Below are 105151 nucleotides of genomic sequence, written 5' to 3'. Positions count from 1 at the left end.
CTGAAAATCCTCGTGTCCCTGGTTCGATTCCTGGTCTGGCCACCAAGAGTTTCAGGTGAACCTGAAACTCTTAGTTTTATACAATAAAATATATAAATGAGGAGAAAATATATGCGAGATGATGTATTAGCAGTTGTCAATGGTATGAAAATAACTGAACAAGATTTGCAAAATTCAATAAGAAAGTTTCCACCGGAAAGACAGCAATATTTTAAAACTGAAAAAGGCAAACAGCAGTTGTTAGACGAGCTAATATCTTTTGAACTTGTTTATGATTATGCTAAAGATGAGCATATGGAAGATGATAAGAATTATTTGGCTAGAATAGAAGCTGCTAAGAAACAAATATTAACTCAAGTAGCAGTTGGTAAAATTATAAAGGTTGCTAAAGTTACAGATGATGAAGTTAAAGATTATTATAATGCCAATAGAAATATGTATAAAAATCCTGAAAGCATAACTGCAAAGCATATACTGCTGGACTCTCTTGAAAAAGCCAATAAGGTATTGGAAAAGATAAAAAATGGATTGCCTTTTGAAGATGCTGCTGTGAAATATTCTCTATGTCCGTCAAAAAAACAAGGAGGAAATCTTGGAAAATTTACAAGAGGACAAATGGTGCCTGAATTTGAAAATGCAGCTTTTCAGTTGGATATAGGAGTGGTGAGCCAGCCTGTAAAAACTCAATTTGGGTATCATCTTATAAAAGTTGAGAAGAAAGAAGGACCTTCTGTAAAAACTTTTGATGAAGTTAAAGGTGCAATTAAAAATGGATTGCTTCAGGAAAGACAGATATTTAAATACAATCAATTTACGAATGAACTCAAAAATAAATATAAAGTGGAGATTAAATAGCTTGAGATGGATTCTAAAATAAAATAATATGCCTAGGTTTGATTTATGCAAATCTAGGCATATTTTTTCCTCCCATATTATTTTCACAAAACACTTTTTAGAACTGTACCTATTTTATCGTGTATAACTATGTCAGCTCTATTGTCATAGGGTGTAGAGGATTTATTTATAAGTACAAGGTTTTTGCCTTTGAAATAATTGATTAATCCTGCAGCAGGATATACTACCAGGGATGTTCCCCCTACAATTAGGGTGTCAGCTTGACTTATGTATTGGACAGATTTGTTTAATACATTCATGTCTAAGCTTTCTTCATATAAGACTACGTCGGGTTTCACAAGTCCGTTGCATTTATCACATTTAGGAATAATATCGGGACTGTTTATTATATAATTCAAATCGAAAAATTTATGGCATTTGGTACAGTGATTTCGGTGAATTGAACCGTGCAGCTCTAAAACATTCTTTGATCCTGCCATCTGGTGAAGGCCATCTATGTTTTGAGTTACTATGGCTTTTAATTTTCCTTTTTTTTCCAATTCAGCTAGAGCATAATGTGCATCGTTTGGTTTTGCATCTTTATATATCATTTTTTTCCTGTAGAATTCAAAAAAATCTTCAGTATGAGACATAAAAAATGAATGACTTAACATTACTTCAGGAGGATATGAATAATTGTTTTTAGTTTTATAAAGACCCGCTTCAGATCTAAAATCTGGGATATTTGATTCTGTGGAAACTCCTGCGCCTCCTAGAAATACAATATTCGTACTATTATCTACAGCAGATTTTAAATTTTCATAACTCATAATATCACCTCTGTCTATATTATAACATATTTGGATTGACAGGATATATGTATTAATGATATAATAAAGTTCGTTGAATATTAATAGGGCGCTGTAGCCAAGTGGTAAGGCAGAGGTCTGCAAAACCTTTATCCCCAGTTCAAGTCTGGGCGGCGCCTCCATATAAGTATAGTAATAAAGCAGTCTATTTGGTAAAAAGGCTGCTTTATATTTATCATTTTACTGCAGGTTCCAATAAATTGATTTTTCCCTCCTTGAAATCAACTTCTACGTTGGTGCCGATTGGAAGAGTTATTCTTGGATAAGAATGACCCGATTGAAAGTTGCTTAAGGTAGGCTTTTTTAAACTCAGTATTCTATCTTCTAATATTTCGGTCAAAGTGAGACTTCGTTCATAGTGTGGAAGCTGACAGTTTTTGAATTGACCTATGATGAACCCCCTGCATTTTTGAAGATCGCCGCTTAATGTAAGCTGGGTGAGCATTCTGTCAATTCGATAAGGTTCTTCACCTATATCTTCTATAAACAGTATTTTATCTGTAGTGTCTATGGAATAGGGGGTACCAAGTAAACTGCATATCAATGATAGATTGCCTCCAATTAGTTTTCCACTTGCATATTCACCGTTAAAATAATTTGTAGGTATATTTTCAGGGTTTTCTATGATAAGTGAAGAGTGGCCGTTCATTAATGTATTCAAAAAACTTTTTAATGTAAAATCATCAAAGTCCGTATTACACATAGGAGAATGAAAGGTAATAATACCGCACCTTTGAAATATGCTATTCAACAATGCGGTTATGTCGCTGAATCCGGCAAATATCTTGGGATTTTTTCCTATTATATTGAAATCTATCAGATCCAATATTCTCATAGTGCCGTAACCGCCCCGTGTACATAATATCATATCAACCTCTTGATCCATAAACATGTCCATTAAGTCTTGGGCTCTGTCCATATCTTTTCCCGCCAGGTAACCCCACCTGTCATATATGTGTTTTCCCTCTTTTATATTAAAGCCAAGATCATTTAAGGTCTTAAGGCTATTTTCTATTTTTTCAGGTTCCAAGGCACCTGATGGAGATATAATACCTATGGTATCCCCTTTTTTCAATCTCTTTCCAATCAAAATATCACATCCCAAAATTAATTAAAATAAATCCCTTTTTTTCAAGAATATTATACATATTACACAAATAACGGCTGTTATTACATATACGCTCCAAAAGCCATTTTTATAAGCAGCAAAGGGTATTCCCTTTAAATTCATTCCAAAGGAGCCGAATATTATGTTTGGAATGGACATAACTATAGTTACAGAGGCTAAAAATTTCATTACTATATTTAGATTGTTGGATACTACAGAGGCAAATGCATCCATAGTTCCGCCTAAAATATTGCTGTAGATATTTGTCATTTCTATTGCCTGCTTATTTTCGATAATGACATCTTCCATTATATCTTGATCTTCAGGATATTTCTGTAAAATCTCTAATTTCAGCATTTTTTCTAAAGTTATTTCATTTGCCTTTAATGATGTAGAAAAATAAACAAGAGATTTTTCCAGCGATAGAAGCTGAATAAATTCCTTATTTTTCATGGATCTGTGCAGCTTTTGCTCTATCATTACACTTTTTTTATCTATTTGTCTCAGATAGAGCAAATAGTAGCTTGCTATTCTGTATAGTATCTGTAAAATAAATCTGGAACGTTTAAAGGTATAAAAGGATTTGACCTTTCCATCTATAAAATCTGTAAGTATTTTGCTGTTTTTCAAACAAACTGTTATCAGGTTAAATTCCGTATGGATAATTGCCAGAGGATAGGAATCATAAGTCAAGGAATTAACTTCCATTTCTGTAAAAGGTATGTCAACTATTACCAGTAAGTTATTATCTTCGGTATCTATACGGGATGTTTCTTCTTCGTCGAGGGCAGCTCTTAGAAAATCCAATGAAACTCCCGATTTTTTTGATATCAGAAGCAGATCTTCATCCGTAGGAGCTACAATATTGATCCAACATCCGTGTTCTATAGTATCTAGAGCCTGTAACTTGTTTGATGTATCCATGGTTTTATAAATTGAAATCATATGATGAAATCCTCCGCTGAAATTTAAATTAAATGTAGTTACATATATTATAACTTATAAAATATAATTTTAAATACTTAGTATAAATAAAAATAAAATTATTTAGGTGGACAAAACAAATTTTAGTGTAAAATTGAATATTATATATTATAAGAAAAAATAAAATTGAATATCATCTACATTAAAAGGTAAGAATTTAAATAATAAACTTATTTTATTAATTTGCAAATACGACTTACTAGGAGGATATGAATGAAAAAAAAATATTGTATTATATGTGGAAAGCCTTTGAGTAATGGTATAATAATATATGGCAGAGGGATTTGTTCCTCCTGCGAAGAAAGACTGTTGAAATTAAAAAATAATTTGGATTTTTACGAGCACTATAGGAAAAGAATAAAGAAGACTATAGTACATTATATAATAAGAGGAGAGACAAAGAATTGTCAGAATTACCACTTTTAAATGGAGTCTTGAAGTATATTAAGGAAAACAATATATCCTTTTGTATGCCTGGACATAAAAATGGAAGGGGATTTTATAATACTTCTATAGGAAGAAAATTTGCAGACAATATTTTAAAGTTTGATATTACAGAAATAGAGGGTGTAGACAACCTTCATAACCAGAAGGGTATAATATTAGATGCAAGTGAGCGTCTTAGGGATTTTTATGGAAGCAAAAAATCTTATTTTTTAGTCAATGGCAGCACCTCTGGAAATATGATAATGCTATTTAGCAGTTTTAATGAGGGTGATAAGATCTTAGTGGGAAGAAGCTGCCATAGTTCCATATTCAATGGTATAATTATGAGAAAATTAAAACCCGTATATTTAAAAAATATTATAAGTAAAAGATTAAATGCTCCAGTTTCTATAGATTTGGAGCATTTTTTACAAATTATAAAAAAAAATAAAGATGCCAAGGGCATCGTAGTTACATATCCTAATTATTATGGCTTGTGCAGTAATTTAAAGCTTATAATAGAAGAAGCTAAAAAGTATAATATGAAGGTATTGGTTGACTGTGCGCATGGAGCTCATTTTGGAATTCACCCGGATTTACCTAAAAGTGCGGTAAAACTGGGAGCAGATATGGTAGTTACAAGTGCTCATAAAACTCTGTGCAGTTTGACTCAAAGTGCTTATCTTCACGTTAATAACGAAGACGATATTGACAGGGCAGATTTTTATTTCGATGTATTTTCAAGTACTAGTCCTTCCTATATAGCGCTTTGTTCCATGGATTATGCCAGGTTTTATTTGGAAGAATACGGATGCAGGGATTATGGAAAACTTATTAAAAGGAATCAATATTATGGGGAAAAAATAAATTCTGTAAGTGGTCTGAGCATAATCGGGAGAGAAGATATAGCAAGTTTTAATAGGGAACACAGTATGGATGCAAATTTACCTGATATATGGGATATGGATACAACTAGATATGTTATAAACCTGGAAAAAAATTTTGATGGAAATTTATTGCTGAAATATTTAAGAAAATGCGGAATACAGTGTGAGATGAGCGACAGTTCAAATGTAATACTTATCTTTTCACCCTTTAACAGGAAGGAAGAATATGATGCATTATATAATGCATTGAAAAATTGCAATCTGGATAAGCTTAAGCATAAATGTTTGGATATAGTTGAATATGATATACCTGAGGCTAAAATGTTACCTTGGGAAGCTTTGAGAAGGGAAAAACAAGGTGTGAGTTTGGGCGATTCCGTAGGAAAAATAAGCGGGGTGAATGTAATACCTTATCCGCCGGGAGTTCCCATACTTCTGATGGGAGAATTGATAGACAGAAATATTGTAGAAATTATCAGCTATTATGTTGAAAATGGGGCGGATTTGATAGGGATAAAGGACAATGAAATAAAAATTATCAAATAAATTTTGGAGGAAATGAAATTGAAATCATCATTAAAGGGAAAACTTATAGTTATAGAAGGATGTGATGGAAGCGGCAAAGCAACGCAGACGGAAATACTTTATAAGAGACTTTTGAAAGAAAAATACGATATAACAAAAGTGGAATATCCTGATTATGCCAGTAATTCTTCAGCTCTTGTCAAAATGTATTTAAACGGAGATTTCGGGAAAGACCCTGAAGATGTTAATGCCTATGCAGCTTCTACATTTTACAGCGTGGATAGATTTGCGTCATATAAAATGAAATGGAAAAAGTTTTACGATCAAGGTGGAATAGTATTGGCAGATAGATACACTACAGCAAATATGATACATCAGGCTTCTAAAATTGATGATTTAAAAGAAAAGAATAAATTCTTAGGCTGGCTTTGGGATTTTGAATTCAATATATTTGAACTTCCTGTACCTGATTGTGTAATATTCTTGGATATGCCGCCTGAATACAGCAGGCAACTTGTTGTCCATAGGGACAATAAATTTACGGGAAATTCCATAAAAGATATACATGAAAGTAATTATCGCTATTTAACGAAATCCTATGAAAATGCATTATATATTTCTGACAGATATAATTGGAATAAGGTCTCTTGTGTACAGAACGGAAAAATAAAGAGTGTGGATGAAGTACATAAAGATATATATTTTCTAGTAAAAAATATACTTAAATAAAGTATAATAAAGTTAGTATCTAAACTGACATAAGATAATGAAAATTATGTTATAATTATTATATTAATTTGAGGAATATTTCTTGAATTAAATAGGTGATAAGGAGGAACCCTTATGAAGTTGATTATAGCTATTGTTCAAGATGACGATGCTGGCGACTTGTTGGAAACTTTGACGGAAGGTGGATTTGAAGTAACTAAACTTGCTACTACAGGAGGATTTTTAAAAGCAGGTAATACCACTTTGATGATAGGCGTTGAAGAAAAAGACGTGGATAAGGTTATAGATCGTATAGAAAAAATCTGTAAAACCAGGAAACAGATTATAACGACTCCTTCATCTGTTGCCAGCTCTACAGGAGTATATATGCCCTATCCAGTGGAAGTAGAAGTTGGAGGAGCTAATATATTTGTGGTGGACGTGGATAAATTCATAAGAATTTAACAGGAGGAATATTTAGTGAGCTCTTATAGAATAATAGGACATCAGGGTATAAAATTGCAGATAAAAAATTCCATAAAATTGAACAGATTTTCACATGCCCATATTTTAGTAGGGGAAAATGGTATAGGCAAGAGTATGGTTGCTAAAGAAATGGCTATAAGAGTATTGGGTAAGAATGAACTAAAACCTTATGTTGATATGATTGAGTTTAAAGTGCCTAAAGGAAGAAAATCCATTGGAATAGAAGAGTCAAAAAATATAATTGAAGAGATAAATAAAAAGCCTTATGAGTGTGATAAAAAGGTGATAATAATATATAATGCTGATAAAATGACAGAAGCAGCCCAAAATGCATTGCTAAAAACTATAGAAGAACCCCCTTTAGAAAGCTTTATGGTGCTTCTATGTGAAAAATTGGATGGCATTTTGGATACAATAAAATCTAGGTGCCAGGTTTACAAGTTTAACAGGTTGAGTCAAGAGGATATGCTTTTGTTTTTGGGAAATAGATATCCTCAGTTGGATGAAGAGGAGATCAATTCCGTTCTAGCTTTTAGTGACGGAATACCTGGGAGAGCGGAAAGATTCATTTCCGACTCTCATTTATGTGAAATAAGGGATGCTGTCGCGGATATGCTCAAAAGGTTGAAAGATGATGACGTGGATTATTTTTTACGATTTTCTAATTATTTGCTCAGTATAAAAGATGAGTGGCAGGAAATACTAACTTGCATTTTGGCGTATATACGTGATGTACTTGTGTATAAGGAAACAGGCAATAAAAAGTTGATTGTAAATGCGGATAAATTTGAATATATAAAAATTATAAGTGAAATGTTTTCATTTAAAAAGTTAAATGCTCTTGTTAATATTGTCAAGGCAACTAAAGGAAAACTGGGAAAAAACGTTAATCCGGCATTGGTTTTTGATTCTATGTTGGTGAAAATGCAGGAGGTATAGATTAAATATGGTAATGGTAGTAGGTGTACGTTTTAAGAAAGCAGGTAAAATATATTATTTTTCACCGGCTGATTTAGATATACAAAAAGAAGACAACGTAATAGTAGAGACAGCAAGGGGAGTTGAATTTGGCAGATGTGTCATAAAACCGAAAAATATAGATGAAAGTGATATTGTTTCACCACTTAAAAATGTCTTAAGAGTGGCTACGGGAGAAGATATAAAGAAGTACAATGATAATAAGAAGAAGGAAAAAAAAGCTTTTGGAATATGTGTAGAAAAAATCAAACAGCATAATTTAAAGATGAAACTTATAGACGTGGAATATACGTTTGATAATAATAAAGTAATTTTTTATTTTACCGCAGACGGCAGGGTGGACTTTAGGGAATTGGTAAAGGATCTTGCTTCTATATTCAGAACAAGGATAGAACTTAGGCAAATAGGGGTAAGGGATGAAGCCAAAATGATAGGTGGATTGGGTCCTTGCGGAAGGATTATGTGCTGTTCTACATTTTTGGGGGATTTTGTGCCTGTATCTATAAAAATGGCAAAAGAACAAAATTTATCTTTGAATCCAACTAAAATATCCGGTATATGTGGAAGACTTATGTGCTGCTTGAATTATGAACAGGAGGCATATGAAAAGATAAGACAAAAATTACCTAAAAAAGGTTCCATTATAAAAACGGATTATGGAAGTGGAGAGGTTATAGGAAATTCTGTTGTGAAGGAAAATGTTAAAGTAAAAATAAAAAATGAAGATGGGGAGGATGTATTAAAAGAAGTATCTATAGACCAAGTTGAAATGGTTTCAGGGGAATTTGAAGACAGCGCAAATGATGATGAGGTAGAAGTCAATACGGAAAATGAAAATGTGGAAAAAACAGATGCAAATTCAATTAAAAAATTATTTAAAGAGGATTAGAGAGGTGGCATATGAAATCCGTACTTAAAGTTTCTGATATGCGTACTTCCGAAGATATCAATAGAATAAGACATTGCATTTCCAGCAATGAGGGAATTATTGCCTTTGAGATTAATAGAGAAAAAAGTGAAGTGTACGTGGTGTATGACAATTATTTTGTAACGGAGGATAAAATAATACAGTGTCTTGAAGATATGGGTTACATGGTATTATAAAATTCTCTTTAAAAGTAATAATAAATATGGTAGAATAGCAAGGGATAGGATAAATAATAGTAGGATCTATAAGGAGGTGTGACATAAATGGCATATAAAATTACAGATGCTTGTGTAAGTTGTGGAACATGTGCTTCAGAATGCCCAGTTGATGCTATAAGTCAAGGGGATACTCAATTTGTAATAGATGCAGATACCTGTATAGAGTGCGGAAACTGTGCTAATGTTTGCCCGGTAGGAGCACCAGTTCAGGAAGATTAACATTTAAAAAGACTGCCTAAGTATGGTAGTCTTTTTAAATTGGACAAGTATCTGTATGGATTTAATTCTAGAGAGATAAAAAACCTGTGCCTGTAAGTGTTAAAAAATTAACCTGTATAAATGAAGTTTATATCTCCGAATAATTTGCATTAACGGTAAAGACTATTAAATTTTATACGAATATTTATATAGATGTAACAAGTGTAAACTAAAAGCCAGGATTAAATTAACTAGATGGAGGAGAAAAAATGGATATATCTGTTGTTATATTTTTGCTGTTTGGGTTATTTTCAGTAGTAGCTGGTTATATGCTGGAAGGTGGTCAGGCAACAGCACTTTTAGGAGCTACTGCGGCCATAATAGTTTTTGGTGGAACAATTGGTGCTACAGGTTTATCTTTCCCAATGGATATATTAAAAAGAATTCCTAAAATATTTAAAGTACTTTTTAATCCCAGGAAAACAGATTTGCCGGCTTTAATTTCATATTTTAAGGATGTATCCTATAAAACAAGGAAAAATGGTTTGTTGAGTTTGGAAGGCGAAGTTTCTAATGATCCTAATCTAGATCCCTTTATAAAAAAAGGTCTTCAACTTGTTGTAGATGGAGTAGATCCGCAAGCTGTCAGAAGTATATTGGAATTAGAACTAGATTCTATGTCAGAAAGACACAGAGAGGGTGCCGATATATTTGAAAGTGCAGGCGGTTATGCACCTACTATGGGTATTGTAGGTACTGTAATGGGGCTAGTGCACGTTTTGGGGAATTTGGAGGATACTTCTACATTAGGACCTAAAATAGCACTGGCATTTTTGGCTACATTATATGGTATTGGTTCCGCAAATCTTCTGTGGCTCCCCATAGGAAATAGATTAAAAGAAGCAGATGAGAAGGAAGTAAAGGAAAAGACACTTATTATTGAGGGTGTACTCTATATTCAGGAAGGAATAAATCCGAATACCATAGCGGAAAAATTGAAGAGCTTTTTGAATAAAGAAGAATTATTGAGATATGAAGAATTGGAAGGGAAGGCTCAAGTATGAGAAGGAGGAAAAAACCAAGCAAAAAACCAGAGGGGTTAAGATGGATGCTGACTTACTCTGATTTGATAACACTGCTTATGATATTTTTTATTGTTATGTATTCCATGAGTCAGGTGGATCAAAATAAATACAAACAGCTTTCCGAATCTTTGAGTGTAGCCATGGGAGGTGGAAAGACTATAATAGGTCAAGACAACAAACCCAGCATTAAGGATGATGTGAATAAAATAGACAGTCTGAATTCAGCTCAAGAAGAAAAAAAATTAGCGGAATTAAAATCACAAGTGGATAAATACCTTAAAGAAAACGGCATGAGCAGTGGTGTATCTACTACAATAACTGAAAGAGGTCTTGTAGTTAGCATGAATGATACTCTGTTGTTTGATACCGGGAAAGCGGGAATAAGACCTCAAGTTCAGCAAAAGCTTACTGACATGGGCAAGATTTTAAATCAATTGGGAAATTACATTAGGATAGAAGGACATACAGATAATGTGCCTATTAGTAACAGCGAATATTCTTCCAATTGGAAATTATCCTGTGACAGGGCGTCTAATGTTACTGAATTTCTTATAATGAAATCCGGTATTCCGCCCCAAAAGCTTTCGGCGGTTGGATATGGTGAATACAGGCCTATTGCTGATAATTCAAGTGAAGCTGGAAGAGCCAGAAATAGGAGAGTGGATATAATCATATTAAATAGTAAATTCAATGCAGTTGAAAATAATAGTTCAAACACACAATCTTCTAAAAGTCAGAGTAATGTGAAAAGCCAAAATGATATGCAAAATAGTAAATAGAGTGAAGTCGTTGTTCCCTGGAATATTTATCTGGGGATTTTTTGTGCTTAAATTCTTTTATCCAAATTTAATTGACAAGAATCTGTGTTTAAATCATAATTATAAATATTGAAGATGAATAATGAACCAGACTGGAAATGAGGTATTAAATTTGAAGAGTAATTTTTTAAGAAAAGGTGAAACCTTAGATGATCTACAATTAAAGGGTCTGCATTTGATTCAGAAAAAAGATGCTTTCAGGTTTGGGGTAGATGCCGTTTTACTGGCTAATTTTGCGAATATAAAGAAGAATGCGAGTGTGATTGATCTATGCAGCGGCAGCGGCATAGTTCCATTTATACTGGCTGGGAAAACTCCTGCTGGTAAAATAATCGGCATAGAGATACAAAAAGAAATGGTGGATATGGCCAATAGATCTGTAAAGTTAAATAACCTACAGGGAAAAGTAGAAATTTTTCATGGAGATTTAAGGGATCTGGAATATTTGAAAACCATGCCTGAATCTGATGTAGTCACAGTAAATCCGCCTTACAAATTGAGGAATTCTGGAATTATAAATTCAAAAAATGAAAATGCCATTGCCCGACATGAAATTTGTTGTGATCTGGAAGACGTTGTAAAGGCTGCCAAAGTCCTTTTAAAGGATAATGGTAAAATTTATATGATTCATAGACCTGACAGGTTTGCAGACATCATGTGTACAATGAGGAAGTATAAGATTGAGCCCAAGTTTATAAGGATGGTTTGCCCTAGTATATATAAAGCTCCCAACATGGTGCTTATAGAAGGCCAGAACAACGGAGGCCGTTTTTTAAAGTGGGGTGCATCTTTATATATACATGAACCGGATGGAAGTTATACGGATGAAATAGATAGAATATATGGAAGATCTGAGGAAAGGTATGGTGTATGATGGGAAAGTTATTTTTAGTTGCAACTCCTATAGGCAACTTGCAGGATATAACTTTGCGTGCCCTGGAAATCCTTAAGGGAGTGGATTTAATAGCTGCTGAAGATACAAGAAGAAGCTTGAAATTATTAAATCATTTTGATATAAAAAAACCGCTTGTCAGCTATCATAAATTCAATGAAAAGGAAAAATCTGTAGAATTGATTAAAAAATTAAAGAGTGGAGACAACATAGCTTTAGTAAGTGATGCGGGAACTCCTGGAATATCAGATCCAGGCAGTGTTATGATACATAATTGTATAGACTATGGAATAGATTTTGAAGTGATTCCTGGAGCTACAGCTGTTACTACAGCGCTGATCTATTCGGGACTGGATGCTTCAAAATTTATTTTTGAAGGTTTTTTACCTAGAGATGTTAAAAGTAAAAAGAATGTCTTAGAAGATATAGCTGAGAGAAGGGAAACTTTGATATTTTATGAAGCTCCCCACAGATTGTTAAGTACTTTAAAGCTGATGAGAAGTGTTTTGGGTGACAGGCATGCAGCTGTCTGCAGAGAACTTACCAAAATTCATGAAGAAGTGTTCAGAGCTTCTCTGGGAAAGATAGTAAATTATTACAAGAACAGAGAGATAAAAGGCGAATTTGTAATTGTAGTGGAAGGCAAGAGCAAAGAGGAAATTGCAGAGGAAAGAAAGAAAAAATGGATGAATTTGTCTATAGAAGAACATATAAAAATGTATATGGATAGGGGACTGAGTAAAAAAGATGCAGTGAAAAGGGTAGCCAAAGATAGAGATACTGTTAAATCTGACATATATATACATTCAATTAATTTGTAATATTTAAAAATAGATCCAAAATAGTGCAGATATTTATTGATATATTGTTAAAAATATTGCTTAAAAATAATTAAATTATTAATAAATCATGGGGTTTTATTAAAAAAATCTAATATTTTTAAGAAAAATTTATCATAAGCGTTGAGATGAACCATGGTTTAATGATATAATAAAGCTGTGCTGTTTTAAATTTAAAATTATACTCCAGAGAGTATCTTTTTAAATTTATTTAATTTGGCGCCCAAATTTATAATTTGGAAAAAATAAATTAATATTAAAATGGGAGGTAGATAAATTGAATAGAAAAACCTTATCTGTTGCTATGGCTTTAACATTAGCTTTGTCAACAGGGGCAAATGTTTTTGCGGCACCAAGTAATTCTGATTCATTAACTGAAGTTAAGCAGCAAAAACAAGATTTGGAGATTAAAGTTGAAAAATTAAATAATGATATAGGACAAGTTATGCAGCAAATTGACGATAACAAAAAAGATATTGACAATGTTACTGATAATATAAAAGCTACTCAATCAAATATAGAATCAACTGAAAAGAATCTAGAGAACCAACAGCAGTTGTTTAATAAAAGAGTAAAAGCTATGTACATAAATGGTTCCAACAGTTATTTAGGTGTAGTCCTAAATGCTAATAATTTAAATGATTTTTTATCTAGGTTAGATAATGTAAAAAAGGTAATGGGCTTTGACAAAAATGTCATATCGGGTTTAACGACTAAAAAAGAACAATTATCTGCTCAAAAACAAAATCTTGATCAAGAAAATGAAAAACTTTCGGTGTTAAAATCTGATAATGAAGAAAAATTGTCCAAGCTTAACAGTGATAAAGACAGCGAGAATACTTTGATAAAGTCTTTGGATGCTAAGGAGAAGGAACTTGCAGTAGCTGATACGGAAACTTCAAAAATGATTGCTTCAGCAGCAAATAATGTACAGGAAATTAGAAAGGCGGCACCGAGAATAACCGGTAGTATTTCGAGAGGCGGCAGTGAGACAGCGACATCAAATGCAGTAGTAGCATATGCCTCTAACTTTTTAAATGTGCCATATGTTTGGGGCGGGACTTCACCTTCAGGTTTCGATTGTTCGGGATTAGTTCAATATGTGTATGCACATTTTGGCATAGATCTTCCAAGAACTTCACAGGCACAGCAAAATGTTGGTGTGGCAGTTTCAAGGAGTGAACTCCAACCGGGCGACTTAGTGTTCTTCGGTTCACCTGCATATCATGTGGGAATATACGTGGGAAATGGATCTTTTATCAATGCACCTAAAACTGGTGATGTTGTGAAAATAGCAAGTCTGGATAATAGATCGGATTTCACAGGTGGAAGAAGAGTTATGTAACAACATAAAATATTATATTATAATTTAGACATATTTGTTAAATAGAAAAATATACATACATAGTTAAATAAGGGTGGAATTTTGCCTAATTTAGCTATGTCTTTTTTTGTATTTGTGGATATGTGTGATAGGTATTTCAAAATTAAAAAAGCTGATGTGAAAGTTTCATATCAGCTTTTTTAATAAATATTAATACTATTTACCTTGTCGGAGTTCGTTTAAACATTTCTTACAAATATTTTTGCCTTTGTAGTTTATTACATCTCTTGCATCACCACAAAAAATACATGCTGGTTCATATTTCTTCAATATAATTTGTTCACCATCAACATATATTTCTAAGGCATCCTTTTCAGCAATGTCTAAAGTTCTTCTCAATTCTATAGGGATTACAATTCTTCCCAGCTCGTCCACTCTTCGAACAACACCTGTAGATTTCATTTATGCTCTCCTCCTTTAATTCCATAATTCGACATAACTACAATTAAATAATAGCAAAAATTACATTAAAAGTCAACATTATTTCATAAAATATTTTACAAATTTCTTATGAAATTCCATCTAAAGTTAATATACTACCCAAGTATATAAAAGTCAATAACAACTGAGGTACATAAAATGATGGTTGATCTTGTAGAAAAGGTTAAATACATGGGGCTAGCTGCAAAAAAAAATAAAATAAAATTATAGCTAATATTTATGAATAAAATAGTAATTAAATGGATAATTGAATATTATGTGTCGAAATTATATTTTATATATTTTATTGATATTATAAGATAAACTATTTTATGTGGTAAAATAATAAAGAGTAGGTGGTTGATTTGAATTATTTGAAAAAATTTATTTATGATTTGAGAAATATAGCAAATGACATGGAACTGGAAATTTATTTAGTAGGCGGGTATGTGAGAGATAAATTGATGAGTGCACAGGCGGAACCTGAAGATGCAGATTTTGTGATTAAGGGAAATATTCATAAGTTCATGACAGAAATGAGTAAAATAGATTATAAATTTTTCCCTATAAAGGAAGATGCAGGGATATACAGATGCATCTTAGACAAAAATACAATAGACATATCATCTATGAAAGGTAATTCTATTGAAGAGGATTTGGGGACTAGAGATTTTACTATAAATGCCATAGCTATGAGAGTCATCAATGATAAGATATTTGACCCGTTTTACGGTAGGAGGGCATTAAAAAGCAGGATACTCAAGAGTGTAAATGAGAAGAGTTTAGAGAAAGATCCTGTTCGAATATTGAGAGGAATAAGGTTTTATATAAAGTGCGGTATGCATTTTAATCTGGAAACGGAAAAACAAATTGAAAAGATATCAAATAAGGTAATGGAAGCACCTAAAGAAAGAATATTTAGGGAGCTAATGTGGATAATAAAGGAAGATCAATCGGGGTCGGCTTTTGAAATTATGGATGATTACGGGATATTAAAAAATATTATGCCCTATATAGATGAATTGAAGACTATAGGAAAATGTAAATATCATGTAGAAGATGTGTTTACCCATATGAATTTGACATATGGGGTATTTAAGGATATTTTAAAAGGCAAAATGAATTTGAAAGGTTTGGATTTAAGTGTATTTGAAGTTAAAATAGGAGAATTTGAGCTCAGCGAATATCTGGGCTTAGCTTGTTTTATGCATGATATAGGCAAATATGAAGCTTATAAGAAAGAAAACAATAAAATAAGCTTTCATGGACATGATATAAAGGGAGCTGAGATATGTAAAAATTTTTGTAATAATTTGAAATTCCCTAAAAAGGCAGAAAACTATATTGAAAATATAGTTAGGGGGCATATGTATCCACTGGGACTTTTTAAAAATGGTTCTTTAAATAATAGAAAAGCTGTTTATAAATTCTTTTATCGCTATGATGGTTATGTTATTGGAATACTTGTTACTGCATTTTGTGATAATTATGCTACCAGGATGAATTTGGATAGAGAAAACGAAAAGGAAAGATTTAAAGCTTTTATCGAGCGTATGCTAAAGGAATATAAGTTATACTGCGAGATAAGGGAAAATAGATTTTTAAATGGAAAAGATGTTATGAAAATTCTGGGTAAAAGAGGTCCGGTTATTAAAGATATACTCGAGGATATCAACAAACTTAGATATCTAGGGAGGATAAATAGCCGTGAAGAGGCAATTGATTACTTAAAATCACAGTCATTTTAGAGTATATTGAATATATATTAACAATAGAAGTTATCCACAACGTGGATAACTTCATATTAATTTGCTGTAAGTATAACAATATCGGCATGTAACTTATCCACAGAAAATGTGCATAAAATTGCGATTTCTGTGGACAAGTATTTGAACTTGCAGCTTTTTAGGTTATTTATCTACACTTTGGAAGGTAGAAACTATAAAATCAAATTCCTGAGCATCTTTAATTTCTCCATAACTGTCCTCTGAAATTCCGGGATAATAATAAAGAATGAATTTTTCCTTGGATTTTATGTTTTCAATTATAATATATTTTCTGTCCAATTTTACGTCCTGGAGAGTGGCTAGGACAGTATATCTGTTATTTTTACCAGTTCTGTTGTTTAGAAGGTTGATTGAAAAATCATCATGTTTTGTAACGTTGATTTTTTCTCTGTCACAATATGTTATATTTGAGCTGCTTTTGCATCCAAGACAGCTGTCAAATTTACAATTGGCCGTACAATTCAAACATTCACAATTGGAACATTTTTCAAGCTGCGATAGAGATTCCGAGTGATCATTTTTATAGGACTCTAATAGAAAAATATATCTATCCTCCTTTGATTTTCTAAAAAATTTTTTTGTATTGAGTTCGCTTTCTGCGGATTCTAGCAGTTCCATATATTTTTTTAAAGTTGTTATTTTAGCGGAATATTTTCGCCTAGCTAAAATTTCTTTATCTATAAAGGGGGAAACATTATCTATGGCGAAACTTATATCTACAAATATTTTTCCATATTTATCCTTCTCAAGCTCTATAGATTTACGAATTTTGTCCATAGTATCACCTAATTTTGCTTGTATTTTTTTAGTTCTTCGTCAAGATCAACTTCATCAAGTTTCTCGAATTCTTTATCTAAATCATTTTCTTCCTTTAAATCGCCCAACCCTTCTGCTAAAGCTTCTTTCTTTTGAATTTTTCTTTCAATATCATCTAAATTTATTTTGTTATTTCCGGTATCTACATTAGCCATTATTTCATTTACTTTTTTACTGGCCTCAGCATTATTGAATCTTGCAGCAGCTTCATCTCTGTATACTCTGGTCTTGTGAATTTCCTCTTCCAGCTCCTTTAATTTGATTTTTACTGATTCAGCTTTTTCACAGGCATCTTTATGACTTGCTTCAAGAGATTTATAGCTTTTATCAGCTTCCAGCTTTCTTGCCAGGGCCTTTTTGGCCAGCTCTTCATTTCCTTTTTTTAAAGCAAGTTTTACTTTACTGTCAAATTCAGCGGATATCCTTTTTGATTCTTCTATCTTTTTTTCTATTTCATGAACATTTCCCAATATTTGAGCTGAAGATAATTTGGCTTTATTTAGGCTGTCATCCATGTCTCTCAATTTCTGATCCAGCAATTCAATAGGGTTTTCAATTTCATCTAAAGTACCGTTTACCTTTGACCTGAAAATATTTGATATTCTTTTTAACACGCTCATAAAAAATCCTCCTTAATTAAATTATCTTTTCCTTTTGAATTTATTTATTCTGTTTATGATAAATATTATTATTAGTATTAATATTACGAATTTAGTAAAACCCCAGAAAAAACTTGCCAGTAAGCTGCTGGTTCCGTAGTAACCGCTGCCGTATCCCCATGGTATGGGAATTGGTATGGGAAGAAAAGATCTTCTGCTTTCGTTGTTATAGTTTTTATCAGGCTGAGAAGTGCTTCTGTTGGCTTTATCGTTGCTAGACTTTGAAGAAGAATTAGGTGTATTGGAAAAACTTCCTGATTTAAAATCTCCACTAGAGCTGTTACCACTGGAGCTTTTATGGAAAGTAGACTTAGGTGTAGAAAAACTTCCTGATTTAAAATTGCCTCCGGAAGATTTTGTGTGTGAGATAAAACTTCCAGAACTATGCCCATGTACACTGAAATGTGAACCTTTGGCATAAGCAATGCTATAAGTATTGCCTGCAGGAAAATTACTTGATTGAATGTTAAAAATACCTGTTGACAGAAATAAAAAAGTAAGTACTATTGATATAATAAAAAATTTTTTATTGTTTTTGATTTTAGCCACCCCCTTAAAGCTCTCAGCTTTTCTTTATGGTAACATAATACTCTTTTGACGGCTAGTATATAATCTTTAATTTAAAGCAATTATTTGTACAATAGTCGGAAGTTTTTAATGATCAGAAGCTTTTTATATTATTTATTATATAGTATTAAATAACTTATAACAAGTATTAAATTAACTTATTTTAAGTAATTTAAGACTATTTAATTATAAAAATATTATATTTTTATATATTTTATGAATCTTTAGTTTGTAAAGATTATTTATATGCCATATAATATTAGTATCAAGTGATTTTTAGTTCGAGCAAAATTGGGTTATCATGTTATTGGGAGGTTGTAAAGAATTGGGCGGACAGAGTTTTGAAATGAAGTATATAGATAAAGTGGCAAAAAACATATCAAATAATACAATAATTCCTTATGAGGATTTACCTAGATATGATTTATTTTTGTCTCAGGTTATAGATTATCTTAATGATAAATTCGAAGGAGAAAATTATACAAATAATATAGTACAAAATTATATAAAAAATGAAGTTATATCTAAGCTGGAGGATGGGAAGAAAAGGGGATATACGAAAGTTCATCTGACTCAGCTTATTTTATTAAGTTATATGAGACCAATACTTACTACGGAAGAGATAAAAAAAGTGTTTGGATTGGCTTTTAATGAAATAAATAATGGAGAAGACGATATAATATCATGGGAAGATGCATATAAAATATTTTCAGATCTCCAAAAAAACAGTATTAAAGATTTAATGGAAAAAGAAAACTTTAATGAAGAAAAATTTCAAAGCATAGTTGAGGATATGCATTTGAATATTAAAGGAAAAGAAGAAGAGAGAATAATGGTTTTCTTCGTAGTTATGTCTTTGATATGTCAGGCAAGTGCAATTAAAAAATTAGTTCAAAATATAGTCAATAATTATGAAGTCAAGGAAGATAAATAGGAATTAATATTCCTATTTATCTTCAACTAGAGTGATCTTTGTTTAAAAGGCATATGCTTTGGGCGGCAATGCCTTTTCCCTTGCCTGTAAATCCCAAACCTTCTTCAGTAGTAGCTTTTATATTTATCATGGATATGTCTATCTCTAAGGTTTTAGCTATGTTTTTTCTCATGTGATCTATGTAGGGAGATAATTTTGGCCTTTCAGCTATTATGATGGAATCTATGTTTTCTATGACATAGTGGTTAGTTTTGATTAGATTTAATACTTTAGATAATAATTCAAGACTAGATATATCTTTGTATTTTTTATCTTGATCTGGAAAATGTCTGCCAATATCTCCCAAACAGGAAGCTCCCAATAAACTGTCCATTATTGCATGGATCAATACATCAGCATCGGAATGACCAAGCAATCCCTTGAAAAAAGGAATAGTCACCCCACCTAATATGAGAGCTCTGTTATAAACCAATTTGTGGACATCATATCCAAGTCCGATTTTCATATTTAACCCTCCTATAATAAACTTGATTTAAATAAAAGTTAGTTTAATGTGATTTTATCACATAAATAATAAAAAGGTGCATCTATAGGCACCTTAAGATATATCTTTGAAATAATATATAATTTTTTTATTGTCTTTGTCTTTTGTTTTATTTGTTTCAGGGGCCTTATTTGTAAAACTAAACAATTTTGATAAAAATAATTTTATTGAAGATAAAAATGATGTCTTCTTTTTCTTATTGTTTTTTGAAAAATTTACTTTGATAACGTTATCTTTCATAAATCAACCCCACCTTTCTTTAAAAAGTTTTTCTTACTTTTATAATATCATAAAAATGAAAAGGTGTTAAGAAAAAAGAGATAAAAAACTAAGAAGATAATGGATCCCCTTAGTTTTGTGAGATATAAAGGTATATTTTTGTAGTAGGAAATGTTAATTTATAGTTCTTGTAATTTATGAGCTTTGTAGTTGCATGGATGATAATAGTATATGATAAATCATTTGATTTGGTTACTGCAGTTTTGAAAATATACACATCTTGTCCACAAAATTGTGTATAATGTGTATAAATAATGGATTATTTATGATATAATGGTATAAATTTCATTTAAATATGATCTTGAAATTAAATAATAACAGGTTATAAACAGAATATTTGTGTATAATGTGCATAAATCAAGTAATCCTGTAAATTTTGGTTTAATAATTTTATGTATTATAATTAAATCAATGGGATGTATAGAATTAACATGTAAGGAAAGTGAAAATATGGTTCATAAAAAATTTTTGATTATAATAACTTTAATACTTTTTGCTGCTGCTGCAATTTGCGGTATTTTGAGCTATAAAGGGGGAATCGGCAATAGAATAAATCCAGAAAATAGTAATAGTGAAGAAAAAAATATAAATAAAAAGAACAACCAGAACTCATTGAAAGACAGGACATTTACAGGTAAGAATTTAAAATATAATAACCAGTCAGTTCCGGTGCTGTATTATCATTCTATAGAATATGAAAAGGGGAATGAACTGAGACTTCCAAAGGAAAAATTTAGGGAACAGATGAAATTTTTAAAAGAAAATGGATACACTACACTTACTATGAATGAGTTGTATGATTTTCTAGCTCATGACAAACCTGTACCAGATAAGTCAGTGGTTATCACCTTTGACGATGGATACAGGGATAATTATGAAAATGCTTTCCCAATATTAAAAGAATTTGGCTTTAAAGCTACTATTTTTATAATAACAAGTACGATAGATAAAGAGGAGGATTTTCTCACTTCAAATCAATTGAAAGAAATGGAAAGGTATGGAATAGATATTGAAAGTCATACGGTAAATCATGATAAATTGGACAGATTATCCTATGATAAACAGTTATATACATTGAAGAATTCTAAAGAATTTTTGGAAAAATTATTGAACAGGAAAATATATTATTTTGCGTATCCCTATGGAGAATGGAATGAAAATACTATAAAAGCTTTAAAAAATGCCGGATACAAGATGGCTTTTACTACGGAGTCAGGATGGGCTAATAAAAATAAGGGACTGTATCGACTAAATAGAGTTTATGTGAGTGCAAATCATAGCATGGCCGAATTTGAAAGGCGCCTTGCCAATGAAAAATATGATATTTCAGAGTGAGTTAATGTTATTTATATGATTATGGAGGTGTAACAATTGGACAAAAACAAAAAAATAAGGATATTTGCCCTAGGAGTATTTTTTACATTTACAATTTTAATATTTCAATTTAAGATGGTGCTGGCACAATCTCCGTTGGAAACTCCCAAAGTGGATGTAAATACGAATAAAGAATGGGTTGTTAGATTTAGTAGGAATCTGGAACCGAGTACCGTAAATAATTCCAACATATATGTTACTGATGAAGATAAGAATCCGGTTCCTGTAGAAGTGACTTTGGGAAGCAATCCCAATACTGTATTAATAAGTCCGAAAACAGGTGGCTATGAGCCGGGAAAAGAGTATTATTTAATTATAAACGATGCTGTGGAATCAACTTCAGGTAAAAAATTAAATAAGCCTCTAACATTGCAGTTTACTACGGCTAATGCTTATTCTGATGGAACTGATTACCAGTACCTTCCAAATATAAGCTCTGATAATTTTGAATACATGCCTCTTTTATCGTCTCAAAAGCAGGAATTTTTTATAAACTGCAGTAGTGGGACAAGTGTTCAATACAGAATATTTGTGAATGCACAAGATGATCCGGATGGATCTTATACAGAACTTACCAATGGCTATACCAGTGAAGAAAATGGCAAAATAATTTCTTCGAAGACATTGAGTTCGGGGACTAATGGAGAGAAGTATAAAGTTATTATCTATGTAAAAAGAGATGGAGCTGTGGGGATACATAGGGATGCCAACACAGACTATGATAATTATTATATAGATTATTTCAGATGTGTAGATGACGTGGATGTAAATCCCGATGACTATTTGGCATATAATGTGTCTTTAGATGATATAGTTAAATCTCAAGTTGATTTGAAAGGTAATAGTACACCTGTATTTGTGGCTGCAAATATAATGGACAATACTGCTTCGAGAAATCAAATAAAGTATTATGTAAATCCGAATAATTTTTTAGATAGTTATGGAAAATATCAATTTTTAAAACTTACATATACAGAGGGAACTGAAGTAGATAACTTAAATGATTTTTTAAAAGGGAAGGGAATTTTTGAAGGTATGGGACAATCTTTTTTAAATGCGGCTAAAGCCAATAATATAAATGCAGCCTATTTAGTATCACATGCCCTGCTTGAAACTGGAAACGGTACTTCGCAGCTTGCAAGTGGAGGTGCTAGAAACAGTGCGGGAAATTATATTTATGGAACACCTGTGTATAATTTTTTTGGAATAGGAGCAGGAGGTAAGGATCCCATAAGAGGTGGAACGGATACAGCTTATAGAAATGGATGGTCTACTCCGGAAAAGGCTATAGAAGGGGGAGCGAGCTGGCTGGCATCTCAATATATAAACAACCCTTCGTATAATCAAGATACACTTTATAAAATGAGATGGAATCCTGCTAATTCGGGGCAGCACCAATATGCTACGGATATAGCTTGGGCTTATAAACAGATACCTAATATAATGAAATCAATACAGGATGTATCATCAAATTCTGCTAATTTAAAATTTGAGATACCCAAATTAAAAGAATAATAGACAAAATATAAAATATGAAAGAAGAAATGCTGTAAAATTGCTTTTTAAAACAATTTTACAGCATTTCTTCTTTTCGCTTCTGAAAAATATTTGATTAATTCAGTATTCCCCTTATATTTTTTAAATCTTTGTCTTCTATGAAAGGAGCGCAAAATTGAAATGTTTTTTCATGACCGCATTCTGAACAAATGCAATCACATATATCGTAAGGGATTCCATTGATTACAGCTACATCAGAATCTCTGGATATGTAGTCCCCGCCGCATATTTCACAGGGGGTATCATTTATAATAGTGTATTCACTTTCAATGTATTTCATTATATCTTTAATGGTCATTGGAAAACCTCCAGTAAAAAATTATCACAGTATAAATTTAACACTCCTAAAAAGTATTTTCAATAGAGAATAGGCTTATATGTATAGAACCTAACATATATTAAAATATAATACCTATTGTAAATTAGAGGTGGATTATTTTGATCAACATTATATGGTTTTTTATCTTGTGCTTTGGAATATGTTTCGGGATATTGGGCGGAAGGGGAGAAGAGATATCCAAATCCATTATTTCGTCTTCTGATTCAACAGTAAAACTTGTTATAAGTCTGGCTGGGATAATGTGTCTATGGTGCGGTGTTATGAAAATAGCGGAGAAAAGCGGACTTACAAATAAGATAGCTAGAGTAATGAAACCAGTTTTGAAAATATTATTTAAAAAAGCTGCAGGGGATGAAAAGGCCATAGGGGCGATAGTTATGAATCTTACTGCAAATATGATGGGATTGTCTAATGCAGCTACACCTTTTGGTATAAAGGCCATGGAGGAACTTAAACGGTTAAATGGTAAGACAGATGAGGCGAGTGACGATATGTCTTTATTTCTGGTACTGAATGCAGCCTGTATACAATTTATACCCACTACAGTTATTTCCATAAGGGCAGCTGTGGGATCGAAAAATCCCGGAGAGACAATAATTCCAGGTATAATAGCAACTGCAATAGCAGCTGTGGTTGGAATAATATGCTGTAAAATAATGGAGAAATATTTTTGACTGGAATTTTAAATAGAGAGGAGAGAATAAGTTGAATTATATGATAAAATCTATAATTCCTATAATAGTATTTATCGTGGTTACATATGGAATATTTAAAAGAGTCAAAGTGTATGAATGTTTTGTAGAGGGTGCCAAAGAGGGTATTGGTATATGTATAAAAATATTCCCGTATCTGCTGGCTATGATAATAGCAGTTGGAGTATTTAGAGAATCCAAGGCACTTGATTATTTTATAGCACTTGTAAGGCCTGTAGTTGAAATCATAGGCCTTCCTCCAGAGGTGGTGCCCCTGGTACTTGTAAAGCCATTGTCGGGAAGTGGGGCTCTTGGTATATTTGCTGAAACTCTAAGTAAATTTGGCCCGGATAGCTATATAGGCAGGGTGTCATCTATAATAATGGGTTCTACGGAAACCATATTTTATACACTGACAGTTTATTTCGGTGCTGTTGGAATAAAAAAGATAAGACATACTCTTTGGGCAGCTATAATGGCGGACATGTCTGCTATTATAGCTGCGGTTGTAGTAACTAGGATTATGTTTTAATAAGTATTTCTATAAAGCCTTATTAGTTGTATAATATTATTATAATTGATAAATACAGTTTGGAGTGAGAATTAAATTGCTTAGATGGAAGGAACTATATGAAGAATGTGTAAATTGCCATAAATGTAAATTGGGCGATAACAGAACTAATATGGTTTTTGGAGATGGCAATCCCGGAGGAAAAATCATGTTTATAGGAGAGGCACCTGGTGCGGATGAGGATAGAACTGGTCTGCCTTTTGTTGGAAGAGCTGGCCAGCTTTTGACGAGAACTCTCGAATCCATAGGGCTGTATAGGAAAAATGACTATTACATATGCAATATCTGTAAATGCAGGCCGGAAAATAATAGGACGCCTTATACACAAGAGGAGGAAGCTTGCATTCCGTATTTGAGAAATCAGGTGGCACTGGTAAAACCTAAAATAATTGTCTGCCTTGGGGCTACTGCAATGAATTGTATATTGGGAAAAGATTGGAGAATTACAAGAGATAGAGGAAAATGGGTGGAGAGAAAAGGGTTTTATATGACTGCCACTTTTCATCCTTCTGCAATTCTTAGAGATGAGAATAAAAAAGCTCCATTTTGGGAAGACTTGAAGGACATAAAGAAAAAATATGATGATTTTCGGAACCAGAATGTTGACAGTTAAAAATATATGGAATATTATATTGTTAAATGCAGTGAAGGAAAGAGTAATAAGTCAATTTTATGCAAAGAGAATCGACAATTTGGTGGAAGCCGGTGATAAAATAGCTTATGAATATGGCTCTGGAGCAGGTTATTTGAAATGGCAGTAAAGTAACACGGCGGCAGCCGTTATAGAGCAGGGTAATGATAGTTTTGATTTTCAAGCAGGATCAAGATATTTTTTGAGTTACCTGGTGAGGTTTTTATTGTGAGATAAAAATAAAATAGAGTGGTAAAGTGTATGCAGCGCCTCTATATGGAGAAATTTTCTTCATATAGAGGCTTTTTTAAGTTTGTATATTTTGTCAAAACATATTATAAAATCAGGAGAAGAAGGAGAGAAAAATATGACTAAAAAAACTTATTATATCACTACACCCATTTATTATCCGTCTGCAAATCTTCATATAGGGAATACTTACACTACTGTGGCGGCAGATGCCCTGGCCAGATTTAAGAGACTTACTGGATATGATGTAATGCTTTTGACAGGTACTGACGAGCATGGCCAGAAGATTCAAAGACTGGCAGAGGCAAAGGGAGTTAGTCCCAAAGAATATGTGGATAAAATAGTAGCTGGTATTAAGGAACTTTGGAAGATGATGAATATAAGCTATGATAAATTTATAAGGACTACGGAAGATTATCATGTAAAGGCAGTTCAAAAAATATTTAAAAGGCTGTATGATCAAGGGGATATATATAAAGGAAGGTATGAGGGCTGGTATTGTACTCCCTGCGAATCTTTTTGGACTGAAACTCAGCTGGTAGATGGAAAATGTCCTGACTGCGGAAGGCCTGTTGAAAGAACAAGCGAGGAAGCTTACTTTTTTAGAATGTCAAAATATGCTCCCAGACTTATAGAATATATCGAATCACATCCGGATTTTATACAGCCGGAATCCAGAAAAAATGAAATGATAAATAATTTTTTGAAGCCGGGTCTGCAGGATCTCTGTGTTTCAAGGACATCTTTTGATTGGGGTATACCTGTGACTTTCGACAGGAAACATGTCATATATGTGTGGATAGATGCACTGGCAAATTATATAACCGCACTTGGTTACGGCAGCGAAAATCAGGAATTATATAAAAAATACTGGCCGGCCGACTTGCATTTGGTGGGCAAGGATATATTGAGATTTCACACCATTTATTGGCCTATAATACTTATGGCTCTGGGGGAACCTATTCCCAAGAAAGTATTTGGGCACGGATGGCTTCTGGTCAATGGAGGTAAAATGTCCAAATCCAAGGGAAATGTGGTGGATCCCGTGGTTTTAGTAAATAATTTTGGTACGGATGCTGTCAGATATTATCTCCTAAGAGAAATACCATTTGGCTCAGATGGGCTGTTCAACAATGAAATATTTATAAGGAGGATCAATTCGGATTTAGCCAATGATCTGGGTAATCTTTTGTCCAGAACTTGTACTATGATAGAAAAGTATTTTAATGGAATAATACCTGTGCCGTCGGGAAGGGAAGATGATGTTGACGGTAGACTTATAGATATAGCATTGAACACACCTAAAAAGGTAGAGAAAAACATGGATAATCTTAGAATACCAGAAGCATTGGACAGTATATGGGAACTTATAGGTGCGACTAATAAATATATAGATGATACGACACCATGGGTACTGGCTAAGGATGCTGGCAGGGAAAGAAGGCTGGGGACCGTACTTTATAACCTTTCGGAATCTTTGAGGATAATTGCAATATGTATCTCACCGTATCTTCCTGAAACCAGTGAGGAGATGTATAAACAACTTAATGTGGATATTACGTCGTGGGATAGTACAGCTTCTTTTGACGGAACTAAGGCGGGAACCAAAATAAACAAGGGTAGTGCTCTGTTTCCGAGAATAGATTTGGATAAAAAATTGAAGGAGCTGGATGAGTTAAAAAAACATCAGAGTTCTGCAAATGCATCCAAAGTGAAAATTCGCAAAAAGGAAATAGGTATAGATGATTTCGAAAAGCTTGATCTCAGAGTGGCCAAAGTATTGAAATGTGAGGCTATAGAAGGTTCAAACAAATTACTTAAATTTCAATTGGATTTAGGAAAGGAAAAAAGGCAGGTAATTTCGGGTATAGCAAAATACTATAGTCCTGAAGAACTTGTCGGGAAATATGTAGTAATAGTGGCAAATTTAAAGCCCATAAAATTAAAGGGTGAAATTTCTCAGGGGATGATATTGTCTGCGGCTTCAGAAGATGACAGCAAATTATGTACAGTTTCAATATCAGGGAAACTTCCTCCAGGCAGTACAATAAGCTAAAAATATGTAAAATACTATCAAAAAGTATATTTTTGATAGTATTTTGTTATAATTAAAATTAAAATGTATACTTGTAATTAGGAGGAATGTAATTATGACAGTGGATATTTTTGACGCACATGCACATTATGATGATGAACAATTTGACGGGGATAGGGAAAAAATCATAGGAGAGCTGAAAGACGGGAATATTGTGGGTGTACTAAATTGTGGTTCTTCCATGGAGGGTTCCAGAAATTCTGTTGAATTGGCTAAAAAGCATGATATATTTTATGCAGCTGTAGGCATACATCCGGAATATGCAGATAAATTTGACAATAATACAGTAATAGAATTGAAAGAACTTGTAAAAAACAAAAAGGTAAAGGCCATAGGAGAGATAGGACTTGATTACTATTGCAGGGAAAACCCACCGAGAAGTGTACAGAAATCCACGTTCATAAAGCAGATGGAATTAGCACAAGAGCTCAATTTACCTGTGATTATACATGATAGGGAAGCTCATAAAGACACTTTCGATGTAATAAAACAGTTTAAGGATGTTGTTGGTGAGATCCATTGTTTTTCGGGAAGTGTTGAATTTGCAAGAGAATGTTTAAAGCTGGGGTATTATATAGGATTTACAGGAGTGGTGACTTTTAAGAATGCGAAAAAAGCTGTGGATGTGGCAAGAGAGATACCGCTTAATAGAATTTTAGTGGAAACTGACTGTCCCTATATGACACCGGTTCCTTTTAGGGGCAGAAGAAACAGATCCGAGTATATCAGGTTTATTATGGATAAAATTGCAGAGATAAAAAATATGGATGTAAAAGAGATAAGCAAAATAACAATTTCCAATACAAAACACTTGCTTAATTTGTAATAATAGTGTAAAATAAAAAAGAGGTGTTAACATTTTTTACTTAAATTGCATATTTTAGTAATTAAATTTATAGTTATAACATAGTCTATATAAAAACCACCTAAAAATAATGTAAACTGTGATTCAAATGGGAATTATTTTTTATTGCAATCATAAATAAGTATTTTATTTATAAATTTTATGCATAGGATGCATTTGTATTTTGAAGAACAGTTTTATACAGGGTAATGAATATTGTACTTTTGCCCAGAGGAGGTATTTTTATGGTGGAGAAGTTTGGAACTTGCTTGAAGAAATATTTTCCCCGTGGTCCTAAAATAGAAATGGAATTTGTTATATCTATAAGTTTAGTCATTTTAACCTTAGTGATGTTTAACATGAGAAAAACGGTGACAATTTCGGTAGATGGTAAAAATATAAAAGCTGTTACACTTGGTCACAGCTATAGAAAGGTTTTGGCCAGCAATGGAATTAAGATAGGGCCAAGGGATAAGGTAGTACCTAGTCTAGACAGCAAAGTTAAGGATAAAAGCAAGCTGACGATTAAGAGAGCTGTAAGGGTTGAAGTAGAAGTTGATGGAAAAAAATTAAGCACGGAGTCAGCAGAAGATAGTGTTGAAAAATTATTAAAAAGTGAAAATATTAGAATTTCTAATCTGGATAGGGTATATCCATCCAGAGAACATGCCATTTTAAGAGGCATGAAAATAGTGGTGACTAGGGTTCAGATTAAAGACTTGAAAGAAAGCAGAGCCATAAAGTATGAAACAGTTTTAAAAAATGATGCACAGATTAAATACGGCGATAAAAAACTTTTACAAGAAGGACAAAATGGTGAAAAAGAGATTGTAACTAGAGTGACATATGAAAATGGAAAAGAAGTTTCAAGAAAGACAATGAGAGAAATTGTAAAAAAAGAACCCGTGAAAAAAGTAGTGGCCGTAGGTACATTGACTGGCAATACTCTTTCTAGAGGAGAAAGTATTGATTATGCCAGATCCGTTAAAATGAAGGCTACTGCATATACTGCAGATTATCAAAGTACAGGCAAGAGGCCTGGAGATCCAGCATTTGGTATAACTGCTTCGGGAACTGTAGCGAGGAGAGATACTGAAAAATATAGTTCCATAGCGGTTGATCCTAGAGTAATACCACTTGGCACAAAGCTTTATGTGGAAGGCTATGGTTATGCCGTAGCGGAAGATACAGGAGGAGCCATTAAAGGCAATAGAGTCGATTTGTTTTTCAATTCAAACTCGGAAGCCAGCAATTGGGGTGTGAAGTGGGTTGATGTCTATGTAATTGGGTAGGAGCAGATGCTCCTTTTTTTCTTTGAATAACATACAGAGGAGGAAGCTTATGATTAAAGAAGTTATAGTAGTTGAAGGAAAGGATGATGTAAGAGCGGTTAAAAGGGCTGTAGATGCAGAACTCATAGCTGTAGGGGGATTTGGAATAAATGAAACGATCATAGATAGGATAAGAGAAGCCCAGAAAAGGCAGGGGGTTATAGTTTTTACCGATCCAGATTTTGCAGGGGAGAAAATAAGAAAAATTATTTCAAGAAGAGTCCGGGGAATAAAGCATGCATATATATCTCAGGAAGATGGGATAAAAAATGGCAATGTAGGGGTTGAAAATGCACTTCCGGAAACTATAATAAGCGCTTTGAAAAATGCAAAATGTGAGTTGAAGAAAAAGAGAAGTGAATTTGATATAAACGATATGATATTTTGGGGACTTACAGGAGAGTTAAATTCTAAGAAAAAAAGAGATAGGCTGGGGAAAGAACTGGGTATAGGATATTGCAATACTTCTCAGTTTTTATTTAGGTTAAATAATTACGGAATAAAAAGAGAAGAATTGAAGATGGCTGTTGATAAAATTAATGAGAGGGATAAGTAGGGTGGGACAATATGGATAATTTATCTACAGAGGATATAGTGAAGAAATATGGTTTTAGATTTTCAAAGTCACTGGGCCAAAATTTTTTGACAAATACCTCAGTACTGCAGGATATAATAAGCGGTGCGGAAATAAATAAAAAAGATGTGGTTATAGAAATAGGCCCGGGAATTGGAACTTTGACACGGGAACTTTTAAAAGCTGCAAAAATGGTGATTGCCATTGAAATTGACAATGATTTAATTCCTATTTTGAAAGAAGAACTAAAGATGTTTGATAATTTTCAGTTAATACATGAAGATGTACTGAAAGTGGATTTTTTCAATATAACAAACGGTACAGATAGTGTAAAAATTGTGGCAAATCTACCATACTATCTTACAACACCTGTTATTACAAAACTGTTGAATAAACACTATAATTTTAAAACTTTTACTGTGATGATACAAAAAGAAGTGGGAGAGAGAATCGCGGCAAAACCTAATTGTAAGGAATATGGTGCATTGTCCGTACTTGTTCAATATTACTGTGATGTCGAGGTTATAGGGAAAGTGAAACCTTCTTCGTTTATACCCAGGCCTAAAGTGGATTCAATAGTCATAAAATTAATTAAATTACATATTCCCAGAGTTAGGGTCAAAGATGAAAAATTATTTTTTAAGGTTGTTAGATGTGCTTTCAACATGAGAAGGAAAACTCTTCGAAATGCTGTAAAAGTTTTAAATATATCCCCGAAAAATATGGAGGAAGCCTTTAAAGAGTCCGGAATTGACCCTAAAAGGAGAGGGGAGACATTATCACTGCAGGAATTTGGCAGATTATCTGACTGTATATATGAGATATGCTAAAAATTATGAATGTTAAGATGTGATTTTTGTATAGAAGTTAAAACTATTTGTTCACTTTTTGAAAGTTACTTCATATATTATAATGAATATAATATATGGAGGTATAGGAAATTGGCACAAAAAAAGAGTTATAGTAGATATTTTATAATATTACAAGAAGATGAAAAAGGATACTCTTTGGCTTCTGATAAAATTGCTTCAGGGTATGCAAAATTGGAGATGAAAAATGACAAGTGCAAAATATCCTATTATGTACAAAATTTAAAAAAAGAAAAAACACCCTATTATATGATACTTATATGTAATAAAAGAGATATGAAAAATATAATTAAAATAGGTGAAATGAACATAGATGATTATGGAAGAGCAGATGTGTGTTATGAATATCCTATAGATGATGTGGCCGGCAGCGGAATATCCATGGATAGAGTGTCAGGGGCTGCCATAGTCAGAATATTAGATAATAACATAATATCTGTAATGAGCGGGTTTGCAAGTACTGAAATACCGAAATGGAAAGATTTTGCTATTATAGAAAACAGAAAAGAAAGTCCGGAAGGAGAAGAAGACAATAAGGTTGAAGAGCTGGATAATGGCGGTGCATCCGAGGTTGACAGCAAGAGCATATTTGACAAATACGAAGAGAGTATAGAAAAGGTTAAAAAAGATGAAGAAGATATGGAAAAGAATCATGTGGATGAAGAAGACAAAGGTAAAAAAATTCCTGAAAGTGGGGAAATTCCGGAAGAAGATAATAAAAGGACTGCTGAAGATTCTTTGGAATCAAAAATTAAAAAAGATCTGGAAGTTGGGAATGAAGGAGACAGTCCCATATATGTAGATAATTCTGTAACTGAGTCCTATAAAGAGGCTGAGTTAAAAAGACACAAATGTAAAAAGGCAAAGGGAATAAGCCAGCCTGGAAATTATCCTCAGGGACCGGAAGGGGATTTTTTTAATAACTTGATGAATGGATTCAAGGAAACTAAAAGTATATGTAATGAACTGAAAAGGTGCAGATGGTATAAGATACCGGTTAATTCCATGGAAGATATGTATAATATGAATGATTACAATAAATATGCCTTAATATATTATCCTATGATGAGCTATTATCCTTATATAAAGAAACACTGTCATTATTTGTCAGGGTACAAATGTGATAAAAAAGGGAGAGTAAAATATTTGATATATGGGATTCTAGGTACGAAAGATAAAAGAGATCAGCCTTATGGTGGTAAATCTGGGTTTGTTACGTGGGTGTCTTTAAGAGATAAAGACAAAATAGGATATTGGCTGATGTTTTATGATTTTAAAACAAATACAGTTGTAATACCTGTGAAGAAATAATATCAGGATATTATGTTTATGAAAATAGTATCTGTGGACAGAAGAAAACTTGGAGTTATAATAATTGTAGTAGGACTTATGGTGATTCTCTTTGGAGTTGAGAAGAATTTTGATACGAAGTTGAAACATACAGCTTTGATGCAAAACGATATAAAATCACTGACTCAATATAGCGGGCTGAATGATAAATTGAGATATAAATTACCTTCCAATTGGAATTGTAAAGTACAGGATATGTCAGGAGATGAAATAATATACCACAGTGATTTCAAAAGCACTGATGGTAAAATACACGGCTTTGTTCAAGTGTGGAATCTACAGGGGAATTTAAAATTGTTTCTACAAAATAGTAAAATTGTATCTGAAAAACAGAATTTATATGAAAGTTACAATATAGGTGACGTCGATGTAAATGGCAAAGATGGTTATCTGGTTAAATATACTATTGTTAAGGAGAATGGAGACAGTTATAGATGTATGGAGTATTTTATAGCAGAGGGAAAGCAATTTTGCAGATTCTCTTTTTTTGTAAAAGATATGGATTTTAAAGAAAACATGCCCACTGTGTTTGAAACTATTGTGAAAAATTTAGAATATAAATAATAAGGATATCTGTTGTATCCCTTTCAGGTTTAATTGCATGAAAGGGGATTTTTTTGTCGCAAATATGTTATAATGTTCATAGATTTTTTTACAGTAGAAAGCAGGTAAGTCCTTAATGTTTACCTGCTATAAAATTGATAATATTTTTTAATTGCAGGTGAGTAAATTGCAGCATAACACTAGAAGGGGATTAAGTGTATTTTTAGTATTGATTATTTTAACGGTGGCTGTTTTGTCTGCTGGATGTGATGAATTGGATAGACTTAAGGTTAAAACCGGCTTGAAGAATTCAGATTTTGAATACATAAGGGAAGAGAGAGTTGATAAAATAGTTATTCAGAATATGAGAGATCAGGGATTCAAATTTGTGGTTACTGATCAAAATGCGATTAAAGATCTATATGATATATTGTCTTCAGGCAAGAAAGTATCGAAAAAATCTTCACTGCAGCCAGACTATGTTTTTGAAATATATGAGGGAAATAATAAGGTACATAGATTTAAATATGTAGCCGGTCTTGATAAAAAAGATGGGGGGAACCTCTATAGTAATAATCAAATATATATCATATCTAAGAGAATAGATAGTGATATAATTAACAATTTCTGGAACATAAGAATGCCGCCAAATAATTTCAAGCAAGTTTATTATGGATCGATTATGAAGGCTTTAGATGAGTATTTTCAAGGTAAAAATAAAAATGAAAAGATAGGAATAAATTTTAAAGACGATATAGATGGAGCTAGATTTATATTGTCTACGGAAGTAGAGGAATTTAAGTCGGATTTAAACGATAAGTATAAAAACGCCGGCATTGGAAACAATGACAAGGATAAATACGATGTGTGGGTTACTATAAAAACTGAGGGATATAAGTCTACACTGTATAAAGCGACTATTACATTCTGGAATAGGAAAGATAAAAGTGAAAAAATATATTATGCATATGACAATTATAATGGTGCTGGATGGGATATAGAAGTTTATAAAAATAAACCCGGGAGTTTTTAAAAAGCTTTTTTGTTTTAATAATAGTGCTATTGTGAAAGAGATGGTTGAGGGCAATTTGTTTCTATAATTAAGGAGGGGAAAAATGAGTAATTGTGATAATTGTTCAATTAAGACGGCATGCAGAAGTAAAGATCAAGGTGAATGTAATTTTTTATTACCGAAATATGGCAAAATAAAACATATAATAAGTGTTATGAGTGGAAAAGGAGGAGTGGGAAAATCAACAGTTACAGGTATACTGGCTGTAAAATTGAGAAGTGCAGGTTATAAAGTGGGAGTACTTGACGGTGATATAACAGGACCATCCATGCCGAGATTTTTTGGAATAAATGATGAAAGGGCAGATATAGTTCCAATTGATGGGGAGCAGCAGGTAAAATTTTTACCTGTAGAAACTTCTATGGGAATAAAAGTTATATCCTTAAATCTTTTGACAGAAAGGGAAGAACAGCCTGTTATCTGGAGAGGACCTATGATAGTAGGCGTACTAAAACAAATGTATTCTGATACCGATTGGGGAGATTTAGACTATCTCCTTGTAGATATGCCGCCTGGAACAGGAGATGTAGCTCTTACTATAATGCAGGAATTTCCACTGCAGGGAATAGTTATAGTATCTACTCCTCAGGATATGGTATCGATGATAGTAAAAAAAGTAGTTATAATGGCCGAAAAAATTGGCGTAGATATCATAGGTGTAGTGGAAAATATGTCTTATATTAGGTGCAGCAGCTGTGGAAAAAAGATAAAGCTGTTTAGCAAAAAATCTGCAGAGGAACAGGCTCGATATCTTGGCTTAAAACTATTGGGGGAAATGCCTGTAAATTCTGGACTGGTGGAGAGCATGGAAAGTGGAAGGGCGGAAAGTTACATAAAAAGCTTGCCTGATTATGATGATCTATTGAATAATTTTATAACTTTGTTGAAATGATTTGAAGGCAGATATAATAAATTGATTTTGTGGGAACAATACTAGTGAAAATATTTTATTATTAAATTATAAAAAAGAGGTGAACATCCTGTTATTTAACAGGAGTATATTATGAAAGCAGTAGTTGATAAAGATGTATGTGTAGGATGTGGATTATGTCCAAGTACATGTCCTGAAGTATTTAAAATGGATGATGATGGGAAGGCAGTTGCAATTACCGGTGAAGTACCAGAAGAAGTTCAGGATTCAGCAAAAGAGGCAGAGGAAAATTGTCCGGTTTCTGCTATAACTGTGGAATAAAGAGTGAATTATAATTAAATGTTGAATCTGGTAGGGAGTGCTGCAGGAATAATTTTCAGCACTCCTTTTAAGATGTTCTAAAGAAAAAAAGTATTTTTAAGTTTGTCATTTAACGTAAATGGAAGGCTTGGGTTTACATTTATTGTATCTCCTATTTTTATATTAGGAGGTAGCCGGGAAATGTTTGTGTAAGCTGTGGCTCCATCTTTGAAACTTATTAGTGCTTCTGCAGCATTTAAATCTATTATTTTACCAATCATATAAAGTCCTCCTAAAAACTAAGCTTTTATTAGTTTTATCATTATTTTGATTCTTATTCTTGAAATTTGAAAATTGATTTTTAAAATATGCTATAGTATAATAAATCGAGTGGATACACAATATATAGTGGTCAGGAGGTATTATATATGCTACATGTTGTGAAAAGAGATGGAAGAAAGGTTGATTTTGACTCTGTTAAGATCACTAATGCTATAAAAAGTGCTTCTGAAGAAATAGGCCGTGAATTAAAAGAAAGTGAGTTTATTGATTTAACCCAGGAAGTCATACAGCATTTGGAGAAACTGAATCTGGAAGAGATAGATGTAGAAGATATACAGAATGTGGTTGAAAAAGTGCTTATGAAAAGGGGCTATTTAAAAATAGGATTAGCTTATTCAAATTACAGAAAAGAAAGAAATGATATAAGAGAGATAAAGTCTGATCTCATGAAGACCATAGATAAAATAGGAATTCAAACAGACAGGGATAATGCAAATGTCGGCAATAATTTTAGTGCAAAGCTTTTGAGAATAGCAAGCGAATCCAATAAATGGCATAATCTGGCTACTATGCCCAAATATCTTGCCAGAGCTCATGAAAATGGAGATATATATTATCATGATCTGGATTCTTATAATCTTACTGTAAATTGTCTTCACATACCAACTAGAAGAATGCTTTTAAAAGGTTTCAATACAGGATATGGGAATATAAGACCTCCCAAGAGAATAGAATCTGCTGCGGAACTTTCCTGTATACTTCTGCAATCATCTCAAAATGATATGTTTGGAGGACAATCTCATCCGGATTTTGACAACGATATGGCTGTTTTTGTTGAGCCTACCAGAGAGGAAATAAATGAGAATTTAAAATCTGTAGGAGTGAAAGAGAGCAAGATAAGCGGGATCTTGAATAGAAAGTTGAGAAGAAGTATTGAACAGGCAATGCAGGGAATAATTTATAATTTAAATACGATGCACTCAAGAGCTGGTTCTCAGGTACCTTTTAGTTCTATAAATATAGGTATACCCAGATCAAAGGATGCAGCTTTGATATGTGAAATATTTTTACTTGAATACGAAAAAGGACTTGGAAAAGGCGAACAGCCCATATTCCCCAACATAATATTCAGAGTTAAAAAAGGTGTAAATAAAAATGAGGGAGATCCCTATTATTATCTTTTCAAAATAGCGTGTAGGGTGGCTTCAAGGAGAATGAACCCAACTTTTATGAATTTAGATGCGGATTTTAACAAGTTGTATTATGACAAGGGGATTTTACCTGCTACTATGGGATGCAGAACTTATGTTTGCTCCAATGTAAATGGAGATCCGGGCCCCGAGGGAAGGGGAAACATAGCTCCGGTTACTATAAATTTGCCGCGTATTGGTATTATTTCGAAGAGAAATGTGAGTAAATTTTTTAGGATCCTGGATAAGAGGCTGGAACTTTGCAAAGAAGCTCTCATGCATAGATATGGCGTTTTAAAGAGATTGAAAGTAAGGGATCTGCCCTTTGTTGCAGGACAGAAACTTATGAAGGGATCTGAAAATTTAAAAGACGGTGATTCCATAGAACCTATATTAAAGCAGGGTACATGGGCAATAGGGTTTATTGGCCTGGCAGAAACACTGGTAGCACTGACGGGGAAACATCACGGTGAAGATGAGAATTCCAGAAAACTTGGGATTAAAATAATTTCTCATATAAGGGATTATACCGATAGACTTACAGAAGAAACACACCTGAATTGGAGCTGTTATGCTACTCCTGCAGAGGGACTAAGTGGCAAATTTATAGTTCATGATAAAAAAATATTTGGTGAAATTCCGGAGATTACAGATAAGGATTATTATACTAATTCCTACCATGTTCCTGTCGGGTTTCCGATATCGATAAAAGATAAGATTGATATTGAAGCACCGTATCACAAATTATGTAATGGAGGACATATAAGTTATGTGGAACTGGACGATTACCCTTCTGAAGAAATTGTGAGAAATATAATAAACTATGCATATGACAATACCAATATAAGTTATATAGGGGTAAATTTCCATATAAGATACTGCAAAGAATGCGGTACTTACCTGCACGGTGAGAAGATATGTCCTAAATGCGGAAGCGGCAATATACAGGGTATATCAAGAGTGACAGGGTATTTATCGCTGGATGAAAGATTTGGAAAGGGAAAGTCTGCAGAAAGAGCAGATAGAATATCTAATAGAAACAGTAAATGCGTGTATTCTTAAATTGTCTAGGGAGGCGAATCTTGGTGGTAAAAAAGAAAATCAGGCTTGCAGGTATTGCCTATGAAAGTTTAGTCAATGGACCTGGAATGAGGAGGGTATTTTTTGCTCAAGGATGCAGGCACAACTGCAGAGGATGCTTTAATCCTTCCACCCATGATTTTAGTGGAGGAGAACTTGAAGATACAGATGAATTGATTATGCAGGTTAAAAACAATCCCTTGATAACTGGAGTAACATTTTCAGGCGGAGATCCCTTTGAACAGGCAGGTGAGTTCGCCTACCTGGCAGAGAAAATAGAGCGGCTGGGTTTGAATATATGGTGTTATACGGGGTATACTTTTGAATATATTGTTGGCAGCACTCAAAATGAACAGTGGCAGAGCTTGATAAACAATGTAGATGTATTGGTTGATGGAAAATTTGAAGAAGATAAAAAGGACAGTAAATTAAAATTCAAGGGTTCAGGCAATCAAAGGATTATTGATGTAAAAAAGAGTTTAAAATCCCACAAGGTTGTGGAAATGCTTTATAATTGAAAATTATTTTTATCCTACTGTTGAATTTACTTGAAAGACTCTAATTAAATATATTATAATACTCCATAGTGAGGGGTTGATAATGTGAAAGAGGACTCGGAAATTGAAGTGTGTTCTTGTACTGAACTTCATGAAGATTGTATAAAAAGTGTTAAAGAAAGTATGCTGGATGAAAAAGTCTTTAGGGATCTTTCTGGCCTTTTTAAAGTGTTGGGTGATTTTACAAGGATTAAGATAATATATGCACTGTTTAAGAAAGAGCTCTGTGTATGTGATATAGCGGAAATACTTCAAATGAGTCAGTCCGCTATATCTCACCAGCTTAGAATTTTAAAGACAGCTCGTTTGGTTAAATTTAGAAGAGATGGGAAATCAGTATATTATTCTTTAGATGACGAACATATAAACAAATTGTTCAATGCAGGACTGGAACATGTTGAACACAGTTAAAAGCTATTTGAAATCAAGTATCTTGACTAAATTGTATTTCTCCAGATTGTTTTCTACAACCAGAGTATTGCTTTTAACTCTTTCAGCATTTTTTACGTATTTGAGGAATTTCTCCAATCCATCCAGTTCAAAAGTCAGCAGGGAAGTTTTATAGTGCATGGGAATTATTATATGACTGTTGATGGATTTAGCAAGTATTGCAGCTTCTTTACCGTCTATGGTAAAGTTACCCCCTACTGGAATCATCAATACATCTATTTTGCCTAATTTATCTATCTCATCTTTAGATAGCACATATCCTATATCTCCAAGATGACATATTCTATAATTGTCCATTTCTATTACAAATATTATATTTTTGCCACGTTTTGCACCTTTCACTTTGTCGTGATAAGAAGGTATTCCCACAATTGATATACCATCTGGATTAAAGAAACCTGGTTTGTCTATAATATGGCTGTACTTTACATTTTTCGTATAGTTGTGGTCAAAATGATTGTGACTTATTGTAATTGAATCCACTTTATCTTGGAAAACCTTGTAACCTACGGTTCCGTCAAAAGGATCTGTTAGAAGTGTACGGCCCATTGAATCCTGCAATAGAAAACTAGAGTGGCCTAACCATTTTATTTTCATAAAGCATATCCCCTTTATAAAAGACTTTTTTTATTGTTGGTGTTATTATATGAATATTATAGGTGTATTATTAATAATATAGCATAAATTATTGACAATGAAAAAATCATATAATATAATAGAAGGAAATTAAATCGTAGTCGTCTTAAGAAACATTGAAGAAGAAGAGTATCCAAATTTGTAATTACTTACAGAGAATGAGGGACGGTGAGAACTCATAGAATGAATTGGAGAAAATCACTTCGGAGTTTGAAAGTTGAAATGGAATTGTGGATATATGCTGGAGTAGACTTTTACGTAATTCTGCGTTAAAGAAAATTATATCATAGTAGAAACATTATCATAGGTGGTATAGCGAAAAAAACTTCGTCCTATTTGGATGAAGTTTTTTTATTTATTTTCTGTATATTTTAGTTCATTATCTTGTATAAAATGTGTATATTAGTAAAGATTTAATAATAAGAGAGAAAGGGGTCAAATCATGTACAAAAAAATCGACAATAGCAAAAGTTTTGTCCAAAGAGAAAAAGATGTCCTTGAATTATGGAAAGACAAGAAAATAGAGGAAAAAAGCTTTAAGGAGAATGGGGATGGGAAGTATTTTACTTTTTATGATGGACCTCCAACTGCTAACGGGAAACCGCATATAGGCCATGTCTTGACAAGGTCTATGAAGGATCTTATACCTAGATATAAAGCTATGCAGGGATATAAGGTTTTGAGAAAAGCCGGATGGGATACCCATGGTCTTCCAGTGGAGCTTGAAGTTGAAAAAAGTCTTGGAATTTCAGGTAAACCCCAAATAGAGGATTATGGGGTGGAAAATTTCATAAAGAAATGTAAAGACAGTGTATTTACATATGTGAGTCAGTGGAGAAAGATGTCCGATAGGATAGGTTTCTGGGTGGATATGGATAATCCCTATGTAACTTATCATAATGACTATATAGAATCTGAATGGTGGGCATTGAAGGAAATATGGAAAAAAGGGCTTTTGTATAAGGGCCATAAGGTAGTACCCTATTGTCCGAGGTGCGGTACTGCACTTTCTTCTCATGAGGTTTCACAGGGATACAAAGATGTAAAGGAAACGTCCATATACGTTAAATTTAAACTCAAGAATAAGAATAAATATATGCTTGCATGGACGACAACTCCATGGACACTTCCAAATAATATGGCATTGGCAGTGAATGAAAATTATGATTACGTGGAAGTGTTAAACAAAGGAGAACATTTAATATTGGCAGAAGCTCTTTTGAATAAACTGGAAGATGAGTACAGAATCTTGAAAAAATTCAAAGGAACAGAATTGGTTGGCCTGGACTATGAACCGATGTTCAATTTTGTATCTTTTAAGGGCAGGGCACATTATGTGATCCATGCAGATTATGTAACTTTGACTGATGGTACCGGGATAGTGCATACTGCCCCTGCTTTTGGTGAAGATGACAGTAAAAGCTGTAAAAAGTATGACATACCTATGACCAATTCTGTAGATACACAGGGTAGATTTAAAGAAGAAGTTACACCCTGGAAGGGAATATTTGTAAAAAATGCAGAGCCCAAGATAATAGAGTATTTAAAGGAAAAGGGAATACTTTATAAAACAGAGAAATTCACTCACTCTTACCCATTTTGCTGGAGATGTGATACTCCTCTTTTATATTATCCGAGGGATACCTGGTTTATTAAAATGTCCTCTGTCAGAGATGAACTGGTTAGAAATACCAATAATACAAATTGGTATCCTGACAATATAAGAACCGGAAGATTTGGAAACTTTGTTGGAGGAGTAATAGACTGGGGTCTCAGCAGAGAGAGATATTGGGGTACACCACTTCCAATATGGGAATGTGAATGCGGACACAAGGAGTGTATAGGAAGCATTGAGGAATTAAGAGAAAAAGGTATAAATGTACCTGAAAATATAGAACTTCATAAACCATATATTGATGAAATTAAATTAAAATGTCCTAAATGCGGCAGAGAAATGAAAAGATCCTCGGATGTAATTGACTGTTGGTTTGATTCAGGTTCCATGCCTTTTGCACAGCATCATTATCCTTTTGAAAACAAGGAGCTTTTTAAGCAAAATTTTCCTGCTCAATTTATATCCGAAGCGGTAGATCAAACTAGAGGATGGTTCTATACTCTTATGGCCATATCTACTGTGTTATTTGACAGGAGCCCATTTGAAAATTGTTTGGTTCTAGGGCATGTACTGGATAAACATGGGATAAAAATGTCAAAACACAAGGGAAATGTATTGAGTCCAGAGGTGGTACTGGAAAATGAAGGAGCGGATGCGACTAGGTGGTATTTTTATACTGAAAGTGCACCTTGGCTTCCGTCTCGATTCTATGAAGAAGCTGTTCAAGATAGCCAGAGAAAGTTTTTGGGAACTCTCTGGAATGTGTATTCGTTCTATGTGCTTTATGCAGATTTAGATAATTTCAATCCACTGAATTACAGGGATTTTGTCAGTAAAAATGTAATGGATAAGTGGATAATTTCCAGATTGAATTCACTTATAAGAGAGACTGAAGATCATTTGGATAATTATAGGATCACTCAAGCAGCTCAAAATATCGGAGATTTTGTTGATCAGCTTTCTAATTGGTATGTGAGAAGAAATAGAACAAGGTTTTGGGGTTCACATTTGACAGAAGATAAAATAGGTGCATATGTAACACTATATAAGGTACTTAATACACTGGTTTTAATAGCGGCACCTTTTGTACCATTTATGACAGAAGAAATCTATCAAAATCTCGTGGTAAATCTTGACAAAGATGCACCGGAAAGTGTACATTTATGTAAATGGCCTAAATATGATGAAAGTGCAGTTGATGAAAATCTGGAAAGAGATATGGATGAGGCCTATAAGATAGTTAAGTTGGGAAGAAGTGCTAGAAACACTGCCAATATCAAAAATAGGCAGCCTCTTTCAGAAATGCTTGTAAGTGTAAATACTTTACCTGATTATTATGGAAAAATAATAAAAGACGAATTGAATATTAAAAACATTGAATTCAATGCGGATCTATCAAAATATGTAGATTTCAACATAAAACCTAATTTACCAGTGCTGGGTAAGAAATATGGAAAACTGATACCGCAAATAAGGAAAAAGATCTCTTCCATGGATCAGGTAAAACTTGCAAAAAAAATAAATGATAATGAAACTGTAAAGATAAATATAGAAAATACAGAGATAGAACTGACTTCAGATAATCTTCTTATCACCATGGAAGGCCGTGAGGGTTTTGCATTTGCAGGTGAAGGGAGCAGAGGTATTATTCTGGAGACCACTATTACAGAAGAACTTAAAGAAGAGGGAGATTTAAGGGAAATTTTAAGTAAGGTGCAGAATATGAGAAAGGAAAGTGGATTTGAAGTTTCAGATAAAATAAATTTATATGTTTCAGGAAGTGGGAAACTTGAAGCTGTAGTAAAAAAATTTGAAAGTAGAATTAAAAAAGAAACTCTCTCTTTAAATATTGTCTATAATACCGATAAAAAGTATAGTGAATGTGATATCAACGGGGAAAAATTTAATATAGCTATGGAAGTGGCAAAATGAGATAAGTCAACGAGATAAGTTATAGATTTTTGATAAATAATATTCTCAGTTCCGGGAAATTTTTGATTTTACCTGGAACTGAGGGTTGTTTAAATCAATCTGTTGCATTAAAATGTTGGTGATTGATAAAAATATGTAAATTATCTTGTAATAATGTAATTTTATAAGTATAATTATAAAAAACACAAATTGGTAGGTGATATAAAGTGGCGGCATCAATTAAAGACGTGGCAAGAGAAGCTGGAGTTTCGATAGCTACGGTATCTAGAGTACTTAATGATGTAGACGTTGTAAACGAAGAAACTAAGAAGAGAGTAGTAGAAGCTATTAAAAAATTGGGATATAGGCCGAATATAGTGGCAAGAAGTCTTAAAACACAGAGAACAAGAACTATAGGAATAATTATCCCAGATATATCCAATCAATTTTATCCTGAAATTGTAAGGGGAGCTGAGGATGTAGCAAATATATATGACTATAATATAATACTGTGCAATACTGATTTGAATATAGAAAAGGAAATGGAGTATTTAAAAGTTTTAAAAGAAAAAATGGTGGACGGAGTCTTGTATATGAGCAATTCTCTTGAACCCAATATTTTAAGCCTTATAAAACAACTTCAATTTCCTATGGTTTTGGTGGAAAGCAAGAGTAAAGGCGAGGATATTCCAAGTGTAACTATTGACAATGAAAAGGCAGCCTATGATGGAGTTACATATTTAATAAAAAAAGGTAACAAAAGAATAGCTTATATAGGTGCAGGAGAGGATATAGTCAATGCCAGTGCTATGAGATATAGAGGTTATAAAAAGGCTCTTGAAAAAAATAACCTAACACTTGATGAAAATAGGATTTATTTTACTAGTTCTAGAGCTAGAAATGGATATAAAGGTATAAATGTAATATTGAGTAAAACAAAAATAGATTCAATATTTTGCACCAGCGATGAGATAGCTGTTGGAGTTATAAATGCACTCAGGGATAATGGAATCAGGGTACCTGAAGATATAGATGTAATGGGATTTAATAATGTATATTTGGCATCTGTATTTTATCCTAAGTTGACAACTATATCACAGCCTATTTATGATATGGGTTCAATAGGTATGAGAATGCTTATAAAAATGATAAATAAAGAAAAATTGGAAGAAAGAAATTATATATTGCCACATGAGTTAATTGAAAGAGATTCCTGCAAATAATGATTATGTATAAATATATACATTCATCCCAGTGAGAGAGGAAATAACGATGGTAGAAAGCTTAATAAATGCAGTTATTTTTGTTTTAGATAAAACTGGTTATATAGGTATAACTGCAGCAATGGCATTGGAAAGTGCATGTATACCTATTCCCAGTGAAGCTATATTACCTTTTGGGGGATATTTGAGTTTTACCGGGAGGTTAAATTTATTACTTATTATAGTATTTGGGACACTAGGCGGGATGTTAGGCTCTATAGGTGCTTATTTTTTAGGAAGAATAGGAGGAAGACCTTTAGTTGAAAAATATGCAGATAAACTTAGGTTGTCTAAGTCACGTCTTGAGAAAAGTGATTACTATTTTAATAAATATGGAGAAAAAATTGTATTTTTTTCCAGACTTTTACCTATAATTAGAACTTTTATTTCTCTTCCTGCAGGTATAAGTAAAATGGAAATCAAAAAATTTGTTGTTTATACTCTGTTAGGTTCCCTGTTGTGGAGCATATTTTTAGGATATGCTGGATATAAGATGGGAGAGAATTGGACAATTATAAGAAGTTGGTTCCATTTTGCTGATATGGCCTTAGTGATTGTGATAATAGGATTTATTGTTTACAAAATAATAGTGAAAAAAGTCAGGAAGTGAGCTTTATTTTAAAACTTGCTTCTTTTAATTTTTAAATAATTGTAGAAAAATACTGTCATGAATATGTGAATTTTGTTTAACGAAAATTTTGAAATTTTCCTCATTCGATGGTATAATTTAACATAAAAGTAAATATACTATTTAATTGGCCATTATTAGGAGGGAGATTATGGATTATAGGAACAGGGTAAAAAATATATTTTCTTATTTATTGAGCTTGAAAAAATTAAATAGGAAGGTTATAAGAAGTGTATATGATTATGAGAAATTTTATTGGGAAGAGGATTTTTCACACATATCGGGATGTACTGTAAATAAACTGAATATAAATGAACCTTGGATTGAAGTAAATATAAAGTGCGGCAAGCTGTATGAAGAATTTTTCCATATATATCAGGAAAATGAAAAAAATGAGGATAATTTTGAAGTAGTTTTTGGACATGGTTTACTCCTGTGGAAAAGAGGGAATGAAAAGATCCTTCATCCTGTACTAACTACAAGGATGAAAATAGGGTTTGACAGAGGAAAAGAGGTATTTACACTGATCCCTTCAAGTAAAACTGTTTTGGAAACCTCATTATTTGAGGGATTTGAGGAATGTAATATACATGATATTTTTGCTTTAGCTGATAGGATAAATAGAATTAACCTGGATCCGAGAAATTTAAAACAAATTGAACAAATATTTTTAAAACTTTTTTCATATATAGATATTTCGGGGGAATTTAAAAAAAGTAATTTTTCAAAAAAGAGAATTAACTTTGAAGAATATCCAAATATATATAATACTTCTGTTATTTTTGTAAGAAAAAGTAATGCTAAATTGTGGCAGATCGAAATAAATAATATAATTAAGGCTATAGATAATGGCTGTAAAATACCTGAGACTATAAGGGCATTGGTAGATGAAAAAAATATTGACTGTAATGATGAAGAAAAACATGAATGGGAAAAAGTAGGAGAGGATTTACTTTTTCCGTTGCCTGCAAATTTAGAGCAAAAAGAAATAGTAAAGAAAATTTCCCAAAACTATGGAGTAGTCGTTCAGGGACCTCCAGGTACTGGCAAAAGTCATACCATAGTCAATTTAATATGTCATCTTCTTGCCCATGGTAAAAGGGTGTTGATAACAAGTCAAAGAAGCAAGGCACTCAGAGTGCTGACAGAAAAAATACCTGAAGAAATAAGACCATTGTGTATCAGTGTGCTTGGCAATGATCCAAGTTCTCTAAATGGTTTAAATGATTCAATCCGGAGGATAACGGATAATTTATCAATGGATGCAGACAGCATGCGTAGAGAAGTTGAACTATTAGAGAATAAGTTGGAATTCTGTAAGGAAAGACAAAATGAATTGTATAAGAAATTCAAATGTATACAGGAATTGGAGAGAAAAAATGTAAATTATGATGGTAGAGAGTATACGCTTATGGATATTGCAAAGTGGGTTAGAAGCAATAGAAAAAAATATTGTTGGTTGGAAGACAGGATTTCCATGGAGGATATTATGCCATTGACAGAAAGGGAATTTGATCTGTTGATATATTTAAGGGAGGTAGTAGATAAAAATCAGAAATATGAATTTGATAATTTAAAGGGGGTTATAGGTAAAATACCTGAAGATGATGAGATCTGCGGCAAAATATCAGAATATAAAAAGTTAAGGCTGGAATATCACAGGTATATCAAGATGTTGAAGGGATGGTATGTGCCTTGCGACAGTGTATGCGAGTATGATAAATTATTGGCTCTGCTGGAAGAGTGCAAGGGTAAAATTACGATATTGGGAGAAGGTGTGTGGGGGAGCATATTTAATAAATATTATAATAGCAATTTAACACGACAGACATTTAAGGATTTATTGTATAAGAGTAACAATTGTATGTTGATATTTAGCAAAATTAGAAATCAAATTAGAAATCACAATATAGAAATTTCAGATGATATTGATATTGATAGTTTTCTGGAGAATTTTGAAGTATTATACAGCTGCTTTGATAAAAAAGGTAAAATAGGGAAAATATTTATAATGACACATCCTGAATGCAATTATGTGCTAAAAAATTGTAAAGTAGATGGTGTGCCGTTGAGAAACATGGAACAGGCGATAATAGTTAAACTCTATATTCAACAAAGGCAAATTGTAAACGAATTGAAGAATATTTGGAATAATACTATGAGGGACTACGGGCTAAAAACTGTGACTCTTTCTATGAAACCTTCTGATATGGTTATTATGGAAAAAAATTTAGAATATTTACAGGAAATTGTGAATTGGGACATGAAATATAAGAAACTAATAGAAAAGAATTTGGGCAGAATAGCTTTCCCTAAAGATATAGATTGGCATAATAAAGAATCATATGATTATTTAGCTGAATGTGTGAAAGCAATAAAGGGTGTTAATACGTACAACGATGACAAGGCCTACATAGAAGTATTTAAAAAGACAATAAAAAATACGGGCAAGTTAAAAAAGCTTTATGAAGCTGTGGATAAACTGAATGTGGAAGAAGTTAAGGCTGTGCTGCAGGAATTGAGGGAAATCAAAGGATTGAAAAATAAATGCATTAAAATAGATGAGCTTGTCGACAAGTTAAGTAAAGTATGTCCTGAAACCGCTGAAAATATAATAGACAATTGGGGTTCCGGGAAAGAGAAATTTAATGATTGGGCACAAGCATGGAAATGGGCGCAGTGGAATAGCCTGCTGGATCATATGTATAGCTTGAATTTAGAGAAGATAGAAGGAGCTATAGGAATTGAAAAGAGCAGAGAAAAAGAAATTATAAAGGAGATGGTTTCAAAAAAAACCTGGTATAATCAAATACTTAGAACTACGGAAAATGAAAAGAGAAGTTTGTTTTCATGGATGCAGGCAGTGAAGAGGATTGGAAAGGGCAGAGGTAAGATGGTACCTGAGTACAGAAAAATAGCCCAGAGGGAAATGGAGAAGTGCAAAAAGATCATTCCAGTATGGATTATGCCATTAAACAGGGTTATAGAAAATGTAAAGCTTTCAAAAAATATGTTTGATGTAATAATATTTGATGAAAGCAGCCAAAGTGATTTGTTTTCATTGTGTGCGCTAATGAGAGCCAAAAGGGCAGTTATAGTAGGAGATGATAATCAGATAAGTCCAGAAGTTGTGGGTGTTGATCAGAGGACTATGTACAATTTAATAAATAAATATTTAAAAGAAATACCTCAAAGACAGTGGTTTGATTTACAGACAAGTCTTTATGATACGGCACTGAGAGTATTCCCAGCTAGACTTATGCTGAAAGAACATTTTAGATGTGTACCTGAAATAATAAACTTCAGCAATAATTTGGTTTATTCCGGAGAAATGTTGACTTTAAGATATCCTAGAATCAATGAGAGATTTTATCCTGTTATAAATACAATTAAGGTAGAGGAGGGAGTTAGGGATTCCAGCAAACCGGTAAATATTAAAGAAGCTGAATGTTTGGTAGATAAAGTTGCAGCCTGCTGCAGGGATAGCAAATATTCAAATATGTCTATGGGTGTTATATCACTGCTTGGTGAGGCACAGGGACGACTTATTGAAAATATGTTGAAGGAGAAAATCGGTGTAAAAGAAATTATAAGGAGAAAACTTATATGCGGAGATGCTTATTCTTTTCAAGGTGATGAACGGGACATAATGTTCTTGTCTATGGTGATTTCTAAAAATGTAAAATTTGCACCTCTTACAAAAGAAAATGATATTAAGAGGTTTAATGTGGCAGCAAGTAGGGCCAGAAATCAGATGTGGTTATTTCATTCTGTAGATTTAAAAGATCTGAATCAAGAGTGTGTAAGGTATTCTCTCCTAAATTATTGTTTGAATTATGACAAAAATGGCAGTGACAGTAGGAATATAGAATATATATTTCAGACTGAATTTCAAAAAGATGTTTATAACCTTATAAAGAACAGGGGATACAAGGTTACTCCTGAAATAAAGATAGGCAAGTATAAAATGGATTTTATTGTAGAGGGCGTACGAAATAGAGTTGCCGTAATATGTGAGGGAGATATGCCATCTGAAGAGTATAATTGGAGGGAGGCTGTAGAAAGGCAGTTGGATCTAGAGAGAGTAGGATGGGTGTTTTACAGAATAATGGGAAGTGAATTTTATCATGATCCTGAAAGAACCATGAAAAAATTGTGGAACAAACTGGACAATATAGGAATTGAAAGATATGGAATTCAGACAGCAGATGCAAAGGTTCTTAAGGTAGTGTGAGCTTAAAAAATTTTTAAAATAGAGAAATAGTCTTTCAAAAGTTTATAGAAAGACTATTTCTCTATTTATATTTAATGATAAAATAATTATATAAGTAGAGTTTATCTAAATCAAGAAAATGTATTTAAAAATATAAGTGGGTGAGTTAATGGGTATTTTTGAGTTGATTTATAAAGTCAAAGATATAATGACAAGGGGATTTATAAAGGTATATGACGATGAAACTTTGGAAAATGCTTTTGATAAAATGGTTAAGTATCAAAGAGATGAGATTTTAATAGTAGATAACAGTGAGAAGTTGATTGGCATATTTACCATAAAAGATGTAATTAGGAGCAGATATAGAGGAATATCGCTTAAAGATTCCATAATCAAGTATGCTTCTAAAAATGTGTTGACCATAGATAGTAATTCATCTGCTAGGTTTGCAAGAGATATGATGATTAAGAAAAATATAGGCAGATTGCCCGTTACGGAAAAAGATCATATCATTGGGGTTATTACAAATAATAATTTTAGAGATACGTTTTATATAAGAGTTGATGAACTTTTTAAACTTCAGAATTATGTATTTGACAACTTGCACGAGGGAGTTTGTATGTGTGACGGAAGGGGGATAGTTAAGTATTGGAACAAGAGCTGTGAAAGAGTATATGATGTTAAAGTAAAAGAGATATTGGGAAAGTATATAGGAGATTTTTTCCCAAATGCTATGATTTTAAAAGTACTCAATACAAAGCACAGAATTGATAATGCTTTTCATGAACCTGTAAAAGGGAAATTTGTAGTATTGAGTGTTTTACCAATATACGATTCAAATAAGAAATTGGTAGCCGTGGTATCCACAGATAGAGACATGACGGATGAGGTGAACCTGACAAAACAGCTGGAAGACGAGAAAAAAAGGGTGGAATTCTTTGAATATGCTTATAAGAATGAGATATCCTCCAAATATAATTTTTCTTTTATAGTAGGTAAAAATAAAAAGATAATAGATGCAATTTCAATTGCCCAGAAGGTAGCTCCCACATCCACCAGTGTTTTGATTACAGGAAAGAGCGGTACAGGAAAAGAGGTTTTTGCAAAGGCAATACACAAGGCCAGTAAGAGAACTGGAAGCTTTGTAGCTATAAATTGCAGTGCAATACCTGTTAATTTGTTTGAAAGTGAACTGTTCGGATACGTAGAAGGTGCTTTTACCGGAGCCATAAAAAGAGGTAAAATAGGTAAATTTGAACTTGCAAATAAAGGTACTTTATTTCTAGATGAAATCGGCGATATGCCTATGGAAATGCAGGCAAAGTTATTGAGGGTGCTCCAGGATGGGGTTGTGTACAGGTTGGGCAGTGAAAAATCTATTACAACAAGTGCCAGAATAATATCAGCTACAAATAAGGATTTGAAAGAACTGATATCAAAGGGAGAATTCAGGGAAGACTTATTTTATAGGCTGGCTGTAGTTCAGATAAATTTGCCGGATTTGAAAGATAGAAGGGAAGACATAAAAGACTTATCCAAGTTATTTTTAAGACAGGTATCTGAAGCAGAAGGCATAGAAATAAATTATATTGATGAAAAAGTATATAGAATTTTAAGTGATTATAAATGGAATGGAAATATTAGGGAACTTAAGAATGTTATACAGAGAATGGTTGTATTATCTGATAACGGAAAGATAACTGTGGAATCCATACCTGAATATATAAAAGAATATATAAATGATATAAATATAAAAGAATATGAATACGATAGCAAAAATAGATACGATCTTCAAAAAATAACGGATAATGTAGAAAAAAGGACTATAGAAAAAGTCATGAAGATGGCACATGGAAATAAAAACAGGGCAGCTAAGATTTTAAATATAAAACGAAGTACTCTTTACTATAAGTTAAGTAAGCTTAAATTGTAGTGTCAATAATTTAACAAGTGTGTTAAGTTCTTGACACTACAAAAAAGTAGAATTATTTGTGATATTTAAGCGTTTTCATGAAAAACTAACAAGTTTATAAGTACAAAAAGTGTCAAAAAATAATACATTAACCTATTTTTATAGGAGCTATAAAAAAAAATTATAGCTCCTAAATTTAGTATTAGCAAGCTTTATAAAATAAATGTATAAAATTCTGCAAATTGGTATAAAATATGCTTTTAAAGTTTAATAAGCAGGAGATATGAGCTTAAATACTTAGGAGGGATAATAATGGAACAAGTTTATAGTTTTCCCCTAAAAATGCATGTAGGAGGTCCTGACGTACCTGTTGTAAAGGAAGGTCAAAAAGTGAAAAGGGGAGAATGTATAGCAGAGCCAAAAGGACTTGGAGCCAAAATACACACCAGTGTTTCTGGAAAGATAGTTAAAATAACTGATGCAGAAATTATAATTGAACCCGGTGACAAACAGTCAGAGGAATATGTAAAAATTAAAAAATGCAGCAGTATAGCAGAGACAGCTTTTGAGGCGGGAATTGTAGGTGCTGGAGGGGCAGGATTTCCAACTCATATAAAGTTAAAGACAAAACTAGCTGATGGATATATAATTGCCAATTGTGTAGAGTGTGAACCGGTACTTCATCACAATATGAGCAGAATAGAAAGAAGGCCCGGGGAGATAATAAAGGGGATAAGGTATGCTATGAGTTCTACCGGTGCTAAGAAAGCTTACATAGCAATCAAATCCAAGCATTTAAATGCCATAAAAGCATTGAAAGATTACTTAAAAAATGACAGCTCTATACAAATTAAGGAACTGCCTGACATGTATCCCATGGGAGAAGAAAGAGCTATTATTCATGCAATATTTGACAGATGGCTTGAACCTACGCAGCTTCCAGCTGAGGCAGATTGTGTAGTTTTAAATGCTGAAACCCTTTTTAATATAACTATGGCAGTGGATCATAGAAAGCCAGTAATAGATAAGGATATAACAGTTATAGGTAAATTGAAATCTGGAATAGAACCAAATGTATTTTTTCAGGTGCCTGTCGGAAGCAGTATAAAGAGCCTTATTGAAAAATGCGGTGGTATAGATGGTGAATATGGTGAACTCATAATAGGGGGACCTTATACAGGAACTTCCCAGGATATTGATACTGCCGTGGTTACCAAGATTTCAGGAGGAGCTATTGTAACCATACCTTTTCCAGAGTACAAAGGTCCTATAGGGCTCTTGGTATGTGCCTGTGGAGCAAATGAGGCAAGGCTCAGAGATGTAGCTTCTAAAATGCACTCTCAAGTAGTTGCAGTCACTAAATGTAAAAATGTAGAAGAGATTAAGGGAACAAATAAATGTAAGACTCCAGGACATTGTCCGGGTCAGGCACAGGCGATTATGTATTTAAAGAAGCATGGTGCTAAAAGAGTTCTCATATCAAACTGCAGTGATTGTTCAAATACTGTAATGTGCTGTGCTCCTAAGATGGGATTGCCTGTATATCATCATACGGATCATGTATTTAGAACAGTAAATTATCCGCTGACAAGAAGGCTCCCGATGGAATGTGAATCTTAATTTTTAAAATATAAAAAATAAGGAGGATGATTTAATATGTCAATGAGTGCTGAACATGCAGAGGAAGTAAAAGACGAAGCAGCCGTTGTATGCTGCAGAACAGAGAAAGATACGGTTATTGCAGCTGAAAATTTGGAGGATCCTGATATATTTCCAGATATGGTGGACTCAGGATTGATGACAATACCTGATAACTGCTTAAAAGTAAAAGAGGTAATAGGTGCAAAGCTTACTAAAACCATAGATTCCCTCACTCCGCTTACTCCAGACATTTTGGAAGGAGTTAAGAAGGGAGAAGATGAAGAAAAAGGTAAAGAAGAAGTCAAAGAAATTTCTGAAGAAGATAAAATTCCCCAAATAGACAATATGGTAGATGAGGGAAATGCATCTGTTTCAGTAGTTGGTGGAACTTTGAAAATACAGATAGAAGAGGGTAAAGGAATAGACATTGAACTTCCCTTTTACTTAGGCTAATAGCTGTGTAAGGGATTTTAAAATATAAATTTTAAGTTCAATAAAAAAAGGATTAAAGAACCTTGAAAAATGAATAAGGAGGTATTAAGATGAGCGCTGAATATTCAGGAAAGTTAACTGCTGCTGGAAACAGCCGGGAGTTAACTGAAGGAAAAGAGAAGGCAGTTTTAAAGTATAATAAAAAAGCAGGAGACATCATAAAAGCTGCTGACTTGGAAAATCCAATGAACTTTGAAAAACTTGAAGATTCACTTTTGATCAAATTGGATGAAAATGTGCTTTCAAGGGAAGAAGTTGTTGGGAAGAAACTCAAAATTGACGCACCAGCTTTAACAGCTGTAACTGGAGGCATGTTGGAGGGATATGTTAAAAAAGAATCAAACAGTACTTCCAATGGGATTCTTAAAATTAAAATTGCTGAAGGCAAGGGAATTAATATAGAATTACCACTGAAGGGTTTGAATTCGATATCTTCTGCAAATGGTGTTTCGGTACCCACGACAAAATCTATATCTGAAGGTAGTAAAGGTCTTGAAATTCCAGGAGAAGAAAAAGTAATGAGGACACTCACAAGGAAACATTACAAAATTGACAAGGTAGAATTTGGTCCAGAAACTAAAATAGAAGGAACAACCCTTTATATAAGAAAGGCTGTATGTAAGGATGCTGTAGCCGAAAGTAAATTGGTTAAGGATATGAAAATTGATATAATAACACCTGACAAGTATCACACTTATAGTGAAACTATAATGGATGTACAGCCTATTGCTACAAAAGAGGGAGATTCCAAACTTGGAACAGGGGTTACAAGAGTCTTAGATGGTGTTGTGATGATGCTTACGGGTACTGATGAAAATGGAGTTCAAATCGGAGAATTTGGTTCTTCAGAAGGATATCTTGATGAAAACATTCAATGGGGAAGGCCAAGTTGTCCAGATAAGGGAGAAATATTCATCAAAACTCAAATGACTATTCAAGCTAAGACAAATATGGAGAGAAGAGGGCCTCTGGCGGCTCATAAAGCTACAGACGTGTTGACGCAGGAGATAAGGGAAGCACTTAAAAAAGTCGATGATGATTCTCTGGTAGTTAATGTTGAGGAGTTTAAGCATGTTAGAAGACCTGGTAAGAAAAAGGTTGTAATAGTAAAGGAAATAATGGGTCAAGGTGCTATGCATGATAATTTGATCTTACCTATAGAACCTATAGGTTTTCTTGGTGGGAAACCCAATGTAGATTTGGGGAATATTCCTATAATGTTATCGCCTCTTGAAGTAGCTGATGGTGGAATTCACGCACTGACTTGTATAGGGCCTGCATCTAAAGAGTGTTCAAGGCATTATTGGAGAGAACCTTTAGTGCATGAAGTCCTTAATGACGAGGAACTGGATCTCTGCGGAGTATTATTTGTAGGCAGCCCTCAGATAAATACTGAGAAATTCTATGTATCTGAAAGAATGGGAATGATTGTGGAGGCATTGGATGTAGATGGAGCTTTTGTTACAACTGAAGGATTTGGAAATAATCATATTGACTTTGCCAGCCATGTGGAACAGATAGGTAAAAGAGGAATACCTTGTGTAGCTTTCTCCTTCTGCGCAGTTCAGGGAGCTCTGGTTGTTGGAAATAAGTATATGAAATACATGATAGATAACAATAAGTCAGAAGCGGGAATAGAGAATGAAGTGCTTGGCTGCAATACACTCTGCCCGGAAGATGCTGTAAGGGGCGTTGCTATGTTAAAAGCAGCTATGGCAGGAGAAGATGTGAAAAAGGCTGAAAGGAAATATAATAGAAACACACTTGAGAATAACCTAGATCTCATAGAAGAAACTACTGATAAAAAAATAGAAAGAGCTAAAAATGAACAATCTCTTCCGATAAGCAAAAAGAGGAAAGAAAAATATTCTTAACAGAAGAAGGTAAATTGAGTGGATTTAAAATACGGTGATAGGATAATCGAAATGCAGGGAATAATTGTTCAAGTCGAAGAAGGTGCTGTTGGAATAGATTTAAAAGGAAGGTTAGGATATTTAAAAATACCTCTGAGAATGCTTATAACAGATTATCCGTTGAAATTGGGTCAGGAAATTGGTTTTAAAATGAGTTTTCCTGAGGTACTTTCATCTCAGGCTAATGAAAAATATATACGCAATATTGATAAAAAAAATGGAAAGGAAGGTAATCTATAATGGATTTAACGGTTGTTAAAGGTCTGCAGTCGGAAATATTTGTGCCTATAACTCCTCCGCCAGTATGGGCTCCTGTAAAGAAAGAGCTTAAAGATATGAAAATTGCCATTGCTTCGGCAGCAGGAATACATTTAAAGACAGACAAAAGGTTTAATCTGGCAGGAGATTTTACATTCAGAAAAATCCCAGGTGACACCAGCACTGATGATCTTATGGTATCACATGGTGGATATGATAATGGAGATGTTAACAAAGATATAAATTGTATGTTCCCTCTGGATAGATTGAAAGAGTTGGTAAAAGCCGGTTTTATTGGTTCAATAGCTCCAACCCATATAGGATTTATGGGCGGTGGTGGAAACCAGCAGAAGTTCAGAGAGGAAACAGGTCCTACTATAGCTAAAATATTGAAGGATGAAAATGTCGATGGAGTTATAATGACTGCTGGATGAGGAACTTGCCACCGCTCTGCAGTATTGGTGCAGAGAGCAATAGAAAAAATAGGCATTCCTACAATAATTATAGCAGCACTGCCTCCTGTGGTTAAACAGACAGGAACTCCGAGGGCAGTTGCTCCGAGAGTACCTATGGGAGCTAATGCAGGTGAACCTCATAACGTAGAGATGCAGACAGGAATAGTGAAGGATGCACTCACACAACTCACTAAGATAACTACGCCGGGGACGATAGTGCCACTTCCTTATGAGTATGTAGCAAAAGTTTGATATTGGTAGGTATGAATTAAATTTTTATGGCAATTACAAACTTAAAAGTTTGTAATTGCTGTAAAATAATTTAAAATAGGGTGAGATATATGAATAAAGAGAAAAAAATGAGAAGACTTGTTATAAAGACTTTTCCCATAGACAAAGTAGAATTTGCTGATGAAACCTCTATAAAAAACAATACTTTATATATTAAAAAAAATATAATGGATATTGTAGATGTAAAGAGAGATCTTATAAAGAAAGTGGATTTAAATATAATTAAGCCCAATGAAAAAGATGTCTTTATAAATTCTATAATGGATTTTTCACCTGTAGCTGTTAAAGTATTGGGCAGAATTGGTGAAGGAATAACACATGTTTTGACAGGCATATGTGTTATGTTGACAGGTGTAGATGAAAATGGAATACAAGTTGCTGAATTTGGTTCCTCCGAGGGAATACTCAAGGATCAAGTAGTTTTTGGCAAAGCCGGCACACCTGCTGAAGATGATATAATTGTAAATATAAATGTCACATTGAGATCTGGTAAAGGAAGTAGTCGTCCGGGACCTATGGCTGCCCATGAAGTTTGTGATAAAGTAATTCAAAATATAAGAGAATGCTTGAAAAAAATGCATGGTGAAGAATGTAGTGAAAAGCATGAATATTTTGATAAAATAAGGTATAATAAGAAGAAAGTTATTATAATAAAACAAGTGGCAGGACAGGGAGCTATGTATGATACGGGAGTTCTCGGCAAAAGCCCGGGTGGATTTATAGGATGCAGATCTGTGATAGATATGGGGAATGTACCTATAATATTGAGCCCTAATGAGTATAGAGATGGTGCACTTAGAGCTATGAATTAGAGGTGATAAAAAATGGGAATTGGACCATCTACAAAAGAGACTACACTGCATCATTTTAGGGATCCTCTTCTAGATGTGGTGTCGAAAGATGATGATGTTGATCTTTTGGGAATCATTGTTGCAGGAACACCTCAGGAAAATCAGGATAAAGTTTTTGTGGCCCAGAGGGTGGGAGCTTGGGTAGAAGCTATGAGGGCAGATGGAGCTATAATATCCATTGATGGTTGGGGAAACAGTAATATAGATTTTGCCACGGCTATAGAGGAAATTGGTAAAAGGCACATACCTGTAGTTGGAATGAGTTTTGTGGGAACTCAAGCTCAATTTGTAGTTACCAATGAATATATGAATACCATAGTAGATTTTAATAAGTCACCAGAGGGCATTGAAACTGAAGTGGTAGGGGAAAATAATGTAACGGAGTTGGATGCTAAAAAAGCCTTGGCTTTTTTAAAATTAAAAATGAAAAATGGGGAGGATTAATTATGAACATTGAAAAGACTATATTTGCTATCGACTCACATACTATGGGTGAGCCCACGAGAGTTGTTGTAGGGGGAGTACCCAATATTCCCGGAAATACGATGCCGGAAAAAAAGGCTTACCTTGAAAAGCACATGGATTATTTGAGAACAGCTATAATGCTTGAACCGAGAGGACATAACGATATGTTTGGTTCTATACTGACACAACCCACTACGGATAAGGCTGACATAGGAATAATATTTATGGATGGCGGCGGGTATCTAAATATGTGCGGACATGGTTCTATAGGTGCATCTACAGTGGCAGTGGAGACGGGTATGGTAAAGCCTGTTGAACCGGTTACAAAACTTACTTTAGAGGCTCCTGCGGGACTTATACAGGCTTCTGTAAAAGTTCAAAATGGAAGTGCAAAAGAAGTTTCTATAATCAATGTACCGGCATTTTTGTACAAAAAGGATGTAAAAATTGAAGTACCTGGCATAGGGAAAGTTCCAATGGATATATCATTTGGAGGAAGTTTTTTTGCTATAGTCAAAGCGGAAAGTTTGGGAATAGAAATAGAAACCAAGAATGCCCAGAAACTGGTAGAGATAGGAATGAAAATAATAAAAGCAGTAAATGAACAGGTAGAAATACAGCACCCCACACTTTCTCATATAAAGACGGTGGATTTGTGCGAAATATGGGGACCGGCGAAAAGCAAAGATGCTAATTATCAAAATGCAGTTATATTCGGACAAGGACAGTTGGATAGATCACCTTGTGGAACAGGGACAAGTGCAAAGATGGCTACCCTTTATGCAAGAGGAGAACTCAACGTAAATGAGGATTTTGTGTATGAGAGTATTATAAATACGAAATTTAAAGGTAAAATACTTGGAACAACTAAAGTGGGGGATTATGATGCAGTTATTCCTCAAATAACAGGTTCTGCTTATATAACAGGTCATAGTCAGTTCTTCATAGATCCTGATGATCCAGTTAAGTATGGGTTTATTCTGAAATAAACTAAAAAATATATGAATTTAGTACTGTATTGATTTTTGCAAAATATTTATAATTATAAGGAAAAAAATAGAGGGGGTCTTTCAGTGGTAAAAATAGTTTTTGGTATACTACTTGTTTTAGTAGTATACTTTGCATTTTTATTTTTTAGAGATTATGCAAAAGCCGTTAAAGAAAAAAAATTGGAAAAAACAAATTTCTTTGCACTAGGTGGAGTTGGATTTATAGCAAATTTTTTTGATACTCTTGGAATAGGCAGTTTTGCAACCAGCACAGCATTGTTAAAGTTTTTCAACCTTACAAAAGACAGAACTTTACCCGGTACTTTGAATGTATCCTGTACTATCCCTGTAATTGTTGAAGCACTTATATTTATAACAGTTATAAAAGTAGAGCCTATAACATTGTTTGCTATGTTGATTTCAGCAACTATTGGTGCTGTAATAGGTGCGGGAATAGTTTCCAAACTGGACGAGAGAAAAGTAGAACTGGGAATGGGCGCTGCGCTGATTGTAGTGGCATTTGTGATGTTTGCAGGTCAGGTAAATCTTATGCCAGTAGGTGGAACTGCAATAGGACTTACAGGAGGGAAGCTTGTAATTGCTGTAATAGCCAATTTCTTATTGGGAGCTCTTATGACACTTGGAATAGGGCTTTATGCACCTTGTATGGCATTGGTGTTTGCACTTGGGATGAGCCCTAAAGTAGCTTTTCCCATAATGATGGGTTCCTGTGCATTTTTGATGCCGGCTGCTTCAGTTAAATTTATAAAAGAAGATTCCTATGACCGGAAGGCTTCTCTGGCTATAACCATATTTGGTGTTGTAGGTGTATTGATAGCGGCATATATAGTTAAGTCACTACCTTTGAATATTTTGAAATGGGTTGTAATTGCTGTTTTAGTTTATACATCTGTAGCTATGTTTAGATCTGCGTCAAAACATAAAAAAGAAAGTGCGGAAGCATAGATCTCATAATTAGTATTGTATATGACCTCGTTCCCATGTAAATGGAAGACGAGGTTTTTTTAACATAGAGTTGTCCGCATGGTTAATCTGTTTCACGTTTATAATGGTTTACACATATTATAAAACATGATTAGCATTATATTTGGAGTGAAGTTATTGTTATATGCGCTAATTCTTGCAGGAGGTAAAGGAACAAGATTATTTCCATTATCCAGGGCCAAAAATCCCAAACAATTTCTAAAAATTATAAATGGTAAAAGTTTTTTGCAAAATACTGTAGATAGAATTATACCTCTAGTTGATAGAAAAAATATATATGTGGTTACGAATAAAGAGTATATAAGTAAAGTACAGGAAGAACTCTTAGATATAAATAAGCAGAATATATTTGCAGAACCGGAGAATAAGGAAACTGCCACCTGTATCGGATTTTCTGCAGTAAAATTATTAAAAAAAGATCCTGATGCTACCATGATAATTTTACCTTCAGATCATTATATAGAAAATGAAAAATTATTTTTAGATACCATTTCTCAAGCCGTACAAATTGCAGAAAGGAAAAGAGGTTTGATTACTATGGGAATTAAACCTGTTAGACCTGAAACTGGGTATGGTTATATAGAAATGGGGGAAAAAATCAAATCGGCCAGCGCTACTTTTAAAGTAGAAAGATTTTTGGAAAAGCCCAATATAGAAGTGACCAAGGATTTAATATTAAAAGGCACATATCTTTGGAATAGTGGAATATTTGTATGGAGGGCAGATGTTTTTTTGAGAGAAATGCAAAAATACCTTCCCAAAATGTATAAATGTATGCTGTCTATGTATCAGAGTTTGGATACAGATCGGGAAGAGGAAGTTGTTAAAGAACAATATAAAATTATAGATGGCATATCGGTGGACTTTGGAATTATGCAAAAAACAAGGAAAGCCTATGTTATTAAATGTGATTTCTTTTGGGATGATATAGGAACCTTTACTGCATTGGGAAGGCTTTTTAAAAACTTTGATGGAAATAATATAAAGGGGAATGCGGTACTGCAATCCAGTGAAAATTGTACTGTATTTGGAAATGACAAACTTATAATAATGTTTGGTGTTAAAAACCTGATTGTTATAAACTGCAAAGATGTACTTTTAATCATGGATAGGAATAAAGATCAGGAGTTAAAGTATTTGGTGGATAGGTTAAAAGATAAGAGTAATTTTAAAAAATATCTGTAAGATTGATTTTAAATCTTTATTCATGGAAGGGGTCTAGTAACTGATACTGACCCCTCACATTTCCTTCTCATTTTCTTCATTCCCTGTGCATCCTAGATTTAACAGGGTTGATCAATTCCAATTTTTTTTTGCGTTTCATCTTTTTTATTATATACTCTCTGTGCAGGGCTTCTTTTTTCAAGGTGAATTTCTCGAAATAGACAAGTCTTACGGGAGTCCTGCCTTTGGTATACTTGGCCCCTTTTTTGCTGTTGTGAGCTTTTAACCTTTTTCCTAGATTATTGGTGTATCCTGTATAAAGTGTACCATCTCTGCATTTTAAAATATATACATAATTCATGATATTATAGCTACTTTCATAAATTTATTTAGCGGATACGTAGATGTTATTTTCTATGTAAAATCTCCACGGATAATCTGCTGCCTCCTGAGCATAACTGATACCTATCCGTTTGGCATTTTTTATACTGAAATCATTTGAATTGTCATCCACTAGATACAGGGTGCCGCCGCAGAGATCCAGCTTGTTTTCACTTTTGCCTATGGCTAAACCTTTGCATAATTTACCGGGACCATTGGTTAAATTTTTTATCTGGGTTTTATTCAGGGAGGAAAATGATTTGTCATATCTATTTAGGGATATTTCATTTAAATTTTCCAAAGGCTCGACGGCCCGTATTAGTACTGCCTCGGGTACACCTTTTTTTTGAGTTACTATATTGAAACAATAGTACATTCCATATATCATATATACATATGAGAATCCGCAGGGACCATACATGATTTCGGTTCTTTTGGTGCGTCTCCCTCCGTAAGAATGTGCAGCTTTGTCTGTAATACCCTTATATGCCTCTGTTTCAACTATTTTCCCGGATAACCTTTTACCTTCTGTAATATGGACCAATGTTTTGCCAAGGAGATTTTGTGCTACGGATAGTGTATCCCCGCAATAGAAATCCCGCCGCAATTTTTTCAATAATAACACAACCTTTTTTATATTATACAAGAAATATATATTAGATTATATACCAGATGACTATTTTGTCAAATGAAAAACATTACATATACTATTTGTATTTATGGTAAAATTAGATCATCACAATATTAGATAAATATTACGGGAGATTAAAAATTATGAAGATACTTTATTATGATTGCTTTTCTGGAATAAGTGGAGATATGAATTTGGGAGCCCTGATAGATTTGGGGGTAGATAAAGAATACTTGAAGTCGGAACTGTCGAAGTTAGATGTTGGGGGTTATGAAATTCATGCAGTTAAGGATGTAAAAAGTGGTATATCTGGAACTAAAGTGGATGTGATTTTAAAAAAAAGTCGAGAATATAATTCCCATCATAATAGAAATTTAAATGATATAGAGAATATAGTAGATTCCAGCAGCTTGAGTTCAAATGTTAAGAACATGAGCTTGGAAATTTTTAAAAAAGTGGCAGAAGCGGAAGCTAAAGTTCATAATAAGCCTATGGATGAAATACATTTTCATGAAGTGGGGGCAGTAGATTCCATAGTTGATATTGTGGGAGCTGCTATATGTATTGATTATTTAAAAATAGACAGAGTAGAAGCTTCTAAAGTGGAAGTTGGCAGTGGATTTGTAAAATGTGCACACGGTGTATTTCCGGTGCCTGCACCTGCTACAGCAGAAATATTGAGAAACATTCCTATAAAATCTGAAGTGCCGTTTGAAGCGACTACACCGACGGGGGCCGCTATATTAACTTACCTCTCTTCAAAGTATACAGAAAATAAAAGCTTTAAGATAAATAAGATAGGTTATGGTATAGGCCACGGAAACAATGAAAGGATTCCAGATGTACTGAGAGTTTTTTTAGGTGAGACTGATATTGATGACATGCAGGTCATAGAATGTAATATAGATGATATGAACCCTGAGATTTATCAATATGTAATAGATGCTTTATTGAAGAGTGGGGCTTCGGATGTATACTTGACTCCTATAATTATGAAAAAAGGAAGGCCTGCGGTAAAACTTACTGTGTTGTGTAAGGTTGAAGTGGAGGAAAATATAAAAGACATTATTTTAACTCAAACCACCACTTTGGGATTTAGAAAGTATAGAGTCCAGAGGGATGTTTTAGATAGGGATTTTACAAAGGTTGTCACTAAATATGGAGAGGTAAGTATAAAAAATGCCTATTATAAAGGAAAAAACGTGAAGAGCAAAATTGAATATGAAGATTGCAAGAAGCTTGCAATTAAAAACAAAGTAAGCATACAGGAAATATATAGAGAAGCCGCCGCTGAACTTTTAAAACAGGGGAATTCTAAGGCCTAATTTAATATAATTGAATGTTGACAAATGCATATTGAAAACTATATCATAATGGTATATAAATAATGTATATTCTATGTATTTAAAAGAGAAATGAATGTTTTCAAAGCATTCGTTTCTTATGTTATTATTATTTAGGAGGAGTGCCGTATGAAGGTGACTGCGATATTGGAAAAGACAGCTAAGGATGCATTGGTTAAAGCCGGTGTACAACTGCTTGACAAAGATCCAGAAGAAAGCCTTGGTAAATTGTTTACATTAGTAAAAAAGACGGTAAAAAATGACGAGGGGAGTTTAGCTAAAGTAGTCAGAGTTGAAGAGTTGTATAAAACAAACTCTGCAATCCATAATCTTGCTATTAGTATTGTTAAGGATTCCAATAAAAATTGTATAGATAAATTTTTTACCAATTTTTTTGCAAATGCCGCTTGGTATGGAGTCCCCAAAAGGGGGAAATTATTTCAGGAAACCGGAATAAAGACACCTTTTGCAATTCTTATGAGTCCGTCAATGAGATGTAATTTAAGGTGCACCGGCTGTTATGCTTCGAGTTACAGTAAGGAAGATGACATACCTAAAGAAGAAGTAGATAGGATAATTGGAGAAGCTAGAGACCTTGGAATTTACTATTTTGTAATTCTTGGAGGGGAACCTTTCATAAATGACTATATGCTTGATATATATGAAAAGTATAACGATTGCATGTTCACACCATTTTCTAACGGAACTTTATTTGATGAAAAGCTGGCAGATAGAATACAAAAACTTGGAAATTTGATTCCCATGTTCTCCCTGGAGGGATTTGAAAGGGAAACGGATGAGAGAAGAGGCAGGGGAGTATTCAAGAGAGTTATGCATGCAATGGAACTTTTAAGGGAAAGGGGAGTTTTATTTGGAGTTTCCACTGCAGTTAGTAGATACAATATAGATACAGTTACATCAGATAAGTTTATAGATATGTTGATTGAAAAGGGTGCCAAGATGGGATGGTATTTTATATTCATGCCTGTAGGGAAGGAACCTGATGTTGATTTAATGCTTACTCCGGAGCAGAGAATACATCTGGGAGAAAGAATTAGGGAAATAAGAACCACGAAGCCTTATTTTACCATTGACTTTTTCAATGACGCTCCTTATGTAGGAGGCTGTATAGCGGGTAAATTCTATTGCCATATTAATTCAAAAGAGGAAGTTGAACCTTGTATATTTGCTCATTTTGCAGTGGATAATTTGAAAGGTAAAAAACTTATAGACGTGTTTAAATCGGATTTCTTTAAGGAATTGAGGCAGAGACAGCCCTACGTCAGAAATTTGTTGATGCCGTGTATGATGATTGATAATACAAACCAGATCAGGGAAATTGCAAAGAAAACTGGTGCAAAACCTACAGATGAGGGCGCTGAGATGATGCTGGACGATTCTGAATTTAAGAAGAAATTGGATAAGGTAGCTGAAAATTATAAACCGTATGCGGAAAAAGCTTGGAAAGAAGATTTTAATTGTAAAGGCAATTATAAAATGTCTAAAGGTTAAATCTTTAAAACATCCGAAGAAATATATTTCTTCGGACGTTTTAAATTTACAAGTTTTTATAAGTAAAGTTGAAAGATATATTTTTATTTGTTAAGATTAATTTAAAATGGATATTTCAAATTAATCTTAGCAGAAAAGTAGGGGAATTTTTATGAACAAGTGCACAAAAGTAATATTGTCCTTAACATCAGTTATAATTTTAATATTTGCTGCTTCCTGCAGTAAAAATCAATCTGCCCGAGATGACGGGAAGGCACTTCATGGAAATATTGAGGTTGTAACTGATACAGAGCATGGACCACAGTTAAAACTTGCAGCAGACAAGTTTAATGAGATACATAAAAAATCTAAAGTAGATGTCATAGTAGTAAAGGATACAGATAATAACGTCAGGTCTATACTGGATAATTACAGGTATCATTCAGATATATTAACTGTAAGTGACAGCTGTATGAAGCATGTTTTATCTGCGTATTCAGATAAGATTTTAAAAATGACAAATTCGGTGAATTCGTATAAGAATAATCTGCTGGGCGATAAAGTCAGTAATGATACTATGAAAGGCTCACTTTATGCATTACCTTGGGATACATATCCTAAAGCCATAGTGTATAGGAAGGATATATTTTATCAGGAGGGAGTGGATGTAAATAACATAAAGACCTGGAGTGATTATATAGAAGTGGGGAGAAAAATAAAGAAAAATACTGGGGGAACATTTATGGGAAATGTTTCTGACTGTAATGACAATATTTTTTTACTGCTTGCAAATCAATTGGGAACTAGTTACTTTAATGAAAGTGGCAAGTTGGGATTTAAATCCCAAAAATGGGCCAGGGTCATGGAATTGGCTAAGATCTTCTATGGGGAGGATTTGATAAAAGATTTTGATTCTAAAAGTGCTTTGATAGACGGATTAAACGAAAACAAAGTGCTATCGTTTATTGCTGATCCTACTTATATCAAATTGCTTATGAATACCTATCCAAAGGATAATTATAAATGGAGTATAATGAAATTGCCTGCTTTTGAGCCAGGGGGAAATAGAGATGCCTCTCTTGGAGGAACCAATTTGGTAATAAATAAAAACACTAAACAGGCTAATTTAGCCCAGGCTTTTATAAATTTTGCACTTACGGATAATAAGTTACAGCTGGACTTATTGAATCAATATGGTAGATTCCCGGTATATACGACTGCATATAATTTTGTGGATTTTAACAAACGGATTTCTTATTTTAACGACAGAGTGTGGGATTTATTTGCACGGGTGGAAGAAGGGAGTTTTGGTATAAATTATACTAAAAATTTTCCACAAATAAGAGATAAAATAAGTAAAGTTTTAACTGGAATCAATATAAAAAATCAAAACCTTAAAAACATAGAAGAAAATATAGAAATACACTTATAAAACGTTTACTAAACCTGAAAATTAGTGTATAATAAAAATAGGGAATATTAATCATAGGGATCTTTTAACATAGAAGCAAAACCTTTTAACTTGGAGCGGGATTAGTTAAAAGGTTTTTGCTTTTGCAATTGTATTACATATCCAAAATTTTTTTATAAGCCTTAATAGTATTTTCTGAGGTTTTTTCCCAGGAAAATTTAGATGCCTGTTTTAAAGCTTTAAAGCTCAGAGCTTCTCTTATGCTCTCATCGTTGAGAAGGGCCTCTATGGAATACATAAGACTTTTTGTATCAAAGGGGTTTATTAAAATTCCACCATCTCCTACCACTTCCGGAATAGATGATGTATTTGAAGTTATTACAGGAGTACCGCAGCTCATGGATTCTAACGGAGGAAGTCCGAATCCTTCATATAAAGATGGATATATGAATATATCACAGGCATTATAAAAAACAGGTAACATTTCCTCTTCTACAAATCCAGTAAATTTGACATTGTCTTTTATATTCAAGTCCATACTTAAATTTTTTAACACATCCAAATCATCTTTGTTTGATCCAACTATAATTAAATCGTAATTTCTGTCTAAATTTTTGTGAATTTTAGAAAAAGCAGCAATCAATGATGATACGTTTTTTCTGGGGCTGAAACCTCCTATATAGAGAATAAATGGATTATTTATATTGTATTTTGTTTTTATATTGTATCTGCATTTGTCTTTTTCCAAAGGTTTGTATTTGTCATCTGCAGCTAGAGGAGTGACAAATATCTTTTCTTTATCAATTGGGAAAAATTTTAATATATCATTTTTAGAGTGGTTGGATACAGTTATTATTCCGTCAGCTAGATTGATGATATTTGGCATTTGTCTTAAAAATTTTTTTAAATATCCTTTACCGACAGTTTCGGGAAGTACATAAGGTATCAAGTCATGTATGGTGACAACTTTTTTACAGCTTATATTTTCAGATATGTCAATACCGTTTTGAGGAATGTGATATATATCAATGGTTTCTCTTTTTAAATTTTCAGGAAAATAGAATTGTTCAAAAAATCTATGCTGTCTTCTGGAAGACATTATTATTTTAGTATTTTTTTGCCTAAAAGCCTCGTACTTATTACCTGACCAATATATATTATAAAAATTTTCCCTGTGATTTTTAATCATAAATTCTAATATCTTTTCCGTATAAGTACCTATGCCGGTGCCTCTATACCAGTTAATTCCCCTTGCATCAACGGCAATCTTCATTCTTCTCTACCTCCATACTCTAGTAACACTAAAATGATTGAAGCGTCCTAATATATATTATTAATACCCCTATAAAATGGTGAAAATAACTTGATGCTGTACCTTGAACCAGCAATCATCTTATATCTATCACATACCTGTGAGATTAGACATATACTACGTATATAGTAATTTTTTGGAGGAAGAGGCTTTTGGATATACTGAGAATACGAAAATATGTTGAAGATGCCTATGATATTCATATTGAATTCATAGAAAAAATAAAAAGTATATATAAAATTTATACCGAGTATGATAAATATTGTTTGAAAGTGATAAATTATGATTTCGGACATTTTCTATTTATAATTTCCGCTATAAAGCATCTCCAAAATAAGAAATTTAGGAGCATTCCTGAAATAATAAGTACCAGCAATAAAAAAGATTATGTAAAAATAGGCAATTCCTATGCTTATCTGTGTAGATGGATTAATTCTAGGAAGTGTGACTATAATAGTTCATTAGATGTTTTGATGGCCGCCTCAAAATTAGCAGAACTTCATAAAAAAAGTTATGGTTTTAAAGTTATAGATGAAATGAATCCAAGGATAGGGTGGTTTAAATGGATAGATAATTTTATTACTAGAAGAAATGAAATATTGGATTTTAAAAAAAAGATACTGGATAAACCACATAAGGGAGAATTTGATATATTGTATTTAAATGCCATGAGTGAAGAAATAAATGTTGCAGAGAGTGCTATAGAGCATTTAAAAAATTCTGATTATATCAATAACATGAAAAGACAGATAAAACACGGCGGATTCTGTCACCATGATTATGCAAACCACAATGTTTTGATAGATGATAAAGGAGAAGTAAATATTATAGATTTTGACTACTGTATGATGGACACGTATCTTCACGATCTATCCAGCCTGATTATAAGAGTGCTAAAAAATGGCAAATGGAAGCTTGACAGTGCAAATTTCATTATAAATGTATATAGTTCAATAAATAATGTAAAAGAAGAAGATATACCTATTATGGCTGGTTTTATGGAATTCCCCCAAAATTATTGGCAGATAGGAATACAGTATTATTGGGAGAAACAGCCTTGGGGAGAAGATTTTTTTATTAAAAAATTATGCAGAATGCTTAAAGATGGACAGGGCAGATTAGAATTTATAAGAGAATTTCGAAATGAAAAATATAGTTGATGTAAGGAGTGGTGATTTATGTCGCATAAAAGATCACATTCACAAAAAACAGAAAGAGTTCAGGATAATGACCCGGGATACTATGAAAATAAGGCAGAGAGCTTAAAAAAAACTGTGAAACAGCTGGAAAAAATGCATAAAAAGAAAAAAGAAGTTATGAAACTCGAAAAGAGAAAACGTCATATACTGAGAGAAATGAGGAAAATGCACAAATAGAATTAGGACAAAAGTAAGGTTATGAGGTGATTTAAAAGTGTACTGCAGCAGCATTGAATCATATTTTATAAGATATTTACAATCAAAAGGAATAATTGTAGTAAAAAGATTTGGAGACAAGGTTAAGCGTGAAGACTTAACTTTGAATGAGATAGAAAATCAAATTTTTACAATAAGTGAATTCCATGTAAAAACATTGGGATATACTGGTGTTATGAATAAGCGCCTGAACAACAACATAGGCAAAACGGTGGAACAATATAAGATTTACAATAGAAGGCTGAAAAAAGATATAGGCATGATAAAAAGATTGAGAGATAAAAATACTTTCCAAAAAAAAATAAATGAAGTGGGGGAAAAGTATCTGACGAGAGCAGAAAAGTGTTTGAACAATATATATGAGCATCATTATATAGATTTAATATTGAGAAGTATGGGTAGAATTGAAATGTGTCTTAAAAATACTTATTTTGATAATTTGAGAAGGGACAAAAATGGGAATATAGAAGTGGCGGATATAAAAGGCTGCTGCTATAATATGGTAGAAATGGATGCACTGTATTTCCTAAATAAGTTGAAAAGAAAAAATACAAAAGTGGATTTTAACCGTATTGTTTCTGATTTTTGTAAATATGAGAATTTGGACAACGACAGCGCAGAATTTATATTGTCCATATTATCTTATCCACGCCAATTTATGAGGTGTTACAGCAGATATAGATATCATACCAGAGACTGGGATGAAGAAGAATATTTGATGAAATTAAATAAGTCCATTGAAGAGGATGGGGATAGCTTGATTTAATTATATCCGGCAATAAGGGGGGATTTAATTGATAGATAGATATGGAGATAAAAAGTATTTAGCTAAATATGATTTGTGTATGGATTTTTTTGATAAATTTGACCTGAAAATAAATGATATCATACCTGTAAGAAATGTATATATGATTTCTACGGATAAAGGAGAAAAAATATTAAAAAAAGTAGAATATACTTTGGATGAACTGAAATTCATATATGAAGTTTTAGATTATGTAAGGAGTAAGTTCCCGAGAGTGATTAATTTTGTAAAAAACAAGAGCGGCCATATATATACGATTTGGAAAGGTGATATGTACTGTATAATGGATATGGTCAACGGAAAGGAATGCAATTTCAGTAACCCCGTGGATTTGGATATTGCATCTAAGGGATTGGCAGAATATCACCTTGCTTCTGAAGGGTTTAAAAGCAGTATGAATAACAAGTACAATAATGGAAGGCTTATCGATGTCTTTAAAAGAAGAGTTCAGGAAATGGAATTTTTCAGGAGTATAGCAGATATACATGAGAAGAAGACGGAATTTGATAAAATATTCATATATAATTCACGGCATTATATAAGAGAAATAGAAAAGAGTGAAAAGCTGCTGGAAAAATCCTGCTATTATAAGCTGTGCAGTGAAGAGGATAAAATAGCAGTGTGTCATCATGATTTAGCTTATCACAATATATTGATAAATGACAATAAAGCTTATTTTGTAGATTTTGATTATGCTATTATAGATCTTAAGGTGCATGACTTGTGTAATTTTATAAACAAAGTTGTAAAAAATTTTGCCTTTGATATTGAAAAAACGAGATTGATAATAAACAGCTATTGTACAGAGAACACTTTAAGTGATAGAGAGCTTGAAGTATTATATGCCATGTTGAATTTTCCAAATGACTTTTATACTATATCTAAAGATTATTATACTAAGCGAAAGAATTGGGAAGAAGAGGTATTCCTGGATAGATTGAAGAGAAAAATAAGATACAGAGAGGAGAGAAAAGAATTTTTAGAAGAATTTAAGGATACAATTTTAAAAAAATGATTTAAAATACACATGCCCTATTTTAAGGGCATGTGTATTTTAGAATTGATTCTTTTACCAAGTATTTTATTGTATATGACTATAGTGTCAATAGCTGTTTTTTTCCAGCTCAATTGGGAAGCCCTTTGAATTCCCGACGAGATAAGTTTGTTTTTGAAAGTGCTGTCTGATAATATATTCAACATGGCTTGGCATAAATCATCTTGATCTTTGGGGTTTACAAGGAAAGCTCCATTTCCAACAACCTCAGGTAAAGAAGTTGTATTTGAAGTTATTACGGGAACCCCACAGGCCATGGCTTCTATCGGAGGCAGACCAAATCCCTCATAAAAAGAGGGATATACGAATAGTTTAGCGGCATTATATATATAGGGAAGGTGCTCCATGGATATAAATCCGGGAAATATGACTTTGTCAGGTATATTTAGTGTTTCAGTGCGTTTTTTATAAATATTGTAGGATTTTCCCTTCATACCTGCAATCACAAGTTTTACAGGTTTTTTATATAACGATATAAATTTACTAAAACTTTCTATTAAACCCAGTATATTTTTTCTGGGACTGAAACCGCCAACATAGAGTATATAATCTCCTGTTATAGAATAATATCTTTTTGCTATATATCTGCTAACGTTTTTGTCCAGGGGTTTGTAGATATCCTCACTGGCCAGATGAGTCACATATATTTTATCTTCGGGGAAATTGAAGGTTTTTATTATGTCTTTTTTAGAGAAATTTGAAACTGTAATTATTCCATCACATTTAGGTATTATATCAGGTATATAATCAAAAAAAATTTTTAAATACCTATCACTTACGGTTTTAGGCATCTTATATGGAATCACATCATGAAGTGTTATTACAAATTTACAATTTTTATCTACCGGTAGCCCTACGCCATTTTGCGGCACATGATATAATTCTATTTTATTGTATTTTATTTTGTTGGGTATATTTATTTCCTCCCAAAAACTATTTTTATTTTGGGGAGGAATAGTGTTTAAAGTAAAATTTTTTTTTAAACATATATCATTTCTAAAACTTTTCGGCATGAAAAGCAAATAGTTATTTATATTATCAATATTATTTAAACAACTTATAAGTTGATAAGTGTAGGTACCTATACCTGTACCTCTATACCATTTTGCAGCACGTCCATCTATTCCTATTTTCATAGAATTATTCCTCTCTAAATTGGTATATTTCATTATATTAAAATCCGGTTAAAAATGTTAATATTCTTCTAAAATTATTGAGCCCTTCATATAGATATATAGGGGTGATTAACATGATGCGAGAATTTGAAATAGAAAGACAATTTAATTTAAAAATTGAAAATATAAGACCAAATAGAGGGGTATATCTTTTAAAAACGGATAAGGGAATGAAATGTTTGAAAAGAATAAATTATGGAACTCAAAAGCTTTTATTTGTCTATGGGGCAAAAGAGCATTTAATAAATAATGGTTTTCCGTATGTAGATAAGTATTCTGTTAACGTAGATGGAAATCCCTATGCTCTTGTCAATGAAGATATATATACTCTTTCAGAATGGATTAATGGCAGGGAATGTGATTTTAAGAATAAAGAAGATATTATAAATGCTTCCAAATGCTTGGCGAATATGCATATAGCTTCTAAGGGATATGAACCTCCTGAAAATAGTAAACTTAAGACGGATCTCGGAAGGTGGCACCATCTTATGGAGAAAAGAGTTAAAGCTCTCGATAAGATGAATGATATGGGCAGAAAAAAAAGTAATAAGGAAAGTTTTGATTTGAATTATATGAAGGCTGTCAAATTTTATAAAGATCTTGGCAGGAAAGCCATAGAAGTATTAAATGATTCCCAATATGATGAATTATGTGATTTGACAAAAGATGAGAAAGGGTTTTGTCATCATGATTTTACATATCATAATATAGTGATAGATGATGACAATAATGTAAATGTAATAGATTTTGATTACTGTAAGAGAGAGATAAGAGCCTATGATATATCGTCTTTTATGATTAAGGTTTTGAAAAGATCGGACTGGAATATAGAAAATGCCAAACTCATATTTGATTCTTACAATGAAGTCAGTCCGCTCAGGGATGAGGAATACCGTGTAATATTTGCTTTCTTGTTATTCCCACAGCGTTTTTGGAGATTGGCAAATAGATACTATTATAATGAAGTTAATTGGAAGCTTAAAACTTTTAACAATAAATTGGAGGAGCTGATTTCTGAACAGGAAAAATATATACATTTTATTGAACAATTTAAAAAAATATATAATCAAAAATAAATTAAATTGAGGCCAGTCAAGGCCTTATTTTTTTGCACTTAAAAAACAATAAAGTCATAATATATACCATGACTTTTTATATATGGGGATGTTATATTATGAAAATAGGTGATACAGTAGTAAGAAAATCCTACGGCAAGGATATAACTTTTAAAATAATAGATATCAAAGAAGAAAAAAACGGGAATGTTTATATTTTGAAGGGAATAGATTTAAGGTTAATCGCAGATTCCAATATTGAGGATCTAGAACTTGCAGAAAGGGAAACACTTGTAAAAAAGGAAGTCGTATTTAATAAGCGGATTAATAATTCAATTCGGAATATTTTAATCAGCAGAGGAGGTTTTAGATATGCTGGAGGAGGAGCAGCACAGGAATATAACGTAACGAAATTTGCCCCTTATGATACAAAGAATGAACTTGCTTTTGGGAGGCCTGGCAAGATACTTCATGTGGATGGTGACCCGGAGTACTTAGATGTATGTCTTAAAGTATATAAGCAACTGCTGTTAGATGTAGTCGGGAGAAATATAGCTGAAAAAGATCAGCCGCTGAAGGTTGTAGAACTGGTAAAAGAGATAAAACCAGATATAGTTGTAATTACAGGACATGATTCCGTAGCAAAGAATACTGCAGATTATATGAATCTGGATAATTATAAAAATTCCAAATATTTTGTTGAAACTGTTTCAGAGCTTAGAAATTATGAATCAAATTATGATGATCTGGTTATATTTGCAGGGGCTTGTCAATCTTGTTATGAAAGAATTTTAGATTCAGGTGCTAATTTTGCAAGTTCACCCAATAGAGTACTTATACATTGCTTGGATCCTGTATTTTTATGTGAAAAAATAGCTTATACCAATATAGAAAAGGTTGTATCCATTCAAGAAGCTATAAGTAATACAATAACCAGAACTAATGGAATCGGAGGACTTCAGACCAGAGGAAAATACAGGGAGGGCTTTCCAAAGTCACCATATGTATAAAAATCATAAAAGTTGTAAATAATATCGTATATATGAGTGTTTTAAAGAAATGTCAGTATATTTCGATGTAAATAAAACTTTGAAGGCTCTGTTTACAAAAAATTAATATTGACAAAACAAATTGTTAACTGATATACTAAATGGTTAGTTGACATAATTAACCTTATGATGTATAATGTAAAATATAGAGAGAGGGTGTTTAGAGAATGGAAGGAGTAAATGTGTTAGCTTCTATAAGAAAGAATATTGAAAATCATGTAGGAGATAAAGTAACCTTAAAAGCGAATGGCGGTAGAAGGAAAGTTTTTGTAAATAAGGGAGTAATAGAAAAAGCTTATCCGAGTATATTTGTAATTAGGTTGGAAAATGACACCCAAAGAAAAGTGACATACAGCTATTCGGATGTTTTAACAAAAACAGTTCAATTAAGTTTTTCAGTTTAATGCAATCAGTAAAAATTTGTCCATCTTTCTAGGTGGTGGAAGTAAATTACTGGCAATGATAACTATAAAAACTGCGTGAGTTAAATAAGGAAATCCGATACCTGTAGTATATGGCACTGCTATTCAAGTATACTCTGTTTCCAATAAACTTTGACTTCAAGCAAAGCTGAATCGGATGATTTACAATAGTATATAAAATAATAATTAAAATTAATTGTTATTTTATATACTATTTTTTTGCCCAATTTAAGGTAAGAAGAAAGATGGTGAGCTTCCATCTTTCAACTATGGTATAAAAGGGTATTGAGAATTTATGAGAGGTTATATGGTTAACAACCAACTTAATATTACGTCAAAATTCTGCAAATGTCAATATTAAGACACATTATAAAAATCATCGAAAACATGGCATATTTTTTACCTTTTATTTGTATAAATAAATAGTAGGTTTTTATGTGGGAGGTAATAAATATGAGTATAGATCTTGTTAAAGAAAATATAGAATGTGAACAGTTGATGTCTGAAAATTTTTCTGATACTGTTATAAAAGCAGAGTATATAATACCAGATACTAATCCGGACGTCAACCGTATTTTAATTCTCAATGCAAAACCAGTAATAACCAGTAAAGAAGTAATGCAGGATAAGGTATTTGTGGAGGGAAGAATAGAGTATACTATACTTTATTTGGCCAAAGAAGATGAGGGGACTATGGGTATTTACAGCGTAAGCTATACTGGTGATTTTTCAAATTATATTGAAATACCGGGTTCCCAACATGATATGCTTTGTGATGCCGACTGTTATGTGGAACATATGAACTGCAATATAGCTAATGAAAGAAAAGTGTCCATTGAGGGAATTATAAAATTAAAGGCGGAAGTGTATAAAAAATATGAATTTGAAGTTATAAAGGATATTGAAGATTCTGGAGATATACAAATGTTGAAAAATCCGGATACTGTAGACAAAATAATCGGGACTGTATCTGGAGACTTAGTGGCGAAAACCGAAATTCAGATACCTATGGATAAACCGCAGATAGGAAACATATTGGAATGCAATGTGAATGTCCATAAGAAAGACATAAAGGTTCTGGAGGGGAAGGTATCTTTAGAGGCATATGTGCTTATAGGTATCCTGTACAGGGGAAAGGATACTAAAGATGTGGAATATATAGAAGACGATGTTTATATTAACAAGGAAATTCCCATAGATGGGGTAAATCCGTCTATGGATAGTTATACTGATTTTTGTGTAGATGAAGTTGAAAAGGGTGTAAGAGAAGATGATTTAGGTGAAAGTAGAATAATCGATGTGGAAGTATTGGTAAAATCAAATACCAAAGTCATGTATAAGGAAGATATGGATATAATAGAAGATGCTTATTCTCCTTCTTCTCTCCTGCAGATGGATAAAAAAGATTATGAATTGAATGTAATGCATGGTCAGAATACTGTTCAGAGTATGATTAAATCCAATATAGAATTGGAAGGCAATTCCAGGCCTAAAGAAGTTATTATGTGTTATGGAGAAGTGTGTATAACGGATAAAAAAATAGTGGAGGATAAAGTTGTAATAGACGGTGTTTTGAATACTAAGGTTCTATATAAGAATTTGGAAGATGAAATAAATAAAGCTAGTGATGAGATACCATTTAGCTGTAGTGTGGATATACCTGAAAGTAAAATTGACATGCAGTGTATAGCAAAAGTGTCTTTGGAAAGTATACAGGGAGACGTGGAAATAGATACTATAGCTATAAAGGCTGTGGTAGAGACATATGCAAGGGTAAATTATGTTACAAATAAAGAATTTTTGGTAAATATAGATTCTGCCGAGGGAGAATTTCCAGCTAAAAAAGCCAGCTTAACTATATATGTCATCCAGCAGGATGATACTTTATGGAAAATAGCCAAAAAATATTATACTACTGTGGAAGATTTGGTGAAGTTAAATGATATAGAGGATCCAGAGGTTATAAAGGTTGGAGAGAAGCTTATCATCCCAGGAAGAGCCGTAATATAAGCAGGGAGCCCAAATCTTTGATTTGGTGCGAGTCGCTTACTCCGCCGGACGAGAGGGAGGTGGAGTTACCTGTTATTTATAGAAGATTGTAAAAAAAACTTCAGTGGTAAATTACTGAAGTTTTTATTTTACGCATAATAATTTGGAATATGGAAAAAATATAGAATATCCGCAAGAGAGGGTGCATTATTTTGAAGAGAAAATCAGAAAAAAACTTAATAATAATAGGAGGAGCAGAGGATAAAACCGGTGAAAAAAAAATATTGAAAGAAGTCTGCAGTAGACTTGATAAACAAGAGGATATCCTCGTTATTGCGACTATTGCATCTGAAATACCGGAGGAATTGGGAGATGAATACAGAAAAATATTTCAGGAATTGGGAATAAAAAATATAAAGATATTGACTATAAGAAATAGAAGAGATGCCGTTGATATAAATAATGTAAATCTCATAGAAAATACTGCATTGATGTTTTTTACAGGAGGGGATCAACTTAGGATAACAAGTCTTATAGGGGGCACTCCTCTGTACTCAAAAATTCAGAAATTATATGAGGGAGGATGTACTTTTGTGGGAACTTCTGCAGGAGCTTCTGTTATGAGTGATACCATGATAATAACGGGACCTGACGAGGAATCGCCTAAAAAGTGCACTTTAAAGATGGCACCTGGGCTGGGTCTGATAAAAGGTGTAATTATCGATCAGCATTTTGCTCAGAGAGGCAGAATAGGGAGGCTTCTCGTGGGAATAGCAGAAAATCCCCAGAGCCTTGGTATTGGAATAGATGAAGATACGGCAATTATAGTCAGCGATAACAATGAATTCACGGTGATGGGTTCCGGAGCAGTTTATGTAATAGATGGATCCAATATAACCTACAGCAATGTGTCAGAACAGTATCCTGAGGAAATACTGTCTATATTTGATGTGAAATTACATGTACTTAAATATGGAAATAAGTTTGATTTGATAAATAAAAAGCCCTGTAATAGCTAAAAATTCAAGAAAAGGTCAAATAGATATAAGGGAGGAGTTGTAGAAAACCGTTAGATCAGCAAATTGGATCACAATGCAGATGCTGATTGTATACCGTTTACTAAACGGGATTTTAAGCCCTTGGAGTATCAGGCCAAAAGAGAGTAGCATACAGCAAAATCAGGTACTATGAATGGGGAAATAGACACAATTTTATAGAAATATAAATAGGTGTTTATATAACGGGTAGTATACATAAAATGAAGATAGATGATTTTAGAGTTTTTGAAGGAAGAAATATATTTGCTCATAGAAAATGTGTAAAGATGTCTGTTGATTTAGAGGAGTATAAGGATGTGCCAACTAGAGATATAGATGGTTTCAATGAAAAACTTCTTGCAATTGTACCTGAGTTAAAGCAGCATAGATGTGGAATAGACGAAGAACACGGTTTTGAAAAAAGACTGCGGGAGGGAACATATATTGCCCATGTCTGTGAGCATATTATACTTGCTATACAAAATAAATTGGGCATTGATGTAGGTTATGGAAAAGCAAGGGAAATAAAGGGAAGCAAGTATTATATAGTGTATGAATACTTGTACAAAAATACAGCAGTGGAAGCAGGCAGGACAGCTGTGAGTCTGGTGAATTCGCTGATAGAAGGTACAAATTATGAATTTGAAAAAGCTGTGGCTAGGCTGAGAAAAATTTTAAAAGCAGAACAGATTGGCCCAAGTACATTGTCTATAATATCGGAGGCTGAAAAGAGGGGAATCCCCATAATGAGGATCGGAGACAACAGTGTATTTCAACTAGGGTATGGCAAGTACAGCAAAATCATAGAAGCTACTATATCGTGTAATACATCGGCTGCTGCCGTAGATATAGCTTGTGACAAGATAATGACTAAAGAAATTTTGAAGAATCAATGCCTTCCTGTGGCAGAAGGCGGGAAAGTGAGAAATTTACAGGAACTGTTGGATCTTATTGATGAAATAGGATATCCGATAGTTTTGAAACCATGTTATGGAAATCAGGGGAAAGGGGTATTTGCAAATATAAGGAATGAAAAGGAGGCAGTAAGTACCTATAGGATATTGTCGGAAGAATTTGACAATATAATGCTGGAAGAAAATATAGATGGAAAAGATTTTAGAATATGTGTGGTAAATGGGAAGGTAGTAGCTGCTGCTGAAAGGATACCACCTTATGTAGTGGGAGATGGAGTGAAGACCATAATTGAACTGATAGGTGATGTAAATTCAGACAGCAGGAGGGGTGAAGGTCATGAAAAACCTCTCACTAAAATAAAGATAGATGATGAGTTAAAAACGTGTATATTTAAGAATAACTATAAATTGAATAGTGTTTTACCCAAAAATAAAAAAATGTTTATAAGGGAAAACGGAAATTTGTCTACTGGAGGGACGGCAGTAGACTGTACTGATTTAATATGTAGGGAGAATATCAGTATTTGTGAAAGAGCAGCGGATGCAATTGGTTTGGATATCTGCGGCATAGATATATGCTGCAAGGATATAAGCAAATCCATACTTGAAACCGGCGGCGCTATACTGGAAATAAATGCGGCACCAGGTATTAGAATGCACCAGTACCCTTGTGTAGGCAAAAAAAGAGATGTAGCTGGAGCCATAGTGGATATGTTGTTTTATAGGCAGCAATCAATTCCGATAGTTTCAGTTACCGGTACAAATGGCAAGACTACAACTACTAGACTTATCGCACATATTCTTGGAAAGTCCGGCTATAAGGTGGGTATGACTGTTACGGGAGGAATATATATAGACAATAAGTGCTTATGTAAGGGCGATACTACAGGTTATTATAGTGCAAAAACTATTTTAAGTAATAAAAATGTAGAGGCAGCAGTGTTGGAAACGGCAAGAGGAGGAATAATAAAGAAGGGTCTTGCCTATGATTTGGCAGATGTAGCGGTAATAACTAATATAACAGAAGATCATCTGGGATTAGACGGGATAAACAGTATGGAAGATTTAGCTTATGTGAAATCCCTGGTCGGTGAGGCCGTAAAGAGAGAAGGGCATGTGGTTTTAAATGCAGATGATTTGGTAAGTAAAAGTATAATTGACAGGATGAAAAGTTCCATAATTATGTTTTCCAAAAATAAAGACAATGTAATCCTCAGAAACAATATAGATAAAGGTGGATGCGGCGTATATGTAGATGGCGGTATTGTGTATTTTGAAAGGCGAGGAGCCGTGGTGCCTATAATAAAGGTGAAAGATATAAGAATATCCTTAGGAGGAAAGCTCATTTATAATATAGAAAATGCCATGGCCGCTTGTGGAGCTGCAATTGGATTGAATATACCTTATACGGTTATAAAAAATGGATTGGAAAGTTTTTATGGTGATCTTTCTTTTAATCCAGGACGTTTTAATATTTATAATTTAAACGGAATAAATGTAGTACTGGATTATGGACACAATATAGAAGGATACAAAGCAGTTATAAAAGGCGCCAGGAAGCTAGGCTATAAAAGGCTGGTGGGAATTATCGGCGTACCTGGAGATAGAACTGATACTAGTGTGAAAAAGATAGGTCAGATTTCAGGAGATAATTTCGATTATATATATATCAAAGAAGATAAGGATAGAAGAGGCAGAAAGCCCGGCGAAATAGCTTCAATTCTTAGAGAGGGTATAAATAGCACTGATTTTAATCCAAAGAAAGTAGAAATTATATTGGATGAGAAAATTGCCCTAAAAAAGGCAATAGATACAGGGAAACAGGGGGATTTAATAATAATATTTTTTGAAAAGATGGATCCGCTGGTAAAGATAATAAACAGGAAACTAAAATACGGAAACAAAAAAACGGGCAATATAGCCATGGTATAGGGAAAAATTAAAATTGTAGCTTTAATTCTAAAATAGTATTATAATATTTTAGAATTGACAAATTTAAAGGTAGTGAAAGTTGAAATGCAAGTATTAAAAGCCTATGCAAAAATAAACCTTTCTCTGGATGTAATCGGAAAAAGAAATGACGGATATCATCTTTTGAGAATGATAATGCAAACTATAGATTTGTACGATGTTTTAAAAATATGTAGAACTGAAAGCGGTATACATATAACTTGTAATAAGAGCTATGTACCTTGTGATAATAGGAATCTGGCATATAGGGCAGCAAAATTATTCATGAATAAGTATGGTATAAGAAGTGGGGTAAATATTAATATTGTCAAGAATATACCTGTGGCGGCAGGACTCGCTGGTGGGAGTGCAGATGCTGCAGCGGTATTGAAAGCCATGAGAAATATGTATTTACCTGGGGTACATGATGGTGAATTAGCTAGATTGGGATTAAATATAGGGACAGATATCCCCTATTGTATAATAGGGGGTACTGCATTGTGTGAGGGAATAGGCGAAATAGTAACCCCGCTTAAGCCCTTCAGGGATCATATATTGATATTGGTTAAACCACCTTTTGGAGTTAGCACTAAGGAGGTATATGAAGACCTGAATATAAGTAAGATAATAAAACATCCCAATACCGGCTTGATTATAAATGCTATTCGTAAAGACAGATTGGGAGTAGTAAGTGAAAATATGAAAAATGTTCTTGAAAATGTAACTTTAAAAAAACATTTTGTATTAAAACAGATAAAAGATCAATTGATTGGATTTGGAGCATTGGGAACATTAATGAGTGGAAGTGGTCCAAGCATTTTTGCTTTTTTCGATGATATGTTAAAAGCTCAGGAGTGTTATGATAAAATGAAGGTTAAATATAAGGAAACTTTTATTACGAGGACAATATGAAGTGTTTTTGATTGACTGTCTCAAAGTGTGATTTGGGGCAGTCTTTTTGTATTAAGATATAATTTTGTGAATAAATAATTTGGAATAAGTAGAAAATAATTTAGAGCCATTCTAAATTAAGTGAGAAATGGAAAGAGGGAGAATATGTGAATATTATTCACTTATTTAATAAATATTTTTTTATACTTATGATAATCCAGGGATTTTTTTTAGTATTTATTGATCCTAAGGAGTTTAAAAGAAAAAATTTAAAGAAGACTGCTTTGAAATCTAAAATAATCGGCATACTTTTTTTTATACTTTCAACTTTGCTGTATGCCTTTTCGATTTATTCTTTTTGACAGGAGATGAATACATATGCAGGAAGAAGTGAGAAATTTTATATCTTCTAAAGTTGATGAAAATATAGAATACTTGAAAAGATTATTCAAAGATAACTCGGATATGGTTTTTAGGGAATTTTATATAGGGGAAATTAAAGCTGCAATAGTATATATAGACGGCATGGGGGACAAAATGCTTTTAAATGATCTGCTGAGGGGACTTATGAACAGGTACAGGTATGTAAAAGATGTAAGAATGGTAAAAGAGAGGTTGATAACTGTATCTGATATGCGAGAGATTGTTGATTTAAGGAAGGGAATTGATCTTGTCTTATCTGGTGAAACACTGATGCTTCTTGAAGGTATGAAAAGTTTTTATGTACTTGCCACCAGAGCCTGGCCTGTAAGAGGAATAGCTGAACCTTCAGGTGAAACGGTATTAAGGGGCTCCAGGGATGGATTTACTGAAACTTTGCGATTTAATACGGCTTTGATAAGAAGGAGGATAAGGGATACAAGACTTAAGATTGTACCAAAGCCCCTGGGTGTAAGATCCAAAACCGATGTGGTAGTGGTATATATAGATGACATAGTAAATGAGGGCGCATTAAAGGAACTTATGAAAAGGCTGGATAGTATAAAAATAGATGCCATTTTAGACAGCGGCTATGTTGAACAGCTTATTGAGGATAATAAATGGTCTTTTTTTCCACAAATTCAGAGTACTGAAAGACCTGACGTAGTGGCATCCGCATTATATGAGGGAAGGATCGCAATAGTGGTAGACAATTCGCCCTTTGCAATTATAGTACCCACCACTATGGCAAATTTATTTCAGTCACCGGATGACTATTATCAAAGGTGGATATATAGTTCAACAATAAGAATAATAAGGTTCATCTCTATAATAATAACTTTGATAATGCCGGCTTTTTATGTTGCTGTTACTTCTTTCCATACAGGGATAATACCTACCAAACTGGCATATTTTATTGCTGCCTCGAGAGAAGGAGTACCATTTCCAGCTTTTGTGGAAGCCATAATCATGGAATTGAGCTTTGCCTTGCTTTTAGAGTCCGTGGCAAGGCTTCCAAAATCCATAGGTGCCACTACTGGAATAGTGGGAGGCTTGATTATAGGTCAAGCTGCAGTTCAAGCTGGGATAGTAAGTCCCATAATGATAATAATAGTCTCTGTTACTGCTATAACGAATTTTACTACCCCTAATTATGAGATGACCTCCGCATTTAGACTGGTTAGATTTTTACTTATAATTGCAGCAGCTATAGCAGGGCTTTATGGAATTATGATTGGACTTGTAATTACTCTGGTGCATCTGATAAAGCTAAAAAGCTTTGGAGTATCCTATTTAGCTCCTATGGTGAATGAAAATGCCAATGATTTTAAAGATATGTATTTTAGAGCTCCTATCAGATTTTTGAAAAAAAGACCAAAGTATATGAACACCGGAGATAAAATAAGACAGAGATAGTTTAACTAAATGGCTGCTGCGCTAAACAAAGAGGTGATTAGGTGAGAGATATGGATTTCATAACCGTATTTGGAATATTTTCTACTGTAATAGTGACTGTTATAGGTGTAGGTGTATTTTCATACCCGAGGGAAGTAGTGAGTATTGTCGGCACCGACGGGTCGGTTGTTACTGTGGCAGCAGGTTTTTTGGCTTACGTTTTGATTTATATTGCCTACAGGACAATAAAATCCAATGGATATAACAAATTGAGTACAATACTTGAAAATAATTTCGGGAAAATATTCGGGGGGATTTTAGCCGTTATATTTGCAGTGTATAATATATTTACCATATCAGTTGGAATGAGAATATTTATAGAAGTTATAAAGATGTATCTTTTGGAAAAGACACCCACGGAATTTTTAGTAATTGTAACTATTTTTTTAGGAATTTATCTTGTAAGGAGTAAACTGGAAAATCTGATAAAGTTCAATGAAGTTTCTTTCTGGATATTATTCATATCAATAGGTCTGATATTTCTGTTTACTTTAAATAAAACTGATTTTACCAATAATTTACCCATATTTACTAATAAACCCTATGTTTATATAACTGCACTTAAAAGTGCAATTTATAATTTTGCCGGGATAGAAATAATATATATTATAGGGCCGTTTATAAAAAATAAATCCGGTATAAATAAGGCAATTGTAAAAAGCATTTTATTTATAACAATTTTTTATGTTATAATTGTTGTATTTTCTCTGGCTATTTTTTCCAAAGAACAGACTAAAATTCTATTATGGCCTACCATAACTATGATAAATTCCATAAATGTAGAAGGAGCTTTTATAGAAAGATGGGAAGGAGTAGTTATGGCTCTTTGGGTTATATTTTATTTTACTACTTTTTCAAATATATATTATTTGTCATCCGATATAGTAAAAGATGTATTCAGGCTGGGTGACGTAAAACTTTCATCGGCTTTGATAGCTCCGATAATATATATGATAGCTTTATATCCCCAGAATATAGCGCAGCTCTATGCCATAAGCAATAAATTTATACCTCCGCTTTTTATATATAGTTTAATTATACTGCCAATTGTCCTGCTTTTATTTGGTAAAGCCAAAAAAAAAGGAAATGTAAATAAAATTATGTCTTTGCTTCTGATATGTACTTTACTGACTGGATGCTGGGATAAAGTTGAAATAGAGAGAACTGAATTGGTATCTATAATTGGGATAGATGCAGGAGTTGATATAGCAAAAAAGAAAAAATTCAGGGACATGAAGCCTACGGATCCGCTGACTTCCATAGATCTAAAAAAATTTCATGTAACTTTTGGAATACCGGATTTAAGTAAATTGGAACCGGGTAAAGGCGGGGTGTCTAAGGATAAATATATAAGTGTTGATGGATATTCGATTCAAGATGCAGTTAGTAATGCCATAGCTAAGAGCAGCAGATCCATGAGATTTAGCCATACTAAATTGTTGATATTGGGTGAAAATCTGATGAAATACCCTGATGCGGTAAAAGAGGCCATTGATTATCTTCAAAGAGAACCTTCTTTAAATAGGAATATGTATATAGTTATGTCGGAGGGGGATGCGGAAAAATATGTGACTTTTAATATGCCCATAGAAACGAGTGCGGAAAATTATATATTGGGTATGGTGGAAAGTGATCTTAAGGATAATACAGTTGTTCCTGTAACTTTAAATGATTTTTTAGTTCAGATGAGTGAGAACGGGAATAGCATGGTTCCCAGAATTGTTGTTGATAAAGATAGCAAAAATATAAAAATATCAGGTACTTTTATAATAAAAAATTTTGCACAAAAAGGGACTTTTAATTCAGTTCAAACCTCCAATATAGAATTGCTGAAAGGAATTTTAAAAGGCGGGAAAAAAATGATATATTTAGAGGGTCATCCGGTGGATATAAGAATTGATAATACTGATAGAAAGATAAGGGTGCTTCAGGAAAACGGCAGGTTAGTATTTGATGTGCATCTGTATATAGAGGGTCAGATAAAGAACTATTACACTGGTAATGAAACGCTGTCTGTAGACAAATTGAATCAAATTCAACAGTATTTCAATGAGTCTATAGGAAAGGAATGTAAAAGTGTGATAAAATCCACACAGAGGGAATTTCAAGTAGATCCTATAGGCTTTAGGGAATATATAGAAAAATATCATCCGTTTTTATGGAAACAGGTAAAAAATGACTGGAATGACACATATAAAAATGCAGTTGTAAATATAAATGTGAATACGAATATAAGGAGGATCGGCGTAACGAAATAAAATATAAATTGCAGTGAATATAACTCAAATATATGTCAATAATTACTAGTAAATTGAAAATAATTATAAAAGATGGGGTGAAATCATGAAAAAGTATTTGCTTGTATTTATTATAGGCATTTTGAGTATATTTGCTGCAAATTCCGTTTTCCTTGAAATAAAAAATAAAAATGTGGAGGAGGATATGGCATCCAGAATAATAAGATTTCATGTTATAGCAAATAGTGATTCAGGAAGTGATCAAGCTCTTAAATTAAGAGTTAGAGATAGGGTTCTGGAGTACATAGCTCCTAAATTGGAAAATTCAGAAGATATAAATAAATCTAGAAAAATTTTAAAAGAAAATGACAGCAGGATATTGGAGATAGCTAATAATGAGATAAGAAGAGAGGGTTACAGTTATAAAGTGAACAGCACTTTGTCTGAGACGAATTTTCCCATAAAAACTTATGGGAATATAACTCTACCACCGGGAAAATATGAGGCGTACAGAATAATTATAGGCAGTGGACAGGGACAAAACTGGTGGTGTGTCATGTTTCCTCCTCTGTGTTTTGTTGATATTACAAAGGGACAAGTTTCCTATAAAAAAACGGAAGATGAAATGAAAAAAGTTTTGACACCGGAAGAATATAAGATGGTGGATAATTCCTCCCTCGGAGTGAATAAAAAAGATATAAAGTTGAAGTTCAAATTATTAGAAATATTGAAAGATATGGGTTATAAAATTTCAAAAATGTAATTTGAAAATTACAGTACAGGTGAGATTTTCAGACATCACCTGTATTATAATTACATATTGCATCAATTAATTTCCTGCAAATAGTTTTTGAGCAGTTTTGACAAAATGTTCTTCTGCTGATTTAAAAAATGTCTTAATGTTGTCCTTATTGTGTATTATCCTATTTCCGGTTAAATTTTTTTTGGCTAAATTGTTTTCTATAAGCCAGTTCATAAGATTAAATATGTCATTTACCGCATATGGTTTTGCAAATCTGCTGCAATTTCCACTTATTATTTCGAGCTTTTCCCTGGAATTAAGAAGTTTTTCAATGTTTTCTCTACATTTCCCTATATCGGTTAAATTTACAGCCAGATTATTTTTCAATAAAAATTGTGCATTTTTTTCCTCTTGGCCAGGTATAGGAGAAAAAAATCCCAAAGGTATTTTACATATCAGTGCTTCTGCAATAGTAAGCCCTCCTGGTTTTGTCAAAAGGAGATCACTGGCCTGCATATATTTATTTACTTGATTGGTAAAGCCTATTATTCGAGTTTCTTTAGAAGAAGACATCTTGATTTTTGAAAGTTCTGAATAGAGCTTTTTATTTTTCCCCGTTATAATTATTATTTGAATGTCTTCACTGACCTTATCCAGTTGTTTATATATGTCTGCTATTTTACCTAAGCCCAAGCTTCCGCCCATAACTAGGATAGTGAATTTAGATTGGGATAATTTTAAGCTTTTCAATGTATCATGTCTATTGTAATTTATATTGAACTCCGGTTTAACGGGTATACCGAAATTATATATGGTATCTTTAGGTATTCCCTTTGATATCATCTTTTTTATCATGTTCTTATTGGAAATCACATAAGCATCTATATATGGATGCAGCCAGGAAGTATGCGGATAATAATCAGTAATTATACACATACAGGGTATGCATATATGATATTTTGATTTCAATACAGACAGCATTTCTGTGGCAAAGGAATGAGTCGATATCAATATATCAGGATTATATTCGTTTATAAGGGGAAGTAGTTTACAGGTCAGGGACTCAATAAGTTTTGAACTTATTGTGGTTGTAATTGTGTAATCGCCTTCTGAATAGCTGTATAATTTTCCGTATAAAGAAGGAGATACTTTGAGTGACTTTAAGTAACTGCCTATTACTACCTTGTCTATTATGGGATTTATATATTTTAAGGCATCAACAATTCTTACGTTTGATGCTGGATCTCTCAGGGATATGTAACTTTTTAATGCTTCAGCTGCATTGCCGTGTCCTCCACCGGCGGAAATTGAGAGAATTAAAATGTTCATCTAATCACCTTCTGATTAAGTATGTAATCTCATTATATAAAATGTAGCAAAAATAATAAACTCATTTAATAAACATTTAAGAAAAAATTAATAATAATCATCAAATAGTATTGGCTTTTGTGAACATTATTAAACTTATAATACATAACAATTGAATAAATGCAGACAATATAAATAAATATCAAAGTATACCGGTCTTTGTGTGAAATTCGTTGTAAAAGAGAGGTGGAGCTCTGTGAAAATCACGAAAAAAAGAATCATATACACGGCATTAGTGATTTTAATTGTTGTCTTTTCAAGTACGTTTGCAGTTCTCATGACTTTGGAAAGGAATGATTATAGAAATTATCTCCAGGGTGAATATGGCAAAAGCATGTATGAACTTATAGATGCAGTACAAAATATAAGAGTGAATTTGACAAAGGCGGCCGTAGTCGGTTCAAGAGAACAGGCCATAGTTGTTTTTGAAGAAATATTTAGGTATTCTGGTATAGCCAATGATAAATTGCATTCCCTTCCAGTGGATCAGCCTACTATATCTGATACCAGTAAATTTTTGAGTCAGACTGGAGATTTTTGTTATAATTTGGGCAAATTATCTACCACGGGGAAACAGTTGAATGACGAGGATTATAATAATATAGAAAGGCTGAAAAAACAATCTGTTATTTTAGAGGGCCAGTTGAAATCCACGGCCGATAATATAAATCAAGGCAAGGTGAAATGGGGAGAAATAAGGAAGAAGATCATTGGCGCTTTTGCAAAAAATAATGATAATTCCATATCAGAACAGTTCCAGGGTATGCAAAAACAGATAGTTCAATATCCTGCACTTATATATGATGGGCCGTTTTCGGATAATGTACTTCAAGTAAAACCTAAAATTGATTCACAAAGGCAGATATCCGGGAAGGAAGCCGAAAAGATAGCCAGGAAAATAATAGGAAAAAATAAGATTGAAAGTCTGACCGTATCTTCCGTCAAGGGAAAAGCCGATATAGATGTGTACAGATTTACTGCTGCCCTTAAAAATAGGAGTAGAAAGGGAGACAGAGTGATATGTGAAATAAGTAAAAGGGGCGGGAAAATCTCATATTTGATAAATGATAGGGCCGTAAACAATAGTTCCATTACTGTAAAAAAATCAAGGGATATGGGAGCAGAATATTTGAAGAATCTAGGATACGATAACATGATTCCAACCTATTCTTTAAAATACAATAATATAGCTGTAGTAAGTTATGTTTACAAGCAAGGTAATATATTGGTATATCCGGATCAGATAAAATTGAAAATAGCCCTGGATAATGGGGATATCATAGGGATAGAAGCAGATAAATATCTTATGTCACATGTTGAAACGAGAGAGATATCAACTCCCAAAATGAGCTATGAGGAAGCACAGAAGAAAGTCGGAAATAGACTGAATGTAACCGGGAAAAGACTTGTCGTAATTCCTACGGAAACAAACAGTGAGATACTATGCTATGAATTTTCAGGAAATTATAAAAATGATAATTTTAAAGTGTATATAAATGCTGAAACCGGATATGAAGAAAAAATAATTCAAATAATCAATACTCCTAATGGAGAATTAACTATATAATTTGTTATAGATATATATCCCTAAAGGCAGATATGGAAATATTCGTGCTTTTAGGGTGTATTTTTATCCAGGTTATTACATAGGTGAAATAAAAATCCTATAAAAATTCCGGCCTATTTGATATAATGGAATAGATTTTAAAATTTATTGTTGTGGGGATTAGAAAGGCAGGTTAAAATTTAATTATGAAAAAAAAGGCGATTATATCTTTATCTAGTAGGCAATCCGATAACGATGAACCTATAGAAGTGGTAACTCCCGGAAATTTTTATAAAAAAAATGACTGCTATTATGCAGTTTATAAGGAAACTCAAATATCGGGCATGGAGGGAACTACTACTACCTTAAAGATAAAAGATGATGGGCTATGTCTTATAAGAATGGGCAGTACCAATGCCAAAATGGATTTTAACAGACATCAGAAAAATAGATCAATGTATAAAACGCCTTATGGAGTTGTGGAACTGGAAATAAAGACCAATAAAATAAATATAGATATAGGTGAAGATGGTGGGAATGTACTGGTTGACTATAATATGAGTCTGGCAGGACAAGCTGCACAAAATACACAGTTGAAAGTAAATATAAAAACCCAGTGACGGCTGCTGATGATTTTTCACTCCTGATTAAAATTTTATCTTGTGGAAATAATTGAATATATAGATAAATGGCGAAGGGAGTGTATATATTGAGAAAGTATTTTAATGATAAAGAAAAGGTGTATTCTAAAATAATTGATATATTGTGCAAATATAAGGGATTGAGCAGAAATGAATTGCTGAATATTTTAAAGGATGAATCCTGTAAATATCTATTTTTTTTACTTGTAAATAGATATGGGTGTTATGATCTGGATACATTAAAAAAAGATTTTCCTTCCGTAAATAGAAATAACATGAGGAATAATATAAGAAAAGCAGAAAAGAAATTGCTCCTGAACAAACGTATAAGAGATATGTATTTTGAAGCGGAAGAGCTGATAGATGGAGTAGAATAAAGAATAAAATAAATATTCTATAAAAATAAAAAAACCTAGAATATGAATGAGAAATATGTTATCATATTAAGTATGTTTTTGGACAAAACATGCTATTTTATTTATAAGAGTAATTTTCATTATAGAACTAATTAAGCATTTTGTCAATAATATAAAGAAAAATTAATTATTTAATTTATTTGTATTTTAAGCAACGTATTAAAATATGGGATTTAGATTTTACCAGGATAAAAAACAGGGGGTGACACTGCTTTTAAAAGCAGAGATTTATGAGTACAAAATATATATTTGTAACTGGAGGAGTAGTATCTTCATTGGGCAAGGGAATAACAGCAGCTTCACTGGGAAGACTTTTGAAAAATAGAGGGCTTAAAGTCTCAATTCAAAAGTTTGATCCTTATATAAATGTAGATCCAGGTACTATGAGCCCGTACCAGCATGGAGAAGTTTTTGTTACAGACGATGGAGCGGAAACAGATTTGGATTTGGGTCATTATGAGAGATTTATAGATGAAAATTTAAGTAAGAATAACAATGTGACTACAGGAAAAATATACTGGTCGGTTATAACAAAAGAGAGAAAAGGAGAGTATCTGGGAAGCACTGTTCAGGTGATTCCACATATAACGAATGAAATAAAATTCAGAGTTTACAAGGTGGCAGAGGAAAAGGATATTGATGTGGTTATAACTGAAATTGGAGGAACAGTAGGAGATATAGAATCGCTACCCTTTTTAGAGGCTATAAGGCAGATAAAATATGATGTGGGAGTGGAAAATGTATGTTTTATACATGTTACATTGGTTCCTTATTTGAAAAAATCGGGGGAATTGAAAACCAAACCGACACAGCATTCAGTCAAGGAATTGAGAAGTATTGGTATACAGCCTGATATAATAGTGTGTCGTTCAGAAAGGGAAATCTCAAATGAGTTAAAGGAGAAAATAGGTTTATTTTGTAATGTAGAAAAAGATTCTGTAATTCAGAACTTAGATGCAGAAAATTTATATGAAGTTCCACTAATGCTCCATCGAGAGGGATTAGATAATTTGGTGTGCAAAAAATTAAAACTGAAAAGCGGAAAAATTGATAATACCGAATGGATCAACATGGTGGACAAAATAAAAAATCTATCAAGAAATGTGAAGATAGCTTTGGTTGGAAAATATGTGGAACTTCACGATGCTTACATATCTGTAGTGGAGGCATTGAATCATGGTGGGTACGCCAATGGGGCTAAGGTTGAAATAAAATGGATAAACTCTGAGGATGTTACTCCAGAGAATGTGGGGAATTATCTGAAGGATGCAGATGGTATACTTATTCCAGGAGGATTTGGTGATAGGGGAATAGAAGGGAAAATATTATCTGCAGGATGGGCTAGAGAGAACAAGGTGCCTTTTTTCGGCATATGCCTGGGAATGCAGTGTGCCGTAATAGAATTTGCAAGAAATGTTCTCGGTTATAAGGGAGCTCACAGTTCTGAGATAGATCCCCATACCAAATATCCTGTCATAGATTTAATGCCGGATCAAAAGGGAATAGATAGAAAAGGCGGTACTATGAGATTGGGAAAATATCCATGTAAGCTTTTGCACGGGAGCAATTCCTTTAAAGCTTATGGAAAAGAAATTATATATGAAAGACACAGACATAGGTATGAATTCAATAATCTGTACAGAGAAGAACTACAAAAAGCAGGATTGGTACTATCCGGTATAAGTCCTGATTCCAAGCTGGTTGAAATTATAGAGATAAAAGATCATCCATGGTTTGTGGGGGTACAATTCCACCCGGAATTAAAGTCAAGACCCAATAGACCGCATCCTCTATTTAGAGAATTTATAAGGGCATCCTTGAATTTCGGCTCAAAGAATTCATAGTTATTTTGAAAGATTTTCAGTAAAAGCTGAAAATCTTTCACAACTCTGTATTTTAAATATATTTTAAATTATTTATAGAAATATGTTGCATAGTTTTAAAATAAGTTTTACACTTAAAATATAGGAAAATATATACCTAATGGATTAAAATCTAGAAAAAACGTATAATATAATCTGAAGTGTAACCTTTCTATAAGTATATTTCCAATTTTATTTCAATATTTCCCAGCATTGTTTCAAAATATATAAAATTTAATAATTGTGAGGTGTTGCTTTTTGAACAGTAAAGATATAGATAATATGACGGTTGCAAAATTGAAGGATATTGCAAAAGCCTTAGAGATAAAGAATATATCTAAATATAAAAAATCTGAATTGATTGAAAAAATAAAAAGGGTTTCTCCTGCATATATAAGTAAGAACGGTGTTGTTCTCAGAGAAAAAATAAGCCCTAAAAATGAAGAAATCAATAATCATGGCGAATCGGTCCATACTGGAAAATCATCGGAGAATAAAATTCATAGCTCTAAGTTTCAGGAACAGAAAACAAGCGGTGAGGAAAAAAGGGAAAAGCTCAAGGAAATGATAAATGAATCTGACAGTGCAAGAGGAGTACTTGAGATTATTGAAAATAATAACTACGGATTTTTAAGAGGTAAGAATTATCTTACGGGTCCCGATGATATATATGTATCTCCATCGCAAATAAGAAGGTTTAATTTAAAAACCGGTGATGAGGTTTGCGGAAAAGTTAGAATTCCAAAAGAAGGGGAAAAATTTAAAGCCTTACTTTATGTACAGAGAGTAAATGGAGAGAATCCGGAAAAAGCAGTTGGAAGAGAACCCTTTGAAACGCTCACTCCTATATATCCCAACCAGAGATTGAGATTAGAAACCAATAGCTCAAATCTTTCTACAAGACTTATGGATATAATATCACCTATAGGTAAAGGACAGAGAGGAATTATAGTTGCCCCCCCTAAAGCAGGTAAAACAACTCTTCTAAAAAAAATAGCCCAGAGTATTTCACAAAATCACCCGGAAATGAAACTTATAGTGCTGCTCATAGATGAGAGGCCAGAAGAAGTTACCGACATGCAGAGATCTATAAAAGGGGAAGTTATTTATTCCACCTTTGACGAAGAACCGGAGCACCATACCAAAGTTGCCTATATGGTACTTGAGAGGACCAAGAGGATGGTGGAGCAGGGTCAGGATGTAGTAATACTTTTGGACAGTATTACAAGGCTCTCCAGAGCATATAACCTGACTATAACTCCAACTGGCAGGACTCTTTCAGGAGGACTGGATCCGGGAGCTCTTATAATGCCTAAAAAATTTTTTGGTGCAGCTAGAAATATAGAAGAAGGAGGAAGTTTGACTATACTTGCCACTGCACTGATTGAAACTGGAAGCAGAATGGATGATATGATATTTGAGGAGTTTAAGGGCACCGGAAATATGGAAGTGCACTTAGATAGAAAACTTCAAGAAAGACGGATATTCCCTGCTATAGATATATATAAATCTGGTACGAGGAGAGAAGATCTGCTTTTTGAAAGCCAACTGGAAAGGGAAACTGCCTATAATATAAGAAAAATTTTATATGATGATAATAATACTCAAAATATTACTGAACAGCTGATAAATTTGCTGGCAAAAACCAAAAACAATAGGGAATTCATGAATGTTGCCAGTAAAATGGAATTAAATAAATCATTGCATTGCATTAAATAAATATTAAAAATAGGGAGCTGTCTCTATTTTTAAAGACAGTTCCCATAACAAATTATAATTAATTTTCATTCTTCAAGTTAAATTTCTTTAAGAACTTATCAACTCTTCCACCAGCGTCAACTCTCTTTTGTTTACCAGTGAAGAAGGGATGGCATTTAGAACATATTTCCACTTTCAACTCTTTTTTTGTTGAACCAGTTGTAAAAGTGTTTCCACATGCACACTTGACTACCGCATCGTGGTAGTACTCTGGATGTATGCCTTTTTTCATATCGTTCACCTCTTTTGCATTTAATGACAAAACCCTAATTTTAACTTCTGTATTATAACATAGCTATATTTTTAAGTCAATAAAATTATTCATCTTGTGTTAGAATATATTTGATTATATAAGAAATTTGCATTAGATTTTATAATAAAATGCGATAAGAGGGTGAAGTACAGTGTCTAGTGAAATATCTGTTGGAGGTCAAGCTGTAATAGAGGGGGTTATGATGAGAGGAAGTAGAGGTATAGCTACTGCAGTTAGAAAATCCGACGGTGAGATTGTAGTTAATAGAGAGGAAAGTATACCTTACAGTAAAAAAAATAAATTTTTGGGATTGCCTGTTATAAGAGGTTTTGTATCTTTAATAGAATCACTTATCATAGGTATAAATACAATGAATTATTCGGCATCGTTTTTCCAGGATGAAGAAGAACCTACTAAGTTTGACAATTGGTTTGAAAGTATATTTAAGGAAAAAAGTGAAACTGTATTGGTGGGTTTAACTCTTTTAGTATCTCTGGGGATAGCAATTTTATTGTTTTTTATATTTCCAACTTTTACAGCAAATATATTTAAGAAATTTGGAATAGAAAATACTATTTCTTTAAATATAGTGGAAGGTATAATTAGAGTTTCTGTATTTTTGATATATATATATGCTATAAGTAAAATGTCCGACATAGAAAGGATATTTCAATATCATGGTGCTGAACATAAGACCATTTTTTGTTATGAAAATGGAAGGGAATTGACACCTGAAAATGCAGCTGGATTTGGAAGGCTTCATCCAAGGTGCGGTACAAATTTTTTATTTTTGGTAATGATAGTTAGTATAATACTTTTTTCATTAACTGGTTGGGGGAGTATTTGGCGGAGAATCTTGTTTAGAGTGGTATTATTACCTCTTGTATCAGGGATAACCTATGAACTTATAAGGTGGATGGGTCGAAATGACGGATTTTTAACAAGAATTTTATCTTACCCGGGGCTTATACTTCAAAAACTGACTACAAGAGAACCTGATTACGACCAGCTGGAGGTAGCTATTGCAGCACTAAAATCTGCTGAAGGAATAGAGAGTAAAATAGATCAAATTCAATGAAAATGGAGAACTACTATTATGAAAAGCAAAATAGGAGAACTTTTGAAATATGGGTATAAGATCCTTAAAAATAGAGGAATATGCAGTTATATTCTGGATGCACAGCTTCTTTTGGGGAAGGCTATGAATAAGGATAGGTTGTTTATAATTATAAATAGAAATTATGAAGTTACTGAAAAAGAAGCCGAAGATTATTATAGGTATTTGAAATTGAGGGAAAAAAGAATGCCTGTAAAATATATACTGGGAGAATGCGAATTTATGGGATTGAATTTTTTTATAAAACCTGGTGTATTGATACCGAGACCTGATACAGAGATCCTGGTAGAGCAGGCTCTGCAGAAGATAAAAAATAATAATTTTCACAATATATGTGATCTTTGCTGTGGAAGCGGGGCCATTGGATTGTCCATAGCTAAATTCACGGATGATGTAAATGTAAAATGCTGCGATATATCTTCCATGGCCCTGAAAGTTACTGCTGAAAATATGAAAAGACTTTCTCTGCAGGAAAGAGTTCAGATAATAAGAAGTGATTTGCTTGAGTATTTCATTGAGAACAAAATGAAATTTCAAATGATAATATCAAACCCGCCCTATATAAAAAAGAATGTGATAGGTACGCTGATGGACGATGTGAAAAATTATGAGCCCTATGAAGCACTATGCGGAGGAGAAGACGGGTTGGTGTTTTACAGGAAAATAGCAGAGGAAGGTTTGAAAGTTTTAGATAAAAATGGAGTGCTGATGTTTGAAATAGGTGATGATCAAAAAGATGAAGTGGGCTGTATCTTACAAAAACATGGTTTCCAAGATATATCCTGTGTAAAAGATCTATCTAAAAGGGACAGAGTAATGAGTGCAGTTGTGAAAGCTGTAAAGTAAATTTATTGATATGGATAAAAATATTATGATATAATAATATATTGTGAAAATATTTATACGGAGTGATAAAAATTATGTTAGAAAGACTTAATTTCATAGAGAATAAATACGAAGAATTATCTATTAAAATAAGTGATCCTGAAGTTATAAAAAATCAGAAAGAGTGGCAAAAACTGTGCAAGGAAAACGCTGAGATGGAAGAAGTTGTTTTAAAGTACAGGGAGTATAAAAAGGCACTTCAGGATCTGAAGGATAATAGGGAAATGCTTAAAGAAGAAACGGATAAAGAAATGAAAGAAATGGAACAGGAGGAAATAAAGAATCTTACGGAACGTATAGATAAAATTGAAGATGATTTAAAAGTTCTTCTCATTCCCAAAGATCCGAATGATGACAGGAACGTATTTGTAGAAATAAGAGCTGGAGCGGGAGGAGAAGAAGCTGCTTTATTTGCGGCAGATCTTACAAGAATGTATACCAGGTATGCGGAACGTAAGGGCTGGGGAATAGAGACGATGAGTTTAAATGCCACAGATATAGGAGGATTTAAAGAGATTGTATTCATGGTAAAAGGAAAAGGTGCTTACAGCAGATTGAAATATGAAAGCGGCACTCACAGGGTTCAAAGAGTTCCGGATACGGAATCCAGCGGCAGAATCCATACTTCTACTGCAACTGTGGCAGTACTTCCGGAAGTGGATGATGTAGAGGTAAAGGTGAACCCGAATGATATAAGAATAGATGTTTTCAGGGCTTCAGGCCATGGTGGACAATGTGTAAATACTACGGATTCAGCAGTTAGAATTACACATCTGCCTACTGGGCTTGTAGTATCCTGCCAGGATGAAAAATCTCAGCTTAAAAATAAGGAAAAAGCTATGAAGGTCCTTAAGTCAAGACTCTATAAGAAGGCAGAGGCCGAGAGGAATGCAAGCATAGCTGAAAATAGAAGAAGTCAGGTTGGAACAGGTGATAGAAGTGAGAGAATAAGGACATACAATTACCCTCAGGGAAGAGTCACAGATCATAGAATAGGGATGACATTGTATAAATTGGATTCATTTTTAGATGGTGATATAGATGAGATGGTAGATGCCCTTATAACTTCAGATCAGGCAGAAAAGATGAAAACTATTGGAAATGACTGATGAATATATGCAGAGGTTATGGTGGATTTGCAGTATAGATAATTAATAAAGCGGAAAGGAGTTGAATAACCGTTAAACTCCACCTAGCGGGAAGGTATGAATATAGATAAAGCTATTAGGAAGCAAAAAAGATCTCATAGAATATTAATGCTTTCTACAGGCCTTATTTTTTTTATGCTTCCCGGGTACTTTATTCTAACGGGTAAATTTTATACATTTTACACGACTTATCTTATAATACTTGAAATACTTATTTTTCTAGCTATTATTGTAAAAGTTGATAATGCTTCATTAAGTTTTACTTACGATGGATATAGGTTGAAAGTAAATATAGGAATAAAAAATAGCAGGTTAAATATAATATGTGATAAAATTGTATTTGTACATGTGGAAGACTATGTACAAAAAAATACAGGCCGAAGTGAATTTAAAATTATTTTTATCTCAATATCTAAGTTTAGAAATGACAGAATGATACCTGTACACAGGGAATTCCTTAAAAGACATGCGTATGTTGCCCATGAATATGCCAAATTAAAAATTATATATCCTAAAGAGGAATTTTATTATACTATAATAAAAAGAGGGGAATTAAATAAATATCCATTTTTAGATACAGTTTATAAAAGCTGTGTATATGCCAACTTTACAAAAGAATCTATAGAAAAGATAAAATTTTATAGGAACAACTCGGAAAATTACGTGTTGAAAAATAAAAAATAAAAATATAATTCATATCTTACAGCACATTGAAATAAATATGAAATATAAATAATAAACATAGGGTGATTTTTTGAGGTATGAATTTAATTGATATAGTTATAGTAGGAAGTTTTGTATCTCTTGTAGGTACTATGGTGGGAGCTTCGCTGGGAGTGATAATAAGAGAGCCGTCTGATAAATTTTTGGGTTTTATAATAGGATTTGCAGGGGGTATAATGTTATCTGTGGTTGTGTTTGATTTAATTCCCCAGTCTGTGGAAAAATGGAATTTTGGACTTACTGTGATATTTGCAGTTTTAGGTATCGCAGTCATTTCAATAATTGATGCGAAAGTAAATATAAATAGCAGCAATAAGCATATGAAAATGGCGTTTATGGCTTCCCTGGGACTTATGATTCATAATTTTCCGGAAGGGATAATAATGGGGTTTGGTTTTGCAGGAGGCAGTACCTTGGGACTGAAGATGAGTATTATAATTGCAATTCATGATATACCGGAGGGCATTGCCGTGTCAGCACCTCTTATGGCATCTAAAGTGAAAATCCCTAAAATACTTTTTTATGCTTTTATTACAGCGTCCCCGACAGTTCTGGGAACTTTTTCAGGTACATACATAGCTAATATATCCCAAGATGTGTTGGGAGCATGTCTTTCGATGGCTTCCGGGATAATGCTGTATGTGGTTTGCGGAGAGATGATACCTGAATCCTCAAAGCTGTGGGAGGGTATAACGAGTACGTTTGGTACACTGTGCGGTATTATCTTGGGTCTTGTAATAGTATGGGTATTGTAGAACTTATTTATATTCAGATATAAAAAGGTGGTTTATTAAATGAATACGAAAATAAAGATGGTGGATGAAAAAAAATTGGATAAGGATATTATCGGTGAAGCCGGTAAAATAATAAGAGAGGGCGGTCTTGTAGTTTTCCCGACAGAAACTGTCTATGGTCTTGGGGCCAATGCCCTTGATCCTAAAGCAGTAAAAAAAATTTTTGAGGCTAAGGGGAGACCGCAGGATAACCCTTTAATTGTACATATATGGAATATAGACCAGATAAAAACTTTAGTCCACGATGTACCGGATATGGCTTATAAATTCATGGAAAAATTTTGGCCGGGACCCATGACCTTGATTCTTCCCAAATCAGATGTTATACCTGATGTTACCAGCGCATCGCTTCCCAGTATAGGAATTAGAATGCCATCTAATGTAATAGCCAAAGAATTTATTAAAAGTTCAGGAGTACCTATTGCGGCACCTTCTGCCAATATATCCGGACGTCCAAGTCCCACAGATGTAGAAAGGTGTATAGAGGATTTAAATGGAAAAGTTGACTTTATATTAGGTGGAGAAATGTGTCAGGTAGGAGTGGAATCTACAGTAATAGATTGTACAGTTACTCCCAGCTGTGTATTGAGACCAGGTGGAATAACTCTTGAAATGCTGAGAGAAGTGGATAAAAAAGCTTATATTGATCCTGCAGTTATGAAAAAACCGGATAAAAATATAAAACCGAAGGCACCGGGAATGAAATATAGGCACTATGCCCCTAAAGCACCTGTGAAAATAATTAAGGGAGATTTGAAAAAAACTGTTGCAAAAATCAATGAAATGGTGCAAAATTATATAGATGAAAACAAAGCTGTAGGGATAATTGCCACAGATGAAACAAAAGATTTTTATAAAAACGGATTGGTAATTTCTATAGGCAGCAGAAGTAATATGTTCAGTGTATCTAAAAATTTATTTGAAACTCTCAGGTGTTTTGATGATAAAAAAGTAGATATCATATTATCTGAAGCTTTTGAAGAAAAGGGCATAGGAGTTGCTGTAATGAATAGATTAAATAAGTCCGCAGGATTTAATATTATAAGAGTGTAAAAAATGCTGCACATTTAGCTGTTCAATCTTGACAGGTATTTTATTAATATCTGGTGTGAGCTTTGCCGGGAGGATTGGTTTATGAAAAATATACTGTTTGTTTGTACGGGCAATACTTGTAGAAGCTGCATGGCTGAAGCTATATTTAACTTTATATGCGGCAAATCAGATATAAAAGCTGCATCTGCCGGTATAAGTGTAATTGACGGCAGTGTAACTTCCAGGAACTCTGCATTGGTTGTAAAGAGAAACATAAATGTAGATATTAGCGGCAGAAAGGCCGTTCAAATAAACCGGAATATGGTTGAAAATTTTACAATTGTTCTGGCTGTGACTTCACGTATAAAGGCCATATTGCAAAGAGATTTTTCCGAGTTTGTAAATAAGATTTATACTTTAAATGAATTTGTTTCTCTGGACGAGGAGATAGAAGATCCTTTTGGTAAAAGCATATCTGAATATGAGTATACCTATAGTCAGTTGAAATACAGTATTTTATTATTAATAAATAAATTAAGAGAAGATATGGACATTGGTTAAATGTTGTTATCTTCTTTTTTTGCGGGTATATGATAAAATGTCAGTAGTATGAAAAGTTAAAATATATTTTGGAGGTATTTTTATGAAAATTGCTTTAGGAAGTGATCATGCAGGCTTTCCGCTGAAAAAGGAAATAATAGATCATTTACAGGTAAAAAATATAGAAATTGAGGATTTTGGAACTTTTTCGGAAGACTCCTGTGATTACCCAGATTATGCATTAAAGGTTGCGCAAAATGTTGCAAATAAGAATTATGATTTTGGAATATTGGTCTGTGGAACTGGTATCGGGATAAGCATTGCTGCAAACAAAGTGCCTGGAGTGAGAGCGGCTCTTTGCGGAGATACTTTCAGTGCCCATGCGAGCAGGGAACATAATAATGCCAATATTCTGGCGATAGGTCAGAGGGTAGTAGGTGTAGGACTTGCACTTGATATAGTAGATACATTTTTATCTGCTGAGTTTCAGGGAGGCAGGCATCAGAGGAGAATAGATAAGATTACTGGGATAGAGAGAAAATACAATAAGTAGTTAATGACTGTAAAAAACTATAGCTTTATTTAAGCTGTGTAGTGTAAATAATCAAATTGGAGGAATTGAAATGGACAATGTAACACAAATAAATCATCCCCTTATACTGCATAAATTGGCTCTGATAAGGGATAAAAACACAGGATCCAAGGATTTTAGGGAACTTGTGGAAGAAGTGGCTATGCTTATGGCTTATGAAGTAACTAGAGATTTTCAAACGGAAGATGTGGAGATAGAAACTCCTATAGCAAAGACAACTTGTAAGATGCTGTCTGGGAAAAAAGTGGCCATAATACCTATACTGAGAGCAGGACTTGGCATGGTAAGCGGGGTATTGAGGCTTATCCCTGCGGCAAGAGTAGGTCATATAGGGCTATACAGGGATGAAACCACATTGAAACCTGTAGAATATTTCTGTAAATTGCCACAGGATATAGGAGAAAGGGAAATAATAGTGACGGATCCGATGCTGGCAACAGGAGGTTCGGCTACAGATGCAATTTCTATGTTGAAGAGAAAAGGTGCGAAAAATATACGTCTTATGTGTCTGATAGCTGCAAGGCAGGGAATTAAAGCTGTAATGAAAGCTCATCCTGATATACATATATTTACTGCAGATATAGATGAAAAATTAAATAAAAACGGATATATAATACCGGGACTTGGAGATGCTGGAGACAGATTGTTTGGAACCAAGTAAATGGATCTCTACGTACGTGGCCCACTTTAAATCAGGTGGGCTTTTGTATGTTAGGACATGAAAAGCAGCGGCAATTGTTTTAAAATATTCTTTAATAGTTTATAATATATAATGTAATTCTTATGAAACGAGGAGACATTTATGGATGAGAAAAGATTGGGATAGTTATTTTATGGATATAGCGTTTAAAGTTGCAGAAAGAAGTACATGCCCTAGACTGCATGTGGGGGCAGTCCTTGTTAAAAATAGAAGGATAAAGGGTACCGGTTATAATGGAAGTCCCAGGGGGCTGGCACATTGTGATGATGTTGGCTGCTATTTGAAGGGCAATCATTGTGTGAGAACAATTCATGCGGAGGTAAATTGTCTGCTTGAGGTATCACCAGAAGATAGGGAAAATTCTACACTATATGTAACTCATATGCCATGTTCGGAATGCCAGAAATTAATAATTACCTGCGGCATTAAAAGAGTGGTGTATTCTGAAGAATACCAACCTGAAATTAATTGGTTTGAAAAGGCACCGCAAATTGAATTAATATGTGTAAAAAGAGCAGAATAACAAACACAAGATGCAATCGAGGAAGGTTATTATGAATAAATTATATCTATTTGCAATAGTTTCAGCAGTGCTTTCAGCTGTTATTACACCACTTGCTAGAAAATGTGCTATAAAACTGAATATTATGGATGTCCCTAAAGATAATAGAAGAGTACATACTAAACCTATACCGCTTTTAGGTGGAATAGCCATATATATTTCTTTTATAGTTACTTTATTCTTAAAATCAGGCGGCCTCACAAATTCTGAAATAGGGCTTATATTGGGTGCCACCATAATAGTAATAGGAGGACTCATAGACGATAAATTCAATATGAAGCCCTGGTGTAAATTGTTATTTCAATTGGCTGCCACCTTGGTTCTAATGGTTTATGGAATTAAGATAGTACTTATTACCAATCCTTTCAGCAGTTTGTATCAATTTGTAAACATAGGAATAATGTCTATTCCACTGACACTGGTGTGGGTGATTGGAGTTACGAATGCATTAAATTTGATAGACGGTCTGGATGGATTGGCTGCAGGTATTGCCCTTATATCTTCTATAACCATTTTTATCATAGCAATGCTGAACGGAAGGAATGAAGCTGCTATACTTACAATTATCTTGGCAGGATCTATAGCGGGATTTTTACCCTATAATTTTAATCCGGCATCTATATTTATGGGTGATGCAGGGGCACAATTATTGGGGTTCCTTCTTGCGTCCATATCTATTGAAGGAGCTGTAAAATCTGCAGCTGCTTTTTCTATAGCTGTGCCTATACTTGCACTTGGTATACCTATATATGATACTTTGTTTGCTGTAATAAGGAGAAAAATAAATGGGAAACCTATTATGCAGGCTGACAGAGGACATTTGCACCACAGACTTCTGGATATGGGCCTTACACAAAAACAGGCTGTTATAATAATGTATGTTATAAGTGCAATCCTTGGTAGTTTTTCTGTAGTAGCCATGGAGATAAATGCACAGAGATCTTATTTTTTATTGATTATAGTGATGATTATTTTAATTTTAATAGCTTGGAAAGTTGGTTTTTTTAAGCGTAGAGAGTAAAATGGAGGATTTTGTATGAAAAAAATCAAGAGTATTGCAATATTTGGCACAAGACCTGAAGCAATAAAAATGGCTCCCTTAGTCAAAGAACTTGGGAAGATAGATAGTATAGAAAATAAAGTATGTGTTACCGCCCAGCATAGACAAATGCTTGATCAGGTTCTGAGTCTTTTTGGGATCAGGCCGGATTTTGATCTTAACATAATGAAAAGCAAACAGACTTTAACAGGGATAACTACAAGAGTACTTCAGGGACTTGAGGGCATATTTGAAAGAGAAAAGCCGAATTTGGTTATTGTTCATGGAGATACTACTACCACTTTTGCAGGTGCTTTAGCAGCATTTTATAAAAAAATAGAAGTGGGACATGTGGAAGCTGGGCTTAGGACTTACGATAAATACTTCCCTTTTCCTGAGGAAATGAACAGGAGACTTACAGGCGCTATAGCCGATTTGCATTTTGCACCTACTGTGGGTTCTAAAAATAATCTTCTCAGGGAAGGTGTACCTGAAGATAAAATATTTGTTACGGGAAATACGGTTATAGATGCCATGAACTTTACAGTGGAACAGGGTTACGTATTTAACAATAATGAATTAAACCAAATAGACTATGTACATAGAAAAGTTATATTGGTAACGGCTCATAGAAGAGAGAACTGGGGCAGGGGAATTGAAAATATCTGCAACGCCCTTAAAAAAATTGTAAAGGACAATGCCGGGGTGGAAATTATATATCTTGTGCATTTAAATCCAATAGTAAAAAATGCGGTGTACAGAATATTGGGCAATACTCCAAGAGTGCATTTGCTGCCTCCATTGGACACAAAGGAAACCCACAATTTAATGAATAGGTGCTATATGGTTATGACTGATTCGGGCGGCCTTCAAGAAGAGGCACCTCATCTTGGGAAGCCTGTGCTGGTACTTAGAGGTGTTACCGAAAGGCCGGAGGCTGTAAAAGCAGGAACAGTAAAATTGGTTGGTACTGATGAAGATAATATAGTTAAACTGGCAAATGAACTTATATCAAATCAAAATGAGTATAACATGATGAGCAGGGCCATAAATCCATATGGTGACGGTAAGGCCTCCAAGAGAATAGTGGCGGCTATCCTGAAACATTTTAATATAGAAAAATAATAGATGCACTGAATGTGGTAAAAGTTTTGCTTGACAGCTTTAAAAATAATTATAAAAAAGTTTGTTTTTTTTTTAACAAAAATATTGATAAAATTTTATTAAACTAGTATAATAAAGGGGATGACAGAAAACTTAGTAAATTATGAATAGATAACTTAATTTAGGAGGATTAATTATGAGAGATGTAGTTATTGCAAGCGCTGTAAGAACACCTATAGGAAAATTTGGTGGGAGTCTGAAAAACGTTTCCGCTGTGAAATTAGGAACTATAGTTATAAAGGAAGCACTTAAAAGAGCAAATGTTAAACCAGAACTTGTAAATGAAGTTATAATGGGAAATGTATTACAGGCAGGTCTCGGTCAGGATCCTGCAAGACAAGCTGCCGTATATGCAGGTATTCCTGTAGAAATTCCGGCATTTACCATTAATAAGCTCTGTGGTTCGGGACTTAGGGCAGTTAGTTTGGCAACCCAACTTATAAAAGTTGGAGACGATGACATAGTTGTTGCCGGAGGAATGGAAAATATGTCTGCTGCTCCATATTTACTTGAAAACAGCAGGTGGGGAGCTAGAATGGGAGACAAAAAAGTAGTGGATTCCATGCTTCGAGATGGATTGTTTGATGCCTTCAATAATTATCATATGGGAATTACTGCAGAAAATGTAGCTGAAAAATGGCATATAACCAGAGAAATGCAGGATGAGTTTTCAGCATCGTCACAGCAAAAAGCTGAAAAGGCTATAAAAAGCGGAAGATTTAAAGACGAAATAGTTCCAGTTACTATAAAGGACAGGAAAAAGGGAGAAATAATCTTTGATACAGATGAATTCCCTAGATTTGGAACTACAGCTGAAATTTTGTCCAAGCTAAGACCGGCATTTAAAAAGGACGGAACTGTTACGGCAGGAAATGCTTCTGGAATAAATGATGCAGCGGCAGCATTGGTAGTAATGAGTGCGGATAAAGCAAAAGAATTGGGAATAAAACCACTTGCTAGAGTCGTTTCCTATGGTACCAGGGGCCTGGATCCTAAAATAATGGGTTATGGTCCATTCTATGCGACTAAAGTGGCAATGAAAAAAGCTAATTTAAAAGTAGAGGATATGGATTTAATAGAATTAAATGAGGCATTTGCAGCTCAAAGCGTAGCTGTAGCTAAAGATTTAGAGCTTG

102 protein-coding genes, 1 tRNA gene, 1 pseudogene and 1 other annotated feature (1 of these 105 cut by a window edge) are annotated in these 105151 nt (G+C 33.4%); of the genes and pseudogenes, 86 read left to right on the top strand and 18 right to left on the bottom strand.

The annotated features are described in order from the left end of the window. The first annotated feature begins 111 nt into the window (after window positions 1–111). Window positions 112–855 (top strand): peptidylprolyl isomerase, encoded by a 744-nt coding sequence (locus tag AB8S09_RS03615; protein WP_294182275.1) that lies wholly within the window; start codon window positions 112–114, stop codon window positions 853–855. An 83-nt stretch (window positions 856–938) separates the two neighbouring features. Here the strand turns inward: AB8S09_RS03615 and AB8S09_RS03610 are convergent, their stop codons facing one another. After that, a complete protein-coding gene (locus AB8S09_RS03610; protein ID WP_294182274.1) occupies window positions 939–1664 on the bottom strand; it encodes an NAD-dependent protein deacylase in 726 nt (241 codons plus the stop codon). Between the two features lie 87 nt (window positions 1665–1751). On the opposite strand from AB8S09_RS03610, the gene AB8S09_RS03605 reads away from it, so the two are divergent. Next, window positions 1752–1825, top strand: a tRNA-Cys gene (locus AB8S09_RS03605). Between the two features lie 53 nt (window positions 1826–1878). Here the strand turns inward: AB8S09_RS03605 and AB8S09_RS03600 are convergent. Continuing rightward, window positions 1879–2793: a S66 peptidase family protein gene (locus AB8S09_RS03600; protein ID WP_294182273.1), complete on the bottom strand. Its 915-nt coding sequence runs from the start codon at window positions 2791–2793 to the stop codon at window positions 1879–1881. Window positions 2794–2814: 21 nt separating this feature from the next. Continuing rightward, on the bottom strand, window positions 2815–3756 hold the full coding sequence (locus AB8S09_RS03595) for a magnesium transporter CorA family protein (protein WP_294182272.1): 942 nt from the start codon (window positions 3754–3756) through the stop codon (window positions 2815–2817). Between the two features lie 252 nt (window positions 3757–4008). Here AB8S09_RS03595 and AB8S09_RS03590 point away from each other — a divergent pair, with 252 nt between their 5' ends. The 13 genes from AB8S09_RS03590 (at window position 4009) to AB8S09_RS03530 (ending at window position 14128) form a co-directional block, all read left to right on the top strand. Then, on the top strand, window positions 4009–4221 hold the full coding sequence (locus tag AB8S09_RS03590; protein ID WP_294182271.1) for a sigma factor G inhibitor Gin: 213 nt from the start codon (window positions 4009–4011) through the stop codon (window positions 4219–4221). Continuing rightward, window positions 4200–5654, top strand: coding sequence for an aminotransferase class I/II-fold pyridoxal phosphate-dependent enzyme (locus AB8S09_RS03585; RefSeq protein WP_294182270.1), 1455 nt, complete (start codon window positions 4200–4202; stop codon window positions 5652–5654). The genes AB8S09_RS03590 and AB8S09_RS03585 overlap by 22 nt, the downstream gene beginning before the upstream one ends. Before the next feature lie 18 nt (window positions 5655–5672). Continuing rightward, entirely contained in the window at window positions 5673–6362 is a 690-nt protein-coding gene (locus AB8S09_RS03580) for a dTMP kinase (protein ID WP_369868493.1), read from the top strand. Window positions 6363–6476: 114 nt separating this feature from the next. Then, window positions 6477–6806, top strand: coding sequence for a cyclic di-AMP receptor DarA (darA, locus tag AB8S09_RS03575; protein WP_294182268.1), 330 nt, complete (start codon window positions 6477–6479; stop codon window positions 6804–6806). Window positions 6807–6821: 15 nt separating this feature from the next. Further along, window positions 6822–7766 (top strand): DNA polymerase III subunit delta', encoded by a 945-nt coding sequence (locus AB8S09_RS03570; RefSeq protein ID WP_294182267.1) that lies wholly within the window; start codon window positions 6822–6824, stop codon window positions 7764–7766. 7 nt (window positions 7767–7773) lie between these two features. Continuing rightward, window positions 7774–8694, top strand: coding sequence for a PSP1 domain-containing protein (locus tag AB8S09_RS03565; RefSeq protein WP_294182266.1), 921 nt, complete (start codon window positions 7774–7776; stop codon window positions 8692–8694). Window positions 8695–8705: 11 nt separating this feature from the next. After that, the gene (locus AB8S09_RS03560; RefSeq protein WP_294182265.1) at window positions 8706–8909 is read left to right on the top strand and encodes a heavy-metal-associated domain-containing protein; all 204 of its coding nucleotides are present in this window, start codon (window positions 8706–8708) and stop codon (window positions 8907–8909) included. 87 nt (window positions 8910–8996) lie between these two features. Then, entirely contained in the window at window positions 8997–9170 is a 174-nt protein-coding gene (fdxA, locus tag AB8S09_RS03555; protein WP_294182264.1) for a 4Fe-4S ferredoxin, read from the top strand. 248 nt (window positions 9171–9418) lie between these two features. Beyond that, on the top strand, window positions 9419–10213 hold the full coding sequence (locus AB8S09_RS03550; RefSeq protein WP_294182263.1) for a flagellar motor protein: 795 nt from the start codon (window positions 9419–9421) through the stop codon (window positions 10211–10213). Then, window positions 10210–11013, top strand: a complete 804-nt coding sequence (locus AB8S09_RS03545; RefSeq protein ID WP_294182262.1) for an OmpA/MotB family protein — start codon at window positions 10210–10212, stop codon at window positions 11011–11013. The genes AB8S09_RS03550 and AB8S09_RS03545 overlap by 4 nt, the downstream gene beginning before the upstream one ends. A 151-nt stretch (window positions 11014–11164) precedes the next feature. After that, complete coding sequence (locus AB8S09_RS03540; protein WP_294182261.1) at window positions 11165–11926, top strand: tRNA1(Val) (adenine(37)-N6)-methyltransferase; 762 nt, start codon at window positions 11165–11167, stop codon at window positions 11924–11926. Beyond that, window positions 11923–12765, top strand: coding sequence for a 16S rRNA (cytidine(1402)-2'-O)-methyltransferase (gene rsmI, locus AB8S09_RS03535; protein ID WP_294182260.1), 843 nt, complete (start codon window positions 11923–11925; stop codon window positions 12763–12765). The genes AB8S09_RS03540 and rsmI overlap by 4 nt, the downstream gene beginning before the upstream one ends. A gap of 295 nt (window positions 12766–13060) precedes the next feature. After that, window positions 13061–14128: a C40 family peptidase gene (locus tag AB8S09_RS03530; RefSeq protein ID WP_294182259.1), complete on the top strand. Its 1068-nt coding sequence runs from the start codon at window positions 13061–13063 to the stop codon at window positions 14126–14128. A gap of 195 nt (window positions 14129–14323) precedes the next feature. On the opposite strand, the gene AB8S09_RS03525 is transcribed toward AB8S09_RS03530, so the two are convergent. Continuing rightward, window positions 14324–14569: an AbrB/MazE/SpoVT family DNA-binding domain-containing protein gene (locus tag AB8S09_RS03525; protein WP_294182258.1), complete on the bottom strand. Its 246-nt coding sequence runs from the start codon at window positions 14567–14569 to the stop codon at window positions 14324–14326. 374 nt (window positions 14570–14943) lie between these two features. Here AB8S09_RS03525 and AB8S09_RS03520 point away from each other — a divergent pair, with 374 nt between their 5' ends. Continuing rightward, window positions 14944–16335, top strand: coding sequence for a tRNA nucleotidyltransferase/poly(A) polymerase-related protein (locus AB8S09_RS03520; protein ID WP_369868492.1), 1392 nt, complete (start codon window positions 14944–14946; stop codon window positions 16333–16335). A 162-nt stretch (window positions 16336–16497) separates the two neighbouring features. On the opposite strand, the gene AB8S09_RS03515 is transcribed toward AB8S09_RS03520, so the two are convergent. The 3 genes from AB8S09_RS03515 to AB8S09_RS03505 form a co-directional block, all read right to left on the bottom strand. Then, window positions 16498–17151 (bottom strand): DUF1292 domain-containing protein, encoded by a 654-nt coding sequence (locus AB8S09_RS03515; RefSeq protein WP_294182256.1) that lies wholly within the window; start codon window positions 17149–17151, stop codon window positions 16498–16500. Between the two features lie 8 nt (window positions 17152–17159). Continuing rightward, the gene (locus tag AB8S09_RS03510; protein ID WP_294182255.1) at window positions 17160–17810 is read right to left on the bottom strand and encodes a PspA/IM30 family protein; all 651 of its coding nucleotides are present in this window, start codon (window positions 17808–17810) and stop codon (window positions 17160–17162) included. Window positions 17811–17893: 83 nt separating this feature from the next. Further along, window positions 17894–18241 carry a hypothetical protein gene (locus AB8S09_RS03505; RefSeq protein ID WP_369868491.1) on the bottom strand — a complete coding sequence of 116 codons (348 nt, stop codon included), beginning with the start codon at window positions 18239–18241 and terminating at the stop codon, window positions 17894–17896. A gap of 521 nt (window positions 18242–18762) precedes the next feature. Here AB8S09_RS03505 and AB8S09_RS03500 point away from each other — a divergent pair. Further along, the gene (locus AB8S09_RS03500) at window positions 18763–19350 is read left to right on the top strand and encodes a DUF1836 domain-containing protein (RefSeq protein WP_369868500.1); all 588 of its coding nucleotides are present in this window, start codon (window positions 18763–18765) and stop codon (window positions 19348–19350) included. Between the two features lie 22 nt (window positions 19351–19372). Here the strand turns inward: AB8S09_RS03500 and ispF are convergent, their stop codons facing one another. Then, complete coding sequence (gene ispF, locus AB8S09_RS03495) at window positions 19373–19855, bottom strand: 2-C-methyl-D-erythritol 2,4-cyclodiphosphate synthase (RefSeq protein WP_294182253.1); 483 nt, start codon at window positions 19853–19855, stop codon at window positions 19373–19375. A gap of 93 nt (window positions 19856–19948) precedes the next feature. Beyond that, window positions 19949–20134 carry a hypothetical protein gene (locus AB8S09_RS03490; RefSeq protein ID WP_294182252.1) on the bottom strand — a complete coding sequence of 62 codons (186 nt, stop codon included), beginning with the start codon at window positions 20132–20134 and terminating at the stop codon, window positions 19949–19951. A gap of 489 nt (window positions 20135–20623) precedes the next feature. On the opposite strand from AB8S09_RS03490, the gene AB8S09_RS03485 reads away from it, so the two are divergent. Beyond that, window positions 20624–21508: a polysaccharide deacetylase family protein gene (locus tag AB8S09_RS03485; RefSeq protein ID WP_369868490.1), complete on the top strand. Its 885-nt coding sequence runs from the start codon at window positions 20624–20626 to the stop codon at window positions 21506–21508. A gap of 36 nt (window positions 21509–21544) precedes the next feature. Continuing rightward, the gene (locus AB8S09_RS03480) at window positions 21545–23062 is read left to right on the top strand and encodes a glucosaminidase domain-containing protein (RefSeq protein ID WP_369868489.1); all 1518 of its coding nucleotides are present in this window, start codon (window positions 21545–21547) and stop codon (window positions 23060–23062) included. Window positions 23063–23159: 97 nt separating this feature from the next. On the opposite strand, the gene AB8S09_RS03475 is transcribed toward AB8S09_RS03480, so the two are convergent. Then, the gene (locus AB8S09_RS03475; protein ID WP_294182249.1) at window positions 23160–23402 is read right to left on the bottom strand and encodes a metal-binding protein; all 243 of its coding nucleotides are present in this window, start codon (window positions 23400–23402) and stop codon (window positions 23160–23162) included. Between the two features lie 140 nt (window positions 23403–23542). Here AB8S09_RS03475 and AB8S09_RS03470 point away from each other — a divergent pair, with 140 nt between their 5' ends. From AB8S09_RS03470 to AB8S09_RS03410, 14 genes are all read left to right on the top strand, one after another. Continuing rightward, window positions 23543–24118, top strand: a complete 576-nt coding sequence (locus AB8S09_RS03470; protein ID WP_294182248.1) for a nucleoside recognition domain-containing protein — start codon at window positions 23543–23545, stop codon at window positions 24116–24118. A 31-nt stretch (window positions 24119–24149) separates the two neighbouring features. Continuing rightward, on the top strand, window positions 24150–24668 hold the full coding sequence (locus tag AB8S09_RS03465) for a spore maturation protein (RefSeq protein WP_294182247.1): 519 nt from the start codon (window positions 24150–24152) through the stop codon (window positions 24666–24668). Window positions 24669–24744: 76 nt separating this feature from the next. Then, window positions 24745–25320 carry a uracil-DNA glycosylase gene (locus tag AB8S09_RS03460; protein ID WP_369868488.1) on the top strand — a complete coding sequence of 192 codons (576 nt, stop codon included), beginning with the start codon at window positions 24745–24747 and terminating at the stop codon, window positions 25318–25320. Continuing rightward, complete coding sequence (locus AB8S09_RS15840) at window positions 25307–25468, top strand: hypothetical protein (protein WP_440132409.1); 162 nt, start codon at window positions 25307–25309, stop codon at window positions 25466–25468. The genes AB8S09_RS03460 and AB8S09_RS15840 overlap by 14 nt, the downstream gene beginning before the upstream one ends. Before the next feature lie 237 nt (window positions 25469–25705). Further along, complete coding sequence (gene metG / locus AB8S09_RS03455; RefSeq protein ID WP_369868487.1) at window positions 25706–27643, top strand: methionine--tRNA ligase; 1938 nt, start codon at window positions 25706–25708, stop codon at window positions 27641–27643. Window positions 27644–27737: 94 nt separating this feature from the next. Further along, a complete protein-coding gene (locus tag AB8S09_RS03450; protein WP_294182244.1) occupies window positions 27738–28508 on the top strand; it encodes a TatD family hydrolase in 771 nt (256 codons plus the stop codon). Window positions 28509–28771: 263 nt separating this feature from the next. Then, window positions 28772–29818: a resuscitation-promoting factor gene (locus AB8S09_RS03445; protein WP_294182243.1), complete on the top strand. Its 1047-nt coding sequence runs from the start codon at window positions 28772–28774 to the stop codon at window positions 29816–29818. A 49-nt stretch (window positions 29819–29867) separates the two neighbouring features. Then, complete coding sequence (gene rnmV / locus AB8S09_RS03440; protein ID WP_369868486.1) at window positions 29868–30413, top strand: ribonuclease M5; 546 nt, start codon at window positions 29868–29870, stop codon at window positions 30411–30413. An 11-nt stretch (window positions 30414–30424) separates the two neighbouring features. Further along, window positions 30425–31261 carry a 16S rRNA (adenine(1518)-N(6)/adenine(1519)-N(6))-dimethyltransferase RsmA gene (gene rsmA / locus AB8S09_RS03435; protein ID WP_294182241.1) on the top strand — a complete coding sequence of 279 codons (837 nt, stop codon included), beginning with the start codon at window positions 30425–30427 and terminating at the stop codon, window positions 31259–31261. A gap of 111 nt (window positions 31262–31372) precedes the next feature. Beyond that, window positions 31373–32611, top strand: a complete 1239-nt coding sequence (locus tag AB8S09_RS03430; protein WP_294182240.1) for a DUF7922 domain-containing protein — start codon at window positions 31373–31375, stop codon at window positions 32609–32611. Between the two features lie 18 nt (window positions 32612–32629). Next, on the top strand, window positions 32630–33214 hold the full coding sequence (locus AB8S09_RS03425; protein WP_294182239.1) for a PsbP-related protein: 585 nt from the start codon (window positions 32630–32632) through the stop codon (window positions 33212–33214). A 166-nt stretch (window positions 33215–33380) separates the two neighbouring features. Then, window positions 33381–34226 carry a YhfM domain-containing protein gene (locus AB8S09_RS03420; protein ID WP_294182238.1) on the top strand — a complete coding sequence of 282 codons (846 nt, stop codon included), beginning with the start codon at window positions 33381–33383 and terminating at the stop codon, window positions 34224–34226. A gap of 82 nt (window positions 34227–34308) precedes the next feature. Beyond that, window positions 34309–35157 carry an Mrp/NBP35 family ATP-binding protein gene (locus AB8S09_RS03415; protein ID WP_294182237.1) on the top strand — a complete coding sequence of 283 codons (849 nt, stop codon included), beginning with the start codon at window positions 34309–34311 and terminating at the stop codon, window positions 35155–35157. A gap of 111 nt (window positions 35158–35268) precedes the next feature. After that, window positions 35269–35457, top strand: a complete 189-nt coding sequence (locus AB8S09_RS03410; RefSeq protein WP_294182236.1) for a ferredoxin — start codon at window positions 35269–35271, stop codon at window positions 35455–35457. Window positions 35458–35534: 77 nt separating this feature from the next. Here the strand turns inward: AB8S09_RS03410 and AB8S09_RS03405 are convergent, their stop codons facing one another. Beyond that, window positions 35535–35717 carry a hypothetical protein gene (locus AB8S09_RS03405; RefSeq protein ID WP_294182235.1) on the bottom strand — a complete coding sequence of 61 codons (183 nt, stop codon included), beginning with the start codon at window positions 35715–35717 and terminating at the stop codon, window positions 35535–35537. 147 nt (window positions 35718–35864) lie between these two features. Here AB8S09_RS03405 and nrdD point away from each other — a divergent pair, with 147 nt between their 5' ends. The 3 genes from nrdD (at window position 35865) to AB8S09_RS03390 (ending at window position 38956) form a co-directional block, all read left to right on the top strand. Continuing rightward, window positions 35865–37970, top strand: coding sequence for an anaerobic ribonucleoside-triphosphate reductase (gene nrdD / locus AB8S09_RS03400; protein WP_294182234.1), 2106 nt, complete (start codon window positions 35865–35867; stop codon window positions 37968–37970). Continuing rightward, window positions 37955–38506: an anaerobic ribonucleoside-triphosphate reductase activating protein gene (gene nrdG / locus AB8S09_RS03395; RefSeq protein WP_294182233.1), complete on the top strand. Its 552-nt coding sequence runs from the start codon at window positions 37955–37957 to the stop codon at window positions 38504–38506. Before nrdD ends, nrdG begins: the two co-directional genes overlap by 16 nt. 84 nt (window positions 38507–38590) lie before the next feature. Then, window positions 38591–38956 carry an ArsR/SmtB family transcription factor gene (locus AB8S09_RS03390; RefSeq protein WP_294182232.1) on the top strand — a complete coding sequence of 122 codons (366 nt, stop codon included), beginning with the start codon at window positions 38591–38593 and terminating at the stop codon, window positions 38954–38956. 3 nt (window positions 38957–38959) lie between these two features. On the opposite strand, the gene AB8S09_RS03385 is transcribed toward AB8S09_RS03390, so the two are convergent. Then, the gene (locus tag AB8S09_RS03385) at window positions 38960–39592 is read right to left on the bottom strand and encodes an MBL fold metallo-hydrolase (protein ID WP_369868485.1); all 633 of its coding nucleotides are present in this window, start codon (window positions 39590–39592) and stop codon (window positions 38960–38962) included. 146 nt (window positions 39593–39738) lie between these two features. After that, window positions 39739–39969: a binding site (T-box leader), on the top strand. A gap of 104 nt (window positions 39970–40073) precedes the next feature. Here AB8S09_RS03385 and ileS point away from each other — a divergent pair. From ileS to AB8S09_RS03315, 14 genes and pseudogenes are all read left to right on the top strand, one after another. Beyond that, window positions 40074–43178, top strand: a complete 3105-nt coding sequence (gene ileS, locus AB8S09_RS03380; protein WP_369868484.1) for an isoleucine--tRNA ligase — start codon at window positions 40074–40076, stop codon at window positions 43176–43178. A 206-nt stretch (window positions 43179–43384) separates the two neighbouring features. Then, window positions 43385–44380, top strand: a complete 996-nt coding sequence (locus AB8S09_RS03375) for a LacI family DNA-binding transcriptional regulator (RefSeq protein WP_294182229.1) — start codon at window positions 43385–43387, stop codon at window positions 44378–44380. Window positions 44381–44429: 49 nt separating this feature from the next. Next, entirely contained in the window at window positions 44430–45029 is a 600-nt protein-coding gene (locus AB8S09_RS03370) for a DedA family protein (RefSeq protein ID WP_294182228.1), read from the top strand. A 169-nt stretch (window positions 45030–45198) separates the two neighbouring features. Further along, window positions 45199–49281, top strand: a complete 4083-nt coding sequence (locus AB8S09_RS03365; protein ID WP_369868483.1) for a PDDEXK-like endonuclease domain-containing protein — start codon at window positions 45199–45201, stop codon at window positions 49279–49281. A 148-nt stretch (window positions 49282–49429) separates the two neighbouring features. Next, window positions 49430–51193 (top strand): sigma 54-interacting transcriptional regulator, encoded by a 1764-nt coding sequence (locus tag AB8S09_RS03360; RefSeq protein WP_369868482.1) that lies wholly within the window; start codon window positions 49430–49432, stop codon window positions 51191–51193. Window positions 51194–51484: 291 nt separating this feature from the next. Then, a complete protein-coding gene (prdC, locus tag AB8S09_RS03355; RefSeq protein ID WP_369868481.1) occupies window positions 51485–52792 on the top strand; it encodes a proline reductase-associated electron transfer protein PrdC in 1308 nt (435 codons plus the stop codon). Window positions 52793–52828: 36 nt separating this feature from the next. Next, entirely contained in the window at window positions 52829–53266 is a 438-nt protein-coding gene (locus AB8S09_RS03350; RefSeq protein ID WP_294182224.1) for a sugar transporter, read from the top strand. An 89-nt stretch (window positions 53267–53355) separates the two neighbouring features. Further along, complete coding sequence (gene prdA, locus AB8S09_RS03345; RefSeq protein WP_294182223.1) at window positions 53356–55179, top strand: D-proline reductase (dithiol) proprotein PrdA; 1824 nt, start codon at window positions 53356–53358, stop codon at window positions 55177–55179. Window positions 55180–55197: 18 nt separating this feature from the next. Continuing rightward, complete coding sequence (locus AB8S09_RS03340; protein WP_294182222.1) at window positions 55198–55458, top strand: CBO2463/CBO2479 domain-containing protein; 261 nt, start codon at window positions 55198–55200, stop codon at window positions 55456–55458. Then, window positions 55458–56183, top strand: coding sequence for a D-proline reductase (dithiol) protein PrdB (gene prdB, locus AB8S09_RS03335; RefSeq protein ID WP_294182221.1), 726 nt, complete (start codon window positions 55458–55460; stop codon window positions 56181–56183). Before AB8S09_RS03340 ends, prdB begins: the two co-directional genes overlap by 1 nt. Before the next feature lie 89 nt (window positions 56184–56272). Next, window positions 56273–57517: pseudogene (gene prdD, locus AB8S09_RS03330) on the top strand (proline reductase cluster protein PrdD). A 2-nt stretch (window positions 57518–57519) separates the two neighbouring features. After that, window positions 57520–58527 (top strand): proline racemase, encoded by a 1008-nt coding sequence (locus AB8S09_RS03325; RefSeq protein ID WP_294182220.1) that lies wholly within the window; start codon window positions 57520–57522, stop codon window positions 58525–58527. An 84-nt stretch (window positions 58528–58611) separates the two neighbouring features. Beyond that, a complete protein-coding gene (locus AB8S09_RS03320; RefSeq protein WP_294182219.1) occupies window positions 58612–59493 on the top strand; it encodes a sulfite exporter TauE/SafE family protein in 882 nt (293 codons plus the stop codon). A gap of 156 nt (window positions 59494–59649) precedes the next feature. After that, window positions 59650–60717, top strand: coding sequence for a mannose-1-phosphate guanylyltransferase (locus AB8S09_RS03315; RefSeq protein WP_294182218.1), 1068 nt, complete (start codon window positions 59650–59652; stop codon window positions 60715–60717). Between the two features lie 76 nt (window positions 60718–60793). On the opposite strand, the gene AB8S09_RS03310 is transcribed toward AB8S09_RS03315, so the two are convergent. Both AB8S09_RS03310 and AB8S09_RS03305 read right to left on the bottom strand, forming a co-directional pair. After that, window positions 60794–61057 (bottom strand): GIY-YIG nuclease family protein, encoded by a 264-nt coding sequence (locus AB8S09_RS03310; protein ID WP_369868480.1) that lies wholly within the window; start codon window positions 61055–61057, stop codon window positions 60794–60796. 24 nt (window positions 61058–61081) lie between these two features. Then, window positions 61082–61693: a DNA-3-methyladenine glycosylase gene (locus AB8S09_RS03305; RefSeq protein WP_294182216.1), complete on the bottom strand. Its 612-nt coding sequence runs from the start codon at window positions 61691–61693 to the stop codon at window positions 61082–61084. 155 nt (window positions 61694–61848) lie between these two features. On the opposite strand from AB8S09_RS03305, the gene larC reads away from it, so the two are divergent. The 3 genes from larC to AB8S09_RS03290 all read left to right on the top strand — a co-directional run bounded on the left by larC (window position 61849) and on the right by AB8S09_RS03290 (window position 65974). Then, complete coding sequence (gene larC / locus AB8S09_RS03300; protein WP_294182278.1) at window positions 61849–63033, top strand: nickel pincer cofactor biosynthesis protein LarC; 1185 nt, start codon at window positions 61849–61851, stop codon at window positions 63031–63033. Between the two features lie 147 nt (window positions 63034–63180). Further along, window positions 63181–64563: a radical SAM/SPASM domain-containing protein gene (locus tag AB8S09_RS03295; RefSeq protein ID WP_294182215.1), complete on the top strand. Its 1383-nt coding sequence runs from the start codon at window positions 63181–63183 to the stop codon at window positions 64561–64563. Window positions 64564–64714: 151 nt separating this feature from the next. After that, on the top strand, window positions 64715–65974 hold the full coding sequence (locus AB8S09_RS03290; RefSeq protein WP_294182214.1) for an ABC transporter substrate-binding protein: 1260 nt from the start codon (window positions 64715–64717) through the stop codon (window positions 65972–65974). Window positions 65975–66107: 133 nt separating this feature from the next. Here the strand turns inward: AB8S09_RS03290 and AB8S09_RS03285 are convergent, their stop codons facing one another. Continuing rightward, window positions 66108–67226, bottom strand: coding sequence for a glycosyltransferase family 4 protein (locus tag AB8S09_RS03285; RefSeq protein WP_294182213.1), 1119 nt, complete (start codon window positions 67224–67226; stop codon window positions 66108–66110). 191 nt (window positions 67227–67417) lie between these two features. Here AB8S09_RS03285 and AB8S09_RS03280 point away from each other — a divergent pair, with 191 nt between their 5' ends. The 4 genes from AB8S09_RS03280 to AB8S09_RS03265 are packed head-to-tail and all read left to right on the top strand — an operon-like array spanning window position 67418 to window position 70500. Further along, window positions 67418–68425, top strand: a complete 1008-nt coding sequence (locus AB8S09_RS03280) for a CotS family spore coat protein (RefSeq protein WP_369868479.1) — start codon at window positions 67418–67420, stop codon at window positions 68423–68425. Window positions 68426–68443: 18 nt separating this feature from the next. Beyond that, window positions 68444–68641: a hypothetical protein gene (locus AB8S09_RS03275; protein ID WP_294182211.1), complete on the top strand. Its 198-nt coding sequence runs from the start codon at window positions 68444–68446 to the stop codon at window positions 68639–68641. Between the two features lie 37 nt (window positions 68642–68678). Then, complete coding sequence (locus tag AB8S09_RS03270; RefSeq protein ID WP_294182210.1) at window positions 68679–69446, top strand: spore coat protein; 768 nt, start codon at window positions 68679–68681, stop codon at window positions 69444–69446. 28 nt (window positions 69447–69474) lie between these two features. Further along, window positions 69475–70500 (top strand): CotS family spore coat protein, encoded by a 1026-nt coding sequence (locus tag AB8S09_RS03265; protein WP_369868478.1) that lies wholly within the window; start codon window positions 69475–69477, stop codon window positions 70498–70500. Window positions 70501–70517: 17 nt separating this feature from the next. Here AB8S09_RS03265 and AB8S09_RS03260 read toward each other — a convergent pair whose 3' ends face one another. Further along, the gene (locus tag AB8S09_RS03260; protein ID WP_294182209.1) at window positions 70518–71675 is read right to left on the bottom strand and encodes a glycosyltransferase family 4 protein; all 1158 of its coding nucleotides are present in this window, start codon (window positions 71673–71675) and stop codon (window positions 70518–70520) included. Window positions 71676–71788: 113 nt separating this feature from the next. Here AB8S09_RS03260 and AB8S09_RS03255 point away from each other — a divergent pair, with 113 nt between their 5' ends. The 11 genes from AB8S09_RS03255 (at window position 71789) to spoIIR (ending at window position 85896) form a co-directional block, all read left to right on the top strand. Next, window positions 71789–72790 carry a CotS family spore coat protein gene (locus tag AB8S09_RS03255; RefSeq protein ID WP_294182208.1) on the top strand — a complete coding sequence of 334 codons (1002 nt, stop codon included), beginning with the start codon at window positions 71789–71791 and terminating at the stop codon, window positions 72788–72790. 98 nt (window positions 72791–72888) lie between these two features. Then, window positions 72889–73779 carry a sporulation peptidase YabG gene (yabG, locus tag AB8S09_RS03250; RefSeq protein ID WP_369868477.1) on the top strand — a complete coding sequence of 297 codons (891 nt, stop codon included), beginning with the start codon at window positions 72889–72891 and terminating at the stop codon, window positions 73777–73779. A 206-nt stretch (window positions 73780–73985) separates the two neighbouring features. After that, the gene (locus AB8S09_RS03245) at window positions 73986–74222 is read left to right on the top strand and encodes a Veg family protein (RefSeq protein ID WP_294182206.1); all 237 of its coding nucleotides are present in this window, start codon (window positions 73986–73988) and stop codon (window positions 74220–74222) included. Between the two features lie 471 nt (window positions 74223–74693). Further along, window positions 74694–76250 (top strand): DUF3794 and LysM peptidoglycan-binding domain-containing protein, encoded by a 1557-nt coding sequence (locus AB8S09_RS03240; protein ID WP_294182205.1) that lies wholly within the window; start codon window positions 74694–74696, stop codon window positions 76248–76250. A 191-nt stretch (window positions 76251–76441) separates the two neighbouring features. Then, the gene (locus AB8S09_RS03235; RefSeq protein ID WP_294182204.1) at window positions 76442–77248 is read left to right on the top strand and encodes a cyanophycinase; all 807 of its coding nucleotides are present in this window, start codon (window positions 76442–76444) and stop codon (window positions 77246–77248) included. A 239-nt stretch (window positions 77249–77487) separates the two neighbouring features. Next, a complete protein-coding gene (gene cphA / locus AB8S09_RS03230) occupies window positions 77488–80112 on the top strand; it encodes a cyanophycin synthetase (RefSeq protein WP_294182203.1) in 2625 nt (874 codons plus the stop codon). Between the two features lie 84 nt (window positions 80113–80196). Beyond that, window positions 80197–81042 (top strand): 4-(cytidine 5'-diphospho)-2-C-methyl-D-erythritol kinase, encoded by an 846-nt coding sequence (ispE, locus tag AB8S09_RS03225; RefSeq protein WP_294182202.1) that lies wholly within the window; start codon window positions 80197–80199, stop codon window positions 81040–81042. Between the two features lie 146 nt (window positions 81043–81188). After that, on the top strand, window positions 81189–81383 hold the full coding sequence (locus AB8S09_RS03220; RefSeq protein WP_367112681.1) for a CLC_0170 family protein: 195 nt from the start codon (window positions 81189–81191) through the stop codon (window positions 81381–81383). 16 nt (window positions 81384–81399) lie between these two features. After that, entirely contained in the window at window positions 81400–82857 is a 1458-nt protein-coding gene (locus AB8S09_RS03215; protein ID WP_294182201.1) for a spore germination protein, read from the top strand. A 50-nt stretch (window positions 82858–82907) separates the two neighbouring features. Continuing rightward, window positions 82908–85154, top strand: coding sequence for a Ger(x)C family spore germination protein (locus AB8S09_RS03210; RefSeq protein ID WP_369868499.1), 2247 nt, complete (start codon window positions 82908–82910; stop codon window positions 85152–85154). Between the two features lie 85 nt (window positions 85155–85239). Beyond that, window positions 85240–85896 carry a stage II sporulation protein R gene (gene spoIIR, locus AB8S09_RS03205; RefSeq protein WP_294182200.1) on the top strand — a complete coding sequence of 219 codons (657 nt, stop codon included), beginning with the start codon at window positions 85240–85242 and terminating at the stop codon, window positions 85894–85896. Window positions 85897–85962: 66 nt separating this feature from the next. On the opposite strand, the gene AB8S09_RS03200 is transcribed toward spoIIR, so the two are convergent. Next, window positions 85963–87204 carry an MGDG synthase family glycosyltransferase gene (locus tag AB8S09_RS03200; protein ID WP_369868475.1) on the bottom strand — a complete coding sequence of 414 codons (1242 nt, stop codon included), beginning with the start codon at window positions 87202–87204 and terminating at the stop codon, window positions 85963–85965. A gap of 235 nt (window positions 87205–87439) precedes the next feature. On the opposite strand from AB8S09_RS03200, the gene ypeB reads away from it, so the two are divergent. The 5 genes from ypeB to rho all read left to right on the top strand — a co-directional run bounded on the left by ypeB (window position 87440) and on the right by rho (window position 93427). Next, window positions 87440–88810, top strand: a complete 1371-nt coding sequence (gene ypeB / locus AB8S09_RS03195; RefSeq protein ID WP_294182198.1) for a germination protein YpeB — start codon at window positions 87440–87442, stop codon at window positions 88808–88810. A 185-nt stretch (window positions 88811–88995) separates the two neighbouring features. Beyond that, the gene (locus AB8S09_RS03190; RefSeq protein ID WP_294182197.1) at window positions 88996–89409 is read left to right on the top strand and encodes a YwiB family protein; all 414 of its coding nucleotides are present in this window, start codon (window positions 88996–88998) and stop codon (window positions 89407–89409) included. 89 nt (window positions 89410–89498) lie between these two features. Continuing rightward, window positions 89499–89807, top strand: a complete 309-nt coding sequence (locus tag AB8S09_RS03185; RefSeq protein WP_294182196.1) for a ribose-5-phosphate isomerase — start codon at window positions 89499–89501, stop codon at window positions 89805–89807. A gap of 269 nt (window positions 89808–90076) precedes the next feature. Continuing rightward, on the top strand, window positions 90077–91690 hold the full coding sequence (gene pyrG, locus AB8S09_RS03180; RefSeq protein ID WP_294182195.1) for a CTP synthase: 1614 nt from the start codon (window positions 90077–90079) through the stop codon (window positions 91688–91690). Window positions 91691–91966: 276 nt separating this feature from the next. Beyond that, window positions 91967–93427 carry a transcription termination factor Rho gene (gene rho, locus AB8S09_RS03175; RefSeq protein WP_294184801.1) on the top strand — a complete coding sequence of 487 codons (1461 nt, stop codon included), beginning with the start codon at window positions 91967–91969 and terminating at the stop codon, window positions 93425–93427. A 58-nt stretch (window positions 93428–93485) separates the two neighbouring features. Here rho and rpmE read toward each other — a convergent pair whose 3' ends face one another. Beyond that, entirely contained in the window at window positions 93486–93698 is a 213-nt protein-coding gene (gene rpmE, locus AB8S09_RS03170) for a 50S ribosomal protein L31 (RefSeq protein WP_294184803.1), read from the bottom strand. 220 nt (window positions 93699–93918) lie between these two features. Between rpmE and AB8S09_RS03165 the strand changes: the two genes are divergently transcribed. The 13 genes from AB8S09_RS03165 to AB8S09_RS03105 form a co-directional block, all read left to right on the top strand. Further along, window positions 93919–94797: a DUF1385 domain-containing protein gene (locus tag AB8S09_RS03165; protein WP_294184883.1), complete on the top strand. Its 879-nt coding sequence runs from the start codon at window positions 93919–93921 to the stop codon at window positions 94795–94797. Between the two features lie 18 nt (window positions 94798–94815). Further along, complete coding sequence (prmC, locus tag AB8S09_RS03160) at window positions 94816–95682, top strand: peptide chain release factor N(5)-glutamine methyltransferase (protein WP_294184805.1); 867 nt, start codon at window positions 94816–94818, stop codon at window positions 95680–95682. A gap of 74 nt (window positions 95683–95756) precedes the next feature. Further along, on the top strand, window positions 95757–96830 hold the full coding sequence (gene prfA, locus AB8S09_RS03155) for a peptide chain release factor 1 (protein ID WP_294184806.1): 1074 nt from the start codon (window positions 95757–95759) through the stop codon (window positions 96828–96830). A gap of 96 nt (window positions 96831–96926) precedes the next feature. Then, window positions 96927–97553, top strand: coding sequence for a hypothetical protein (locus AB8S09_RS03150; protein WP_294184808.1), 627 nt, complete (start codon window positions 96927–96929; stop codon window positions 97551–97553). Window positions 97554–97630: 77 nt separating this feature from the next. Beyond that, window positions 97631–98347, top strand: coding sequence for a ZIP family metal transporter (locus tag AB8S09_RS03145; protein WP_294184809.1), 717 nt, complete (start codon window positions 97631–97633; stop codon window positions 98345–98347). A gap of 39 nt (window positions 98348–98386) precedes the next feature. Further along, a complete protein-coding gene (locus AB8S09_RS03140) occupies window positions 98387–99439 on the top strand; it encodes an L-threonylcarbamoyladenylate synthase (RefSeq protein WP_294184810.1) in 1053 nt (350 codons plus the stop codon). 81 nt (window positions 99440–99520) lie between these two features. Next, entirely contained in the window at window positions 99521–99979 is a 459-nt protein-coding gene (locus AB8S09_RS03135; RefSeq protein WP_294184814.1) for a low molecular weight protein arginine phosphatase, read from the top strand. Window positions 99980–100061: 82 nt separating this feature from the next. After that, window positions 100062–100511, top strand: coding sequence for a ribose 5-phosphate isomerase B (gene rpiB / locus AB8S09_RS03130; protein ID WP_294184816.1), 450 nt, complete (start codon window positions 100062–100064; stop codon window positions 100509–100511). A gap of 70 nt (window positions 100512–100581) precedes the next feature. Further along, window positions 100582–101211 carry a uracil phosphoribosyltransferase gene (gene upp / locus AB8S09_RS03125; protein WP_294184818.1) on the top strand — a complete coding sequence of 210 codons (630 nt, stop codon included), beginning with the start codon at window positions 100582–100584 and terminating at the stop codon, window positions 101209–101211. A 145-nt stretch (window positions 101212–101356) separates the two neighbouring features. After that, a complete protein-coding gene (locus AB8S09_RS03120; RefSeq protein ID WP_294184820.1) occupies window positions 101357–101773 on the top strand; it encodes a deoxycytidylate deaminase in 417 nt (138 codons plus the stop codon). 31 nt (window positions 101774–101804) lie between these two features. Then, window positions 101805–102833 (top strand): MraY family glycosyltransferase, encoded by a 1029-nt coding sequence (locus AB8S09_RS03115; RefSeq protein WP_294184822.1) that lies wholly within the window; start codon window positions 101805–101807, stop codon window positions 102831–102833. Between the two features lie 15 nt (window positions 102834–102848). Further along, window positions 102849–103976, top strand: coding sequence for a non-hydrolyzing UDP-N-acetylglucosamine 2-epimerase (gene wecB / locus AB8S09_RS03110; protein WP_294184824.1), 1128 nt, complete (start codon window positions 102849–102851; stop codon window positions 103974–103976). Between the two features lie 175 nt (window positions 103977–104151). Then, on the top strand, window positions 104152–105151 hold the 5' portion of the coding sequence (locus AB8S09_RS03105) for an acetyl-CoA C-acetyltransferase (RefSeq protein ID WP_294184826.1). The gene runs 179 nt beyond the window's last position; 1000 of the gene's 1179 nt are visible here — the first part of the coding sequence; its start codon is at window positions 104152–104154; the stop codon falls past the right edge of the window.

The organism is Clostridium lapidicellarium, from assembly GCF_041224415.1.
GTDB lineage: Bacteria > Bacillota > Clostridia > Clostridiales > Clostridiaceae > Clostridium_B > Clostridium_B lapidicellarium.
This window is presented reverse-complemented; position numbering and strand designations above follow the sequence as displayed.

Coding starts and splice junctions, on each gene's coding strand:
- AB8S09_RS03615 (WP_294182275.1), top strand. CDS start 112: ATGCGAGATGATGTATTAGCAGTTGTCAATGGTATGAAAATAACTGAA.
- AB8S09_RS03610 (WP_294182274.1), bottom strand. CDS start 1,664: ATGAGTTATGAAAATTTAAAATCTGCTGTAGATAATAGTACGAATATT.
- AB8S09_RS03595 (WP_294182272.1), bottom strand. CDS start 3,756: ATGATTTCAATTTATAAAACCATGGATACATCAAACAAGTTACAGGCT.
- AB8S09_RS03590 (WP_294182271.1), top strand. CDS start 4,009: ATGAAAAAAAAATATTGTATTATATGTGGAAAGCCTTTGAGTAATGGT.
- darA (WP_294182268.1), top strand. CDS start 6,477: ATGAAGTTGATTATAGCTATTGTTCAAGATGACGATGCTGGCGACTTG.
- AB8S09_RS03565 (WP_294182266.1), top strand. CDS start 7,774: ATGGTAATGGTAGTAGGTGTACGTTTTAAGAAAGCAGGTAAAATATAT.
- AB8S09_RS03560 (WP_294182265.1), top strand. CDS start 8,706: ATGAAATCCGTACTTAAAGTTTCTGATATGCGTACTTCCGAAGATATC.
- fdxA (WP_294182264.1), top strand. CDS start 8,997: ATGGCATATAAAATTACAGATGCTTGTGTAAGTTGTGGAACATGTGCT.
- AB8S09_RS03550 (WP_294182263.1), top strand. CDS start 9,419: ATGGATATATCTGTTGTTATATTTTTGCTGTTTGGGTTATTTTCAGTA.
- AB8S09_RS03545 (WP_294182262.1), top strand. CDS start 10,210: ATGAGAAGGAGGAAAAAACCAAGCAAAAAACCAGAGGGGTTAAGATGG.
- rsmI (WP_294182260.1), top strand. CDS start 11,923: ATGATGGGAAAGTTATTTTTAGTTGCAACTCCTATAGGCAACTTGCAG.
- AB8S09_RS03525 (WP_294182258.1), bottom strand. CDS start 14,569: ATGAAATCTACAGGTGTTGTTCGAAGAGTGGACGAGCTGGGAAGAATT.
- AB8S09_RS03515 (WP_294182256.1), bottom strand. CDS start 17,151: ATGGACAAAATTCGTAAATCTATAGAGCTTGAGAAGGATAAATATGGA.
- AB8S09_RS03510 (WP_294182255.1), bottom strand. CDS start 17,810: ATGAGCGTGTTAAAAAGAATATCAAATATTTTCAGGTCAAAGGTAAAC.
- AB8S09_RS03505 (WP_369868491.1), bottom strand. CDS start 18,241: ATGGGCATAGTTCTGGAAGTTTTATCTCACACACAAAATCTTCCGGAG.
- AB8S09_RS03500 (WP_369868500.1), top strand. CDS start 18,763: ATGAAGTATATAGATAAAGTGGCAAAAAACATATCAAATAATACAATA.
- ispF (WP_294182253.1), bottom strand. CDS start 19,855: ATGAAAATCGGACTTGGATATGATGTCCACAAATTGGTTTATAACAGA.
- AB8S09_RS03490 (WP_294182252.1), bottom strand. CDS start 20,134: ATGAAAGATAACGTTATCAAAGTAAATTTTTCAAAAAACAATAAGAAA.
- AB8S09_RS03485 (WP_369868490.1), top strand. CDS start 20,624: ATGGTTCATAAAAAATTTTTGATTATAATAACTTTAATACTTTTTGCT.
- AB8S09_RS03475 (WP_294182249.1), bottom strand. CDS start 23,402: ATGACCATTAAAGATATAATGAAATACATTGAAAGTGAATACACTATT.
- AB8S09_RS15840 (WP_440132409.1), top strand. CDS start 25,307: ATGTTGACAGTTAAAAATATATGGAATATTATATTGTTAAATGCAGTG.
- metG (WP_369868487.1), top strand. CDS start 25,706: ATGACTAAAAAAACTTATTATATCACTACACCCATTTATTATCCGTCT.
- AB8S09_RS03450 (WP_294182244.1), top strand. CDS start 27,738: ATGACAGTGGATATTTTTGACGCACATGCACATTATGATGATGAACAA.
- AB8S09_RS03445 (WP_294182243.1), top strand. CDS start 28,772: ATGGTGGAGAAGTTTGGAACTTGCTTGAAGAAATATTTTCCCCGTGGT.
- rnmV (WP_369868486.1), top strand. CDS start 29,868: ATGATTAAAGAAGTTATAGTAGTTGAAGGAAAGGATGATGTAAGAGCG.
- rsmA (WP_294182241.1), top strand. CDS start 30,425: ATGGATAATTTATCTACAGAGGATATAGTGAAGAAATATGGTTTTAGA.
- AB8S09_RS03425 (WP_294182239.1), top strand. CDS start 32,630: ATGAAAATAGTATCTGTGGACAGAAGAAAACTTGGAGTTATAATAATT.
- AB8S09_RS03415 (WP_294182237.1), top strand. CDS start 34,309: ATGAGTAATTGTGATAATTGTTCAATTAAGACGGCATGCAGAAGTAAA.
- AB8S09_RS03410 (WP_294182236.1), top strand. CDS start 35,269: ATGAAAGCAGTAGTTGATAAAGATGTATGTGTAGGATGTGGATTATGT.
- AB8S09_RS03405 (WP_294182235.1), bottom strand. CDS start 35,717: ATGATTGGTAAAATAATAGATTTAAATGCTGCAGAAGCACTAATAAGT.
- nrdD (WP_294182234.1), top strand. CDS start 35,865: ATGCTACATGTTGTGAAAAGAGATGGAAGAAAGGTTGATTTTGACTCT.
- nrdG (WP_294182233.1), top strand. CDS start 37,955: ATGCGTGTATTCTTAAATTGTCTAGGGAGGCGAATCTTGGTGGTAAAA.
- AB8S09_RS03385 (WP_369868485.1), bottom strand. CDS start 39,592: ATGAAAATAAAATGGTTAGGCCACTCTAGTTTTCTATTGCAGGATTCA.
- ileS (WP_369868484.1), top strand. CDS start 40,074: ATGTACAAAAAAATCGACAATAGCAAAAGTTTTGTCCAAAGAGAAAAA.
- AB8S09_RS03370 (WP_294182228.1), top strand. CDS start 44,430: ATGGTAGAAAGCTTAATAAATGCAGTTATTTTTGTTTTAGATAAAACT.
- AB8S09_RS03365 (WP_369868483.1), top strand. CDS start 45,199: ATGGATTATAGGAACAGGGTAAAAAATATATTTTCTTATTTATTGAGC.
- AB8S09_RS03360 (WP_369868482.1), top strand. CDS start 49,430: ATGGGTATTTTTGAGTTGATTTATAAAGTCAAAGATATAATGACAAGG.
- prdC (WP_369868481.1), top strand. CDS start 51,485: ATGGAACAAGTTTATAGTTTTCCCCTAAAAATGCATGTAGGAGGTCCT.
- AB8S09_RS03350 (WP_294182224.1), top strand. CDS start 52,829: ATGTCAATGAGTGCTGAACATGCAGAGGAAGTAAAAGACGAAGCAGCC.
- prdA (WP_294182223.1), top strand. CDS start 53,356: ATGAGCGCTGAATATTCAGGAAAGTTAACTGCTGCTGGAAACAGCCGG.
- AB8S09_RS03325 (WP_294182220.1), top strand. CDS start 57,520: ATGAACATTGAAAAGACTATATTTGCTATCGACTCACATACTATGGGT.
- AB8S09_RS03310 (WP_369868480.1), bottom strand. CDS start 61,057: ATGAATTATGTATATATTTTAAAATGCAGAGATGGTACACTTTATACA.
- AB8S09_RS03295 (WP_294182215.1), top strand. CDS start 63,181: ATGAAGGTGACTGCGATATTGGAAAAGACAGCTAAGGATGCATTGGTT.
- AB8S09_RS03290 (WP_294182214.1), top strand. CDS start 64,715: ATGAACAAGTGCACAAAAGTAATATTGTCCTTAACATCAGTTATAATT.
- AB8S09_RS03285 (WP_294182213.1), bottom strand. CDS start 67,226: ATGAAGATTGCCGTTGATGCAAGGGGAATTAACTGGTATAGAGGCACC.
- AB8S09_RS03275 (WP_294182211.1), top strand. CDS start 68,444: ATGTCGCATAAAAGATCACATTCACAAAAAACAGAAAGAGTTCAGGAT.
- AB8S09_RS03260 (WP_294182209.1), bottom strand. CDS start 71,675: ATGAAAATAGGAATAGATGGACGTGCTGCAAAATGGTATAGAGGTACA.
- AB8S09_RS03255 (WP_294182208.1), top strand. CDS start 71,789: ATGATGCGAGAATTTGAAATAGAAAGACAATTTAATTTAAAAATTGAA.
- yabG (WP_369868477.1), top strand. CDS start 72,889: ATGAAAATAGGTGATACAGTAGTAAGAAAATCCTACGGCAAGGATATA.
- AB8S09_RS03245 (WP_294182206.1), top strand. CDS start 73,986: ATGGAAGGAGTAAATGTGTTAGCTTCTATAAGAAAGAATATTGAAAAT.
- AB8S09_RS03240 (WP_294182205.1), top strand. CDS start 74,694: ATGAGTATAGATCTTGTTAAAGAAAATATAGAATGTGAACAGTTGATG.
- cphA (WP_294182203.1), top strand. CDS start 77,488: ATGAAGATAGATGATTTTAGAGTTTTTGAAGGAAGAAATATATTTGCT.
- ispE (WP_294182202.1), top strand. CDS start 80,197: ATGCAAGTATTAAAAGCCTATGCAAAAATAAACCTTTCTCTGGATGTA.
- AB8S09_RS03215 (WP_294182201.1), top strand. CDS start 81,400: ATGCAGGAAGAAGTGAGAAATTTTATATCTTCTAAAGTTGATGAAAAT.
- AB8S09_RS03210 (WP_369868499.1), top strand. CDS start 82,908: ATGGATTTCATAACCGTATTTGGAATATTTTCTACTGTAATAGTGACT.
- spoIIR (WP_294182200.1), top strand. CDS start 85,240: ATGAAAAAGTATTTGCTTGTATTTATTATAGGCATTTTGAGTATATTT.
- AB8S09_RS03200 (WP_369868475.1), bottom strand. CDS start 87,204: ATGAACATTTTAATTCTCTCAATTTCCGCCGGTGGAGGACACGGCAAT.
- AB8S09_RS03190 (WP_294182197.1), top strand. CDS start 88,996: ATGAAAAAAAAGGCGATTATATCTTTATCTAGTAGGCAATCCGATAAC.
- pyrG (WP_294182195.1), top strand. CDS start 90,077: ATGAGTACAAAATATATATTTGTAACTGGAGGAGTAGTATCTTCATTG.
- rpmE (WP_294184803.1), bottom strand. CDS start 93,698: ATGAAAAAAGGCATACATCCAGAGTACTACCACGATGCGGTAGTCAAG.
- AB8S09_RS03165 (WP_294184883.1), top strand. CDS start 93,919: ATGATGAGAGGAAGTAGAGGTATAGCTACTGCAGTTAGAAAATCCGAC.
- prmC (WP_294184805.1), top strand. CDS start 94,816: ATGAAAAGCAAAATAGGAGAACTTTTGAAATATGGGTATAAGATCCTT.
- prfA (WP_294184806.1), top strand. CDS start 95,757: ATGTTAGAAAGACTTAATTTCATAGAGAATAAATACGAAGAATTATCT.
- AB8S09_RS03150 (WP_294184808.1), top strand. CDS start 96,927: ATGAATATAGATAAAGCTATTAGGAAGCAAAAAAGATCTCATAGAATA.
- AB8S09_RS03145 (WP_294184809.1), top strand. CDS start 97,631: ATGAATTTAATTGATATAGTTATAGTAGGAAGTTTTGTATCTCTTGTA.
- AB8S09_RS03140 (WP_294184810.1), top strand. CDS start 98,387: ATGAATACGAAAATAAAGATGGTGGATGAAAAAAAATTGGATAAGGAT.
- AB8S09_RS03135 (WP_294184814.1), top strand. CDS start 99,521: ATGAAAAATATACTGTTTGTTTGTACGGGCAATACTTGTAGAAGCTGC.
- rpiB (WP_294184816.1), top strand. CDS start 100,062: ATGAAAATTGCTTTAGGAAGTGATCATGCAGGCTTTCCGCTGAAAAAG.
- upp (WP_294184818.1), top strand. CDS start 100,582: ATGGACAATGTAACACAAATAAATCATCCCCTTATACTGCATAAATTG.
- AB8S09_RS03120 (WP_294184820.1), top strand. CDS start 101,357: ATGAGAAAAGATTGGGATAGTTATTTTATGGATATAGCGTTTAAAGTT.
- AB8S09_RS03115 (WP_294184822.1), top strand. CDS start 101,805: ATGAATAAATTATATCTATTTGCAATAGTTTCAGCAGTGCTTTCAGCT.
- wecB (WP_294184824.1), top strand. CDS start 102,849: ATGAAAAAAATCAAGAGTATTGCAATATTTGGCACAAGACCTGAAGCA.